Here is a 113,034-nt window from a genome sequence, read left to right on the forward strand (position 1 = left end):
GCGCATCAGCACGGACTCGACGAGCGCGCCGTCGAACAGCTTCCACAGGAACTTGATGGTCTCGCCGCCGTCGGTACGCAGGCGCCGCACCTCGGTGAGCAGCGGGGGCAGCATCGCGGCCACGAGCTCGTCGCGGCCCTCGGCCGGCAGGTCGGTCATGAGCGCCGGGTCGGTCGTGTAGTGGGTGAAGTAGTGGGTGGCGAGCTGCTTCGCGCGGAACACCGGCTGGCCGAGTTCGACGACCTTGGCGGCGCGCTCCTCGGGGGTGAGGTCGGCGAGGTGGGTCGGCGGCTGGGTGCGCCGCGGCGAGGCGAACTGCAGCGCGGGACGGCCGTCGGCCCCCAGCTGCTGGGTCCACCCCTCGGCGCGGGGACGAACCTGCTTGATCTCGCTCACGCCTCGATTGTCGCAGGTGAAGCTCCGAGCGGGCCCATCCATCGGGTGCCCGCGGCGCGCACGCCGAGCGTGAGGGCGCGGATGCCGTAGAAGCCGAGGCAGTACGCGAGCTGGATCGCGAGCACGGCGGCGGACGCGCCTGCGGATGCCGGGGTCTGGGCCGCCCACCACAGCAGCGGTGCGTACACGGCCAGGTTCACCACGCCCGCGAGCGCCAGGTAGCGCCCGTCGGCGGCGCCGATGAGCACCCCGTCGAGCACGAACACGACGGCGGCGAGCGGCATCGTCGCCGCGACGATCCACACGCCGCCGGGGAGCGCGTCGACGACGCCGGCATCCGACGAGAAGACATGGCCGAGCCACGGGGCGCCGACCGCGAGCACCGCGCCGAAGACGACGCCCGTGCCGAGACCCCACGCGAGCAGTCGGCGCACGGTCGCGCGCTCGGCCGCGTGCGAGCCCGCACCGAGGTCGAAACCGACCATCGCCTGCGCGGCGATCGCGAAGGCGTCGAGCGCGAGCGCGAACAGGAACGTGAGCTGGAACAGCACCTGCGTGGAGGCGAGGGTCACCGTGCCGAGGCCGGTCGCGGCGACGGTGGTGGCGACGAGCGCGACGCGCAGGGTCACGGTGCGCAGCAGCATCCATCCGCCGGCGCGTGCGGCGGAGGCGACGCCCGGCAGTCGCGGGGTCACGGATGCGCCCTCACGGCGGGCGTGGCGGGCGGCGATCGCAAGGCAGGCGACCGCCATGCCCCACTGCGCGATGACCGTGCCGACGGCGGATCCGGTGATGCCCCATCCGGCCCCGTAGATGAGGACCGCGTTGAGCGCGGCGTTCGCCCCGAATCCGGCGACCGCGATCACGAGCGGGGTGCGGGTGTCCTGCAGACCGCGGAAGAGGCCGGTCGCGGCCATGAGCACGAGCATGGCCGGGGCTCCGGCGCTCGAGATCGCCAGGTAGTGGGCGGCCAGGTCGGTGACGCCCGCATCCGCCCCGAACGCCGCGGCGAGCGGATGCGCCGCGAACGGTCCGGCGACGGCGAGCCCCGCGCCGAGCAGGAGCGCCAGCCAGATGCCGTCGATCCCGGCGCGGACGGCGCCCCGGCGGTCGCCGACGCCGAGCAGCCGGGCGACGGCGGGGGTGGTCGCATAGGCGAGGAAGACCAGCAGGCCGAGGGCGGTGCCGAGCACCGTGCTCGCGAGCCCGAGCGCCGCGAGCTGGTCGACTCCGAGGTGACCGACGAGGGCGGTGTCGGTGGCGAGGAACAGGGGCTCGGCGACGAGCGCCCCGAGTGCGGGGATCGCGAGCCCGAGGATGCGCCGGTCGACCTGCGTCACCCGGCCACGCTATCCGTGCTCCCGGACACCGTGCGCGACCGCCGGACACCCGCGCGCCGGTGTCCGGGCGGGTATGGACATGTCTACGCGCGAACCCTCGGCGGACGGGCGGCGGGGGCCGCGAGCGTCGCGAGCACGATGAGCACGAAGACGATGATGAGGGCGTTGAGGATGCCGACGTGCTCGCCGACCACGCCGATGAGCGGCGGCCCGACGAGGAAGGCGCAGTAGCCGACCGTCGCCACCGCGGAGACGCGCGCGGCGGCGCGGGCGGGGTCGTCGGCGGCCGCCGACATCGCGACCGGGAAGCCGAGCGAGGCGCCGATCCCCCACAGCACGATGCCCGCGACGGCCACGGGGATCACCGGCACGAAGATGACGAGCGCGAGACCGACCGCGGCCGCACCTCCGGTGATCCACAGCATCCGGACGCGTCCGAAGCGGTCGATGAGCGGACCGCCGGCGATGCGGCCGACCATCATCGAGGCCGTGAACAGGGTGAAGAGCGCGGCGGCCTGCCCGTTCTCGAGACCCCGGTCGTCGACCATGCCGAGGGTGAGCCAGTCGTTGGCCGAGCCCTCGGTGAAGGCCATGCCGAGCGCGATGAGACCGATGGCGAGCGTGCGCGGCTCGAGCCAGATCGCCATCCGGTCGCGGAACGACACGTGCGCGACCTCTTCGCCGGTCTCGGCGTGCGTGGCGACCCGCGGGATCGCCCGCGGCGCGATGACGGCGCCGAGCAGCAGCAGCGCCGCCATGCCGATCGTGTGGGCGGCGATGTCGACGTGGGCGAACACGAGGGCGGTGCCGATCGAGGTGCCGACGACCGTGCCGGCGCTCCAGCTCGCGTGGAACAGCGGCATGATCGTGCGGCCGATCGCCTTCTCGACCGCCGCGCCCTCGACGTTCATGGCGACGTCGCAGATGGCGCTGCCGAATCCGTACACGGCCATGCCGAGCACGACGACGGCGAACGAGCCGAGCACCGAGGTGCCGACGCCGATCACGACGAGGGCGCCCGCGCAGACGACGAGCATGATCGCGATGCTGCGGCGTCCGCCGAGCCACTGGATGACGTGGCTCGCGAGCAGCAGGCCGACGATCGAGCCCACCGAGACGCCGAGGATCAGGTAGCCGACGAACGACGTCGACAGCTCGAGGTGGTCGCGGATGGCGGGGATGCGGATGGCCCAGGTCGCGGCGCCCAGGCCGTTGAGGGCGAACACCGCGAACACGGCGTTGCGCCAGGCGGTGGCGTGGGCGGGGCGGGTGGGCGTCGTCATGGTGCGGTCCGTGGTGCTCGAGCGGGCGGGGCGTGACCCGGCATCCCGGATCGAATCGATTCGATCGAATCGTTTCGAGTAGGCTAGCGCCCGATGTCCGACCCCGCAAACCCCCGTCCGACGCTCGCCGGCGTCGCCGCGCGCGCGGGGGTCTCGGCCTCGACCGCCTCGCTCGTGTTCAGCGGGGCCGGCCCGGTCGCCGAGGCGACCCGGACGCGGGTGCTCGAGGCGGCGGCGGCCCTCGGCTACGCGGGCCCCGACCCCACGGCGCGCTCGCTGCGCCGGGGCCGCACCGGGGTCATCGGGGTGGTCACCGAGGACCGTCTCGGCGACGCCTTCCGCGATCCGATCAACCTCGCCCTGCTGGACGGCCTGGGCGAGGAGCTCGCCGACGAGGGGTTCGGCCTCCTCGTGCTGCCGTGGGCGCCCGACTCGGGGGTCGACCTCTCGGCCGTGCCGATGGATGCGGCGATCCTGCTCGGCTGCTCGGCCGACCTCGCCCACTCCGTCGAGGTGCTGCAGCGGCGGCGCCTCCCGTTGGTCGCGATCGAGGCGCCCCCGCTCGCGGGCGTCGTCGCGATCGACCTGGACAACGCCGACGCGACCCGGCGCGGGGCGGAGCTGCTGCGCGAGCTGGGTCACCGGCGGGTGGCACTCGTCACCCTGCCGCTCGACCTCGGCCGCACCCGGGCGCCGCTGACCCCCGCGCGCGAGCAGGAGGCGACCGCCTTCACGGCGATGGAGCGCATCCGCGGCGCCCGCGCGGTGTTCCCGGATGCCGGGGGCGTCTCGGCGGGCGGGAGCACCGTCGCCGAGGGATACCTCGCCGGGCGCGCGCTGCTGGACGTGCCGCCCGCCGACCGACCGACCGCGATCGTCGCCCAGAGCGACCTGCTCGCCGCGGGCGTCATCCGCGCCGCCGAGGAGCTCGGGATCGCGGTGCCCGCGGAGCTCAGCGTGCTCGGCTTCGACGGCGTGCGGCTCGACGGCATCACCCCGTACGCGCTCACCACCCTCGTGCAGCCCGCGGTCGAGAAGGGCCGCGCGGCCGGCCGGGCGGTCCGGGAGGCGCTCGCCGGTCGCACGCCGGTCCCCGTCTCCTTCGCCTCCGAACTCCGCGCGGGCACCACGGCCGCCCCACCACCGACATTCTGAGTATTCACAAAAGTGTGAAGGTGGAGTAGCGTCGCCGGACGTGACCACCGTGATCGAGGCCCAGGGCCTCCGCAAGCACTTCGGTCGGACCGCCGCACTCGACGGCCTCGACCTCACCGTCTCCGCGGGGGAGGTGCACGGCTTCCTCGGCCCGAACGGCGCCGGCAAGTCCACCACCATCCGCGTGCTCCTCGGGATGCTGCGCGCCGACGCCGGCAGCACGAGCGTGCTCGGGCGCGACCCCTGGCGCGACGCCGTCGCCATCCACCGCGACGTCGCCTACGTGCCGGGCGACGTGACCCTGTGGCCGAACCTCTCGGGCGGCGAGACGATCGACTACCTCACCCGGCTGCGCGGGGGAGCGGATGCCGCCCTCCGGGCCCGCCTCATCGAGGACTTCCAGCTGGACCCGCGCAAGAAGGGCCGCGGATACTCCAAAGGCAACCGGCAGAAGGTCGCGCTGGTCGCCGCCTTCGCGCGACCCGCGGAGCTCTACATCTTCGACGAGCCGACGAGCGGACTCGACCCCGTGATGGAGTCCGTCTTCCGCGCCGAGGTCGAGCGGGTGGTCGCCGACGGCGCCACCGTGCTGCTGTCGAGCCACATCCTGAGCGAGGTCGAGCAGTTGTGCGATCGCGTCACGATCGTGCGCGCGGGGCGCGCGGTCGAGACGGGCACCCTCGACGAGCTGCGCCACCTCACCCGTACGAGCTTCCGGGTGGCGACCGCCGCCGGACTGGCCGAGGTGGCGGCTCTCGCCGGCGTGCACGACGCGCGGGAGGAGGCGGGGCATCTCGTGTTCGACGTCGACGGGGCCGAGCTCGAGACCGTGCTCGCCGCCCTCACCCGCGCGGGCGTGACCGCGCTCACCGCGACGCCGCCGAGCCTCGAGGAGCTGTTCCTGCGGCACTACGGCGACCGCATCGCCGTGACCGACGAGGACGCCGCCTGAGATGCTGCTCGTCCTGCTCCAGCAGATGCGGCGCGACCGCATCATCCTGCCCATCTGGGTCCTCGGCACCGCCGCCCTGTCGGCCGTCACTGTCGCGGCCGCCGCGAACGAGTTCGGCGACGCCACCGGACGCGCCCAGATCCTGGCCGTGGCGCTCGCGACCCCCGCCCTGCTCGCGCTCCGCGGCATCCCGAACGGCGACGAGCTCGGCTCTGCCGTGCACTTCCAGTCGTTCGCCTGGCTCGCGCTGACGCTCGGGCTCATGAACGTCTTCCTCGCGACCCGCCACGGGCGGGCCGACGAGGAGAAGGGCCGCCGGGAGCTCGTGCTCGCCGCGCCGGTCTCGCGGATGACGCCCGCGGTCTCGGCGCTGCTGCTCGCGGTGCTCGCGAACCTCGCCTACGCGGTGCTCGCGGTGCTCGGCTACCAGGCGGGCGGCCTGCCCCTCGAGGGATCGGTGCTGAGCGCCGTGTGCCTCGCCCTCATCGGTCTGGTCTTCTTCGGGGTCGGCTCGCTCGCGGGCGAGCTCGCGGCGACCACCCGCGCCGCGAGCGGCATCGGCGTGGTCGTCGTGCTCGTCGCCTACGCCTTCCGCGCCGCGGGGGATGCGCTCGGCACCCCCGACGTGGCCGCCCTGACACTCGACCCGGCATGGCCGAGCTACCTCACGCCGATCGGCTGGGGCCAGCTCGCCCTGCCGTTCACGGCCGACCGCTGGTGGCCCGTCGCGGTGCTCGCGGCGCTCGCCGCGGTGCTCGTCGCCGTCGCCCTGGTGGTCCACTCGCGGCGCGAGCTCGGCGCGAGCCTGCTGGCCGAGCGATCCGGACGGCCGGCGGCGCCCGCGACGCTGCGCGGCGCGTTCGGCCTCGCCTGGCGGCTGCAGTGGCCGAGCATGCTCGGCTGGACGATCGGCTCGGCCGCCCTGGGGATCGCGCTCGGCTCGCTCGTCACGGCGGTGTCGCAACTCGACTTCTCGGCGAACCCCTCGCTCCAGGCGATCCTGCAGAGCCTCGGCCGCACCGATCAGACCGACGTGGCGAAGGCGCTCATCCCCGCCCTCACGGCCATGGTCGGCTCGCTCGCCGCGGCATCCGGCGTGCAGGCGGTGCTGCGCGCCCGCGAGGAGGAGGTCGCCGGCCGAACGGAGGCGGTGCTCGCCGGCGCGGTCTCGCGGTTCGCGTGGACGGGCGCGTTCCTCGGCGTGGCCGTGCTCACCGTCGCGGTCGTGCTGCTCGCCTCCGGAGCCGCGGCCGCCGCCGGGTTCGCGGTCGCCGGAAACGACGACTTCGTCTGGCTGGCGCTCGGGCAGTGCCTCGTGCAGGCGCCCGCCGCTCTCACCTTCGTGGCGGTCGCCGCGCTCGCGGTCGCCGCCCTGCCGCGCGTCTCGGTCGGGATCGCGTGGGGGCTGTTCGGCGTCGGCGTCGTCATCGGGTACTTCGGCCAGCTCATGGATCTGCCCGACTGGCTGCAGCAGGCGAGCCCCATCACGCAGGTACCCGAGCTGCCGACCGACGACTGGCTGCCGACGTTCGTGCTGGCGGCGATCGTCGTGGTGGCCGCGGTGCTCGCGGCGGCCGCCTTCCGGCGACGGGACCTCAGCACGTGATGCCGCCCGAGGGCTTCGTCGACCGGATGTCGGCGGAGCTCGTGGCGCAGGGCTTCCCCCGCATCCCGGCGCGCGTGCTCATGGCGCTCACCGGCACCCCGGATGCGCGCCTCACCGCGGCGGAGCTGGCCGCCGCGGTCGAGGCGAGCCCGGCGGCGATCTCGGGGGCGGTCAAGTACCTCGAGCTCGTCGGGATGGTGCGGCGGCTCACGGTGCCGGGCACCCGGCGTCACCTCTACGCCCTCAGCGACGACGACCATCCGTGGTACGCCTCCTCACTCACCCGGGCGGGGATCTACGCGGGCATCGTGCGCACGGTGCGGGCGGAGGCCGAGCGGCTGCCCGACGGGGTGGTGCGCAATCGGGTGGACGAGATGGCCGACTTCTTCGCCTACATCGAGCGCCGCATGCCGCTGCTGCTCGACGAGTGGCGGGAGGAGCGGCGCGGTCAGGCGCGCGCGACCAGGCGGTCGAATGCCGCGTCGAGCTCGGAGTCGACCGACTGACGCGCGGGATCGGCGAGGTACCACTCGGCGATCTCGCGTGCCCCCTCCGCGAACGGGGTCGTCGCCACCCATCCGGGCACGAACTGCTTGATGCGGGTGTTGTCGAAGAGCACCGAGTGCGCCTTGTCGCCGACGAGGCCCGGGCCCATCGCGGGCACCTCGCGGGCGATCGCCTCCGAGGCGACGTGCACGATCCGCGGCTCCACCCCCAGCGCGCGGCCGAGCAGGCGGGTGATCTCGTCCCAGGTGAGCGACTCGTCGCCGGTGATGTGCACGGGGCCGCCGAGGGCGTGCGGATTCCCGAACAGGCCCACGAACGCACGCGCGAAGTCGCGCGCGTGGGTGAGCGTCCACCAGCTCGTGCCGTCGCCGTGCACGACCACGGGCTTGCCGTCGAGCATGCGCTGCAGGGTCGTCCAGCCGCCCTCGAGGGGGATGAGGGTGGCGTCGTAGGTGTGCGAGGGCCGCACGATCGTCGCCGGGAAGCCGCGCTCGCGGTAGGCGGCGACGAGAACCTCCTCGCAGGCGATCTTGTCGCGCGAGTACTGCCAGAACGGGTTCGCGAGCGGCGTCGACTCGACGATCGGCAACTGCGCGATCGGTTTCTGGTAGGCCGACGCCGAGGAGATGAAGAGGTACTGGCCCGTGCGTCCGGAGAACAGCTCGACATCCGCGGCGACCTGTTCCGGCACGAACGCCCGGAAGTTGGCCACGACGTCGAACGAGCGCGATCCGACCGCGGAGGCGATGGTCGCCGCGTCGTCCGCGTCGCCGATGATCACCTCGGCCCCCTCCACGGGCGGGCGGGTGCTCGACCGACCGCGGTTCAGCAGGGTCACCTCCCAGCCCCGTTCGACCGCGAGCCGCGACACCGAGGAGCTGATGATCCCGTTGCCGCCGATGATGAGCACCCTCTGCGCTGCCATGCCGCCGAGTCTAGATTCGGCGAACGCAGCCGCGCTGGGCCGGGAGCCACAGGAACTCCTGGCGCCTCCCGGCAATCGCTGCAGCGTTTGTGCTTAGGCTGACAGCCATGACCGACGACGCTCCCGCCGCCCCCGTCTCCGCGAACCCCGGAACCGCATCCGGCATCGCGCTCGACGAGCTCGACGAGACCATCCGCCCGCAGGACGACCTGTTCCGGCACGTGAACGGACGCTGGATCGCGCGCACCGAGATCCCCGCCGATAAGGCGCGCTACGGCTCCTTCTACCTGCTCGCGGAGGCCGCCGAGATCGCGGTGCGGGAGATCATCGTCGAGGCCCAGGCGGCCGACCCGGGCACCGAGGAGCGCAGGATCGGCGACCTCTACGCGAGCTTCATGGACGAGGAGCGCATCGAGGCGCTCGGCTGGGAGCCGATCCGCGCCGAGCTCGCGTCCATCGCGACGATCGGCGACATCCGGGCGTTCCTGTCCGCACTCGGCGCCTTCGAGCGGCAGGGGGTGGGCGGCTTCTTCGCCGCCTTCGTCGACAACGACCCGGGCGACCCGGAGCGCTACCTCGTGTTCCTCGAGCAGGCCGGTCTGGGGCTCCCCGACGAGTCGTACTACCGCGAGGAGCAGTTCTCCGAGATCCGCACCGCCTACCTCGCCTACCTCGAGCGGATGCTGACGCTCGCGGGGCTGGACAAGGCGGCCAAGCGCGCGGCCCGCATCCTCGAGCTCGAGACGGCGATCGCGGCTCAGCACTGGGACAACGTGCGCACCCGCGACAGCCAGGCGACCTACAACCCGATGAGCTGGGCCGAGGCGGCCGCCCTCGGCGCATCCGCACCGCTCGAGGCGTGGCTCGACGGGCTCGACGTCCCCGCCGGGGCCCTCGACACCGTCGTCGTGCGCGAGCCGAGCTTCGTGACCGGCGTGGCGGAGCTGCTCACCGAGGAGCGCCTCGCGTCCTGGCGGGACTGGCTGCGCATCCAGCTCGTGCGCTCGGTCGCCCCGTACCTGCACGCCGAGGTGGTGCGGACGAACTTCGACTTCTACGGCACGACCCTCACGGGGGCGCCCGAGCTGCGGGCCAGGTGGAAGCGCGGCGTCTCGTTCGTCGAGGGCGCGATGGGCGAGGCGGTCGGCAAGGTCTACGTGGAGCGGCACTTCAGCCCCGCCGCCAAGGAGGCCATGGACGAGCTCGTGTCGCACCTGATCGAGGCCTACCGCGCCTCGATCACGACGCTGGAGTGGATGACCGACGAGACCCGTGCCCGCGCGCTCGACAAGCTCGACAAGTTCACGCCGAAGATCGGCTACCCGGTGCGCTGGCGCGACTACTCGGCGCTCGCCGTCGACGCCTCCGACCTCGTCGGCAACGTGCGCGCCACCGCGGCGTTCGAGTTCGCGCGCGAGCTCGGCAAGATCGGCAAGCCGATCGACCGCGACGAGTGGTTCATGACGCCGCAGACCATCAACGCGTACTACAACCCCGGTTTCAACGAGATCGTCTTCCCGGCGGCGATCCTGCAGTACCCGTTCTTCGACGAGGCGCGCGACGCGGCGGCCAACTACGGCGCGATCGGTGCGGTCATCGGCCACGAGATCGGGCACGGCTTCGACGACCAGGGGTCGCGGTTCGACGGCGACGGGCGGCTCACCGACTGGTGGACGGCCGAGGACAGGGCGGCGTTCGAGGAGCGCACCTCGAAGCTCATCGCGCAGTACGACGCGCTCGTGCCGGCGCAGCTCGACGGGGTGCACGTCAACGGCGCGCTCACCATCGGCGAGAACATCGGCGACCTCGGCGGCCTCGGGATCGCGTGGAGGGCGTACCTGCTGTCGCTCGCAGGCGAGGAGCCGCCGGTCGTCGACGGTCTCACGGGAGCCGAGCGCTTCTTCCTCAGCTGGGCGCAGGCCTGGCAGATCAAGGTGCGCGACGAGGAGGCCAAGCGCCTCATCTCGATCGATCCGCATTCTCCGAACGAGTTCCGCTGCAACCAGATCGTCCGTAACCTGGACGTGTTCGCATCGGCCTTCGCTCTCACACCCGCAGACGCGCTCTGGCTCGAACCCGACGACAGGGTCACCATTTGGTAGACGCCCCCGCGCTCCCCGGACGGCGCGCGCGCGTGCAGGAGGCACGTGCGCCGCGTCACCGTGCGGAGCGGGGGGAGCCGAGCTTCGCGGGAGCGTTCCAGGCACTCGGCGAGCTCGCCTACGGCGGAGCCCAGGTCTCGGCGTCGGTCATCGACCTCGACTCCGACGCGCGGGTGCTCTCGATCGACGACCGGATCGTGCTGCCCACCGCGTCCGTCGGCAAGATCCTGCTGCTCATCGAGGTGTCGGCCCGGCTCTCCGCGCAGGCGGCGCCCGAGCTCGAGGTGCTCGACAAGACCTCCCGTGACGCCGTCGGCGACTCCGGGCTGTGGCGTCACCTGCAGGCGCGGTCGCTCCCGCTCGCCGACGTCGCCACCCTCGTGGGGGCGACGAGCGACAACCTCGCCACCAACGTGCTGCTGCGCGAGGTCGGACTCGACGCCGTCCGCGCACGCACCGAGGACCTCGGACTGCTGCGCACCGCGCTGCTCGACCTCGTGCGCGACACCCGCGGACCCGACGACGCCCCGCAGCTGTCGGTCGGGTCGACGTCCGAGCTGGCGTGGCTGTTCGCGGCTCTCGCCCGCGGTCAGGTGGTCGACTCCCTGACCTCGTCGCGCGTGCTGGGCTGGTTGTCGCTCAACACCGATCTGTCGATGGTCGCGAGCGCCTTCGGCGTCGACCCTCTCTCGCACCGCGGCGTCGACCACGGACTGCAGCTCGTGAACAAGACGGGCACGGATGCGGGGGTGCGATCCGAGGTGGGCATCCTGCGGGGGCCCCGCCGCGGGATCTCCTACGCGGTCTCGGTGCAGTTCAGCGACCGCTCGATCGCCTCGCGGCTGCGGGTGCTCGACGCGCTGCGCTCGGTCGGCTTCGACCTCCTCGAGTACGTGCACTGAGTCGCGGCGGGTCGTCCTACCCCCGTTTTCCACAGGGTCGCATCCGCCACTTGCGCCCCCCATCCGGGGGGCCCTATGTTGAGCGTTGCACCGCATCGGTCCGTCCCCCACGGAATCCCACCCGCGCGGTGAATGCTCCACCTGCTGTATCCCGATAACCCCCACATCCCGATCCCACGTCTCGGGTGCATCCCACACCGGCTTGCCCGGAGCACCCTCCTCGTGGGTCCTTGCCCGTGCGCCCGCGCACGGGTCCCCCCTGCAAGGACACCCCACCGTGCTCAAGAAGTCATTGGCGACCTTCGTCGCGCTCCTGCTCGCCCTCGGCCTCTCGCTGGCCGCCTCTCCCGCGTTCGCGTCGCCCGCCGCCTCGGCCGGCGGCGGTGGTGGTGGAGGAGGTGGTGGCTGGTCAGGTGGCGGTGGCGGCGGCGGTGGTGGCGGCGGCTGGACGCCCCCCGCGACCACCACGTACGGCGTCGCCCTCTACGTGTACAAGAAGGTCGACCCGACGAAGCCGGCGTCGTGGGGCAACTCCGGCCCCCAGCGCCTCGTGCTCCAGGACGTCGACAACACGAGCAAAGACGCGAACCCCTGGTTCAGCAGCCTCGACGCAGCGCTGCTGCCGTCGGACGTCTGCGGACCCGGATGGGCCGTCCAGCAGGACAAGGTGTCGTTCACCGGGTCCTTCTCCTTCCCGAGCACGATCACGCCGCCGGTCGACAACATCGGCTGGCCGCCCCTCTACGACGCCAAGCACAGCGAGCTGAGCTCGCTCGTGACCGTGCCGCTGTGCGCCGGGGCGTCTGCCGCGGTCACCATCACCCCCGCGACCTGCTCGGCTCCCGCGAGCATCGCCCTCGGCGCCGTCACCCACGCGAGCTGGGGCGCCCTCTCCCGCTCCGTCGGCCCGGGCGCGTACTCGGTCGTCGCGACGGCCGAGTCGGGCTACCGGTTCGACGACGGCGGAACCACGAAGACGTTCAGCGGCACGCTCGCCGGCAGGCTGTCGGCCGATGACCCGTCCTGCGCTCCGCCTCCCAGCTGCATCCCGAAGTCGGCGGTCAGCTACACCTACGACCCGGCGACCAACAGCGGCGTCATCACCGTCGCCGCCCCGGCCCGCTCGACCGGCGTGCTCTGCTCGCCGTTCTGGGTGACCGCGACGAGCTGGAAGTACCTCGGCACCTCCACCTGGATCCAGAAGCTGGATCAGGTGCAGAAGCTCGGCCAGATCTCGACGCCGGGCACCTACCCCTACTCGGCCCCGGTGACCTGCGGGCAGGGTGACATCTACGCGTCGTTCCACGGCGACGCGGCCACCCTCGACCCCACCCCGTACCTCTACGGCCCCGACAACCCCTTCGACGAGCACTTCCTGCACGAGATGGGATTCAGTGGACCGAAGCCGAGCTACATGACGACCCAGACGGGCTGCAACGAGGTGACGGCCGAGCCGTCGAGCACGCCCCCCACCTGCACGGGCGACGGGCAGTTCACCCTGCCGGCCGTCGAGCACGTGCGGTGGTACCGCGACGGAGCCGAGCTCGCGCCGGGCACCTACCCGGTCGCCGCGGGCGGCACGGCGACGATCACGGCGATCGCCGACGAGTCGTGGGTGCTGCAGGGCGGCACGCAGGACACCAAGACGCACGAATGGTCGCTGCGCTGGGTGCTCGACTTCCCCGCGCCCAGCTGCGCGGCCCCGCGACTCGTGGGCGAGCTCACCGCGCAGTGCGTGAACGACGTGCCGATGCTGCACTACTCGGTCACCCTGCTCGACCCCGACCACCAGTCGACGGGCGACGTGGCCACGCTCAGCCTCTCGGATGGCACGAACACCTACGTGTACGACCCGTCGCTCGGCACCATCCACGATGGTGAGACCCTCACGGGCGACCGACTGTGGCCGGGGGCGTCCGTCGACAGCGGCGGCAGCCCGACCGGATGGCCGGGCTGGGAGTTCGACGGGACCACCTGGGTTCCGACGAGCGGAAACTTCGCCTGGTCCCGGGCATCCGGGCTGACCGCGACGATCTCGGTGAACCCGCAGCTCACCACCACCGTGAGCTACCCGCCGGGTGACCCCGCGTGCGCCCCCGGTCCGCGCGTCGTGACGCCCGACCTCGACTGGAGCGATCTGGTCTGCGACGCGGAGGTCGGGGGGAGCTACAGCCTTCCCCTGATCGACGGCGTGAGCTGGTGGGTCGACGGCGTCGAGACGGCGGCCGACACCTACACGGTCCACGAGCCCGGCACCGTCCACGTCGAGGCGGTCCCCGACCAGGCCGGCGGACCCGTCCGCTTCGCCGACGGGGCGCAGACCGAGTGGGACCTCGTCTTCAGCGCACCCGAGGAGTGCCTGACCCTCGGAGGCTCGACGGTCACCGGCACCTGCGAGGCCGACTCCCCGTGGATCGATTACACCGTCCAGCTGACCGACCCGTACGACCAGACCACGAGCCGTGAGGCGAAGCTGGTCATGGTGTCCGGGCTCGACAGCGTGACGATCGACCTCGGCACCATCCCCGACGACGGCATCCTCACCGGCCGCGTGCTGTGGCCCGGTGCGAGCGTCGACCCCGGCACGGGGGAGGCGAACGGCTGGCCGGGCTGGGAACTCGTCGGCGGTGCGTGGCAGCCCACGACCGGCAACTACGCCTGGACCCGCAGCATCACGGAGGCGACCCTCGAGGTCAACCCGTCGATGGTCGTGGCGTTGAGCTACCCGCCGGCATCGCCGAACTGCCTCACCTCGCCGCCCCCGCCGAACGACCCGCCGACGCTCGGCCTGTTCCCGACCTCCGCGGTGCTCTCGACCCAGTGCACGAGCGACGGGCGCGGCATCCTGACGCTCGGCCAGGTCGACGGGGTGTCGTTCTTCGAGGACGTGAACTACTTCGTGGACGGTGTGCCGGCGACGAGCTCGACGGTCTACCTGAGCGCCGGCACCTACCAGGTGACGGTCACGACGAAGAACGCGAGCGACGGCCTGGACGGTCCGACGGCCTGGCGGGTCGTCGTGACCGGGGGCAACGTGTGCGGTGAGCTCACCACCCTCGCTCTCAGCGGAGTCGACTCCGGCTCGCTGCTCGCGCTGGCCGGGGTGCTGATCGCGGCGGGCGCCGCGGTCGCGATCACCCGCCGGCTCCGCCTCCGCCGACCCGCATGAGGATCCGGGTCCCGTCCGCTGCAGGGGCGGACGGGACCCGGTCACCCGCTCCTCCGGGGTGCGGACGTCGGGGGTTCAGGCGATCGCCGTGCCCTCGTCGTCCGCGTCGGCGGTCGCGTCGAGTTCGATGCCCAGCACCGCCCGCTGGCCGGCGGTGAACTCCTCGAGGCGGCCCTCGGCTGCCAGGGCGCGGGCGCGCTCCGATGGTCCGTGGACGAGCACCCCGGCGAAGTGCCGCAGTGCCGCCTCGACCCGGCCGTCGTCGCCGCGTGCGCGTGCGCGTGCGATCTCGGCCTCGAGGAGGCGGTCGACGTGCGCGCGGAGCGCGACGATCGCCGGAGCGGCGGCGGCGTCCGCGGCGAAGCCCGCGGCCGCATCGCCCACGAGGGCGTGGGCCGGGCCCGACAGCTCCGGAACGGGAGCGTGGAGCGCCAGCAGCTCGAGATCGATCAGCTCGACTCCCGGCAGGAGGCCGACCGCCGCCTCGACGTTGCGGGGGAGCCCCAGGTCGACCACGAGCAGCCGGGCGCCGCTCGGCACGTCGTCCGCCGTCACCGTGTAGCGGTTGGTGCAGGTGATGACGACATCCGCGTCGGCGAGGGCATCGGTCAGGGCGGCCTCGGCACGCACGCCGTACTTCGCCGCGAACATCGCGGCGCGCCCGGTCGCCGAGTACACCCGCAGGTCGCCGGCGCCCCGCGCCCGCAGAGCCGTGATGGTGGTCGCCGCGTAGCGGCCGGTGCCGACGAGCAGCACCCGGACGCGCGACCAGTCGGGCACCCGGGCGGAGGCCAGATCGAGGGCCAGCCGCGCGACACCGCGGTCGGCGCGGCTCTGATCGGCCGCGCCGCGGACGGTCCGCGAGGTGCGGGCCGCCTGCTGGAAGAGGCGGTCGAGCTGACCGCTCACGGTTCCGGCGACGCGGGCGTCCTGGGCGGCGCGCTGCACCTGGCCCGAGATCTCCTCCTCGCCGACCACCATCGACTCGAGGCCCGCGGTCACGGCGAACAGGTGCCGGACGGCGCTCTCGCCGAGGTGGGTGTCGGCGCTCGCGCGCAGCAGTTCGGCGTCCGCGGGGGAGTCCTCCGCGAGTGCGGCGACCACCGCCTCCGCGGCGATCGCGTCGGGCGCGGCGAGCGGGTCGTCGAGATCCAGGTACGCCTCGAAGCGGTTGCACGTCGACAGCACCACGACCCCGCGCACGAATTCGAGGGAGGCGATCCGCGCCGACGCCTCGGCGACCGGGATGCGGGAGATCCGGTCGAGGAGGTCGAACTCGGCGTTGCCGTGGTTCGCCGTCAGGCAGAACAGCACGGGCTCCATCGTACCGACGCGATCCTGTGCCCGCCCCGATGGGAGGATGGAGGGGTGCTCCCCCCGACCCATCCGCTGACCGACGGCCGCACCGCGGCCTCCCCCTTCGTCCGCGCGGTCCGCGGCGAACGGCCCGCCGTGACGCCCGTCTGGTTCATGCGGCAGGCGGGTCGCTCGCTCCCCGAGTACCGCGCCTCCCGCGCCGGCGTCGACATGCTCGACGCGTGCCTCACCCCGGAGCTCGCGGCCGAGATCACCCTGCAACCGATCCGGCGGCACGGGGTCGACGCCGCCATCCTGTTCAGCGACATCGTCGTGCCCGTGCTGCTCGCCGGCGTCGACGTCCGCATCGTGCCCGGCCGCGGACCGGTGCTCGACGCCCCCATCCGCACCGCGTCCGACGTGCTGAAGCTGCGGCCGATCGATCCGGATGCGCTGGCCCCGATCGCCGAGGCGGTGCGGCTGACGGTCGCCGAGCTCGGCAGCACCCCGCTCATCGCATTCGGGGGGGCGCCCTTCACCCTGGCCTCCTACCTCGTCGAGGGGGGACCGTCGAAGGACCAGCTGCGGGCGCGTTCGCTCATGTACGCCGATCCGCATGCATGGGCCGCGTTGCTCAACTGGTGCGCCGACGTCACGGGGGCGTTCCTGCGCACGCAGGTGGAGGCCGGTGCGAGCGCGGCGCAGCTGTTCGACTCGTGGATCGGCTCGCTGTCGCGGCGCGACTACCAGCGCCGGGTGGCACCCCACTCGCGCCGGGCCTTCGACGCCCTGCGCGGGCTCGACGTGCCGAAGCTGCACTTCGGCGTGGGCAGCGGCGAGGTGCTCGACCTGCTGCCGGGTCTCGGCGCCGACGCCGTGGGCATCGACTGGCGTCTTCCGCTCGACGAGGCGAGCGCGCGGCTGGGCGGCGGCGTGCCGCTGCAGGGCAACATCGATCCCGCGCTGCTCTCGGCCCCGTGGTCGGTGCTGCAGGCGCACGTCGAGGACGTGCTCGACCGTGGACTCGCGGCGCCGGCCCACATCGCGAACCTCGGACACGGGGTGCCGCCGGAGACCGATCCCGAGGTGCTGACGCGCATCGTGGAGCTCGTGCATGCGCGACTCTGAGCGCGTCGTCGTGGTCGGCGGCGGGGTCGCGGGGCTCGTCGCCGCGCGGGAGCTCGTGCTCGCCGGCCACCGCGTGCTGCTGCTCGAACGCAGCGCCCGGCTCGGCGGGCAGCTCGCAGCGCATTCCGTGGCGGGAATCGAGTTGGATGCGGGTGCGGAGGCGTACGCGCTCCGCGGCGACGACATCCCGAACCTGCTGCGGCGGTTGCGGCTCGAGGACGACATCGTGCGGCCCGTCGACGCGCCCGCCTGGCTGCAGCGGTCCGACGGCACCGCGGTCGCCCTCCCGGCGACGGCGGTGCTCGGCATCCCGGGTGTGCCGCTCGCCCAGGACGTGATCGACGCGATCGGCTGGCGCGGGGCGATGCGCGCCCAGCTCGACACCCTGCTTCCCGGAACCGTGGGGGCGAAGGCCGAGACGGTCGGAGAGCTCGTGCGCCGCCGGATGGGCCGGGCCGTGCTCGAGGGACTGGTGGCCCCCGTGGTGCGCGGCGTCCACTCGGTCTCGCCCGACGAGCTGCCGGTCGACCGCGCGGCCCCGGGGCTGCGGGAGGACATGCTCGCGCAGGGCGGGCTCGCGATCGCCGTGCGCGCCCGACGGCAGGCGGCCGCTGCGGGATCCCTCGTCGCCTCGCTGCGCGGCGGCATGCACCGGATGGCGACGGCGCTCGCCGCCGACCTCGAGCGGTTCGGGGTCGAGGTGCGCACCGGGGTCGAGGTGACCGGTGCGGATGCGGGCGGGGTCGCGCTCGCGGACGGCGCCCGCATCGACGGCCGGGTGGTGCTGGCGGCGCCGTTGGGTGTCGACGCGCCCCGCACCCGCGTGCGCGTCGTGACGCTCGCGGTCGACGCCCCCGAGCTGGCCGACGCGCCCCGGGGCACGGGCGTGCTGGTCGCCCCCGACGCGCCCGGCGTCACCGCGCGGGCGCTCACCCATCTGACCGCGAAGTGGCGGTGGCTCGCGGAGTCCACCCCGCTCCAGCTGCTGCGGCTGTCGTACGACGGCGAGGTCGACGCGACCCCCGAGCTCGCCCGGCGGGATGCCGAGGTGCTGCTGGGCAGGGCGATCCCGGCACCCGTCGACACCGCGATCGTCGAGTGGGAGCGCCGGGGGCGCCGTTCCGACGCAGAACATGCCATTGACGGAATGCAGCGCGTGGGGGAGGCTGAGTCGGGCACCGGACTGGCCGCGGTCGTCGCCTACGCCCGATCGGTTGCGAGCGCAATCCCCTCGGACGGCGCGCGCGACGCGGGCTAGTCTGGACGCAGCCCCACCAGACCGCGTCGCGGGTCGCGGAGAACGGAGCAGTCCATGAAAGGCAAGATCCTCTTCCTCGCCGGGCTCGGCGTGGGCTACGTGCTGGGAACGCGCGCAGGTCGGGAGCGCTACGAGCAGATCAAGGCGGCCGCCACCAACCTCTGGAACGCGCCGGTCGTGCAGAAGCGCGTCGACGACGTGCAGGAGTTCGTGAAGGACAAGGCGCCCGAGGTCGTCGAGTTCGTCGCGGACGGCGCGAAGAAGGTGGCCGCGCAGGTGTCGGGTCGCAGCACCGCAGCGCCGGCGAAGAAGCCCGCCGCACGATCCACCGCCGCGAAGTCGTCGACCGCGAAGAAGTCGTCGACCGCCACGAAGAAGCCGGCGACCGGATCCGCTTCCTGAGGGGCCAGAGATGACCGACCCCACCGCCGCACCGCCTCCACGCAAGCGGTCGCTCGTCGAGCTGCTCACGAGCCTGCCCGAGCAGGTGCAGGAGCTCGTGCAGCGCGAGATCGAGCTCGTCAAGACCGAGCTCATCGAGAAGCTCAAGGCGCTCGGAGTCGGCGCGGGCCTGCTGCTCGGCGCCGTCGTCACGCTGCTGTTCTTCATCGGCGTGCTGCTGACGCTCGCGATCATCGGCCTCAGCTACGTCATGCCCGACTGGGCCGCGGCGCTCGTCGTCGCGGGTGTGCTGCTGATCATCGCGGTGATCCTCGGCCTCGTCGGCTACCGCATCATGATGCGCGGGATCCCGCCCGTGCCCACCGAGGCCATCGAATCCATCCAGAAGGACGTCCTCGCGATCAAGGGCGAGGGGAGACGAGGAACCGATGAATGACGCCACCGCGCAGGCGAAGGCCGCTGCTCAGACGGCCCGCCGCCAGCTGGGCGACACGCTCGACCAGATCGAGGACAAGTTCAACGTGCCCAAGCGCACGGGCGAGCTGGTCGACAAGGCGAAGACCGCGTACGAGAAGAACCCCGTGCCCTGGATCATCGGGGCGGCGGCCGTCGGCGTCATCGCCGTCGGCCTGGTCGCCTGGGCGATCTTCAGCGACGACTGAATCTCGCTCGATTCGCGGCTCCCGACGGTTGGGGGGAGGATAGGCGGGTGACGTCTGCGACCCCCGTCCCGTCCGACAGCAGCACCGACAACCCGTCCGGCTTCGCCCTGTGGGCGGTGTGGCGTCGCGATCCGGCGACCCGCGGCCCCGTCGACACCGCGGGCCTCGCGGATGCCGTCGCCTCCGTCGAGGCGGCAGGCGTCGTGGTGCGCGGGCTCTACGACGTGTCGGGGCTGCGCGCCGACGCCGACCTGATGGTCTGGCTCACCGGGGACACCGCGGAGGGCCTGCAGGGCGCGCTGCGGACGCTGCGGCGCGTGCCCGCGCTCGCGTCGCTGCTGCCGACCTGGAACGTGCTGGGCGTCCACCGCGAGGCCGAGTTCAGCCGCGCCCACGCGCCGAGCTTCCTGCGGGGCCTTCCCCCGAAGGGCTGGGTCACCGTCTACCCCTTCGTGCGCAGCTACGACTGGTACCTGCTGCCCGAGGAGGAGCGGCGCGCGATGCTCGCCGACCACGGGCGCAAGGGCTCGGAGTACCCGAGCGTGCAGGCCAACACGGTCGCGGCCTTCGCGCTCGGAGACTACGAGTGGATCCTCGCGCTCGAGGCCGACGAGGTGACCGAGCTCGTCGACCTCATGCGGCACCTGCGCAAGACCGAGGCGCGGATGCACATCCGCGAGGAGGTGCCCTTCTTCACGGGCCGCCGGATCACCGTCGACGAGGTCGCGGAGGTGCTGGCATGACGATCACCAACGGCCAGGCGGCCGCGCTCGTGCCCGCCGCCACCCCGGCCGCCGCTGCCGGCCCCGAGCACGTCGAGCAGCCCGTCGCCTACGACGCGATCATCCTCGCGGGGTTCGGGGGCCCCGAGGGGCAGGACGACGTCATCCCGTTCCTGCGCAACGTGACGCGCGGGCGCGGCATCCCGGACGAGCGGCTCGAGGAGGTCGCGCACCACTACCGACACTTCGGCGGGGTGAGCCCGATCAATCAGCAGAACCGGGAGCTGAAGGCGGCCCTCGAGGCCGAACTCGCCGCCCGCGGCATCGAGCTGCCGGTCGTCTGGGGCAACCGCAACTGGTCGCCCTACCTCGCCGAGGCCGTGCGCGAGGCCCACGACCGCGGCTTCCGCACCCTCATCGGGCTCGCCACGAGCGCCTATTCGAGCTTCTCCAGCTGCCGGCAGTACCGCGAGGACTTCGCGCTGGCGCTCGACGAGACGGGCCTCGGCGACGAGCTCCGGATCGACAAGGTGCGCCAGTTCTTCGACCACCCGGGCTTCGTGACCCCGTTCGTGGAGGGCGTGCGCGATGCGCTCGCCGAACTCGTGGAGCGCGGCTTCGCCGACGACGAGATCCGCGTGCTGTTCGCGACCCACTCCATCCCGACCGACGACGCCCTGCGCTCCGGCAACCGGGCCGTCGACTACGGCGCGGGCGGCGCCTACGCCGCACAGCACCTCGCCGTGGGGGAGGTCGTCATGCGCGAGGTCGCCTCGCACGTGGCCTGGGAGCTCGTCTACCAGAGCCGTTCGGGCCCACCGAGCCAGCCCTGGCTCGAACCGGATGTGAACGACGTCATCGCAGGGCTCCCGGAACAGGGCGTGAAGGCCGTCGTCATCGTGCCGCTCGGGTTCGTCTCCGACCACATGGAGGTGCTCTGGGACCTCGACACCGAGGCCACCGAGACCGCCGAGGAGAACGGCATGGTGGCGATCCGCACCCCGACCCCGGGAACGCATCCGGCCTACGTCGCGGGGCTCGTCGACCTGGTGCTCGAGCGGGTGGACGGCACCCCGACGGCCGAGCGCCCCGCGCTCACCGAGCTCGGACCCTGGTACGACGTGTGCCGCCCCGGATGCTGCGAGAACGTGCGCGCCGGGTTCAAGCCCGCGATCGCGGGGATCGCACCATGACGCTGCGCATCGGGACCCGGGGCAGCGCGCTGGCGCTCGCCCAGGCCGGCACGGTCGCCGCGAAGCTCGGCGCCGAACTGGTCGTGATCGAGAGCGAGGGCGACCGTTCGGACGCACCGCTCGCCGATCTCGGCGGGGCGGGCGTGTTCGCGGCCGCGCTGCGCGAGGCGCTCCTCGCGGGCGAGGTCGACGCCGTCGTGCACAGCTACAAGGACCTCCCGACGGCACCGCTGCCCGGGCTCGCGATCGCCGCGGTGCCCAAGCGCGCGGATGCGCGCGACGCGCTGTGCGCATCCGCCGGTCGAGATCTGGACGGCCTGCCCGCGGGCGCTCGTGTCGGCACGGGGTCGCCGCGCCGCCGGGCCCAGCTGCTGCGTCGCCGCCCCGATCTCGAGGTGGTCGACATCCGCGGCAACGTCGACACCCGCCTCGGCCGGCTCGACGCCGCCGACCCGGAGCGCCGTCTCGACGCGGTCGTGCTGGCGGCCGCCGGGCTCGACCGGCTCGGACGCAACGAGGTCGTGACCGAGTGGCTGAGCCTCACCTCCTGGCCGACGGCACCCGCGCAGGGTGCTCTCGCCGTCGAGACGCGCGTGGGCGACGAGCGCTCCGTCTCCAAGCTCGAGCACAGGCCGAGCCGGATGACCGCCGAGGCGGAGCGCGGCGTGCTCGCGCGACTCGAGGCGGGATGCGCGGCGCCGCTGGGCGTCTCGGCGATCTTCGAGGACGGCCTGCTGTTCCTGTCCGCCCGGGTGTACGCGCCCGACGGCTCCGAGCACCTCACGGCCTCGCATGCGCTGTACCCGGAGGATTCGCGCGACCCCGGCGGCGAGCTCGCCGAGCGCGTCGCGGACGAGCTGCTCGCGGCGGGTGCCGCCGACCTCGCACCGCTGGGGGGTGCGCGCCCGTGAGCTCCGACGCCGGCAGGAAGCCGCTCGGCGGCTGGCGCGTCCTCGTGCCGCGGGGCGGCAAATGGGGTGACTCGGTCGCCGCGACCGTGCGCAGCTACGGGGGCATCCCGGTGATCGCGCCGCTCATCAACTTCGCCTCCACCGACGACCCGGCGTCGCTCGCGAACGCCCTGCACGAGCTGCAGGACGGCCAGTTCGCCTGGCTGGTCGTCACGAGCGCGACGACCGTCGACGTGCTGAACGCCCAGCGGGTGAAGGTGCCCGAGACGACGCGCATCGCCGCGGTGGGCGAGACGACCGCCGCCGCGCTGCAGCTGGCCGGCTACCCCGTCGACTTCGTGCCCACCTCCGACAACTCGGCGCGCGGGCTCGTGAAGGAGTGGCCCCGGTCGGGCATCCGCGGCCGGGTGCTCATCCCCCAGTCGGACCTCGCCGAGCCCACCCTCGTCGCCGGGCTGCAGAAGCTCGGCTTCGCCGTCGAGTTCGTCACCGCCTACCGCACGGTGGGGGTTCCCGTCGCGGCCGAGGTCGCGCACGATGTGGCGACCGGGCGGATCTCCGCGATCCTCGTGACGTCCGGATCCGTCGCCCGGCAGGTCGCCGAGCAGCTCGCGCCTCTTCCGGACGACACGGTCGTCGCCTGCATCGGGCCGCGCACCGCGTTCGACACGCGCGCAGCCGGGCTCGCCGTGCACGTCATCGCCGAGGAGCGCAGCGCGGACTCGCTCATCGAGGCCCTCGTCGAATACGCGGAGGCGGGATGAACGGCACCCCCGTCGTGCGGCCGCGACGCCTGCGGCAGAGCCCGGCCTGGCGCCGGCTCGCGCAGGAGACGCGGGTGGCCCCCGCCCAGCTGGTGCTGCCGATGTTCGTGGCCGAGGGCGCGGCCGAGCCGCGGCCGATCGCGTCGATGCCGGGCGTCGTCCAGCACTCGCTCGACTCGTTCCGGGCCGAACTCGACCGCGCCGTTCGAGCCGGGGTCGGCGGGGTCATGCTGTTCGGGGTGCCCGTCGCCAAGGACGCCCAGGGATCCGGTGCGACCGACCCCGACGGCATCCTGAACGTCGCCACCCGTATCGCGGTCGAGGAGGTCGGCGACGCGCTCGTCGTGCAGACCGACCTGTGCCTCGACGAGTTCACCGACCACGGGCACTGCGGGGTGCTCGACGAGCACGGTCGCGTCGACAACGACGCGACGCTCGTGCGCTACCGCGAGATGGCGATCGCGCAGGCGCACGCGGGATCCCAGCTCGTGGGACTGTCGGGCATGATGGACGGCCAGGTCGCGGCGGTGCGCGCCGCGCTCGACGCCGCGGGGGCGACCGAGGTGCCGATCCTCGCCTACGCGGCGAAGTACGCATCCGCCTTCTACGGCCCCTTCCGCGATGCCGTGCAGTCCTCGCTCGTCGGCGACCGGCGCACGTACCAGCTCGACCCGGCGAACCGGCGCGAGGGGGCGCACGAGGTGGCGCTCGACGTGACCGAGGGCGCCGACATCGTCATGGTGAAGCCCGCGATGAGCTACCTCGACGTGCTCGCCGACACCGCGGCCTCGTCGCCGGTGCCGGTCTGGGCGTACCAGGTCTCGGGCGAGTACGCCATGATCGAGGCGGCCGCGCAGAACGGCTGGATCGACCGCGACCGCGCCGTCGACGAGGCGCTGGTGTCGATCGTCCGCGCCGGTGCGGATGCGGTGCTCAGCTACTCCGCGGTCGAGGCCGCCGAACGCTGGGCACGCGGATGAGCGACGCCAACGACGCGGCGTTCGCTCGGGCGCGTGCCGCCCTGCCGGGTGGTGTGAACTCGCCGGTGCGCGCCTACGGCTCGGTCGGCGGGACCCCGCGGTTCCTCGTCTCGGCCCGCGGCCCCTACGTGACCGACGTCGGCGGGCGGGAGTACGTCGACCTCGTCGCCTCCTGGGGTCCGGCGCTCCTCGGCCACGCGCATCCGGAGGTCGTCGCCGCGGTGCAGGCGGCGGCGGCGCACGGTCTCTCGTTCGGCGCCTCCACCCCGGCCGAGACCGAGCTGGCCGAGCTCGTGAGCGCACGCCTCGGCGACGCGAGCGGCATCGAGAAGCTGCGGCTCGTGTCGACCGGCACCGAGGCCACCATGACCGCGATCCGGCTGGCGCGCGGCGCGACCGGGCGCGACCTCGTCGTCAAGTTCGCCGGTCACTACCACGGGCACTCCGACGGCCTGCTCGCCGAGGCCGGCTCGGGCGTGGCGACCCAGGGCCTGCCCGGCTCGGCCGGCGTCCCCGCGCCGATCGCCGCGCAGACCCTCGTGCTCCCCTACAACGACCTCGACGCCGTGCGGGCGGCCTTCGCGGCACATCCCGGTCGCATCGCCGCCGTCATCACCGAGGCGGCGGGGGCGAACGCGGGCGTGCTCGCGCCGGAGCCGGGCTTCAACCGGTCGCTCCGCGAGCTCGCGCGGGCCGAGGGCGCGCTGCTGATCCTCGACGAGGTGCTCACCGGCTTCCGCGTGGGGCCGGCCGGATGGTGGGGCCTCGAGGGCGCGGACGAGGGCTGGGCCCCCGACCTGTTCACCTTCGGCAAGGTCGTCGGAGGCGGGATGCCGCTCGCGGCGCTCGGCGGCTCGGCCGTCCTGATGGACCACCTCGCCCCCCTGGGCCCCGTCTATCAGGCGGGCACCCTGTCCGGGAACCCGCTGGCCGTCGCGGCCGGACTCGCCACCCTGCGCCTCGCGGATGCCGACGCCTACGCGCGGATCGACGCGGCATCCGCGCTCGTCGGGGGGTGGGTGTCCGAGGCGCTCACGGCGGAGGGGGTCGCCCACGTGATCCCGCGCGCCAGCAGCCTGTTCTCGATCGCCTTCCGCGAGGGCGCGGTACGCGAATACGCGGATGCGAAGGCACAGGAGGCGTGGCGCTATCCGCCGTTCTTCCACGCCCTGCTCGACGCCGGGGTCTCGGCTCCGCCGAGCGTCTTCGAGGCCTGGTTCCTGACGGCCGCGCACGACGACGCGGCGCTCGATCGCATCCGCGCCGCGCTGCCGACCGCGGCCCGCGCCGCCGCCGCGGCCACCCCCTGATCCCGAGCGCTACCCGCTCCGGCGACCGCTACCCATAGACGGAGAGCGCTCGCCGATATCGGTAGCGCTCGCGGATGGGTGGCTAGGCGAGCTGCGTCAGCGCCGCACCGAGCAGCACCACGGCGACGAGCGGGGCCGCGCCCTGCACGAGCGCGGCGCGCAGCATCCGATGGTTGGAGCTGATGAGCACGAGGGCGGCGAGCACCATGCTGAGGCAGGCGAACAGCACGAGCACGATGCCGGCGAGCGCGAGCCCCGACCACAGCAGCACGAGACCCGCCGCGACGCCGAGCGCCAGGAACAGGTTGTAGTAGCCCTGGTTGTAGGCCATCGGGCGCAGGGCCTCGGCCTCCTCGGCGCTGCGCACCCCGAAGGTGCGCCGCGTCGACTCGCGCGTCCAGAGCACGCTCTCGAGCACCCAGATGTAGACGTGGATCGCGGCGGCGATCCCGGCGAAGATCGAACCTGCGATGGCGACGACGTCCATGGCCGTCAGTCTGCCACGCGCACCGCGATGCGCCCCCGCGTGTCACCGGCCAGGATGCGGCCGGCGTGGTCGGGCACCTCGTCGAGCGCGATCTCGGTGGTGAGGCTGTCGAGCAGCGCGAGATCGAGGTCGCGGGCGAGACGCGCCCACACGCGGTCGCGGTCGACGAGCGGCGCCTCGACGGAGTTGATGCCGAGCAGCGAGACCCCGCGCAGGATGAACGGCATGACGGTGGTCGGCAGCTCGGGGCTCTCCACGAGGCCGCAGGATGCGACCGCGCCGCCGTAGCGGGCCTGGGCGAGCAGCGTGGCGAGGGTCGTGCCGCCGACCACGTCGACGGCTCCGGCCCAGCGGCTCGCCTGCAACGGCTTGCCGGCCTGCTGCAGCTCGGCCCGGTCGAGCAGCTCGGAGGCGCCGAGCCGCTCGAGGTAGCCGCGATCCCCGGGGTGGCCGGTCGCCGCCACCACCCGGCGCCCGGCTGCGTGCAGCAGCATCACCGCGATGGATCCGACACCGCCGGTCGCCCCGGTGACGGCGACGTCCCCGTCGGGGATGTCGGCGTGCTCGAGCGCCAGCACGGCCTGCGCCGCCGTGAAGCCCGCCGTGCCGATGGCGGCCGCGCGCCGCATGCCGAGGGCGGGCGGCACGCGCACGAGCGAGTCCGAGGGCACGCGGGCGCGCGTGGAGTAACCACCATTGCGGGTTTCGCCGAGGCCGGCGCCCGTCAGCACCACCTCGTCGCCCGCCGACCAGCGCGCGTCGCTCGACGACACGACCGTGCCGACGACGTCGATGCCGGGGATGAGCGGCGAGATGCGGGCGACCCCCCGGTCACCGCGCAGAGCGAGGCCGTCCTTGAAGTTGAGGCTCGAGTACGCCACGTCGAGCAGCACCTCGCCGTCGCCGAGGTCGCTCTCGTCGACCTCCGCGAAGGCGACCGCGACGCCCTCGTCCGACCGGGTCACCTGCAGCGCGCGCACCATGCGTCGAGCCTACGTGGCGAGCTCGATCTCGAGCTTCTGCACCCGGGTGGCCGCGGGTGGGCTCATCAGGATGCCGCAGTGCAGGGCGCCGCGGGGGCCGTGCAGCACCCAGTCGGCGCGAGCCGGGCCGGCGTAGCCGACGGCGCCCAGCTCGTCGACGCCGCCGATCCGGTCGAGCAGGGCGGCGAGTCTCGCGGCGCGGCGGGAGAGGGGGACGTCGAGGTCGACGCAGTCGTCGAGCAGCTCCGCGGCGGGGAGCGAGCCGGAGGCGAGCGCCGCGCGCACGCGCTCGGCCGCGTCGACCGTCTCGGGCCACGGATGGGGTTCGGGGGCGTCGAGCGCCGCCGCGGCCGTCCCGCCCGGGAGCGCGGCGTCGAACGCCGCGTGGACGGGGCGCGTGAGCCCGGTGTAGGTGGCGTTCTCGAAGACGACGGCGCCGATCCCGGATCCCTGCTCCCACTCCATGCGGGTGGTGAAGCCCGGGTAGCCGCCGCTGTGGCCGACGAAACGCCGCCCCGCGCCGTCGGAGCGCACCACCAGCCCGAGTCCGTAGGCGTGCCACGGACCGTCGCCCGACGGGTCGCCCGCGACGGGGGTCTCGGGCCGCCGCATCCGCGCGGCGAGGCGCTCCGGCAGCACCCCGTCGACGTCGATCGCGCCGCTCAGCACCCCGCACCATCGGGCCAGGTCGGTCACCGTGCTGAACAGTCCGCCGATCGGGGAGAACGCGCCCGGGCCGGTGAACGGCAGCGGCTCCCAGCCGTCGGGGCCCGGACGGTACCCGGTGACCGCGTCGCCGACGGCCTCCGTGTAGCCGGTGCCGCGGAGGCCGAGCGGCGCGAGCAGCCGCGTCTCGACGAAGCGCCGGTACGGCATGCCGGCCCGCAGCGCGATGATGCGCCCGACGATCGCGTAGCCGAGGTTCGAGTACTCGTAGCGCCGGCCGGCGGGCCACGCCATCCGCACACCCTCGGACAGCAGCGCGGCGAAGTCGTCGTCGGAGAGCGACTCCTGGCGGTCGCCCCACGGGTCGTCGGTCGGGAACCCCGCCCGCATCGCGAGCGCGTCGCGCACAGTCGGTGCCGACGTGGGCCGGCCGATCATCCGCAGGGGAACGTCGAGCGCCTCGGCGAGGGGCTGCTCGAGGTCGAGCGACCCCTCATCGGCGAGCAGCAGAGCGGATGCGGCGGTGAAGCTCTTCGTGCAGGACGCGATCCGGAACGCGGCGCGCGCGGGCGCCGCCGCCGCCCCGCCCGCTCCGTGCGCCTCGACGAGCGTCCCCCCGTCGAACACGCCCCACGCGTGTCCGGGGGCGGTCGGACCGATCCGGGGCTCCAGCTCGCGCCCGAGCGCCTCGGCCAGCAGGTCGGCGACGTGATGATCCATCGCGGCGTTCAGCCGAACAGGATGGCGGCCTCGTCGTAGCGCGACTGCGGCACGGTCTTCAGGCGGCCGAGCGCGTCCTCGAACGGGACGGTCACGATCTGGGTGCCGCGCAGCGCGACCATCTTGCCCCACTCCTCGGCGAGCACGATGTCGACCACGGCCATGCCGTAGCGGGTGGCGAGCACCCGGTCGTAGGCCGTCGGCGTGCCGCCGCGCTGGATGTGGCCGAGGGTCGTGGCGCGGGTCTCGATGCCGGTGCGGGCCTCGATCTCGGGGGCGAGCATGTCGCCGATGCCGCCGAGCCGCGGGCGTCCGAACGCGTCGAGGCCGCGCTCCGAATGCGCGTCGTCCATGGTGTCGAGCTTGAAGCCCTCGGCGACCACGATGAGGGGCGCGCGACCGCGCGACTGGGCCGAGTCGACCCATCCGCAGATCTCGTCCATGCTCGTCTTGCGCTCCGGGATGAGGATCGCGTGCGCGCCGGAGGCCATGCCCGAGTGCAGGGCGATCCAGCCGACGTGGCGACCCATGACCTCCGCGACCATGCACCGGTTGTGGGAGTCGCCGGTGGTGCGCAGCCGGTCCATCGCCTCGGTGGCGATCTGCACGGCGGTGTCGAAACCGAAGGTGTAGTCGGTGGCCGAGAGATCGTTGTCGACCGTCTTCGGCACGCCGACGATCTGGATGCCCTCGTCGGTGAGGCGCTTCGCGGCGGCCAGCGTGCCCTCGCCGCCGATGGCGACGATCGCGTCGATGCCCGAGTCGGCCATGACCTCCTTGACGCGCGGAACGCCCCCGTACTCGAAGGGGTTGGTGCGGGAGGTGCCGAGGATCGTGCCGCCCTGCTTCGAGATGCCCATCACCTGCGGGCGCCCGAGCGGATGGATGTCGGCGTCGACCAGGCCCTTCCAGCCGTTCCTGATGCCGACGAACTCGATGTCGTCGTGCTGGGTCAGCCCCTTGAGGACCGCGCCGCGGATGACCGCGTTGAGTCCGGGGCAGTCGCCGCCGCTGGTGAGGATTCCGATCTTCACCCGCCCATCATGCCCTGTTTTCGGCGTGCGGCTCTCCCGCCGGCGGCCCCGGACGGTAGAGTTCGCGTGATCGGCGCCCCGATCGCCAACCACCACCATCTCCGAGGAGCGTCATGACCGACCCCATCACCCCTCCGCCCGCCGCGCAGCCCGCACCCGCCGCCGCCCCGGCCACCTACCCGGGCAAGACGCTCGGCATCGTGGGCCTGATCGTCACCTTCTTCGCCGCCATCATCGGCCTCATCCTGAGCGCCGTCGCGCTGTCGCAGTCGAAGAAGGCCGGATTCAAGAACACCCCCGCCAAGGTGGGTCTCATCCTCGGCATCATCTTCTCGGTCGGCTGGATCGTCTTCTGGATCATCTGGGGCGTCGCCTTCGCCGCGATCGTGGCCAACTGCCCCGAGGTCTCGCCCGGACAGTACGTCTGCAGCTGACCAGCCCGAACCCGCACGACCACCACTCAAGGAGCAGCATGTCCAACCTCCAGCAGGCGCCCGCCGGCACCGACTACCCCGGCAAGACCCTCGGCATCGTCGGCCTCGTGCTCGTGTTCTTCACGGGCATCATCGGCCTCATCCTCAGCGCCGTGGCGCTGTCGCAGTCGAAGAACGCCGGGTTCCAGAACACCCCGGCGAAGGTCGGTGTCATCCTCGGCATCGTCTTCCTCGCGCTCGGCATCGTGTTCACGATCATCTACATCGTGATCATCGCCGCCGCGGTCAACAGCGGCTACTGAGCCACGTCCCGAGGGCCCGCACGGTGCGCCGTGCGGGCCTTCGCCGTTCCCGGGCGTCGGTGCCGTCGCGTCGGTGCCGTCGCGTCGGCGCCGCGGGTTAGCCTGAGCCGGATGGAGCCCGTCGAGACCCGCTACGCCCCCGCGCACCGCCTCGCGCTGCGGCACCTCGTCGGCACGCTCGCCCAGGGCGGCACCGATCCGACGATCCGGCGCGACGCCGACGGCTGGTGGCTGACCATGCGCCTCGCCACCGGCACCGCGACGGTGCTGCTGACCGAGGGTGCGGATGGTGTGCGGGCCCGGGCGTGGGGCGACGGCGCCGCGGAGGCCGTCGCGGGCGTCCCGGACCTGCTCGGCCGGCGAGACGACCTCGCGGGCTTCGAACCGGGCCGGCATCCGGTGGTCGCGCGCCTGCATCACGAGACGCCGGGCCTGCGCCTCACCCGCACGGGACGGGTTCTCGCGGCGCTCGTGCCGAGCGTGCTCGGTCAGAAGGTGACCGGCATCGAGGCGAAGGCCGCCTGGCGCATCCTCGTCACCCGGCACGGCGAACCCGCCCCCGGTCCGGCCCCGCTGGGCATGCGCGTCGTGCCGACGGCGGCGGTGTGGCGCCGCATCCCGTCGTGGGAGTGGCATCGCGCGGGGGTCGGCCCGCAGCGGTCGGACACCCTCATGCGCGTGTTCGCGGTGGCCGACGGGCTCGAGCGCGGCGCCGTGCTGTCGTCGACGGAGGCCGGTCGGCGGCTGCGCACCGTGGTCGGCATCGGCCCGTGGACGGTCGCCGAGACGGTGCAGCGCTCCCACGGCGACCCCGACGCGGTGAGCGTGGGCGATCTGCACCTGTGCAAGCGGGTCGGAACCGCTCTCATCGGGCGGCGGGTCGACGACGACGGCATGCTCGAGCTGCTCGAGCCGTGGCGCGGGCACCGGCAGCGCGTCGTGCGCCTCATCGAGGCGGCGGGCATCGGCTACGAGCGGCACGGCCCGCGGCTGGCGATCCCCGAGCACCGCACCCGCTGACCGGGCGGCGGCGTTGTCGGCATCCGACAGCGATCTGGCGCATCCGCTGACGGATCACCTAACGTGCCCGCGTGGGATTCATCCGCCGCCTCTCCCGTCTCGCCTGGCTCTCGACGCGCGCGCCGAAGCTCCCCCCGCTCGACATCTACGACGTCTGCTCCTCGCCGCGGCGCGTGATGCCGGGCGACCTCGACGAGCTGCGCCACATGAACAACGGCGCCTACCTCTCGAATCTCGATCACGCCCGGCAGGAGCTGGTCGTGCGCACGGGCCTCTGGAAGCGGATGCGCGACGCCGGCTTCTATCCGGTGGTCGGCGCGCAGATGATCGCCTACCGCAAGTCGCTGCAGCTCGGCCAGCGGTACGTGATCGAGTCCCGGTTCCTCGGACTCGACGACCGGGCGGCGTACCTGGAGCAGCGCTTCGTGGTCGACGGCGAGATCTACGCGCGCGCCTACGTGCAGGGCCGCTTCGTGTTCGACCGCGGCGGGACCGTGCCGATGGACGTGCTCTCGCAGGTGAGCGGCATGGACCCGGAGACCCACCCCATCCCCGCCTGGCTGCACGACTGGGCCGGCAGGGTGCGCCTGCCCGCGACGCGCGCCGCCGCCCCGTCCGAGTGGGACTGAGGCCTCAGCCGAGAGCGTCCACCGGGCGACGTCAGGGGAGGAAGACGATCCGCTCGTCGCCGCCACGCGAGGCCTCCCACACGCCTGCGACCTCGGCCAGCGGCACGGGACGCGCCCGGATGTCGAAGTCGCCCGCCGAGACGGCTTTCGCGATCGCGGGCAACTCGCGCGCGAAGTCGCGAGCGGGAACCGCGCCGATGCCACTGCCGACCACCTCCAGGCGGGCGGCCCTGAAGGCCGCGGAGGGCAACGGGGCGTCGAGTCCTCCGACGGAGCCGATCTGCACCCAGGTGAGCTGCGCGGCGCGGTCGGCGCGGGCCGAGATCATGGCGCGCATCGCGGCGGCGGTCGCGTCCCCCCAGACGTAGTCGAGCACCACGTCGACGTCGGCCGCGGCGACGCCGAGCTCGTCGAAGGCGCACACCCGGTCCGCCCCGAGAGGGCGGACCGCTGCGAGGCGCTCGGGCGTGCGGCCGACCGCGACCACCTCGCGGGCGCCGAAGCGCTTCGCGACCTGGATCGCCATCCGTCCTGCGTTGCCGGTGGCGCCGAGCACCGCGACGCGCGCCCGCCGCGGAAGGCGGATGCGGCGGCGGAGCGCCACCCACGACGACATGACCGGGTTCATGGCCGCCGCGACCGCGACGGGGTCGACGTTCGCCGGGAGCGGCACGCTGCGGCGTTCCTCGACGACGGTGCGCTCCGCCATCGTGCCGAGTTCGGTGTCGTCGAGGAGGGCGTAGCGCAGGGCCCCGGATGCGTCGCGCACGACCGCGTCGATGCCCGGCACGAGCGGCAGGGTTCCGGTGCTCGAGTAGTGCGAACCGTCGGCCTGCGAGCGTACGCGGGGATGCAGGGCCGCCGCGACGACGTCGACCACAAGCTCTCCCGGTCGCACGACGGCGGGGTCGGGGTGGGGGAGATAGGCGGGCGGTGCACCGAAGGAGGTGACGACGGCGGCATGCACGGGAGACTCCTCATTTAGGTGGTAATCCCCATCAGTTTTAGGTGGTAATCCCATTCATGTCAAGATAGCCGCATGGCAGAGCCGGAAGACGATCTGGTCGACACCCTCGCCCACAGCGCCTTCGTGGTGATTGGCGCTCTCACGCGGATCGCCGCCGAACACGACGTCTCGCTCACCCTCGTGCGCGTGCTCGGCATCCTGCGCGACCATCGGCGACGCATGGCCGAGCTCGCCGACCGCGTCGGCGTCGATCGATCGACCATGTCGGGCCTCGTCGATCGAGCAGCGCAGCGCGGACTGCTCGCGCGACACCCGGATCCGGACGATCGGCGCTCGGTGCGCGTCGACATCACCCCCGCAGGGCGCGAACTCGCGGCGCGCATCTACGCGCAGCTCAGCACCGAACTCGCGCCGCTGCTGGACCGTGTGCCCGAGGCGCGGCGCGCCGGTCTCGCCGCAGAACTCGAGGCACTGCTCGACTAGCGCGCGGCGGCCTCAGCCCTCCAGCACCGCCATCGCGGCGTGATAGCCGCCGAGACCCGAGACGGCGCCGCCGCGGCGCGAACCGGAGCCGCAGAGCAGGATGCGCTCGTGCGCGGTCGCCACGCCCCAGCGCTCGGCGGGGGTCGAGAGGGGCTCGTCGTCCTCCGCCCACGGCCACGACAGCGGGCCGTGGAAGATGTTGCCGCCCGGCATCCGCAGGCTCGCCTCGAGGTCGCGCGTGGTGGCGGTCTCGATGCACGGGCGGCCCTGCGCATCCGTCCACAGCAGCTGCTCGACCGGCTCGTCGAGCACCGAGTCGAGCGAGCGCAGCACCGCCGACTGCAGCTCGGCGCGCGCCGCGTCGGGGTCGCGACCCTCGAGCAGGCGGTCGGGCACCTGCAGCGCGAACACGGTGAGGGTCTGGGCGCCCGCCTCGCGCAGCTCGGGCGCCAGGATGCCGGGGTCGGTGAGCGAGTGGCAGTAGCTCTCGAGCGGGATCGGGTCGGGCACGCTCCCCGCGCTCGCGGCCGCGTGGGCCGCATCGAGCGCGGCGAAGCCCTCGTGCACGTGGAAGGTGCCGGCGAACGCCGCAGCCGGGTCGACCGACGCGTCTCGCAGCAGTGGCAGCCTGCGCAGCAGCAGGTTCACCTTCACCTGCGCGCCCTCCGGCCGCACCGACGTCTCGCCGAGCAGGCGCGCCAGTTCGTGCGGGGCGACCCCGGACAGCACGACGCGGCCGGCGATCCGCCGCTCCTCGTCGCCCGAGCGGTAGACGACCTCGCCGTCGGGGCTCACCGCGGTGACCTCCGCACCGGTGACGAGCTCCGCGCCGGCGGCCCGCGCGGCGCGGGTGAGCGCCCCCGTCACGGCGCCCATGCCGCCCACCGGCACATCCCAGTGCCCGGTGCCGCCGCCGATCACGTGGTACAGGAAGCAGCGGTTCGCGGCGAGGGTCGGGTCGACCGCGGGGGCGAAGGTGCCGATGAGCGCATCCGTCAGCACCACGCCGCGCACCAGGTCGTCGGCGAACCGCCGCTCGACGGTCTGCCCGATCGGCGCCTCGACGAGCTCCGCCCACACCCGCTCGTCGCCGACCGCTCTCCGGGCCTCCGAGCGGGTCAGCAGCGGATCGGTCACGGTCGGCCAGATCCCGGAGGCGAGTCGGGAGGTGTCTGCGCCGAACGCATCCCAGGCGGCCAGATCGGATGCGGCGCCCACCGCCGCGAAGCCCGCCGCGGTGGCCTCCGGATCGCCCGTGTCGACGAGCAGCCCCCGGTCCGTCCCGGGCAGCGGGGTGTACGAGGAGTACCGGCGCCGGGCCAGCTCGAGCTCGAGCCGCAGCTCGCGGCGGATGCGCTCCGGCAGCAGGCTCACGAGGTACGAGTAGCGCGACAGCCGCGCGCCCACCCCGTCGAACACCTCCGCCGAGATCGCGGCCCCGCCGAGGTGCCCCTGCCGCTCCAGCACGGTCACGCTGCGGCCCGCTCCCGCGAGGTAGGCGGCCGCGACGAGCGCGTTGTGGCCCCCGCCGACGATCACCACGTCGCGCATGTCGCTCATGCGCTCACCCTACGGCGCGCACCCCCGCCGCGAGGGCGACGAGCGCCCCACGGGAGTCGACGTCCCAGCGCTCCATGATCGCGGCGACGTGCTTCTCGACGGTCGTGACCGCGATCCCGAGCTCGGCGGCGATCTGCCGGTTGCCGGCGCCGGTCGCCAGCACGGCGAGCACCTCGCGCTGCCGTGCGGTGAGCGGTGCCGGTTCGTCGGCCCGCTCGTCGAGGCTGAGCATCGGCGCCAGTGCCACCGCCACCCCGACGCGCGTCGCCACACCGAACGCCTGCAGCACCCGCGAGGCGTGGATGCGCACGGTGTGCTCCGACAGGAACAACCGGGAGGCGATCGCGGCGTTCGAGCCACCGCTCGCCATCAACATCGCGACCTCGCGTTCGCGCGGCGACAACCCCGCCCATCCGCTCGCGGCCGCAGGCGGCAACCGGCGGCCCACCCGCCGCAGCTCGCGCGCCGCCGACCGGCGCACCGCGAGGTGCCCGCGCACCTGCGAGCTCGACACCAGCGCGGCGAGCTCCCGCGCCGCCACGCCCCGGCGGTCCTGAGCGATCTGCGCGGCCGCCCGCAGGATCTCGGCGGTCGCCGCCTCGATGGCGCGCCCCTCGACCCGCGCATCGCGCAGCGCGCGCTCGGCGGCGGCGAGGGCGGCATCCGCGTCTCCCGCGGCCAGCCGCACCCGGCTCACCGCGCGGTGGTAGCTGGGTGCGGAGACGGGATGCTCGGCGAGGGCCGCCAGCCGCGCCAGCCAGGACTCGGCCGCATCCTGGTCGCCTGCATCGAGCGCGGCGGTCAGCAGGGTCTCGAGGCCGAGGGCGCGGTCGATGATGCGCAGCCGGCTGAGATCGGCGTCGCCCCCGCCGAGCAGCAGCAGACGGGAGGCGCGTTCGGACTCCCCGATGGCGAGCACCCCGTACGCCGCGAGGACGAGCACCCCGCGGGCCAGGGTGTCGCTCGGCGGCATGCGCTCGGCGCGGTCGGCGAGCTCCCGGGTCTCGAGACGGAGGTCGGCGTTGCCGCGCACGAGAGCCGCGCACGCCGAGGCGAACAGCGTCTCGCGTTCGGTGCGGGCCTCGCCGACCGCGAGCCCCACGAACTGCTCGGCGCGGGTGATCTCGCCCTCGAACGCGGCGACCCGCGCCCAGAGCGCCCGCACGAAGGTGAGGAACGGGTGCGGACCGCCCAGCAGCGCGGCGGGCGGGCCGTCGTCGACGTCGAGCAGTCGCGCCGCGACGTCGACGCGTGCGTTCGCGAGGGCGGCCTCGGCGAGCAGCGCGCGCACGACCGGATCGAACCCGGGGCTCAGCGGTGCGGGGTCGGCCAGCGCGGCGTCGATCGGATCGACGCCCGACGGGTCGCGCAGAGCCGGGTCGCGGATGCCGGGAACCCAGACGGCGACCGCGAGGCCGGCGACGGCGCGGGCGAGGGCGCGCGCGTCCGGATCGTCGGCCGCCGCGAGGGCGCGCGCCGCGAGCCGGGCGCATCCGGCGTGGTCGCAGCTCCAGAACAGCCGCAGCGCCTCGAGGCCGAGACAGAACGGATCCGGGTCGTCGCCCAGACCGGCGTCCACGGACACGTCGTCGCCCATCACCTGCCGCAGCACCCGATCCAGGCGCTCCCCGCGCTCCACGCGATCACGCTAACGCCCGACCCCGGGCCGTCGGGGCGCGACGGCGTCGGCTGCGCGTGAATAGGCCGAAACCTCCATGCGTGACCCGCGGCGGCGCCTCTACCGTGAGGCGTCGACCGCCCGAGGAGGAACACCGTGCCCCGAACCCGATTCGCTCTGCGGACCGTTCCGCTCGTCGCGGCCGCACTGCTGGCGCTCGCGCTCGCCGCCTGCACCCCGATGGACTCGGCCGGAGGGGGCGGCGGCGACGCGGGCGTCGGCGACACGAGCTCGGAGGGCACCGACGGCTCGACCGGCGGCGAGCTGATGGTGCTGCCGGGGACCGGCACGTACGCGATCCCCGCCGACATCCCCTACGGCGGCTACCAGCTGCACGGCGAACCCGCCGAGCAGCCCGCGGGCTGCACCTGGGCGATCCTCGACGCCGACGGCGCGGCGAGCTTCGAGGACCAGGGCGCCTACGTCTTCATCACCGACATCCCCGAGGCGGTCACCTTCGAGACGAGCGGCTGCCCCGACTGGGAGCAGTTCGAGTGAGCCGGGGCGAATAGCCCGGTTCCGCAGTACCCGCCGCGTCGACCGATTCCTAGGCTCGTGCCGCGCCACCCGTGCGCCCACCCGAAGGAGTCCCGCGTGCATCCCGTCCGCTCCGGCATCACCCGTGCCGCCCTCGCGACCGCCCTCGCGGTCGTCCTGCTCGCCGCCGCGGCCGCCCCGGCATCCGCCTTCACCTCCGACGGGACGGCGACGCTCGTCGTCGACTCCAGCGACCCCACGGTCGAGACCGCGGCGACCGACATCAGCGGCGAATGCCCGAGCGGCACCGACGCCGTGCTGGTGCAGCTCAGCTGGACGGATGCGGAGGGTGCGCATTCGCTCAACCTCGCGCCCACCCTCGATCCGTCCGACGGCACCTTCGCCGACGGCTACTTCCTGAGCGCGTACACGATCCCGGACGCCTACGGCGTGACGGGCCACTACGCCCTCACCTGCTCCGGAGGCGGAGGCGAGCTCGCCACGGATGCCGTCGACTACACGTTCCCCGACTTCGGGCAGACGCTCTCGACGCCGGCGAGCGTCGATCCGGACACGGCGCTCGTCGTGACCGTGGACTGCGGCGCCACGGCCGCCGACACCCTCTACATCACCCACTACCTGGACGACGCCGAGCTGTCGTCGACCTTCGTGGCGTACACCGGAGCCGGCGACTACCCGCTCGCGACGCCGTCGACCCTCGGCTACTCCGACGGCGACACCGCCGAGGTGCGCGTCGCCTGCGGGGTCAGCACCCCGAGCGTCGCGTACCCGTCGTCGCGGTACGTCGACTACGCGGTGGCCGCAGCCGTCGTGGATCCCCCTGCCGCACCGCCCGCGGCGGCGCCCGCCGCGGAACTCGCCGCCACCGGCTCGGACGAACTGGTCGCGCTCGGAGCGGTCGATCTGGTGCTGCTGCTCGCGGGCGTGGCCGCGATGGCGCTCGGTCGGCGCCGGGTCAGACGGTCAGCCGCGCGCCGTTGACCGCGTCGGCGTCGGCGGCGAGCCACGCCGAGAGACGCTCGGCGAGGACGGCCGCAGGGGTCCCCTCCTCGCCGAGCGAGCCGATCACGAACACCGTCGCCGCGCCGCCGTCGACGGCCAGCCGGTCGCCCAGCTCCGCGACGAGCTCCTCCGCCTCTGCCTTCGCGCGCGCATAGGAGCTCGCCTGCTCGTCGTCGGGGCGCACCGCGGTGGAGCTGACGATCGCGAGCCGCCCCTCGGATGCGGCGAGCGCCGGCTCGAACGCCTCGACGACGTTCGCCAGGGTGTCGACCAGTCGGGGCCGCAGCCACGCGTCGGCCTCGGGGCTGTCCCCCGGCTTCCAGCCGCCCACGAGGTGCAGCACGGCGTCGACCCGACCGAGGTCCGCGGCCAGGGCGCGCACCGCATCCGGGTCGGTGAGGTCGGCGACGCGGCGCTCGTCGGCGTCCACCCCCGACAGGCGACCCGCATCCGTGCCCACGGCGATCACGGTGTCGCCGCGCTCGCCGAGCCGGGCGCACACGGCCCGGCCGGCCGCGCCCGTGGCACCCGTCACGACCACGATCACCCGGTGATGCCCTTCGTCGACTCGATCACGTCGACCATCTTCTTGCCGAGCGCCTCGTAGAACATCGAGAGCGGGAACTCGTCGTCGAGCACGGCGTCGGTGTAGCCCTTCGGGGCGCCCGCGAGCACCTCGTCGGGCAGGCCGCGGGCCCAGGCGGATGCTGGGTTCGGGGCGAGCGTGCCGCGCACGAGCTCGTAGGCGGCCAGCCAGTGCGCCGTCTTGGGGCGGTCGATCGAGCGCCAGTACAGCTCGTCGATCGCGTCCGAGAGGGCGATGACGGCCTGGGGCACCTGGTCCCAGTCGAACGCGAGCTGCGTGTCGGTCCAGTGCAGCACTCCGCGCTGGTGCAGCCAGGCGAACAGCAGCTGCCCGCCGAGGCCGTCGTAGTTGCGCACCCGCGACCCGGTCAGCGGGAAGCGGAAGATGCGGTCGAACAGGATCGCGTGCTGCACGTGCACCGCGCGGTCGCGGGTGCGCTCGTCGGCGCCCTCGTCGGCGGCGAGCGCCACGCACTCCCGGAACGCGGTCAGGTCGCAGCGCAGCTCCTCGAGCGAGTAGAGGAAGAACGGCATGCGCTGCTTGATCATGAACGGGTCGAACGGCAGGTCGCCGCGCATGTGCGAGCGATCGTGGATGAGGTCCCACATCACGAAGACCTCCTCGGCGAGCGACTGCTCGTCGAGCAGCAGGCGCTGGCTCGGCAGCAGCTCGAGCTTCGTGATCTCGGCGGCGGCGTCGACCACCCGGCGGAAGCGGGCGGCCTCGCGGTCCTGGAAGATCGCCCCCCAGGTGAACGGCGGGATCTCGCGCATCGACACGGTCTCGGGGAACAGCACGGCCGAATTGGTGTCGTAGCCGGGCGTGAAGTCGACGAAGCGCAGCGAGACGAACAGCCTGTTCGTGTAGCGCTCCTCGAGCCGCGCGATGAACTCCGGCCAGATCACCTCGACGATGAGCGCCTCGACGTGCCGGTCGGGCGAGCCGTTCTGCGTGTACATCGGGAACACGACCAGGTGGCGCAGCCCGTCGACGCGGTGGTCGGCGGGCGCGAACGCGACGAGCGAGTCGAGGAAGTCGGGCACGCCGAAGCCGGCGGCCTCCCAGCGGGCGAAGTCGCCCGGCAGCGCCGCGAGGTAGGCGGCGTCGTGCGGGAACGCGGGAGCGAGCGCCCGGATGCCGGCGACGATCGCGGCGACGTGGCCGCGCGCCGCATCGTGGTGGGCGTCATCCGGGATCGAGCCGTCCTTCTCCTGCAGCTCGCCGAGGGCGACGGCCGCGGCCTTGAGCTGCAGCCAGGCGGCGCTGCGCTCGGCGGTGGAGGCGTCCTCGACGACCTCCGGTTCTCCGATGATGGACGGGGATGTGGCGATCGTGGTCATGTGCGCCTCCTCTCGCCTTCGAGCCTAGGCAGGATCATTGTGCGGAGGGTTGCCATCGGCGCTCGATCGTTGCGTCGACGCAGGATTCGCGCACGGTATCACCTGCTCCTAGGCTGAGCGCGTGGGTGGGGTGCTGATCGGGTTCGCGATCATCGCCGTCGTCATCCTCACCGGCTACGTCATCGCCCGGTTCGGCGTGATCGGACCGGAAGCGCACCAGGTGCTCAGCCGACTCGCGTTCTTCGTGCTCTCGCCCGCGCTGCTGTTCACGGTGCTCGCGGAGGCCGACCTGCACGCCCTGTTCTCCCGGCAGCTGCCGATCGCGGCGATCGCGGCGGTCGTGCCGATGGCGATCTTCCTCGCCGTGGCGCTCGCGGTGTGGCGCCGGAAGGTGCCCGAGGCGACCATCGGCGCCCTCGCATCCGGGTATCTCAACGCCAACAACATCGGCATCCCGGTGGCGGCGTACGTCGTCGGCGACGCGGCGGCATCCGCGCCCGTCATCCTGCTGCAGCTCATCGTGTTCGCACCCGTCGCGCTGACCGTGCTCGACGTGACGACATCCGGGAAGGCGTCGCTCGGGCGCATCCTCAGCCAGCCGCTGCGGAACCCGCTCATCGTCGGCTCGGTGCTCGGCCTCGTCGTCGCGCTCACCGGCGTCGAGCTGCCTGCGCCGGTGCTCGCGCCGTTCGAGCTGGTCGGGGCGGCCGCGGTGCCGATCATCCTCATCAACTTCGGCATGTCGCTGCACGGGCGCCGTCTGCTCGAGCATCCGGGCTCGCGCCGGGACGTGGTGCTGGCGGTCGTGCTCAAGCTCGTGCTGATGCCGCTCGTCGCCTGGGCGGCGGCGCGCTTCCTGTTCGGGCTCGAGGGTCACGCGCTGTTCGTCGCGGTCGTGCTCGCCGCCCTCCCGACGGCGCAGAACGTGTTCAACTACGCCACCCGCTACCGCCGCGGCGAAACCCTCGCACGGGATGCCGTGCTGCTGTCGACCCTGCTCTCGCTGCCGGTGATCGTGCTGGTGGCGGCGCTGCTGTTCGCCTGATCAGAGGGAGTGGCGGGCCAGCCAGTCGCGCAGGATCGCCGTGAACCGCTCCGGGTGCTCCACGCTCGGCAGGTGCGCCGAGTCGGCGAAGCGCGCCTCCTCGGCCCCCGGGATGCCGGCGAGCAGGATCTCGGCGGCGACCTTCGCATCCGTCACGTCGTGGTCGCCGATCACCACGAGCGTCGGCACCGCGACCTCGCCGAGGTGGTCGATCGCGAGCCGCTCCGGGCGCTGCGCCTCGCCCTGGAAGTCCCAGTGGGCCGCGCCGACGTTGAGCTCGATGGCGCGGGCCAGGAACTCGGGCGCCACCTCGTCGGCGTCGCGCTCGGGGCCGACATCCCACAGCTGCACCTCGATGCGCACGAGCGCGTCGACGTCGCGCGCGCCCTCGGCCTCGTCCATCGCGGCCTCGAGGTCGAGCTCGCTCTGCGTGTACTCGATGCCCTCGTAGCTCTGGCCGCTCGGATTCGATCCGATCGTCACGAGACCCGAGACGCGCTCCGGATGCGCGAGCGTCGCGTCGAGGGCGAACTTCCCCCCGCGCGAGGCGCCCACGAGCACGGCGCGGTCGATCCCCGCGGCGTCGAGCACCGCGATCAGATCGTCGGCCTCGGCGTACGGCGCATCCTCGCCGGGTGACTCGCCGTAGCCGCGGGTGTCGTAGCGCACGACGCGGTGGTCGGCGGCGAGGGCCTCGAACTGCGGATCCCACATGGCCCGCGTCGCGACGCCCGCGTGCACGAACAGGATCGCGGGCGCACCCTCGGGCCCGGCGACGTCGTATCCGAGCGTCGCCCCCGGGACGGTCACGGTGGGGGGCACGCCCCCAGGCTAGGCCGGATGAGCCCCGCGGCCTAGAAGATCATCGGGCGGTCGTCGTCGTCCTCGGCGCCGAGGTCGAGGTCGACCACGACCGGCACGTGGTCGCTCGGGCCGTCGCCCTTGCGCTCCTCGCGGTGGATCGACGCGTCGACCACGCGGTCGGCGAACGGCTGCGATCCGAGGATGAAGTCGATGCGGAGCCCCTCGTTGCGGGGGAAGCGCAGCTGCTTGTAGTCCCAGTAGGTGAAGCCCTCCGGGCGGATCGGGCGCACCACATCCGCGAGTCCCGCCTTCTCGAACGCGCTGAACGCCGTGCGCTCGGGGGGCGAGATGTGGGTCGAGACGCCCGGCACGAAGGTGGGGTCGCCGACGTCGGAGTCGAGCGGGGCGATGTTGAAGTCGCCCATGAGAGCGAGCGGCAGCTCGGGCTCCGCGGCGAGCCAGTCGTGCACGTCGGCCGCGAGCGTGGCCAGCCAGTCGAGCTTGTAGCCGTAGTGCGGGTCGTCGAGCGCGCGGCCGTTCGGCACGTAGAGGCTCCACAGCCGCAGCCCCTCGATCGTCGCGCCGATCGCGCGGGCCTCGATCGGCACATCCGTGCCCTCGTGACCCTTGAGGAAGCCCGGCTGCCCCGGGAACCCGACCGCGACGTCCTCGATCGGATGCCGCGACGCGATCGCGACGCCGTTCCACTGATTGAGGCCGTGCAGCACCACCTCGTAGCCGGCCTCCTCGAAGGCCTCCATCGGGAACTGCTCCGGCTTGCACTTGATCTCCTGGAACGCGACGACGTCGACGTCTTCGCGCACCATCCAGTCGAGCGCGCGCGCGTGGCGACTGCGGATCGAGTTGATGTTCCAGGTCGCGATGCGCATGCAGCAACGCTAGCGGGGACGCCCGATCCCCACCGTGCGCCCTAGGCTGGGGGCCGTGACCGACGCCCGCACCCAGCTCATCGAGTACATCTCGAACGAGGCCGTCTTCCACGGCGACTTCACCCTCACGAGCGGCAAGAAGGCCAGCTACTACATCGACCTGCGCAAGGTCAGCCTCGACCACCGCGTCGCCCCGCTCATCGGACAGGTCATGGTCGACCTGATCGCCCAGGTTCCGGATGTCGACGCCGTCGGCGGGCTCACCATGGGCGCCGACCCGGTGGCGGCGGCCGTGCTGCACCAGGGTGCCGCGCGCGGCCTGACGTACGACGCCTTCGTCGTGCGCAAGGAGCCCAAGGACCACGGTCGCGGTCGGCAGGTCGAGGGCCCGGATGTCGAGGGCAGGCGCGTGATCGTGCTCGAGGACACCTCGACCACCGGCGGCTCGCCGCTCAAGGCGATCGAGGCGCTCGAGAAGGTCGGCGCCGAGATCGCCGCCGTCGCCGTCGTCGTCGACCGGGCCACCGAAGCGCAGGAGCGCATCGAGGCGGCCGGGTACCCGTACCTCGCGGCCATCCGTCTCGCCGACCTCGGGCTCGAGCCGCAGTAACCGCACCCGATGAACGATCGACCCCGCGACGACGACGAGCAGTCCGCGAGCGATTGGCTCGCCGCCCAGTTCGGCAGCGACGACGAGCCGACCACCGTCCCGCCCGCGACGGCACCCCCGCCTCCGCTCGTGAACCCCTTCGGGACCGTGCCCCCGGCGCAGCCGACGGCCCCGCCCGTACCCCCAGTGCAGCCGACCCCGCCGCCCGCCTGGTCGCCCGCGCCTGTCCCCCCGGCGCCGACGGCGCCCCCCGCGTCCCCGCCGACCGCGCCGCCGACCGCGCCGCCTGCTGCGCCGCCTGCTGCGCCGCCGGGTGCGGAGGGCGGCTTCGCCTGGGGTCTGCGGCCCGGCACGGCCGCCCCTGTCGGTCCCCCGACGCCGCCCTCGGTTCCCCCCGCCGCACCCTCGACGCTTCCGCCGGTGGCGCCCCCGCCCGCATCCGCGCCTCCGGTCCCGCCCGCGCTCGTGGAACCTGCGGCACCCGAGCCCGCCGCATGGGCGCCCCCGCCGCTCGTGCCCGGGATCGACGGGGCCGCACCGCCCGCGGCGCCGCCGCCCGCCCCGATGCCCTTCGAGACCGCGCGGCTGCCCGAGGTCGCCCCCGACGCCGGCGACGCCCCGAGCTGGGAGCAGCCGACCCAGCTGATCGACGCCGTGCCGTCCGAGGCTGCGGCCCCGACTCCTCCTCCCGTGTTCCCGGCACCCGCCGCAGCCGACGTGGCGGCGACCGAGCTGCTCGGCGCGTCGGCGATCGCCCAGGATGCGGGCACCACCTCCGCGCTCGAGACCCTCTTCGGCGAGGACCGGTTCCGCGACTACGACGCCGAGCCGGATCCGCGCGGCGCCCCGGCGGCCGTCCCCGTGGAGACCGGCGGCGACCCCGTCGAGCGGGCAGGCGTCAGCCGGGCCCAGAAGGTGCTGCTCGGCGTCGCGGGCGGGCTCGTGGCGCTGCTGGCGCTCGTCGCGCTCTTCCTGCTCGGCACGCGTCTGCCGGCCCTCACCGCGGAGCCGACGCCGACCCCCACCCCGAGCGCCACGCCCACACCGACCCCGACACCGACCGTGCTGCCCGCCGGACCGGTCGCCCCCGGGGTCTGGGCGTGGGACGCGCTGCTCGGGGGCGAGTGCCTCGACCCCTTCGACGACCCGTGGGCGGAGGAGTTCACGGTCGTGGACTGCGCCGCCCCGCATCCGGCGCAGCTCGTCTACCGGGGCACCTTGGCGGCGACCGACGACGATCCGAGCGACGACCCGTTCCCCGGCACCGAGGCGCTGCAGGGGCAGATGTCGCTGCTGTGCACGGCACCCGGCGTGGTCGACCTCGCCGCCGCCGGCCAGTACAGCGACGCGCAGTTCCAGGGCACCTACCCCGCTAACGAGGAGGAGTGGGATGCGGGCGACCGCACCTACTACTGCTTCGTGAGCCGGTCGTCGGGTGAGCCGCTCACCGGCTCCCTCGCGGTGCCGCAGGCGCCCCCCGCCGGGTGAACTACGGCAGCAGCTCGTGCACGCCGTTCAGGATCTCGGAGGGCCGGAACGGGTAGCGCTCGATCTCGGCCTGGTCGCTGATGCCGGTGAGCACCAGCACGGTGTGCAGGCCCGCCTCGATGCCCGCGACGACATCCGTGTCCATGCGGTCGCCGATCATGGCGGTGGTCTCGGAGTGCGCGCTGATCTTGTTCATCGCCGACCGGAACATCATCGGGTTCGGCTTGCCGACCACGTAGGGGTCCTTGCCCGTCGCCTTCGTGATGAGCGCCGCGATCGCGCCCGTCGCGGGGAGCACGCCGTCGGATGAGGGCCCCGTCGCATCCGGGTTCGTCGCGATGAACCGCGCCCCGTCGTTGATGAGGCGGATCGCCTTGGTGATCGCCTCGAAGGAGTAGTTGCGGGTCTCGCCGACGACGACGTAGTCGGGGCGCGTCTCGGTCATCACGAAGCCGGCCTCGTGCAGCGCCGTGGTGAGGCCCGCCTCGCCGATGACGAACGCCGAGCCGCCGGGGATCTGGCTCTTGCAGAACTCGGCCGTCGCGAGCGCCGAGGTCCAGATGCGCTCCTCGGGAACCTCGAGCCCGGACGCGCGCAGCCGGGCGGCGAGGTCGCGTGGCGTGAAGATCGAGTTGTTGGTGAGCACGAGGAACGGGGTGCCCGACTCGACCCACTGGTGGATGAGCTCGGGGGCGCCAGGCAGCGGCTGGTTCTCGTGGACGAGCACGCCGTCCATGTCGGTCAGCCAGCTCTCGATGTGGGGGCGGGCCTCGTGGCGCGTGTTCATGCGCCCAGCGTATCGGCGGCGACCGGGGGCGCGGCGTGGAGGACCCGGGCGTGCGGCAGCCGCGCGCGCATCACCTCGACGGCATCCGGGTTCGCATCGACGAGCAGGAAGCGCCGACCGAGAGCGGAGGCGACGGCGCCGGTGGTGCCGGATCCCGCGAACAGGTCGAGCACAGCGTCGCCCGGGGCGCTCGAGGCCTGGACGATGCGACGCAGCACCCCCTCCGGCTTCTGGGTGGGGTAGCCGGTGCGCTCCGCGCCGTTGGTCGTCACGATCGTGTGCCACCAGACGTCGGTGGGCAGCTTGCCGCGCGCCGCCTTCTCGGGGGTGACGAGCCCGGGCGCCATGTACGGTTCGCGGTCGACGCTCTCGTTGTCGAAGTAGTAGCCGGCGGGATCCTTCACGTAGACGAGGATCGTGTCGTGCTTGGCCGGCCAGCGACGGTTCGACTTGCCGCCGTAGTCGTAGGCCCAGACGATCTCGTTGAGGAAGCAGTCGCGCCCGAACAGCGCATCGAGGGCGACCTTCGCGTAGTGCGCCTCGCGGTAGTCGAGGTGCAGGTAGAGGGTGCCGCGCCGATCCAGCAGTCGCCACGCCTCCGCGAGCCGCGGTTCGAGGAAGGCCCAGTAGTCCTCGAAGCGGTCGTCGTACCCGTAGAGGGTGCGGATGACGGTGCGGTACCGCTCACCGCCGTAGCCCGTGCGGTCGCCTTCGGCGTCGCGGACCGTCTGCACCGCGCGGTGGCGCTGGGCGCGGCCCGTGTTGAACGGGGGGTCGAGGTAGACCAGGCGGAAGCTCTCATCCGGGAGGGCTCGCGCGATCCGGAGGTTGTCGCCGAACAGGACGGTGTCCGGGCTCGTGGCATCCCACGAACCCGGACCCCAGGTGTCGGCGGCGGGCATGGGCCGAGATTAACAGTCCGGACCGCGCCATCCGCTCACGCCGCGACGAGACCCTCCAGCCGCTCGTAGCCCTCGCGCATGCCGGTCTCCATGCCGTGCTCGACGATCGCGTCGCGCACCTCGACGCTCGGGTAGACGGCGTGCCCCCGGATGCGGGTGCGGCCGTCGCCGAGGTCGATGAACTCGGCGGTCTCGATGCTGACCATGTCGGGTGCGCCGAGGAACTCGAAGGTCTGGATGGCGAGCTCGTTCTCGCGGATCGTGTGGAAGGTGCCGCGGAAGCCGAACTCGTTGCCGGAGGGGTCGCGGTGCACGTAGGCCCACGCGCCACCAGAGCGGAAGTCCCACTCCTGCATGTCGGCCTCGTAGCCGTTCGGGCCCATCCACTGCGCCACCAGGGCGGGATCGCGGTGGGCCTCGAACACGGCGGCGACGGGCGCGTCGAACTCGCGCTCGAAGTCGACGAACGGCAGCCCCTCGGGCGCCGTGACCGTCAGTGCGTTGCTCATTGCTTCTTCTCCTCTGTGGCGGCTGCGCCGCCGTCGGTGGATGCGAGGAGGGCGTCGAGGGCACGGAACCGCTGCTCCGCCGCCAGGCGGTAGGTGTCGATCCACGCCGTGAGCCGCTCGAGTCGGGCGGCCTCCAGGTGCACGGGTCGGCGCTGCGCGTCGCGGGTGCGCGACACGAGCCCGGCCTGCTCGAGCACCTGGATGTGCTTCGACACCGCCTGGAGGCTGATGTCGAAGGGCTCCGCGAGCTCGTTGACCGTCGCCGCGCCCCGGCTGAGCCGGGCGACGATCGCCCGTCGCACCGGGTCGCCGAGCGCCAGGAACGCCCGGTTCAGCTGCTCCTCGGTGTCCATCTCGTGATCCACTATTCAACTATATCATTGATCAACCGATCTGTTGAATAAAGATAGACACGTGTTCCGCATCCGTCAACCCGTAGCCTCTGAGCGTGGACGCCGACGAGACGGATCGCGCGCCGGTCGGCGTGGGGCCGTGGCCGGGCGCGTGGCCCGACGACCCGCGCTACGACCCCGAACTGCTGGCGCACGGCGACACCCGCAACGTCGTCGACCGCTACCGCTACTGGCGGCTCGAGGCGATCGTGGCCGACCTCGACGCGCGGCGGCATCCGTTCCACGTCGCGATCGAGAACTGGCAGCACGACCTCAACATCGGCTCGATCGTGCGCACCGCCAACGCCTTCGCGGCCGAGGCCGTGCACATCGTCGGGCACCGGCGCTGGAACCGTCGCGGCGCGATGGTGACCGACCGCTACCAGCACCTCGTGCAGCATCCGACGATCGACGACCTGGTGGCGTGGGCGCGCGAGCGCGGGCTGCCCATCGTGACGGTCGACAACACCCCGGGGGCCGTTCCCGTCGAGTCCTTCGCCATGCCGGAGCGCTGCATCCTGCTGTTCGGCCAGGAGGGCCCCGGCCTCACGGATGCCGCGCTCGCGGCGGCCGACGCCCACGTCGAGATCCGCCAGTTCGGCTCCACCCGTTCGATCAACGCGGCGGCCGCGGCCGCGATCGTCATGCACGAGTGGATCCGCCGCCACGCGCGCCACTGACCCTCGGGCCGCGAGAGTACGCACATCTGCGGGCTCTCGCGTCTGAGAGTACGCAGAAGCGCGTACTCTCGCGGGCTCGGGTTCAGCCGATGAGGCTCGGCTCCAGGTCGCGCAGGGTGCGGAAGTGGGTCATGCGGGTCACGCCGATCGCCGCCACCAGCAGGCCGACGAGCAGCCACGCCCCGAGCACGAGCGCGTCGAGCCCGGCGCGCGCCACGTCGCCGCCGTACATGAACTGCCGGAACGCGTCGACCGCGTAGCCCATCGGCAGCACGTGGTGGAGCGCCGCGAGCGGACCGGGCAGGGTCTGCCAGGGGAACGTGCCGCCCGCCGTCACGAGCTGCAGCACCATCAGCACGAGGCCGAGGAACTGGCCGACCGACCCGAGCCACACGTTGAGGGCCAGGATGATGGCCGCGAAGCACAGCGAGGCGAGCGCCAGGATCCCGAACGCACCCCACGGCTGCGCCACCGTGAAGCCGAGGGCGAGCGTGATGACGCCGAACAGCGCCGCCATCTGCAGCATCCCGAGCACGCCGGGGGTGAGCCAGCCGGCGACCGTGATCTTGATCGGCGAGTGCAGCGCCGTGATCGCGCGGCGCGACACCGGCTTCACGATGAGGAACAGCGCGTACATGCCGATCCACGCGGCGAGCGCCGCGAAGAAGGGCGCGAGTCCCGCGCCGTAGCTGTCGGCCGACGCCACGTTCGAGGTCTCGAGAGCCACCGGGTCGGCGATCACGTCGGCCTGCGCGTCGCGCGTCGCCGCGTCGGCATCCGGGATGTCGGCGAGCCCCTCGGCGAGCCCGTCGCGCAACTCCTGCGCGCCGTCGTCGAGCTGCGCCACGCCGTCGGCGAGTGAGGTCGCACCGGATGCCGCGGACGCCGCCCCGTCCGCCACCTGCCGTGCGCCCTCGGCCAGCTGGTCGATCCGCCCCACCGTCGCCTGCACCTTCGCGTTCGCCGCGTCGGCGGCGCTCGCGACCGGGTCGAGCCGTGCCAGCACCTCGTCGATCCGATCCTGCGACAACCCCTGCGCCGCGAGGGCGTCGGCGATCGCGGCGCGTGCTGCCGGCAGCTGCGCGTCGAGGCGCTGCGCGGCGGCCCCCAGCTGGTCCGCCTGCGCCGCGAGCTGCGCATTGCCGTCGGCCACCTGGGCGGCGCCGTCCGCCAGCTGAGCGGTGCCGGCGGCGAGATCGGACGCGCCCGCCGACGCCGTGGAGGTGCCGGCGGCGAGCTGCGCCGCGCCGTCCGCCGCATCCGCGACCCCCGCCCGGATGTCGGCGATGCCGTCGAGCAGCTGCTGCGCCGCCTCGGCGGTCACCTGCTGCGTGATGCTCACGAGCATCGCCTGGGCGGCCTGCTTGCCGATCGTGGTGGCGAGGTAGCTGTTGGCGTCGTTGGTCGCGAGCTCGATCTGCGCCTGCCGGGGGTCGTCGCCGGAGACCGACAGGAGGGTCTCGGTGAAGTCGGCGGGGATCGTCACCGCGAAGTCGTAGCGCGAGGTCGCGAGTCCGTCTGCGGCGTCCGCCGCCGACACCTCGTGCCAGTCGAAGGTCGCGGAGTCGAGCAGCCCGGCGGCCACGTCGTCGCCCACGACGACGCGCTCGCCGTCCTGTTCGCCGCCGTCGTCGGCGTTCACCAGGGCGACGGGGATGCGGTCGAAGCTGCCGTAGGGATCCTGGTTCGCCCAGAGGTACAGCCCGCCGTAGAGCACCGGCACGATGCAGAGCGCGAGCAGGGCGACGACGGCCATCGGCGTGGCCGTGAGGCGGCGCAGCTCGGCCTGGATCATGGCGCGGATCTTCATTCGGCGCTCCAGGGCTCGAGCGCGGCCATCGCCGGGCGGCCGACGATCGCGAGCACCGCGACGCCGCGCTCGGCGATCGCGGAGAGGTGGGCACGCCAGGAGGCGGGCTCCCCGCCGTGCCGGTCCGGCGCGACGACGACGATGCCGGTGACGCCCGGACGCAGCAGGGCGAGCTCGCTCAGCACGCGCACCCGCGTCGCCGGGGCGAGGTCGGCCATGCGGGTGCTCGCGTCGGCGGCGGCGCCGAGCTCGTCGAGGGTGCGCCGCACGGCGGGTCGCGACGGCCAGCGTCCCGCGAACATGAGCTCCTCCGCCACGACCGCCGCGAGCGCGACCCCGGCCGGCGGCTCGCTCACCGACGGAGCGTCGACCAGGGCGACCTCGCGCCGGATGCGGGCCGTGTCGGCCTCGCCGTCGATGCGCACGGTGCCGCCCGCCGGCCGCATCCGTCCGCTCGCGATCAGTCCGAGCACGGTGGGTCGCTCGGCGGTCTCCGCCTCGGCGAGCACGAGCTCTCCGCTCGAGAACTCGAGGCTCGCCGCGGGGAGTGCGGCGCCCTTGTTCACGCCGCTCAGCTCGACCTTCACGAGTGCAGTTCCGGGGTGGCGTCGATGAGCGCGCGGGCATCGGCCGCGCCGAGCCCGAGCAGCGCGAGCACCGAGAGGGCGACCAGGCGCTCGCCCGTCGGAACGTCGATCCGCGAGCGGGTGGCCTCGTCGAGCACCGACAGCACGGCGCCCTCGACGAGCCGCGCGAGCACGTCGGCGTCGATGTCGTCGCGGATGCGGCCCGTCGCGCGGCCGACGGTCACCGCGTGCCGCACGCGGTCGCGCAGCGGGGTCAGCGCGAAGGCGAGCTCGTGCTGGAAGGGGCCCCGCACCGTGAACTGCGCCATGACCCTCACGGCCTCGACCTCGCGCCAGAGCGTGACGCCGATCAGGGCGAGCAGCGTCGGCGGGTCCGGATGCTCGACGCGCTCGACCGCCTGCAGCACGCGGGCCACACCGCGGGTGAGGAGCGCGTGGATGAGCTCCTCGCGGGTCGCGAAGTGCCCGTAGAGCGCGCGGCGGCTGAGCCCCGCCTCGGTGGCGATCGTGTCGAGGGATGCGTCGGGGTCGCGGTTGAGCACGGCGCCCGCGGCGTCGAGCAGCGCGATGCGGTTCGCCTCGGCGTCGCGTCGGCGGCTGCGGGCGGGCGGGTCCGGGTTCGGGGTCACGTCGCGATGCTACGCCTAAACTGCACACCAGTGTGCACTTTTCACCCACCTCCCAGAGTGCGGCGCCTCGGAAGAGGTCGGGCCGACCCGATAGGCTGGGGTGTAATCCCCCGTCTGACCAAGGGAGAAGAGCTATGCCCGCGATCGTGCTCGTCGGCGCCCAGTGGGGCGATGAAGGCAAGGGCAAGGCGACCGACCTGCTCGGCGACCGCGTCGACTACGTCGTCAAGTTCAACGGCGGCAACAACGCCGGCCACACCGTCGTGATCGGCGACCAGAAGTACGCGCTGCACCTGCTGCCCTCCGGCATCCTCAGCCCCGGCGTCGTACCGGTCATCGCCAACGGCGTCGTCGTCGACATCGAGGTGCTGTTCGACGAGCTCGAGGCGCTGAGCGCCCGCGGCGTCGACGTGTCGCGCCTGCTCATCTCGGCCAACGCGCACGTCATCACCGGCTACCACCGCACCCTCGACCGCGTCACCGAGCGCTTCCTCGGCAAGCGCCAGATCGGCACCACCGGCCGCGGCATCGGTCCGGCGTACGCCGACAAGATCAACCGGGTCGGCATCCGGATGCAGGACCTCTTCGACGAGAACATCCTGCGGCAGAAGGTCGAAGGCGCCCTCGACCAGAAGAACCACCTGCTGCTGAAGGTCTACAACCGTCGCGCCATCTCGGTCGACGAGGTCGTCGACGACCTGCTCGGCTACGTCGAGCGGCTGCGCCCGATGGTCGCCGACACCGGCCTCGTGCTCAACCAGGCGCTCGACGCCGGCCAGACCGTGCTGTTCGAGGGCGGCCAGGCGACCATGCTCGACGTCGACCACGGCACCTACCCCTTCGTCACCAGCTCGAACGCCACGAGCGGCGGCGCGGCCACGGGATCCGGCGTCGCGCCCAACCGCTTCGACCGGGTCATCGCCGTCGTGAAGGCCTACACGACCCGCGTCGGCTCGGGGCCGTTCCCGACGGAGCTCTTCGACGAATCCGGCGAATTCCTGCGGTCCGCCGGCTTCGAGTTCGGCACCACCACGGGGCGCCCCCGCCGCACCGGCTGGTACGACGCCCCCATCGCGCGCTACGCGGCCCGCATCAACGGCGTCACCGACTTCGTGCTCACCAAGCTCGACGTGCTCACCGGCCTCGAGCGCATCCCGGTCTGCGTCGCCTACGACGTCGACGGCACCCGCTTCGACGAGGTGCCGGTGAACCAGTCCGACTTCCACCACGCGACCCCGATCTACGAGGAGCTGCCCGGCTGGTCGGAGGACATCACCGGCGCCCGCAGCTTCACGGACCTCCCCAAGGCCGCGCAGGACTACGTGCTCGCCCTCGAGCAGATGTCCGGATCGCGCATGTCGGCGATCGGCGTCGGCCCCGGCCGCGACGCGATCGTCGTGCGCCACGACCTGCTCTGATCTTGTCTTGCGCCGCGATAATCCGCGGCGCCGGCCGAGAAACGCCACGAGCGCGGTCGCGGCGTTTCTCGAGTGCCGACACAGCCGAGTGCCTGCCTGATCCGCGGCCTGCGCCGGATTCGGGCACGAGCGCGGTCGCGCCCGAATCCGAGTGCGCACACAGTCGCGTGTCGCGATGATCCGCGGCGCCGGCCGAGAAACGCCACGAGCGCGGTCGACCTCGGCAGAAATGCAGGAGATCCTCGTGGTCGGGTCCGGGTCGTCCGGAATCCCCTGCCGCGCCATCCGATTTCTCCTGCATTTCTGGCGGTGACGGGTCCTCGAGGGCGGCTGCGGCACCCTCGAGGCGGGCCGGCATCCCGATCGACCGACCTCAGAAATGCAGGAGATCCGTCGGGTGGAGGCCCGCCGCGTGCCGGCCGACCGGCACCTCGCAGAGGATCTCCTGCATTTCTGGGGGTGGTGGGAGGCGGAAGGGGCGAGGCCGTGGGCGCGAGGCGGGAGGGGTGAGGCGGAGGCCGGGGGCTACCGCTCGGGCACGTGCAGGCGGGCGAGGAAGCGCTCGGTACCGCGTGGGATGCGGCGGGCGTCGAGGCGCGACACCAGCACCATCACGGCCGTCGCGAGCGGCACGGTCCAGGCGGCCGGCTGGTCGATGAGCGCCCCCGCGAGCCCGCCGTCGGGCCCGATCCAGCCGAACAGGATGGCGCTGCCGCACGCCACCGCACCGGTCGCCATCCCCGCGACCGCGCCGCGGGCCGTCAGCCCCCGCCACCAGATGCCGAGCAGCAGGGCGGGGCACAGCGTGGACGCGGTGAACGCGAAGACGAGCCCCACCGATCCGGCGAGCCCCGCCGAGTCCGTGAGCCCCGCGACCACGAGCGGCACCACGACCGACAGCGCCGCGGCGATCCGGAAGCCGCGCACCGATCCGGCGAACAGCTCCTGCGACACGACGCCCGCGAGCGACACGACGAGCCCCGAGGAGGTCGACAGGAACGCCCCGAAGGCGCCCGCGATCACAAGCGCCGTCACCGCCTCCGCCCAGGGCGACGGCAGCACCGCCGAGGGCAGGAGCAGCAGCAGGGCGTCCGGATCGTCGGCCGCGAGCTCGGGCATGAAGAGGCGCCCGAGCATCCCGATCGCGACCGGGAACAGGTAGAAGACGCTCAGCAGGCACAGCACGATGAGCGTCGTTCGACGCGCGGCCGTGCCGTCGGGGTTGGTGTAGAACCGCACGAGCACGTGCGGCAGCCCGAGGGTTCCGAGCAGCAGCGCGAGCAGCAGTGACACCGAGCGGTACACGACGTCGGGGTCGGCGATCGAGAAGGTCGGGAAGGCCCCGGCGATCGCCTCCCCGAGGGCGGGCCGGGTGCCCGGATGCAGCAGCAGCACGAAGACGACCGGCGCCGCGACGGCGGTGAGCTTCAGCCAGTACTGGAACGCCTGCACGAAGGTGATGGACCGCATCCCGCCGGCCGCCACGACCACGCCGACGATCACGGCGACGCCGACCGCGCCCACCCAGCGCGGCAGGCCCGTCGTGATGCCGACGGTGAGCGCCGCGCCCTGCAGCTGCGGCACGATGTACAACCACCCGATGAGGATCACGAGCACCGAGGTCAGCCGCCGCACCGTACGCGACTCGAGGCGCGCCTCGGTGAAGTCCGGCACCGTGTAGGCCCCCGATCGCCGAAGCGGTGCGGCCACGAACAGCAGCAGCATGAGGTAGCCGGCGGTGTAGCCGATCGGGAACCAGAGCGCCCGCTCGCCCTGCAGCAGGATGAGGCCCGCCACCCCGAGCACGCTCGCCGCCGACAGGTACTCGCCGCCGATCGCGGACGCGTTGAGCCAGGGCCGCACGGTGCGGCTGGCGACGTAGAAGTCGCTGGTCGTGCGCGAGACGCGCACCCCGAAGAAGCCGATGAGCACCGTGATGACGGTGACGACCGCGATCGAGGCGTAGCCGAGCGCCGGCGTCATGCGTCGTCCGCGAGCGAGCGGTACCGAGACTCGTTGCGGGCCGAGGTGCGCACGTACAACGCGGCGATCGCGATGAGCACCGGGAAGAGACCGGCGCCCAGCACGATCCACGACACCGGCACCCCGGCGACGGATGCGGCGTCGAGCTCCGGCACGAGCGCGAAGGTGAGCGGAACGGCGATGAGCACCGCGATGAAGGCGACGGCGCAGACGATCGCGAGGCGCAGCTGCGAGCGGATGAGCGAGCGCACGTAGAGCCCGGCGGGGTCGCCGCCGACGGCCCCGCTCGGGGGGCGCGTCCCCGCATCCGGATGCCGTGGAGCCGTCACCCGCACCCGCGGCCGCGGCGGATCCGCGGGGGCGTCGGCGCTCATCCGCGAGCCCGCAGCCGGCGGGCGTCGAGCGCTTCGCGCAGGGCCGGCTGCAGCCGACGCGACACGGGCAGCTCGGCCTGGCCGATCGTGACCGTGGCGTGCCCGGGACCGCCGCGCATCCGGGTGACGTGGTCGAGGTGCACGAGGTAGGAGCGGTGCACCCGGATGAACCCGGCCTCCGCCCACTGCCGCTCGAGATCCGAGAGGGGGATGCGCACAAGGTAGCTCGACTCGTCGGTGTGCAGCCGGGCGTAGTCGCCCTGCGCCTGCACGTAGCGCACGTCGTCGCGGCGGATCATGCGCGTGGTGCCGCCGAGGGTCACGGTGACGAGCTCGGGGCGCGGCACGGGGCCCGTCGCGGGCGCGGTGCGCATGCCGTCGAGCACCCGGTCGAGAGTGCGCGCGAGGCGTTCGAGGCGCACCGGCTTCAGCAGGTAGTCGACGGCCGCGAACTCGAAGGCCTCGAGGGCCTGATCCTCGTCGGCCGTCACGAACACGAGCGCCGGGCGGTGCTCGAAGCGGCCGAGAGCCCGTGCGAGGTCGAACCCCGAGAGCCCCGGCATGTGGATGTCGAGGAACGCGGCGTCGACGGTCTGCTCGGACAGCAGGCGCACCGCCTCGGCACCGGACGCGGCGCGATGCACCGCCGCGACCCGGGGATCCTCGCCGAGCAGGTAGGCGAGCTCGTCGAGGGCGGGCGGCTCGTCGTCGGCGATGAGCACGCTGATCGGGTGGTCGGTCATCCGGCGAGCCGCTCCTCTCCCGCGCGCAGCGGCTGCGACTTCGGTACCCGCATGGTCACGAGCGTGCCCGCGCCCACGTTGGTCTCGACGACGAGGCCGAAGTCCTCGCCGTACACCTGTCGCAGCCGGGTGTCGACGTTGCGCAGGCCCACGTGCTCGCCGCCCGCGCGCCCGGCGAGCACGTCGCGGGCGAGGTCGGGGTCGATGCCCACCCCGTCGTCCTCGACCGTGATCAACGCGCAGGCGCCCGCATCGCTCGCGGTGATCGTGACCCGGCCCCCGCGCTCGGTCGACTCCAGGCCGTGGCGCACGGCGTTCTCGACGAGCGGTTGCACGGAGAGGAACGGGATGACGGTGGCCAGCAGTTCGGGCGCGATCTGCAGGGTCACGTCGAGGCGGTCGCCGAAGCGCGCCCGCTCGAGGCGCAGGTAGCCGTCGACGCTGCGCAGCTCCTCCGCCACGGTCGTGAAGTCGCCGTGCCGCCGGAACGAGTAGCGGGTGAAGTCGGCGAACTCGACGACGAGCTCGCGCGCCTTCGCGGGGTCGGTGTGGATGAACGAGGCGATCGCGGTCAGCGCGTTGTAGATGAAGTGGGGGCTGATCTGCGCGCGCAGCGCCTTCACCTCGGCTTCGGCGAGCGCCGCCCGTGAGGCGTCGAGCTCGGCGAGCTCGAGCTGCGTCGACACCCAGCGCGCGGCCTCGCCGGTGGCCCGCACCAGTCCGGGTCGCGCCGTGCGGGCGAAGGCGACGAGGGTGCCCGCCCGCACCCCGCTGCGCAGGATCGGCGCCGAGACCGCGTCCACCGCATCCCGACCCTGGCCGACGATCGACCGGTGCAGCTGCGGCTTCGGGCCGCTGCGGGTGGCGATGGCCTGCGCGGCGGCGCCGCGGAACGCATCCGGTCCGTCGACCGCGAGTACGCCCTCGACGCCCGCGATGGCGAGTCCCTCGCAGTCGAGCATGGCCCGCAGGTCGCGCGCGGCACGGGTCGTGTCGCCGGCCTCGAGCCCCGCCCGCAGGTGCTCGGCCGCCCGGGTGGCGAGGTGCAGGGTCGTGAACCGTGCGCGCTCGGCCTCGGTTCCGAGTTCGCCCTGGCCGCGGGCGAATCGGCGCGCGACGAGGAACCCCGCCACCGCGAGCAGCGCGACGGCTGCCACGATCGCGAGGCCGCTCATCAGCGACTCGGCCATGTGTGACACCTTAAGCGCTCGCTCATCGTCGGCACAGCGCCGCTCGTCGCACGCTCACCGCCGCCGGGCGACGACGAGCGGTGCGGGGGCGCGCCGTCGGGGGTGAGGTCCCAGAGTGATGCGCAATCACGTCGAGACGGGCGCGCGACGGTGCGTGCCCGGGATGAGGAGAGATGATGGGCGACGAAGCCCCCACCTCGATCGCGGAGCCGGAGGTCGACTTCGTCGGCATCCAGCACTCCGAGCGCTTCCAGAACCTGAAGAAGCGGCATCGATCGTTCGTTTTCCCCGTGCTGACCCTGGCGCTGCTGTGGTACTTCGCGTACGTGCTGCTCGCCGGGTACGCACCCGACTTCATGGCGACGCCCGTCTTCGGCGCCGTCAACGTCGGACTGCTGATCGGACTCGGACAGGTCGCCACGACCTTCATCGTGACGATGGTCTACGTCTGGTACGCCAACAAGAAGCTCGACCCGATCGCGGAGGAGATCCGCGACGACGCGACGAAGGGTGAGGTGCGCTGATGGACACCACGGTCGGCAACCCGATCCTCAACATCGCCATCTTCGGCGGCTTCGTGCTCGTGACGCTCATCATCGTGTTCCGGGCGAGCCGCAACAACAAGACGGCGGCCGACTACTACGCGGCCGGGCGCTCGTTCTCGGGTCCGCAGAACGGCACCGCGATCGCGGGCGACTACCTCTCCGCGGCGTCGTTCCTCGGCATCTGCGGGGCGATCGCGCTCAACGGCTACGACGGGTTCCTCTACTCGATCGGCTTCCTCGTGGCCTGGCTCGTCGCGCTGCTGCTCGTCGCCGAGCTGCTGCGCAACACCGGGCGCTTCACGATGGCCGACGTGCTGTCGTTCCGCCTCAAGCAGCGTCCGGTGCGCATCGCGGCGGCCACCACGACCCTCGTGGTGTGCTTCTTCTACCTGCTCGCCCAGATGTCCGGCGCCGGCGGTCTCGTCTCGCTGCTGCTCGGCATCCCCGACAAGCTCGGCCAGGGCATCGTCATCGCCGTGGTGGGCGCGCTCATGATCATCTACGTGCTCGTGGGCGGTATGAAGGGCACCACCTGGGTGCAGATCGTGAAGGCGTTCCTGCTGATCGTGGGCGCCGGTGTCATGACGATCTGGGTGCTCGCGCTGAACGGCTTCAACCTGTCGACGCTGCTCGAGCACGCCGTGCAGACGGCCGGCACCGCCGACATCCTGGCCCCGGGCAAGAAGTACGGGGTGTCGGATGTGACGCGCCTCGACTTCCTGTCGCTCGGCCTGGCGCTCGTGCTCGGTACGGCGGCCCTGCCGCACGTGCTGATGCGCTTCTACACGGTGCCGACGGCGAAGGAGGCCCGGCGCAGCGTCGTCTGGGCGATCTGGCTCATCGGCATCTTCTACCTGTTCACGCTCGTGCTCGGCTACGGTGCGGCGGCCCTCATCGGGCCGGAGGCGATCGCGGCAGCGCCCGGCGGCGCCAACTCGGCAGCTCCGCTGCTCGCCTTCGCGCTCGGTGGACCGGTGCTGCTGGGGTTGATCTCGGCGATCGCGTTCGCGACGATCCTCGCGGTGGTGGCGGGGCTCACGATCGCGGCCGCGGCCTCCTTCGCGCACGACATCTACGCGAGCGTCTGGAAGAAGGGCAAGGCGGAGCCGGGCTCGGAGGTCAAGGTCGCGCGTCGCACGGTGGTCGTGATCGGTCTCGTGGCGATCGCGGGCGGCATCCTCGCGAACGGTCAGAACGTGGCGTTCCTCGTGGCGCTCGCGTTCGCGGTGGCCGCCGCGGCGAACCTGCCGACGATCGTCTACTCGCTGTTCTGGAAGCGCTTCAACACGCGCGGCGCACTCTGGAGCATGTACACGGGCCTCGTCTCGTCGATCCTGCTCATCGTGTTCTCGCCCGTCGTGTCGGGCGGTCCCACCGCGATGATCCCGGTGGCCGACTTCGACGTCTTCCCGCTGTCGAATCCGGGCATCATCTCGATCCCGCTCGCCTTCCTGGTGGGGTGGATCGCGACGCTCACGCAGCGCACACCGGAGGATCCGGCGAAGCAGTCCGAGATGGAGGTGCGCTCGCTCACCGGCATCGGCGCCGAGGGGGCGACCCAGCACTGAGACCCGGGGCGCGCGTGGTCGTGCCTGACGCGCGCGCCCCGTACGTCGTCCGGGTGGTCGTAGACATGTCTATGGCCACCCGGACTCTGCTGTGCGGGTGTCCATCGGTCGCCGCCGCTGTCCGCCGGCCTCGTACCATGGGGGCGTGACCGCCACCCGTCCCGAGAGACAGCCGCTCGTGGGCCGCTACGTGCGGCTCGACCCGTACTCGGCCGACGACCTGCCCGCGCTGTGGCGGGCGCTCGGTCATCCGGAGGTCTTCGCCGGCGGATACGGCGGCGGCCCCGCAGGACTCCCCGCCGACGAGGCCGCCTACGCCGCCTGGGCGCACCGCTACTTCCCGCACGAGCGCGGCATCACCTTCGTGGTGCGCGTCGCATCGGGACCCCACACCGGCGAGGTCGTCGGCGCGTCGAGCATGGCCGACTTCGACGAGGCCAACGAGACCGCGCACATCGGCTGGACCGCCTACGACCCGCGCGTCTGGGGCACCCAGGTGAACGTGGAGGCGAAGCTGCTCATGCTGGGGCTGCTGTTCGACCACGGCTACGGCCGGGTCAAGCTGCAGGCCGACGCGCTCAACGACCGCTCCCGCGCGGCGATCACGAAGCTCGGGGCGACCTTCGAGGGCGTCAAACGGCGCGATCAGCGCCGGGCCGACGCCTCCTGGCGCGACACCGCGGTGTTCTCGGTGCTCGGCGAGGAGTGGCCCGAGGTGCGGTCGGGGCTCGAGCGCCGCCTCGAGGACTGGGGCGAGCGCCCCGTGCTCTACCGTTCGATGCCGACCGCCTGAGGCGCCGCCTCGTCGTCGCGCCGACGCCCGCCGCCGAGGCTGAGCGTCGCCAGCAGGCCGACCGTCAGGAACCCGGCGGCGGTGAACGCGGATGCGCGGGTCGCCGAGCTGAACGCCTCGCGCGCCGCGTCGCCCGCCTCGGTCGAGCGCTCGTCGAGCGCGGGGATCGCCGAGCCGGCCGAATCGACCACCAGGTCGATCACCTGCTGCCGGGTGCCGCCGGTGAGCTGCTCGGGCAGGGTGTCGTCGAGCTGCGTCGCGAGCGAGCTGAACAGCACGGTGCCGAGGATCGCGATCCCGAGCGCCGAGCCGACCTGGCGCGAGGTGGACTGCGTGCCGGAGGCCTGCCCGCTCTGCGCGACCGGCACATCCGCCAGCACCACGCCGGTGAGCTGCGCCGTCGCGAGGCCCACCCCGAAGCCGTAGATCAGCAGCCCGATCGCCGTCTGCCACCACGGGGTGTCGACGGCGATGACGAGCCCGATCACGACGAGGCCGACGATCTCGGCGAGGATGCCGCCGCGCACCACCCACACGGCCGGCAGCTTGCCCGAGCTCGCCCCCGCGAACCCGGAGGCGATGAACGAGCCGCCGGCGAGGGCGAGCAGCAGCAGCCCGGTCTGCAGCGCGTCGTAGCCGAGCACGTTCTGCAGCCAGAGCGGCAGCGACAGGATGATGCCGAACTCGCCGAGCGAGACGATCATCGCGGCGATGTTGCCGTTGCGGAACGAGCCGATCCGGAACAGCGAGAAGGCGATCATCGTCGAGCGGCCCTGGCGCTGGCGGTGCACGCCCCACGCGATGAAGGCGACGAGGGCGAGGGCGGTCAGCGCGAACACGAACGGGATCGGCGAGACCTCGAGGCTCCAGAAGTCGGGGGCGCCGCGATCGGTCGCCCACCACCCGTAGCTGCGCCCCTCGATGAGCCCGAACACGAGGCTCGTGAACAGCAGCACCGACAGCAGGGCGCCGACGGCGTCGACGCGACGCAGCTCGTCTGCCTTCGATTCGCGCACCACGAGCAGCGCGCCGATCACGATCAGGATGCCGAGCGGCAGGTTGATGCCGAACGCCCACCGCCACGAGAAGTCGGTCGTGAGCCAGCCGCCGAGCAGCGGGCCGACGGCGGCCATGCCGCCGATCGTCGAGCCCCACACCGCGAAGGCGATGCCGCGCTCGCGGCCGACGAAGGTCGCGTTGAGCAGCGAGAGGGTCGCCGGGAGGATCATCGCGCCGCCGAGGCCCTGGATGACGCGCGACGCGATGAGGAACTCGCCGCTCGGGGCGAGCGCGGCCGCGACGCTCGAGAGGGCGAACAGGGCGACGCCGATCAGCAGCATGCGCCTGCGGCCGAAGCGGTCGGCGAGGGTGCCGAAGACGAGCAGCAGGCTCGCGAAGACGAGGGTGTACGACTCCTGCACCCACTGCACCTGGGTGGAGGTGATGTCGAGCTCGTCGACCACCGAGGGGATCGCGACGTTTACGATCGTGGAGTCGACGATGATGAGCGCGACGGCGATCGAGATGACGACGAGACCGAGCCAGCGGCGACGGTCGGGGATCTTCTCCACGGAGGACTCCATTACTAAGCCTGCTGAATAACTACAGGGTACTCCCGGGAGTGCGTATGCGCGACACCGTCGACGACTGGCCGACCGGTCGGCTGCTCGCCGTCGCCGCGCGACTCGTCGAGCAGCGCTGGCGCGAGGCGCTCGAGGAGCGTGGACTCAGCTACGCCGGGCTCATCGTGCTGCACACCCTCGACGCCGGTGGGAGGTCGCTCGGCGTGCTCGCGCGCGCCGCCCACGTCACCGCTCAGACCATGGGGCGCACCGTCGAGCACCTCGAACGCGACGGCTATGTGCGGACGGTCGTCGACGCCGGCGACCGGCGGCGTCGACTCGTCGAGCGCACGGACGCCGGAGCGCGGGTGTTCGCCGAGATGCACGGCCTGGAGGCGCGGATGTTCCCCGAGCTCGAGCAATCGGAGCAGTTGCGCGCGACGCTCCTCGAGATCATCCGCGCGGTCGGCGGCGACCCGCAGCCGCCGGCGGTCACGCCCGATAGTCTCGGGCTATGACCGCCGAGCCGACCGAGGATCCGCGCGCCGAGCTGCTGCGCTACCGGCAGAGCATCGACAACATCGATGCGGCGCTCATCCACCTGCTCGCCGAGCGGTTCAAGGCCACCCAGGCCGTGGGGCGTCTCAAGGCCGCGAGCGGCATGCCCGCCTCCGACCCCGGCCGCGAGCGCGAGCAGATCGCGCGGCTGCGCGCCCTCGCGGAGGAGTCGCACCTCGACCCCGAGTTCGCCGAGAAGTGGTTCACCTTCGTGGTGGCCGAGGTCATCCACCACCACGAGAGCCTCGCGTCGGGCGGCGCGGGGGCGTGACCGCGGCATCCGACTGGGACCCGCGCGCGCTGCCGTCGCTCGCCGGACGCACCGTCGTCGTGACGGGCGGCAACGCGGGCATCGGGTACTTCACATCGGAGCAGCTGGCTGGTGCCGGTGCGCGGGTGGTCATCGCCGGGCGCTCCGCCGAGAAGGCGGAGCTCGCGATGCGCGCGATCCGCGAGCGGGTGCCGGAGGCGCAGCTCGCGCACGTCGCGCTCGACCTGACCTCGCTCGGGTCGGTGCGCGCCGCCGCGGAGGAGCTCGCCGCATTCCGCCCGCTGCATGGGCTCGTCAACAACGCGGGGCGGGTGGTCGCCTCGCGGCGCCGGCTCGAGACCGCAGACGGGTTCGAGCTCACGGTGGGCGGCAACTTCCTCGGGCACTTCGCGCTCACGACCCTGCTGTTCCCCGCGCTCGCCGACGGGGGCCGGGTGGTGGGGCTCGGCTCGGACTCGACCCGGATGGTGCGTCTCGACCCCGAGGATCTGTGGTCCGAGCGCCGCTATCGCCCCTTCCGCGCCTACGGGTTCTCGAAGCACGCCGTGCAGGCCTTCCATCTGGAACTCGCCCGGCGCCTGACCGCGGCGGGCGACTCGCGGATGTCGCTGCTCGCGCATCCGGGATGGGCGACGAACTCGTACGCGTCGAAGCGCCCGGGCATCACCGACCGCGATCCGGTCGGCGGCCGCGTCTTCGAGACGCTCACGGGATGGATCGGCCAGGGCAAGGATCAGGGTGCCTGGCCCGCGGTGCGCGCCGTCGCCGACCCGGATGCCGTGAACGGCATGTACTTCGGCCCCCGTCGCCAGCTCTCCGGCGTGCCCGTGCCGACGTCGCCGGTCGCCTCATCCGCCGACCCCGCGTTCGGCGCCGCCCTGTGGGCCGACGCCGAAGAGAAGACCGGCATCCGCTTCCCGCTCTGACCCCGGACACCCGCGCGTGCCGTTGGACACCGCCCCGCGGGTGTCTGAGGTGGCACAGACATGTCTATGCCGACCTGGACACCGCCGGGCGGGTGTCCGACGGCCGCCGGGGGCGTCCGAGCTCAGGCGAAGCGGGCGCGCAGCGGCTCGCGGAAGGTGGCCGTGAGCTCGTCGACGGATGCCGTGAACGCCCCCTGGACCTCGAGGGTCGGCTCCGAGTCGGTGACGCCGACGCGCAGCACCGGGTAGCCGCGCCCCTCGCAGAGGCGGGTGAACTTGACGTCCTCCTCGCGCGGCACGGCGACCAGCACGCGGCCCGTCGACTCGGAGAACAGCGCCGTCGCCAGGTCGACGCCGTCGCGGGTGAGCAGCTCGTCGAGGAACACCCGGGCGCCGACGCCGAAGCGCAGCACCCCCTCGGCGAGGGCGATCGCGAGACCCCCGTCGGCGAGGTCGTGGGCCGCGTTGAGCAGGCCCTCGTAGGCGGCGGCCGACAGCAGCGAGGCGAGCTCCTTCTCGGCGTCGAGGTCGACGGCAGGCGGGCGGCCCCCGAGGTGCCCGTGCACGACGCCCGCCCAGGCGGAGCCGTCGAGCTCGAGCGCGGTGGTGCCGAGCAGGTAGAGGTTGTCGCCCGCGTCCTGCCAACCCGACGGCACGCGGCGGCCCACGTCGTCGATGGTGCCCATCACGGCCACGACGGGCGTCGGGTGGATCGGCACGTCGCCGGTCTGGTTGTAGAACGACACGTTGCCGCCGGTCACCGGGATGCCGAGCTGCAGGCATCCGTCGGCGAGCCCCTCGACGGCCCGCGAGAACTGCCACATCACCTCGGGGTTCTCCGGCGAGCCGAAGTTGAGGCAGTCGGAGACCGCGACCGGGGTGGCGCCGGTGACGGCGACGTTGCGGTACGCCTCGGCGAGTGCGAGCTGGGCGCCCTGATACGGGTCGAGGTAGCAGTAGCGGCCGTTGGCATCCGTGGCGAGCGCGAAGCCGAGGCCCGAGCCCTCGTCGACGCGCACCATGCCGCCGTCCTCCGGGAAGCTCAGGGCGGTGTTGCCGAGCACGTACTTGTCGTACTGCGAGGTGATCCAGCTCTTGTCGGCCAGGTTCGCCGAGCCGAGCAGGGTGAGGGTCTGCGCCTTCAGCTCGTCACCGGCCGTCGGGCGCGCGAGACCGGATGCCGAGTCGGCGTTCACATGGTCGATCCACGTCGGGTAGGCGACGGGCCGCTCGTACACGGGTCCGTCGACCGCGACCGTGCGCGGGTCGACGTCGACGATCGTCTCGCCCTTCCAGTCGATGACGAGCCGCCCGGTGCCGGTGACCTCGCCGAGCACGCTCGCCTCGACATCCCAGCGGTCGATGACCGCGAGGAACGCCTCGAGCTTCTCCGGCGTCACGACCGCCATCATGCGCTCCTGGCTCTCGGACATGAGGATCTCCTCGGCCGTGAGCGTGGGGTCGCGCAGCAGCACCTCGTCGAGCACGATGTGCATGCCGCCGTCGCCGTTCGAGGCGAGTTCGGAGGTGGCGCACGAGATGCCGGCCGCGCCGAGGTCCTGGATGCCCTCGACGAGCTCGCCGCGGTACAGCTCGAGGCAGCACTCGATGAGCACCTTCTCCATGAACGGGTCGCCCACCTGCACGGCGGGGCGCTTGCGTCCCGAGCCCTCGTCGAACGACTCGGACGCCAGGATGGATGCGCCGCCGATGCCGTCGCCGCCGGTGCGGGCGCCGAACAGCACCACCTTGTTGCCGACGCCGCGGGCGTTGGCGAGGTGCAGATCCTCGTGACGCAGCACGCCGACCGCGAGCGCGTTGACGAGCGGGTTGGCCTGGTAGATCGGGTCGAACCACGTCTCGCCACCGATGTTCGGCAGGCCGAGGCAGTTGCCGTAGAACGAGATGCCCGAGACGACGCCCGGCACGACGCGCGCGGTGTCGGGGTGGTCGAGCGCGCCGAAGCGCAGCGCGTCCATGACGGCCACAGGGCGCGCGCCCATCGAGATGATGTCGCGCACGATGCCGCCGACGCCGGTCGCGGCGCCCTGGAACGGCTCCACGTAGCTCGGGTGGTTGTGGCTCTCGATCTTGAAGGTGACGGCCCAGCCCTCGCCGATGTCGACGACGCCCGCGTTCTCGCCCATGCCCACCATGAGGTTCTTCGTCATCTCGGGGCTGACCTTCTGCCCGAACTGCCGCAGCCACACCTTGGAGCTCTTGTAGGAGCAGTGCTCGCTCCACATCACCGAGTACATGGCGAGCTCGCCGCTCGTGGGGCGGCGGCCGAGGATCTCGCGGATGCGCTGGTACTCGTCGGTCTTGAGGCCGAGGGCGGCGTAGGGCTGCTCGCGCTCGGGTGTGGCGGCGGCGTTCTCGACGGTGTCGACGACGTGCGTCGCGGGGGTGCTCACGGGGGAGTGCTCCTCAGAACGGGGCGAGCGGGAACGCCCCCATCCTACCGGCGGGGTGGCGAGCGGACGGGCGTGTGGGGGAGGCTGGAGCGATGGGAATCCTCGACACCCCGGCCATCGGAACCCACACCTGGCTCGAGTTCGTGCTCGCGGTCGCGATCGTGGCGGTGGTCGCCGTGGCGGCGACCTTCCTGCTCAACTTCGTCGTCGCGGCGGTCGCCCGGCGCCGCGGGTGGGATCTCGCGAAGATCGGACGCATCCTGCGCCCGTTCCTGACGCTGCTGACGATCATCGGGCTCTGGATCGCGATGGTCGTGACGCTGCCGGAGGCCGACTGGCGGGTGCCGCTGACGCACCTCGCGGTGATCCTCGTGATCGCCGTCTCGGCCTGGCTGCTCGCCGGGATCGTGTCGTTCGCGTTCGAGGCCGTGCGGTTGAGGTACCCGATCGACGTCGCCGACAACAGCAAGGCGCGGCGGGTGCGCACGCAGCTCGACATCCTGCACCGGGTGGCGGGCGCCGTGATCATCACGATCGCGATCGGTGCGATCCTGCTGACCTTCCCGGGGGTCTCGGCGCTCGGCGCGAGCGTGCTGGCCTCGGCGGGTGTCGCGGGTGTGGTCGCCGGTCTCGCCGCGCAGACGACGCTGTCGAACGTCTTCGCGGGGGTGCAGCTCGCGTTCTCGGACGCCATCCGCGTCGACGATGTCGTAGTCGTCGAGGACGAGTGGGGCCGCATCGAGGAGATGACGCTCAGCTACGTGGTGGTGCGGATCTGGGACGACCGCCGGCTCGTGCTGCCGTCGACCTACTTCACGACCACGCCGTTCGCCAACTGGACCCGGCACGCGAGCGCCATCACCGGCACCGTCGAGCTCGACGTCGACTGGTCGGTGCCGATCTCCGCGCTGCGGGCCCGCTTCGACGAGGTGCTGTCGGGGCAGAAGCTGTGGGACCGTCGCGCCTCGGGCGTGCAGGTCACGGAGGCGACCGGCGGCATCGTCCGCGTGCGGCTGCTCATGACCGCCGCCGACTCGGGCTCGCTGTGGGACCTGCGCTGCATCATGCGCGAGGCGATGGTCGAGTGGGTGCGGGAGGCCTCGCCGCGGGCCGTTCCGCGCACCCGTGTCGAGATGCTCGAGGAGTGACGCTGGCGGTTTCCCGCGCGTGCGTGACCGTCTCGCCGGTGTCGCGGGCGCGCGTCGACCCGCGACGATGAGCGCATGAGCCTCCACCGCGTCGTCGTGCTGCACGGGTACACCGCGCATCCGGGCAAGCACTGGTTCGGCTGGCTGCGCGACGAGCTCGCCCCGCGGGGTGTCGCGGTCGAGGTGCCCGCCCTGCCCGACACCGACGATCCGCGCGCCGACGCCTGGACGGATGCCGCGGTCGCGGCGATCGGGCGGGTGGACGCCGGCACCGCCGTGGTGGGGCACAGCCTCGGCACGATCACCGCGATCCGGGCCGTGGGGCGTGCGTTCGCGGACCAGCCGGATGCCCGCCTCGGGTCGCTCGCGCTCGTCGCGTCGTTCGTCGACCCGGTGCCGATCTATCCCGAGCTCGACCCGTTCACGGTCGGGCTCCCCGCGCTCGACGCGCTGGCGGCGCGCATCGATCGGCGCCTCGTCGTCCGCTCCGACGACGACCCGGAGGTGCCGATCGCGCTCACGGCACCGGTCGCCGGCGGACTCGACGCCGAGCTCACCGTGGTGCCGGGCGCCGGGCACTTCTGCGAATCCGACGGGGTGACGGCCCTTCCGGTGCTCGCCGACTGGCTCGCGCGGGGGTGAGGCGCCTCAGCCCGCGCGGCGCACGCCGGCGGCGGGCAGGATGATCTCGTCGATGTTCGAGATCAGGAACTCGCGGTCGACCGGCAGCTGCAGCATGAGGGTGCGGTAGGCCACGAGCGAGGGGCCGAGCAGGCACAGCTTCTCGACGTCGACGTCGGCGGGGATCTCGCCGCGCTCGATCGCCCGCTGGAAGAAGACCCGGTTGATGGCGGCACGCGGCTCGATGAGCGCACTGCGGGCGGCATCCGCGAGCTCGGGGTTGTTCGCGAGCATCGAGGCGATGCCGATCATGACGCGCAGTTTGCGCTCGCCGTCTCGGATGCTCGGCGGCTTGATCATGGCGACGAGGTCGCCGCGCAGGCTGCCGGTGTCGGGCAGGGCGGTGAGGTCGACGTCGCGCGACTTCATGCAGGCGACGGCGTCGAGCACGAGCTCGGACTTGGACGCCCAGCGGCGGTAGACGGTGGCTTTGCCGGCCTTCGCGCGCGAGGCGACCATGTCGATCGTCATGCCCTCGTAGCCGCAGTCGACGAGCACGTCGAGTGCGGCGTCGAGGATGTCCTGGTCGCGTCCGGGGTCTCGGCGGCGGCCCAGCTTCGGCTTCTCCTCGACGAGGTCGGCCTGCGTCATCGCCGCCGTCTCCCTTCGTCGATCCGCGGCCAACATTACCAGCGGGTTAACTTCCGGAACCGATGATATCCGAAACTCTCCAGTTTCGTATATGGTGTCCCTCATGCCTGACAACTCCACCCCCCAGAGCGGCCGCCGCCGCTGGATCACCCTCGCGGTGGTCGGCCTCGCCCAGCTCATGGTCGTGCTCGACGCGACCGTCGTGAACATCGCGCTACCGTCGGCGCAGGCCGACCTCGGCTTCTCGAACGGCGACCGCCAGTGGGTCATCACCGCCTACTCGCTCGCCTTCGGCAGCCTGCTGCTGCTCGGCGGCCGCGTCTCCGACCTCATCGGCCGCAAGCGCACCTTCCTGATCGGCCTCGTGGGCTTCGCCCTCGCCTCCGCCCTCGGCGGCGCGGCGGGCTCGTTCGAGCTGCTCGTCGCCGCCCGCGCGCTGCAGGGGGCCTTCGGCGCGCTGCTGGCTCCCACCGCGCTCGCCGTGCTCACCACGACCTTCGTGATCCCGAAGGAGCGGGCCCGCGCGTTCGGCGTCTTCGGGGCGATCGCGGGAGCGGGCGGGGCGGTCGGCCTGCTGCTCGGCGGGTTCCTCACCGAGTCGCTCGACTGGCGCTGGAACCTCTACATCAACGTCGTGATCGCCGTGGTGGCGTTCGCCGGCGCCCTCGTCTTCGTGCCGGCGATCGACCGCAGCGGTCCGCGTCCGAAGCTCGACCTGCCGGGCACGGTGCTCGTCTCCGGCGCCCTCTTCGGGATCGTCTACGGCTTCTCCAACGCCGAGACCGAGGGCTGGGACTCGCCCCTCACCTGGGGTGTGCTCGCGGCTGCGGCGGTGCTGCTGGTCGCCTTCGTGCTCTGGCAGCGCCGGGCGGCGCATCCGCTGCTGCCCCTCTCGATCGTGCTCGACCGCAACCGCGCCGCGGCGTACTCGTCGGTGCTCATCGCGGGCGCCGGGATGTTCGGGATCTTCCTCTTCGTCACCTACTTCATGCAGGTCACGCTGGGGTACTCGCCGATCCAGACGGGTCTCGCGTTCCTCCCGATGATCGGCATGCTCGTGCTGGCGGCGCAGCTGGGCACCAACCTGCTGCTCCCGCGCTTCGGCCCGAAGGTCATGGTGCCCACCGGCATGGCGCTCGGCGTCGTCGGCATGGTGCTGCTGACCGGACTGGATGCCGACAGCAGCTACGCGCCGCACATCCTGGTGCCGCTCATGGTGCTCGGCACCGCGATGGGGACGATCATGCCGGGCTCGATGCAGACCGCGACGCTCGGGGTGGACCGCTCGTTCGCGGGCGTCGCGTCGGCGCTCGTCAACACGAGCCAGCAGGTCGGCGGCTCGATCGGCACGGCGCTGCTCAACACCCTCGCGGCCACCGCGGCGGCCGACTACCTGGCCGCCCACGTGCCCGTCACGCCCGAGATCGCGGCGGATGCGGCGATCCACAGCTACGCGACCGCGTACTGGTGGGGCGCCGGGTTCTTCGCGGTCGGCGCCGTCATGTCCGCCCTCGTGTTCCGCCGCCGCGGGCACGGCCTGTCACTCGGCAACGCCCACCCGCCGGCATCCGAGGACGCCCCGGCGCTGGCGCACTGACCCCACCCGCGAGAGTACGCACATCCGCGTACTCTCGCGGGTGAGAGCCCGCAGATGTGCGTACTCTCACGGAGGGGCGCGGTCAGACGCGGGCGAGCACCGACTCGATCGCCGACTGGAAGAAGCGGAGGCCGTCGACCCCCGAGCGCATCGCGTCCGGGGTGTCGGGGCCGAAGCCCGGCTCGGTCGCGTGCTCGGGGTGCGGCATGAGGCCCACGACGTTGCCGCGCTCGTTCGTGAGCCCGGCGATGTCGCGGAGCGAGCCGTTGGGGTTCACGTCGAGGTAGCGGAAGGCGACGAGCCCCTCGCCCTCGAGACGGTCGAGCGTCTCGTCGGTGGCGATGTAGCCGCCCTCGCCGTTCTTGAGCGGGATGACGATCTCGTCGCCGGCCTCGAACTGCGAGGTCCACGCGGTCGACGCGTTCTCGACGCGCAGGCGCTGGTCGCGGCAGATGAAGTCGCCGTGGTCGTTGCGGATGAGGCCGCCGGGCAGCAGCTGCGACTCGACGAGGATCTGGAAGCCGTTGCAGATGCCGAGCACCGGCATCCCGGCGTTCGCCGCCGAGATCACCTCGGACATGATCGGGGAGTGCGCCGCGATCGCGCCGCAGCGCAGGTAGTCGCCGTAGCTGAAACCGCCGGGGAGCACGATCGCGTCGACGCCCTGCAGCTCGTGGTCGCCGTGCCACAGGGCGACGGCCTCGCCGCCCGCGAGTCGCACGGCGCGCTGCGCGTCGCGGTCGTCGAGCGAGCCGGGGAAGGTGACGACGCCGATCCGGACGGCCATCAGGCGACCTTGACCGCGACGACGTCCTCGATGACCTGGTTCGAGAGGAACTCCTCGGCCAGCCGCTGCGCCTCGGCGAGCACGGCATCCGTGACCTCGCCGTCTACGGTCAGCTCGAAGCGCTTGCCGATGCGCACGGCGCTGAAGGTCGACGAGCCCTGCTTGGCGATGGCACCCGCGGTGGCCTTGCCGGCCGGGTCGAGCAGCTCGGGCTTCGGCATGACCTCGACGACGATGGTGGGCACGGACGACTCCCGGGATTCGAGGGGGCGGGGAACGCCCCTCAGTCTACGGCCAGCACCTCGTCGGCACGGCACGCGGTGCCGCGGATGAGGGCGGCGTTCGCCTCGTCGGGGCCGAGCGCCCAGGCGCGGGCGGCATCCGGGTCCTTGCCGTGCGCGACGTGCCGCGCGATGAGCCGGGCGCGCCGGGTCTCGGGATCGAGGGCGAGGTAGGCGCTCGCGTCGAGCAGCCCGAGCACCCGCTCCCAGCCGTCCTGATCGTGCAGCAGGTAGTTGCCTTCGACGACCACGATGCGGTGCTCCGGACGGATGCGGATCGCGTCCGGCACCGGCTCCTCGACGTCGCGGTCGAAGCCGGGTGCCCGCACCTCGCCGTAGTCGGCGCGCACCCGCTGCAGCACGGCCACGAAGGCGTCGACGTCGAAGGTGTCGGCGGCGCCCATCCGCTCGCGTCGGCCGAGTTCGACGAGGCGCGCCTGCGGCAGGTGGAAGCCGTCCATGGGCAGCACCGCCGCATCCGGGCCGAGCTCGGCGGCCAGGCGAGCCGCGACGGTCGACTTGCCCGCGCCCGGCTCGCCCGCGAGGCCCGCGATCACCCGAGCGCCTGCTGCGGCGCGCGCCCGCAGCTCGTCGGCGAACCCGGCGGCGTTCACGACTCCGCGTGCGAGACGTGCGCGATCTCGGACAGCCCGCGGAACCACGCGTCCTCGACGGTCCAGCGGGCCCAGTCGGCGTAGCCCGACGAGGAGGGGTGGAACAGGTCGCGCGCGAAGAAGCCGGGACCGTAGGGCGGCGGGACCTGCTCGGTGATCATCCAGCGCTCGTCGCGGGCGATCTCTCGCCGGGCGACGCGCTCGAGGTTGCGGGAGTGGCGGTAGAGGGTCGACCGCAGCGGGTCGGGCAGCAGCTCGAAGCGCGCGAAGATCGGCAGGTTCGACATCAGGATGCGCGCCTCGGGCAGCCGGTCGCTCAGCGTCGTCAGCAGCAGCCGCAGGTCGCGGCCGAACGCCCGAGCCGAGCGGGCGTGGATGGCGTCGTTCGCGCCGAGGCTCACGAACACGAGGTCGGCGGGGCGCGCCAGCGCGTCGGTCAGGTGCCGTTCGAGGAACTGCGCCGTGTCGGCGCCGTTCTCGCCGACGGCGCGCCAGATCACGCCGCGACCGGTGCGGGCCTGCAGTTCGCGGGCGAGCGAGCCGGGCAGCGCCTCGTCCTGCGTGGCCGCGCCGGTGCCCGCGGCGGTCGAGTCCCCGATCACCAGCAGCCGCAGCGGATCGGGGCCGGCGAGCTTGCCCTCCCAGGGGAGGGCGGCATCCGGCAGTCGCTCGACGGCCGCCTCGAGCTTCTTCTTCTGGGCCAGGATCCGCGGTCCGTGCAGCACCATGTAGCCGCGGCTCGCGCGCAGCCCCCGGGGGTGGACAGGGTCGTTCACGGTGCGAGTGTAGGTGAGCGCGGCTCGACGTATGCTGTGCCGCGCTCAGCCGCGGCCGGGCGTCGTCACGAGGATGCGGTTCGCCCACGGATCCTCGACCTCGACCGTGCGCCCGTCGTCGCGGGCCTCCACCCCGAAGTGCGCGAGGCGCTCGCCGAGCGCGCCCAGCTCGTCCTCGCTCGGCACCTCGATGTCGACGCGTCCGAGGCCGAGGGTCGGCTGCCGCCGCCCGGCGCCGCGCGAGTTCCACACGTTCATCGCCATGTGGTGGTGGTAGCCGCCGGCCGAGACGAACACCGCCTGGCCGGGGATCGCGATCGTCTCGTCGAAGCCGAGCCGGTCGACGTAGAAGGCGCGGGCGGTCTCGGTGTCGCCCACCGACAGGTGCACGTGGCCGACGCGCGCGTCGCCCGGCAGCGGGCCGGCCAGGCCCTCGTCGGTGAGGTGCTCGGCGAGGAAGCGGTTCGGGTCGAGGTAGATCGTGCCCATCTCGATCGTGCCGTGCACCCAGCTCCATTGCGTGCGGTCGCGGTCCCAGTAGAGCTCGACGCCGTTGCCCTCCGGGTCGTCGAAGTAGAACGCGTTGCTCACGAGATGATCGCTCGATCCGGTGAACGTGCCCGGATGCTTCTGCGCGACGGAGTACACGGCGGCGGCGAGCGCGGCCTGCGAGTCGAACAGGATCGCGGTGTGGAACAGCCCCGCCTCGCGCGGACCGGCGTGCCGCAGCTCGGGGGTGTGCACGAGCACGACGACGGGCCGGGCGGCATCCGCGCGTCCGAGCACCACGCGAGGACCGGATGCGTCGAGCACGTCGAGCCCGACCGCGTCGCGGTAGTAGCGCGTCATGCCGTCGAGGTCGGCGACGTTGAGCGTCACCGCGCCCATGGCGGTGTCGGAGGCGAAGCGCGTGGTGTCGGTCATGACACCCTCAACATACTTGATGCGACAACTATTCCGCAGCACTCGACGCTCCGCGGCCGCGGATGTCCGGTTCCGCGACGCATGCCCCCGCGTGCCGCCTGTCGGCGGCGCGCTCCCGCCAGTCCCGATGCCAGCGTCCCGGAACCGGACATCCGCACCCGCTTCGCTCGGGATGCGCTTTCGCGTCAGCGCGTGAGGCGCTCGATGAGCTCCCGGTAGCGGGCGGCGGTGCGCTCCACGATCTCGGGCGGCAGGGGTGGCGGGGTGCCGGTCTTGTCCCAGTGCGACGCGAGCCAGTCGCGCACGATCTGCTTGTCGAAGCTGTCGAGCCGGTGCTCGCCGCCGGCGGCGTAGAGCTCGGCGTCCCAGTAGCGCGAGGAGTCGGAGGTGAGCACCTCGTCGGCGAGCGTGATCTCGCCGGTCTGGGGGTCGCGTCCGAACTCGAACTTGGTGTCGGCGAGGATCACCCCGCGCGCCTCCGCGATCGCCGAGGCGGAGGCGAACACGGCGAGGCTCAGCGCGCGGATCGCCGTCGCATCCGCTTCGCCCACGAGGTCGACCGTGCGCTCGAAGGTGATGTTCTCGTCGTGCTCGCCCATGGGCGCCTTGTAGGCGGGGGTGTAGATCGGCTCCGGCAGCCGGTCGCCGTTCGCGAGGCCCGCGGGCAGCGGGATGCCGCACACCGACTGCGACTCCTGGTACTCGGCCCACCCCGAGCCCACGAGGTAGCCGCGCACGACCGCCTCGATGGGGAACATGTCGAGCCGCTTCACGAGCATCGCCCGCTCGGCCACGTCGGGCGGCAGCGGAGACGACAGCGCGGCGAGGCCGCCCGCGGTCTGCTCGACCAGGTGGTTCGGCACGTCGAGCTGCCCGAACCACCACAGGCTCAGCGTCGTCAGCAGCGCGCCCTTGCCCGGGATGCCCGGGTCGAGCACGTGGTCGAACGCACTCACCCGGTCGGATGCGACGACGAGCGCGCGGCCGGGCTCCGCATCCGAGAGGTACAGATCACGCACCTTGCCGGAGTACTCGTGTCGCCAGCGCAGCGCCTCGAGCCGGGCGTCGGCGCTCATCGCGCGACCCTCTCCGCGATGTCGTGGCGGTACTGCCCGCCCTCGAGGCGGATGCGGCCGAGCGCCTCGTAGGTGGCCTCGCGTGCGGCGGCGAAACCGTCGCCGCGGCCGACGACGCCGAGCACCCGCCCCCCGGTCGCGATGAACCGACCGTCGGCGAGCGCGGTGCCCGCGTGCAGGATCGTGACGCCCGGCACCTCGGCCGCCTCGGCGAGCCCGGTGATCTCGCGTCCCGTGATCGGGTTCTCGGGGTAGCCCTCGCTCGCGAGCACCACCACGACGGCCGCCTCGTCGGTGAAGGTCGGATACGGCATCCGCCCGAGCGTTCCGGTGGCCGCCGCGAGCAGCAGCTGCGACAGCGGGGTGGCGAGCCGGGGCAGCACCACCTGGGTCTCGGGGTCGCCGAAGCGCGCGTTGAACTCGATCACCCGGATGCCGGCGTCGGTGAGGATGAGGCCGCAGTAGAGCAGGCCGACGAACGGCGTGCCCTCCGCCTCGAGCGCGCGGACGGTGGGCAGGGCGATGGTGTCGAGCACCTCGTCGACGAACGCCGCCTCGGCAACCCAGCGGTCGGCGATCCACGGCAGCGGCGAGTAGGCGCCCATGCCGCCGGTGTTCGGCCCGGCGTCGCCGTCGAAGGCGCGCTTGTAGTCCTGGGCGGGGCTGAGCGGCACGACGTCGTGGCCGTCGGCGAGGAAGAACAGCGACACCTCCTGCCCGTCGAGGAACTCCTCGACGAGCACGGGGCCGTGCTGCAGGTAGTACTCGGCGTGGGCGACCGCGGCGTCGCGATCGTCGGTGACGAGCACGCCCTTGCCGGCTGCGAGACCGTCGGCCTTGACGACGTGCGGGGCGCCGAGCTCGTCGAGCGCCGCCGTGAGCTCGTCGAGCGTCGCGGCGCGCACCGCCCGGCCTGTGGGCACCTGCGCCTGCTCCATGATGCGCTTCGCGAACGCCTTCGACCCCTCGAGCGCGGCCGCCGCCTTTCCGGGACCGAACACCGGAACGCCCTTGGCGCGCAGCGCATCCGCGACGCCCGCGACGAGCGGCGCCTCGGGGCCGATCACGACGAGCTCGATGCCGTAGTCGAGGGCGTACTGGGTGACGACCTTGCCGTTGCTCGGGTCGAGCACGACCGTCTCGACGCGTGCCGCGATGCCCGCGTTGCCGGGGGCCGCCGTGATCTCGTGTGCGGCGTCCTCGGCGAGGAGCGCTTCGACGATGGCGTGCTCGCGGGCACCGGATCCGAGGACGAGGATCTTCACCCGGACAGGCTACCCGCCCGACGGCGCCCCGCCGGGGCCGGTCCGCCATCCGCTTCACGAAACCGCCGGCATCCCGAATCAAGGAGTCGAGCAACCCGAATCAAGGACTCGGTGTGGCGGATGTTGCTGCGGTGCGGGGTGAGGTCGGATTCCGGATGCTGTTCCTTGATTCGGGTTGCCGGGTTCCTTGATTCGGGAGGCCGGTGCGCGCCGCCGCGACCCGCGTCCCGCGGTAGCGTCGAGGCGTGGCGGTGAGGCGGCGGATCGACGCGGATGCGGGGCGCGCCGCCGTGCGCGCCTGGCAGGGCGGAGCAGACGATCGCACCACGGTCGCGACGGCTGTGCGGTACCTGCTCGAGCAGCTCGCGACCGACCACGAGGGCAACTCCGTCGAGGTGCGCGTGCCGCCGTTCGGGGCGACGCAGGCGATCGAGGGCCCCCGCCACACCCGCGGCACACCCCCCAACGTGGTCGAGACGGATGCGCAGACCTGGCTCGGGCTCGCCACCGGGCGGCTCGACTGGGTGACGGCGCTCGCCGACGCGCGCGTCTCCGCATCCGGCACCCGCGCCGACCTCGCCCCGGTGCTGCCCGTCCGCTGGGAGTAGTGCCCGCGTCCGTTCGGCGGGAGCAGCCGCACCATCGGCGGGAGAACCGGATGGCGCGGGCGACACAGCGCGCACGCGGCGGGAGCAACTTCCCCCGCCGTGTGCCCGGTTCTGCGCCCGCGCTCACCTCGCCCGGGCGTGCCCTCAGCCGCGGTGCGCGACAATGGAGGGGTGAGCGAGCCCGAGACCCCCGCCGGCGAGGAGCAGCCGCTGCCGACCGACGTGCAGCAGGTCAGCATCCGCCGTGCCCCCAAGTTCGGCGTCTTCATCGCGCTCGGCGCCGTGCTCGGCGCCCTCGTCACGCTCATCCTCACGAGCCTCTACCCCGCCGACCCGAACATCGGCTTCACGGCGAGCTACGCGTACTTCCTCGTCTACGGCATCCCCGCCGGCGTGGTGCTCGGCGGTCTCGTCGGCCTCGCGTTCGACCGCCGCAGCCGCCGCCGCGCCCGGACGGTCGAGGCACAGCACCAGCGCGTCGACTGAGGTCGGCCGTGCCGTCTCCGCAGTCCCTCGACGAGGGAGACCGTCGGCTACTCGCGGCGTGGGCGGCGGACTGCGCCGAGCGCGTGCTGCCGCTGTTCGAGCGGGAGGCGCCGGACGACGGTCGCCCACGGGATGCGATCGCCCGGACGCGCGCCTACGCCCGGGGTGAACTCACGACGGCCGGCGAGATCCGCCGCCGCTTCGTCGCCGGCAGGGCGGCGGCCGTCGTCGCGTCCGCGCCGGCCGTCGCGTCCGCGCGATCCGCCGCCCACGCTTCCGGCGTCGCCCACATGGGCGCGCACGCGCTGGGCGCCGCCGGATACGCGGTCGCCGCGGTCGCCGCCGATCGACCCGACGCCGTCGCCGCCGAGCTCGACTGGCAGGTGCAGCGCATGTCCCTGGAGGTGCGGGCCGCCCTCCGCCTGCTGCCCGCGCTCGGGTCGGATGCGGCGGGGCCCCTCCAGGCCGGCGGCCTGCTCGCCCGCGGCGCGGTCGGGTCGGCGATCACCGCGATCCAGGCACGTCTCGCCGCCGAGGACTGACCCGTCGGCCGGCTCCTCTCGAGACCGATGGTCGACGAATCCGTCCCGTCCCCCGTTCGAGAGACTGTCGAGGCCCCGCGGGTCACGGTTAGCGTCCAGAGGTGAGCGCCGGAGCAGGAGCAGCCGACGCGGACCCCGTCGCCGCCGCGAGACCCATCCATCTGGAGTGGGTGGTCGACCCCGGCTACGAGCGCCGCCGGGTGCGATGGCGCGTGCGCTACGCCGCGTCCTCGATTCTGGTCGCGCTCCCGATCCGCCTGCTGCTCGCCGTCGTCATCGTCGGCTTCGCGGTTCGGCTGGCGGGCAGCTGGGCGACGCTGGTGCCGTGCTTCCTGGCGGTCGTCCTGCTCTGCGAGCCGTTCGCGGGCCTCCTGACGACGATGGCGCGCGAGCGGAGGGTCAGTCGACTGCGCTACCCGTCCGGCGCCCGTCTCACGGCCAGCTACGACCACAGCCATCTCGTGCTGTGGGGGCCGATGGAGGAGCACCTGCTCCCGTACGCGGCGATCCGACGCATCGTCGAGGTCCGGGGATTCGTCGTCGTCTTCCGACAGCTAGGCATGCCCTTCATCGTCCCCGTCGAGCTCTTCTCGCGACCGGCGCAGAATCTGGTGGCCGGGCGGATCGGTCGGGTGCCCCCGGTGCAGATCCCCGCGACGGAGTTCACCCATCATTTCGTCACCGACTCCCGATACGCGCGGACCACCGTGCGCCGTGCCGTGCTGCGCAACATCGCGCGCCCCGAATGGTGGGTCCCGCAGGCGATCGCCGCGGCGATCGCGTTGGGGATGGTCGTCGGGGGGCTGCCGCTGGTCGGACTCGTCGCCGCGGGCTTCGTCGCGGTCAGGTGCGTGCCCATCATGAACACCCTGGATGCGTGGAGGCCCCTCGTGGGGAGGGAGACGCACGCTCGCTTCGACGAGGACGGATTGGTCTATGCGGAGGGGCTGGAGTCGGGGAAGACCGATTACGCCTTCTTCGACCGGGTGAACGTGCTTCCTGCGCTCGTCGAGCTTCGCGCGGCCGATGACGGCAGCTGGTGGCAGTATCCGCGTGCGGTCTTCCCGTACGGCGCTCTCGAGTACTTCGGTCGCCCCGGACCGACGCCTCTCAGCTGAGCTGGTTCGCCTCGACCCAGTCGAGGTATTCGGGCGTCACCGTGCCGGTGACGTACTCGCCCGTGAAGCAGCTCATCTCGAGGTCGGTGATCGTCGAGCCCTCGAGGATCGCCGACTTCATGTCCTCGACCTCCTGGTAGATGAGGTAGTCGGCGCCGAGGGCGGTCGCGATCTCGGGGATCTTGCGCCCGGATGCGATGAGCTCGCGACGGGTGGGCATGTTGATGCCGTACACGTGCGGATACCGCACCGGCGGCGCCGCCGAGGTGAAGGTCACCGAGTTGGCGCCGGCGATCCGCGCCATGTCGACGATCTCCTTCGAGGTGGTGCCGCGCACGATCGAGTCGTCGACGATGAGCACGTTCTTGCCGCGGAACTCGGAGCTCATCGCGTTGAGCTTCTGCTTGACGCTCTTCGTGCGCTGCTCCTGCCCGGGCATGATGAAGGTGCGACCGACGTAACGGTTCTTGTAGAAGCCCTCGCGGTACTCGATGCCGAGCTTGCGGGCCACCTGCATCGCGGCGGGGCGCGACGAGTCGGGGATCGGCATGACGACGTCGATCGCACCCGACGGGGTGTACTGCGCGATCGTGTCGGCGAGGCGGTCGCCGAGCCGCAGTCGCGCGTCGTACACCGAGATGCCGTTCATGATCGAGTCGGGGCGCGCGAGGTAGACGTACTCGAACGAGCACGGGATGAGGCGCGGATTCTTCGCGCACTGCCGCGCGAACATCTCCCCCGACCGGGTGATGAAGATCGCCTCGCCGGGTGCGACATCCCGCACCACCTCGTAGCCGCCGTGCTCGAGCACGAGAGACTCCGACGCGACGACCCACTCCTCGCCGACCAGCCCCGCGGAGCGCCGGCCCAGGATGAGCGGACGGATGCCGAACGGGTCGCGGAACGCGAGCAGCCCCTGGCCGGCGATGAGCGCGATCGCCGCGTACGAGCCCTCGACGCGTTCGTGCAGCGTCTCGATGGCGTCGAACACCTGGTCGGGGTCGAGGTCGGTGCCGCGGATCTGCGACTGCAGCTCGTTGGCGAGCACGTTCACCAGCAGCTCCGTGTCGGAGTTGGTGTTGAGGTGCCGGCGGTCGGTGTGGAAGAGCTCCTCGGTGAGCTCTCGGGTGTTGGTGAGGTTGCCGTTGTGCACGAGCACGATGCCGTAGGGCGCGTTCACGTAGAACGGCTGCGCCTCCTGCTCCTTCGACGCGTCGCCGCGCGTCGCGTAGCGCACGTGCCCGAGGCCCATGGTGCCGAGGAGGCTGCGCATGTCGCGCGTGCGGTACGCCTCGCGCACCTGCCCCTTGGCCTTGAACATGTGGATGATCGAGCCCTCGGAGGTCGCGATGCCCGTGGAGTCCTGGCCGCGGTGCTGCAGGAGGGACAGGCTGTCGTAGACCTGCTGGTTGACGGGGCTCGATGAGACGATGCCGACGATGCCGCACATGCTGCGGGCTGCTCCTGGGGTTCGTGGGGCGCGCACCGGATGAGTACGCCCCATCCTCCCACACGGATGCCGCATGCCGTCCGGGTGCTCCGCGGGCCCCGCCCGGGCCGGAGTTGCGCGAAAGGGCAAGAGGTATAATATCCTACGCGTAGGTCGGACAAAGGAGTTCCCGGATGGCAGCGGTCGACAAGAACAGCGCAGGAGTCGGCGAGAGGCAGTACCACATCGGCGTCGCGCCGGGTGAGGTGTCGACGGTGGCCCTGCTGCCGGGCGACCCGTTCCGGGTGCCGCTCGTCGCCGAGTTCCTGAGCGAGGTGCAGACCGTCGCCCACCAGCGCGAGCACCTCACCATGACCGGCCTCTACAAGGGCCGGCGCATCACCGCCACCTCGACGGGGATGGGATGCCCGTCCACCGCGATCGCGGTCGAAGAGCTCGTGCGCGTCGGTGTCACCTCGTTCATCCGCGTCGGCTCCTCCGCCGGCCTCCAGGCGGGTGTGCGCCCGGGCGACCTGCTGGTGTCGGAGGGCGCGCTGCGCAACGACGGCACGACCGCCGCCTACGTGCATCCGGGTTTCCCCGCGGTTCCCGACCTCGAGATCACCCGCTCGCTCGCGAGCGTCGCGCAGGAGCTCGTCGACGGCACCGAGACGCGCGTGCACTCGGGCATCAACGCGAGCGACGACGCCTTCTACGCCGAGACGCCGGAGTGGATCGCCGAGCTCAATCGGATCGGCGTGCTCAACGTCGAGATGGAGAGCGCCGCCCTCTACGTGGTCGCGCGCCTGCGCGGCGTGCGCGCCGGCATGATCTGCTCGACCTCGAGCAACCTCTTCGACGGCACGAGCCTCTACGGCGACATCAAGCCCGCCCTCAAGGAGGGGTGGATGCGCAGCATCGAGGCCGCGCTCGAGACCGCGGTGCGCCTGGAGCTCTGACGTGCTCGTCGACCTGCACAGCCATCTCGAGGGTCGGGTGCGCCCCGACACCGCCTCCGAGCTGGCGCGTGCGGCCGGTCTCCCCGATCCTCCCGAGGGGTGGGATGCCGCCCTGCGGCTCGACGGCCCGGGCGACCTCACGGTCTACCTGCAGAAGGTCGCGGCGAGCTATCCGCTCTTCGCGCGTCTCGAGGCGATCGAGCGGATCGCGCGCGAGGCGGTCGAGGACGCGGCGGCCGCAGGCGGTGACTACCTCGAGCTGCGCTTCGGGCCGGCCACCCACGTCGACCGCGACCGCGATGCGCGCGAGGTGGTGCGTGCCGCGGTACGCGGGATGCGCGACGCGAGCCGTTCGACCGGCATGCCGAGCGGCCTCGTGATCGCCGCCCTGCGCCATCACGACGCGGCGACGAACGACGAGATGGCTCGGGTCGCGGCACAGCTCGCGGGCGATGGCGTCGTCGGCTTCGACCTCGCTGGCGACGAGCTGCTCTTCCCCCGCCTCGAGCCGTATCGTTCGAGCTTCGCCATCGCGCGCGCCGCGGGACTCGGGCTCACCTGCCACGCGGCGGAGGCGGCGGGAGCCCGGGCGGCACGGCAGGCGGTCGAGCTGCTGGGCGCCGCCCGCATCGGGCACGGCGCACACATCGTCGACGACCCGGAGGTGCTCACCTGGGCGGCCGACGCCGGGGTGGTCGTCGAGATCTGCCCGACGTCGAACCGGTACACGGGCGCGATCGCCGAGCTCGCGGCGCATCCCGCGCCGCGCTTCCGCGACGCGGGAGTGCGCACCGTGCTCGGCGACGACAACCCGGTGCAGACCGGAGCCGACCTCGCCCACGAGCGCACCGTGCTCGTCGAGGTGCTCGGCTGGACGCCCGATGCGCTCCGCGCCCTCGATCGCACGAGCATCGACGCGGCGTTCCTCTCGGACTCCGAGCGACGCGAACTCCTCGACCGCCTGGCGGCCGAGACCGGATCCCCGTGATCCACCCGGGACGGCCCGGCCGCACCCCGACAACTCAACACCCGACATCCACAGCAACAGCAACGGAGTACCCCATGCAACGACGCACGACACTCACCGGTGCCCTCGCCGCGCTCGCCGTGACGGCTCTCGCCCTCACGGGATGCGGCACCGCTCCCGAGGCCCCCGACGACTCCGCGACGACGACCGACTTCCTGCCCTGCGCGGCATCCGACCTCACCGGCTTCGACGACGGCGACTTCAACGAGCTCAGCTACAACGGCGTCAAGCAGGCGGCCGACGAGCTCGGCGCCGACGTCAAGACCGCCGAGTCCTCGGCCGAAGACCAGTACACGAGCAACGTCGCGAGCCTCGTCGACCTCGACTGCGACCTGATCGTCACCGTCGGCTTCGCGCTCGCGAACGCGACCCGGGACTCGGCACGCGAGAACCCCGACGTCGAGTACGCACTCATCGACAGCACGGTGACCGACGACGACTTCCAGACCATCGAGCTCGACAACGTGAAGCCCGTGCTCTTCGACACCGCTCAGGCGGCCGTGCTCGCCGGGTACCTGGCCGCGGGTGCCACCTCGACCGGCACGGTCGGCACCTACGGCGGCATGCCGTTCCCCTCGGTGACGATCTTCATGGACGGCTTCGCCGACGGCATCGCCTTCTACAACGAGAAGCACGGCACCTCGGTGACCCTCATCGGGTGGGACAAGGCGAGCCAGAACGGCACCTTCGTCGGCTCGTTCGACGACCAGCTCGGCGCGAAGACGATCACCGCCGGCCTCATCGACCAGGGGGCCGACATCATCATGCCGGTGGCCGGCACCCTCTACATGTCGTCGGTGGAGGCCTTCAAGGACCGCGGCGTGGAGGGCGCCATCGTGGGCGTCAACTCCGACGTGTACGACCGCAGCCCCGAGGACGGCGCCTACTTCCTGACCTCGGTGCTGAAGAACCTCACGCTCGCGGCCCACGAGGTCACGATCGCCGCCGCCGACGGCGAGTTCGACAACACCCCGTACGTGGGAACGCTCGAGAACGGCGGGGTGGGCATCGCGCCCACGCACGACTGGGAGGCGAAGCTGCCCGCGTCGCTGCTCGACGAGGTCGCGCAATTGCAGGCCGACATCATCTCCGGCGCGTTCACGGTCGACTCCCCCTCGTCGCCGCGCGTCTGAGATGACGGAGGCCGCCCCGCCCACGTCCTCGGGCAGGGAGGCCGAGGCGGGCGGGCTCCGTGCGGATGCGCGGAGCCTCGCCCGTCTGACCGGCCTCGGATACTTCCCGCTCGCGTTCGTCGGGCGGTTGCCGTTCGCGATGATGATCGTCGGCGTGCTGACGCTCGTCGTCGCCGCCCGCGGCTCCGTCGCGGAGGCGGGGGTCGTCGCCGCGGCGGCGGGCATCGGCACGGCGATCTGCGGACCGCTGTCGGGTGCGCTGGCCGACCGGATCGGCCAGCGACGGGTGATCTGCCTGGGCGGCGCCGCGAGCATCCTCGCCGCCGTCTCCTTGTTGCTGGTCGCGGCATCCGCGCCGCTCGGGGTGGTGGCGCTCGTGGCCGCGGCGCTCGGCGGGACGACTCCGCAGGTCGCGCCGTTCTCGCGCTCGCGGTTGGTGGGCCTGAGCGGGGCGGCGGCGACCGAGGCGCGTCGTGCGCGGTCGCTCTCGCTCGTGATGAGTTACGAGTCCGCCGCAGACGAGGCCTCGTTCGTGCTCGGCCCGGTGCTCGTCGGACTGCTGACGGCGGCCGTGGCACCGTGGGCCCCGCTCGTGCTGTCGATGCTGCTGACGGTGGCGGTCGTGCTGCCGTTCGCACTGCACCCGACGGCCGCATCCGCTGCCGACTCGGCGGATGCCGAGGCGGGCCGCTCCGCTGTGCCGTTCCGGCGATCCTTCCCCGGCGAGGTGCGCGTACTCATCGTGGGGGCGCTGCTGGTCGGCGCGGTGTTCGGCGCCCTGCTCACGGCCGTGACGGCGTTCATGGCCGAGCGCGACCACGCCGACTACGCCGGCGTGGTCTACGGCGCCATGAGCCTCGGGGCGATCGTCATCGCACTCGGCACGGCGCTCATCCCGCGCGGCTTCGATCTGCGCACCCGGTGGCTCGCATTCGGCACCGTCGCGCTCGCCGCCTGCGCGGGGCTGCTGCTCGTGGGAAGCGCGCCCGCGCTCGCAGCGGTGCTCGCCCTGGCGGGGGTCGGTGTGGGCGCCACTCTCGTCGGCATCTTCAGCCTCGGTGCCCTCGCCGCGCCCGCCGGGCGTTCGACGACCGTGCTGACCACCCTGCAGAGCGCCCTGGTCGTCGGCCAGGCGCTCGCGAGCGCGGCCGGTGGGGCGCTCGCGGGGGGCCTCGGCGCCACGGCCGGCTTCGTCCTCGCCGCCGCGCTCGCGGGCGCCGTGCTGGTCGTCGGGGCCGTCGATCGTGCCCTGTACGGACGCCTCAGCGCACGCGCGTGAGGCTCCAGCCGTCCACCACGAGATGGCCGAACGTGGCGGGGATCGCGCACTTGACGACGTAGACCGGTTCGCCGCCCACCGATGCCCACTGGGTCAGCACGAGCAGCGGGTCGCCCGGTTCGATGTCGAGGTGGCGGGCGCGGGTCTGGCCGGCGAGGGTCGCGGCGATCTGGCAGCCGAGCGACTCGAACTCGACCCCGGCGCGGCGCGTGAGGGAGGCCAGCAGCGTCGCGTCGTCGTCCGCTGCGGCGGCGAACTCGCGGGCGAGCGCGGGATCCGCGCGCCGAAGCCCGGCGTCGCCCGGCAGGTACTCCTGCACGAGGGCCACCGGTCGGTCGCCGCTGGCGACGACGCACTCGCGGAACCACATCTCCGAGTCGGGGGCGAGCCCGATGAGGTCGGTCACGAAATCGGTGGCCCCCTGCGAGCTGAGCTCGAGCCGTCGCACCCGGGCGTCGACGCCCTCGTCCGCGAACAGGTGCTCGAGAGGCAGCAGCCCACCCTCCTCCGGCGGCAGGCTGTCGGCGACGAATCGACCGATGCCCCGCCGGGTCACGATGAGACCGTCCTCCTCCAGCAGCATCAGGGCCTCGCGCACGACCGTGCGGCTGACGCCCAGGGCCGTACCGATCTCGGTCTCGCGCGGGAGCAGCGTCCCCGTGCGCAGCACCCCGGCGCGGATGCCACGGGAGATCCGGCTGTAGACGGCCACCCGCAACGGCTGGCCCGGCGACGTGAGCAGCGGCTCGGCGAGATAGGCCTCGGCATCGGCGGTCGACACGTCTCGAGTATAACGTCGGACATCCGGCGGAACCCCGTCGGGCGGGCCCATCGGCCCCGGTACGCTGGGCGGGTGACGAGCGCTCCCCCCGCATCCGATTCCGGCCACGGCGACGCGAGCTACGCGGCCGCCGGCGTCGACACCGCGGCGGGCGATCGCGCGGTCGAGCTCATGAAGGCCTCCGTCGCCCGCACGCACGGGCCCGAGGTGCTGGGCGGGGTGGGCGGCTTCGCGGGGCTGTTCGACGCATCCGCTCTCGTCGGCTACCGCCGCCCGCTGCTCGCGACGAGCACCGACGGCGTCGGCACCAAGATCGCCCTCGCGCTCGCCGTCGACAAGCACGACACGATCGGCCAGGACCTCGTGGCGATGGTGGTCGACGACATCGTCGTGGTGGGCGCCAAGCCCCTCTTCATGACCGACTACATCGCGACCGGCAAGGTGCACCCCGAGCGCATCGCGACCCTCGTCGCGGGCGTGGCGCGCGCCTGCGAGGCCACCGGCACGGCGCTCGTCGGCGGCGAGACCGCCGAGCACCCCGGCCTCATGGCGCCCGACGACTACGACATCGCGGGCGCCGCGGTCGGCGTGGTCGAGGCGGATGCGGTGCTCGGCCCGGAGCGCGTGCAGCACGGCGACGTGGTGGTCGCGATCGCGAGCTCGGGCCTGCACTCGAACGGCTTCTCGCTCGTGCGGCACATCCTCGACCGGCGCGGGCTCGGCTACACCGACCACGCGGACGAGCTCGGCGGCGTGGTCGGCGAGGTGCTGCTCGAGCCCACCCGGCTCTACACCGCGCCCCTGCTGCGGGTGATCGACGAGCTCCCGGGCGCCGTCCACGCCCTCAGCCACGTGACGGGCGGCGGCATCGCGGCGAACCTCGCGCGCGTGCTCCCGAAGGGCGCGTGGGTCGAGCTCGACCGCTCCACCTGGAGCCCCCAGCCGGTGTTCCGCACGCTCGCCGCCTGGGGCGGGCTGAGCCTCGGCGACACGGAGTCCACCTGGAACCTCGGGGTCGGCTTCTTCGCGATCGTCGCCTCGGATGCCGCCAGCTCCGTCACCCGCGCGCTCGAGGCCGCGGGCCTGCCCGCCTGGGTCGCCGGCCGCGTCTCCACCGCATCCCACGACCTCGCCGGGTTCGAGCAGGGTGCGAAGGGCGTCGACGGCGGCGCCGTGAAGCTCGTCGGGGACTACGCTGACTGACGCCGCACCGGGCGGCCGCCCCGAGTGAGGCCGCACCGGGGCCGGACCTGGAGGAACGGATGTCGATCCCGAGCGAGCCCGCGCCAGCGCCCGCGCACTACGCCGACCTCGTCGCGACACTGCCCCGCCTCGACGGCCGCACGGTGGCCGTCACCGGGTGCACGAGCGGCACCGGGCGGGTGCTCGCCCGCACCTGCGGCGAGCTGGGGGCGCGCATCGTCGCCGTGAACCGTCCGTCTGCGCGCGCAGACGCCGCCGCCGAGGATCTCCGGGCGGCGGGCATCGAGGTTGTGTCGGTCGACGGAGACCTCGGCAGCTTCGCGGCGGTCCGCGCGGCCGGCGAGCGCCTCGCCGCCGCCTGCCCGGACGGCCTCGACGTGCTGGCCAACAACGCAGGCGTCATGGCATTGCCGGACGAGGCGACCGTCGACGGGTTCGACGTGCAGATGCAGACCAACCATCTGAGCCACTTCCTGCTGACCTCGCTCGCCTGGCCGCTGCTGCGTGGGGCGGCGGACGCCCGCGGCGAGGCGCGGGTCGTCAACCACACGAGCGGTGCGCGCCGGGGTGCGCCGCTGCAGGCCGCCTACCTGCGGCCCGAGGGCGGGCACCTCGGAGGCGACGACTTCCCGGGCGCGGCCAAGTGGCGGCGCTACCAGCAGTCGAAACTCGCGAACCTGCTGTTCACGTACGCGCTCGAGCAGCGGATGTCGGCGGCCGACGCGGAGCGCGGCATCCGGATCCTGTGCGCCCACCCCGGTCCGACGAACTCCGGGCTGCAGGCCAAGACTGCGGCGGCGGGCGGCACCCGCCTGCTCGACCGGATGATCCTGCGCCGCACCCTGCGCGTCGCGCAGTCCGTCGAGGACGGCACGCTCGGCATCCTGCGGGCGAGCGTCGAGCCGACCGCTCGGAGCGGCGAGTTCTACGGACCCGCCGGCCGCGGTCTCCCCGGCCCTGCGGTGCTGCTGCCGCCCGAGCGCGACCCGGATGCCGAGGCACTGCTGTGGGACGAGAGCCTCGCCGCGACCGGGATCACCGAGTACTTCCCCGGCTGACGACCGGGCCGCTCAGCGCATGCCGCGGCGGCGCCCGAGGTGCGCCGCGAGGGCGAGTCCCCCGAGCAGCAGCAGGAGGACTCCGACGCCGAACGTCGGTGCCGCATCGCTGCCCGTCTGGGGCAGTGCTGCGGTCGCGACGGGGGCGGGGGTGACCTCGACGACCAACTGCGCCGTCGCACCGGTCGAGGTCTGCGTGACGGTGAGGGTGTGCGGGCTCGCGTGCGGGAACGAGACCGAGAACGCGCCGTCGGCGGTCGTGATCACGTCGGAGGCGATGCTCGAGGTGACCGTGTAGTCGGTTGCCGCGAGCGGGGCGGTGGTCCCCGTGTAGTCGGTCGCGGTGACCGTGAAAGTAGCGGTATCGCCCTGGTCCGGGTCGCCGGGGGCGTCGGCCGTGAACTGCACGCTGGGCGTCTGCGCGGCGAGCACGTGCACGGTGAAGTTCATCGAGGCGCCGTTGCCGAGGGCGTCGGTCGCCGTGCAGGTCACGGTGGTGTCGCCGGGGGCGAAAGCGGAGCCGCTCGCCGGTGAGCAACCCTCGGAAGCCACCCCGTGCAGATCGCTCGCGGTCGGCCCGGTCCAGGTGATCGCCGCGGAGGTCTCGCCGGGCGTCAGCTGCCGGGTCAGGTCGTCGACGGTGCCGAGGGTCGGCGGCGTGGTGTCGATCGTGGCGGTCACCGTCGCGGTCGCGATGTTGGCGTCGCCCGCCCAGCTCCCGGTCACCGCGCCCGCGGGCAGGCGGAGGGTCACCGTCCCGTCCTGAGCGACTCCCGTCACTGCGACCCGGTAGAAGTCGACCACGTACTGGGTTCCGTTGCCCGGGCGCAGGTTCCGGATCGCGACCGCGACCGGGTCGAGCCGATCCGTGTAGTCGCTTCCGTAGCCGTCGGCACCGTAGGTTCCACGCCACTCGATGTTCGTCAGCGGGGTGATCGTGGCTCCGGTCGGTCCGGCGGTGCCCCCGAGCTCCAGGTCGGAGACATCGAAGCCCGTCATGGGTTCCAGGAAGTACACGTCGAACACGGGGAGCGTCGTGCGCAGCTCCGGCCCCTGATCGGGGGCGAGGTTCGCATAGGCGGCGATCGGCAGCCCGGCGCAATGCCCGGCGAGCGCGACCTCGCCCTCGTATGCGTCTGCGGGCTGGTCGTCGTCGCGGTAGTAGACGCCTCCGAGGATCGGGTTGAGGGTCGGCGTCGAGGTGTAGGTGCCCAGCACATCCGCCCCGGAGCCGGTGGTGGTGATCTGGTCGACCTCCGCCGTCTTCAGCAGGAGGTTCCCCGCCGCATCGGTGACCTCGGCGTGGATGAGCGTCGTGACGCCCGCGTCGTCGACCGCCGGTCCGACCGTCATGCCGATGGGCGTGGTCAACCTCAGATCGCTGCAGGTCAGCGCGGGCCGGAGAGCGGAGAGGATCCCCGAGTTGAGGCCGCTGCCGTCGCACGCGGTCAAGGTCGCGGCCGCCGTCACGGCACCCAGCACCGCCAGAACCGCGCGGCGCGCGCGCCGATGAGAACCCGCGGCCATCCTGCATCCCCCTCGCGACTGCCGACTCATCAGGCTAGCCCAGAGCTGGGGAGAGAAATGCCCCGCGAACGGGTCACGCTCAGGCGGTCTTGGCGTCGCCTTCGTCGAGCTCGTCGCCGTCGTCGTCACCGTAGGTGTCGGCGTACTCGGGCCACTTGTCGAGGTCCTCTTCGAGGCGGGGGTTGCCGCCGAGTTCGCGCTCGAGCGCGCCGTAGTTGGTGTCCGGGCTGAAGTACTTCAGCTCCCGGGCGACCTTGGTGTGCTTTGCCTTCTGACGGCCGCGCCCCATGCGTGACCCCCTCATTCCAGGATGGCGATGTGACGATAAAAGACTGCCGGGGAGTCTATCACGCAGCGGCGCTCGGACCCTGTCCACCGGCCCGCCGCCGCGGGCGACATCCGGTGCCCCGTCGCGAGCGTCGACGGGTAACCTGGGCCGGGTGACCGAGCGGCCGACCGACACCTCCGTGGTGATCATCGGCGCGGGTCAGGCGGGGCTCTCGGTGGCCTACTACCTGCGCAAGCTCGGTCTCGACCCGGGCAACGACATGGTGCTGCTCGACCGCGGTCCGACGCCCGGCGGTGCGTGGCAGTTCCGGTGGGAGGCGCTGCGCCTCGGGTCGACGCACCGCGTCAACGACCTGCCCGGCATGGACGAGCTGGGGCTCAGCTTCGAGAACGCCGATCGCACCCTGCCGGCGCGCGAGGTCATCTCCGACTACTACCGACGCTACGAGCGGCACTTCGACCTCAAGGTGGTGCGCCCCGCCGACGTCACGCGCGTCAGGGCCACCTTCGACGGGTTCGAGGTCACCTTCGACGACGACTACGGCGATCAGACCTTCTCGACCCAGGTGGTCGTCAACGCCACCGGCACGTGGGGGGCGCCCTTCGTGCCCTGGTATCCGGGCATGAACGACTTCCGGGGGCGGCAGCTGCACACGGTCGACTACACGGACGCCGAGAGCCTGCGCGGCCTCGACGTCGTGGTGGTCGGCGGCGGCACGAGCGCGATCGGGTTCCTCATGGAGCTCGAGGGGATCGCCGCGAGCCTCAGCTGGGTCACCCGGCGCCCGGTCGAGTTCCTCGAGGAGCAGGAGCTCAACCTCGAGGGCGGCACCCGCGCGGTGACGCTGCAGGATGCGGCCGCCCGCGAGGGCAGGGCCCTTCCCTCGATCGTGTCGACGACGGGGGTGCCGCGTACCCGCCGCATCCAGTCGGCCATCGACCGCGGCCTGCTCACCCCGCGCGGGATGTTCGAGCGCATCGAGCCGGACGGGGTGCGCTGGGCCGACGGCACCTTCCAGCATGCCGACGTGATCATCTGGGCCACCGGCTTCCGGCCCGAGCTGCGCCACCTCGCCCCGCTCAAGCTGCGCGAGCAGGCCGGCGGCGTGACGGTGGCCGGCGGTGCCGCCTACCGCAACGCGAACGTGTTCTTCGCGGGGTACGGGCCGACCGCATCCACGATCGGCGCCAACCGCGCGGGGCGCACGATCGCCCGCCAGGTCGTCGCCGCCCTCAGCTCCCTCGGCTACTGACCGCGCTCAGCGGCGACGGACGGCGGGTGCCTTCGGCGCGCGCACCGGCGGACGGATGGGCTCGCCGCGGCGGTCCTGGCCGGGCAGCGGCCGCGAGCGTCGGCCGTAGATGAGGTCCGAGGAGTCGAGCAGCCACGGCACGAGCGCCACCACCACGCCGTGCACGAGCAGAAGCTTGTGGCGGATGCGGCGGGCCTTGTGGTTGTGCAGGAAGTTCTCCCACCAGTGCCCCACGATGTACTCCGGCAGGTACACGGTCACGACCTCGGCGCCGTGCTCCTCGCGGTGCTTCTTGATGTACTTGATGAGCGGCATCGAGATGTCGCGGTACGGCGAGGCGATGATGTTGAGCGGCACCTTGATGTTGTGCTCGGCCCACTGCCGCTCGAGCTTCTCGCTCGCTCCGTCGTCGATGGACGCGTGCACGGCCTCGATCGACTCGTGGCGGGCGGCGATCGCGTAGTCGAGGGCCTTCAGAACGGGCTTCGAGAGGCGTCCCACGAGCACCACCGCGTGGTCGCCCGTCGAGCCGAAGACGGTGGTGGCGTCGGGCTCGATCTCGCGGTCGACGTCGCGGTAGTAGCGGTTCACGCCGATCATCAGCATGATCAGCACGAGCATCACGACGAACACGATCCAGGCGCCGTGGGTGAACTTCGTGATGGTCACGATGATCAGCACCGATCCGGTCATGAGCGCGCCGAGCGAGTTGATCAGGAGGCTGCGCACGAGCGGGCCGCGCGGCTCGACGTTCTCGCGGATGAGCCGGATCCAGTGGCGGATCATGCCGCTCTGCCCGAGCGTGAACGAGATGAACACGCCGATGATGTAGAGCTGGATGAGCGCGGTCACGTTGGCCTGTGCGCCGATCAGCAGCACGATCGCCACGGCGGACAGGGCCAGCACGCCGTTCGAGTAGATGAGCCGGTCGCCGCGGGTCGCGAGCGCCTTGGGGGCGTAGCCGTCCTGCGCGAGAACCGAGCCGAGCAGCGGGAAGCCGTTGAACGCGGTGTTCGCCGCGAGCAGCAGCACCGCGGCCGTGGCGGCCTGGATGATGAAGAACGGGATCGAGTTGTTGCCGAAGGTGGCGGCGGCGATCTGCGCGATGAGCGAGCGCTGCGGCTGCGTGGCGCAGTCGGTGAAGCCGACCAGGTCGCACGCCGTCTCGGCGTAGTGCACGCCCGAGATGAGCGCGACGATCGTGAGCCCCGAGAACAGGATGATGGCGATCGAGCCCATCGCCACGAGGGTCTTCTGGGCGTTCTGGATCTTCGGCCGGCGGAACGCCTGCACGCCGTTCGAGATCGCCTCGACGCCCGTGAGGGCGGCGCATCCGCTCGCGAAGGAGCGCAGGATCAGCAGGATGAACGCGGCCTGCGTGAGCTGCTCCCCCTGCACGGTCCACGAGGCGCTCTCCGCAGTCGGGGCGTCGCCGAGCGCGGTGCGGATGAGGGCGACCACGAGCATGAAGCCGATCGACCCGATGAACAGGTAGGTCGGGATCGCGAACGCCTTCGAGGCCTCGCGCACGCCGCGCAGGTTGATCGCCGCGAGCAGCACGACGAAGCCGACGGCGATCTCGACGCGCCAGGGGTTGAGCCCCGGGAGGGCCGAGATGATGTTGTCGACACCGGATGCGACCGACACCGCGACGGTGAGGATGTAGTCCACGAGCAGGGCCGCCGCGACCACGACGCCGGCCTTCTCGCCGAGGTTCTTCGACGCGACCTCGTAGTCGCCTCCGCCCGACGGATACGCCTTGATGAGCTGGCGGTACGAGAGCACCACCACCACGAGCAGCAGCACCACGGCGGCCGCCACCCACGGCGCGAAGCTCAGGAACGCCAGCCCGCCGAGCAGCAGGATCATGAGCAGCTCCTGCGGCGCATACGCCACCGACGAGAGCGGATCGCTCGCGAAGATGGGCAGGGCGAGATGCTTCGGGAGGAGCTGTCCTTCGAGCTTCTCGGTCGGGAGAGGGTCGCCGATGATCCAGTTCTTCGCGGATCGCGGCGCCTCGTCCGAGGAGGTCTCGGCCTCGTCAGTCACGGCGGGAAAGCATACGCCGTATGGGTTGCGCCGCAACCCGCCCCGCTCGGGCTCCTAGGATCGTGCGGTGACGAGTGAGCGACGCAGGCGGCGATGGCCGTGGATCCTCGGCGCCGCGGTGCTCGTCGTCGCGATCCCCGTCGGCGTTCTCGGCGTCCCCGTGCTGCTGCATCGGGACGGCGGATCGGCCAACCAGCAGGAGTCGACGCAGCGGTGGCCGACGACGGTGACCGCGTCGGGTGACGACGGGCGCAGCCGCGAGCTGTCGGTGCTCGCCGCGGATGGCGGCGCCGTCGACACCTCCGCGCTCGCGGCGGGCGACCGCATCGTGGTGAGCGGCAGCGGATACGACGCCGGCCAGGGGATCTACGTCGCGATCTGCGTCATCCCCGACGATCCGACGACGAAGCCCGGGCCGTGCCTCGGCGGCGTGCCCGAGCAGGAGGCGACGGCGGCCTCCGAGGGCGAGATCCAGTGGGCGCCGAGCAACTGGATCAACGACGACTGGGCGTGGAAGCTGTTCGGCGCGCGCGCCTACGACGACGTCGCGACAGGCACCTTCACCGCCTACCTCGAGGTCGTCGACCCGATCGGCGAGAACTACGACTGCACGAGCGAGCGGTGCGCGATCTACACGCGCGACGACCACACGGCGCTCGGCGACCGGGTGCAGGATCTCTTCATCCCGGTCGGGTTCGCCGCCTAGCGCCGGAGCGCCCCGGTCACCTCGCGCAGCACCTCGTCGAGGCGGGTGATCAGCAGGTCGACCGCGTCGAGGGCGAGCGTGCCGTTCGCGGCCTGACTGCGCAGCTCCGAGCGCAGCTCGGCTCGGAAGGTGGCGAGCGCGGCGTCCGCCTCCTGCAGGCGCGCGCGCGCCGCCGTCCGGGTCTCCGCGTCGGCGGACGAGGCCGGGGCGGAGTCGTGATCGACCCGCACCCCCGACGGGTGTGGCGCCGTGCGCGCCTCGCGTGCGGCGGCGGCGAGGTCGGCCCGGAGGCTGCGCATCGCGTCGTCGACCGAGCTGCGCACCTCGTCGGCCAGTCGCCGCACCGAGTCCGTGAGGTCGGTCTCGATGGCGTCGAGCTCGTCTCCGCGCGCGGCGAGCTCGGCGCGCCCGGCGTCCGTGATCGCGTACACCGTGCGACGTCCGTCGGACTCCTTGGTGACGAGCCCCTCCTCCTGCAGCTTCGCGAGCCGCGGGTAGATGGTTCCGGCGCTCGGCACGTAGGTGCCGCCGAAGCGGTCGCCGAGCGCCTGGATGAGCTCGTAGCCGTGCTGCGGCTGCTCGGCGAGCAGGCTCAGCAGGTAGAGGCGCAGGTGGCCGTGGGCGAAGACGGGCGGCGTCATGCGCGCACCGTGTGCAGGATGCTGACGTCGCCGCCGACCGTGTTGACCCGCACATCCGTCCACTTGCCGTCGAGGTCGCCGTGGCGGGCCGTGTACCTGCCCTTGGTGATGGTGATGCTCTGGGCGTCGAAGTGCAGCTTGCCGCCGACGGTCTGCACCGTGTAGCTCGCGGGCGTCTCGGGGGCGAAGCGCGCCGTGACGCCGCCGGAGACGGTGTTGACCGAGACCTTGTCGGGGATGCCGGTCGCGTCGAGCATGACCTCGCTCGAGACCCCGTCGACCTCGAACTTGGCGACGGCGCCGGAGGCGATGACGTCGCCCGAGACGGTGTTCACGCCGACCGGACCGGTGTGGTCGCGGATGGTGACCTCGCCGCTCACGGAGTTGGCGGTGAGCCTGCCGGTGAGTCCGTCGGCGACCAGGTCGCCCGAGACGGTGTTGAGCTGCACGTCGGCCTCGATGCCCGCGACGAGCGCCTCGGCCGACACGACCCCGAGGGTGACCGCGACCTGGCGCGGCACGAGCACGCTCACCTCGGCGCGGATCCTCGAGCCGAAGTTCTTGAACGCCTCGATCCAGTTGTCCCAGCGCAGCTGCGGGTGGTCGATCTCGAGGCGGTCACCGTCGACCTTCACGAGCAGGTCGCGCCCGTCGACGCTGTGCACCTCGACGCGGATGCCCGGCTCGTCGTGCCCGACGATGTCGATGTGCCCGCCGACGAGGCCCACCTTGAGCCGGTGGATGTTCTCGAGGTCGATCACCTTGGGGCCGTCGATCAGCCACTTCTCCTGAGCCATCTCGGCTCCCTCCTTCGCTCTGCCGCTCCCAGACTCGCGATATATCGCGTCTGTCGAGACACACGATATATCGCGTTTCGCCGCCGCGCAACTCCCTCTCGTCCCTTCAGAAATGCAGGAGATCCTCCGCGGCCGGTCCGGCATCCGCGGGGTCCGCCTCCGCATCCGGATGGATCTCCTGCATTTCTGCGGTGAGGGGTCGGCGCGTCGGGGGTTGCGGTTGACGCAGCGTCAACGTCTACCGTCGGATGCGACACCACAGCAGAGAGGAGCGGACGCATGGAACGCAGCATCCAGGAGGTCGCGCGCCTCACCGGGGTGACCAGCCGCACCCTGCGGCACTACGACGACGTCGGCCTCGTGCGGCCGAGCGGCGTCGGTGCGGGCGGCATCCGCATCTACGACGCCGCGGCGCTCGTGCGGCTGCAGCGCGTGCTGCTGCTGCGCGAGCTCGGGCTCGGCCTGCCCGCGATCGCCGAGGTGCTCGACGGGCAGACCGACGACGTGCACGCGCTGCTCGCCCATCGCGAGTGGCTGCGGCAGGAACAGCAGCGGCTCGAGCGGCAGATCGCCAGCGTCGAGTCGACCATCGACGCACTTGAGGGAGGTGAGGAACCGATGGCAGAGCACATGTTCGACGGCTTCGACCACACGCAGTACAAGGACGAGGTCGTGGAGCGCTGGGGTGCGGATGCGTACGCGAGGTCGGACGCGTGGTGGCGCGGCAAGACCGACGCCGAGCGCGCCGAATGGAAGCGGCGCCTGAGCGAGCTGCAGTCCGACTGGGTCGCGGCAGCGGCATCCGGCGTCGCCCCCGACTCGGAGGCGGCGCAGGAGCTGGCCCGACGCCACGTGGAGTGGCTCGCGTCGATCCCGGGCACGCCCGGGGCGGTGAGGGGCTACGTCACGGGCCTCGGCGAGATGTACGTCGCCGACCCGCGCTTCGCCGCGAACTACGGCGGCGTCGAGGGCGCGGGCTTCGTGCGTGACGCGCTGGCCGTGTACGCCGAGGCGCACCTGTAGACGCGACGACGCCCCCGGATGCCTGTTCTCATCCGGGGGCGTCGTGCGTCTTATGGCAGCAGCGTCGAGTCGACGGGGAGCTGCGCGTAGCCGTCGTTGCCGATGGCGACGACGGTCGCGACGGCGCCCCAGACGGCGAGCGCTCCGAGGGCGAGAAGGAGGACCATCATGCGATCACCTCCCCTCCGGATGTCGGGTCGGCCACGGGACGCCGCGCGGGCGCCTCGGGCACACGGAAGAAGGGGATGGTCAGTCCGACCATCGGGCCGATGAGCAGCGCGAAGGCGAGCGTGCCGATGCCGACCTGACCGCCGAGCAGCCAGCCGACCACGAGAACGGTCACCTCGATGCCGGTGCGCACGATCCAGATCTTCCAGCCGAAGCGTGCGTGGATGCCGGTCATGAGGCCGTCCCGCGGGCCGGGGCCGAGCCGCGCGCCCACATAGAGCCCGGTGGCGACGGCCAGCAGGGCGAGGCCGGCGGCGAACAGCAGCCCCTGCATCCACCACTCGTGCTGCTGCGGGATGAACGCGAGGCCCACATCCGCGGCGGGGCCGATGAGCAGGATGTTGAGCACCGTGCCGATGCCGGGCTTCTGCCGGATGGGGATCCACAGCAGCAGCACGATCGCGCCGACCGCGATCACCACGATGCCGAACGAGATGCCGGTCTGCGCCACGATGCCCTGGGTCAGCACGTCCCACGGACCCACGCCGATCCCGGCGCGCACCATCATGGCGATGGCGATGCCGTAGAGGAACAGGCCGACGAGCAGTTGCGCGATGCGTCGGGTCCAGAGCAGGGGCGGGGTCACGGTGAACAGTCCACCTCAGAATTGGCCCTTGATCAAGAGTCCAATCCGGGTACACTGGCCGCATGAACTCGCTGTCCGCGCGCGCATTGGCATTGCTCATGGTCGATTGGCGCGGGTCCAATGGGCCCGCGTACCTCGCATTGGCCGACCGCGTCCGCCTGCTCGTGCTCGACGGCCGCATTCCGCTTGGCACGCGCCTGCCCGCCGAGCGCGAGCTCGCCGCCCAGTTGGAGCTCAGCCGCACCACCGTCTCGGCCGCCTACGCCGACCTCCGCGACAGCGGCTACCTCGAGAGCGTGCGGGGCTCCGGCAGCACCGCCCGCCTGCCGCACGAGGGCGGTGTCGACCTCGACCTGTTCGGCGACGCGCCCCTCGACTTCTCGAAGGCGTCGCTTCCGGCGCTGCCGTCCGTGGCGCAGGCCGCGCAGGCGGCCGTCGACCGTCTGCCGAGCTTCCTCTCCGACAGCGGCTTCGACCCGTTCGGCCTGCTCGTGCTGCGGCGCGCGATCGCCGACCGCTACAGCGAGCGCGGTCTGCCGACCGATCCGGAGCAGATCATGATCACGGTCGGCGCCCAGTCGGCCATCCACCTGCTCGCCCGCACCCTGCTCGCCCGGGGCGACCGTGCGATCGTCGAGTCCCCCGGCTACCCGCACGCCTTCGACGCGCTGAAGGCGGCAGGCGCCCGACTCGTGCCGGTCGCCGTGACGACCGACGAGGGGTGGGATGTGTCGGGCCTCGAGCAGGCGTTCCAGCGCACGAGCCCGACGGTCGCCTACCTCATGCCCGAGTTCCAGAACCCGACCGGCCGCACCATGGACGAGACGACGCGCGCGCGGGTGCTCGAGCTCGCGCAGCGCGAGGGCACGACGCTCATCGTCGACGAGACGATGACGGGCCTCGGCCTCGACGGGCAGGCCCGTACGGCGCCGTTCCCGGTGGCGCGGAACGTGGTGATCATCGGATCGGTCGGCAAGTCGATCTGGGGCGGCCTGCGCATCGGGTGGGTGCGCGCCGAGCGCGAGCTCATCCAGCGGATGGCACGGGCGCGATTCGCGAGCGACCTCGGCACCCCGATCCTCGACCAGCTCGTCGTCGCCGAGCTCGTGCCCGACTACGAGCAGATCCTGGCCGGCCGTCGCGCCTACCTGCGGCAGGGCCGCGACCATCTGGCGAAGCGCATCCGGCAGCAGCTCCCGGGTTGGCGGATGCCGCACGTCGAGGGCGGCATCGTCGCCTGGGTGAACATCGGCGCCCCCCTCAGCTCGCAGCTCGCCCTGCAGGCCCGCAACGAGGGGCTGGTGATCGGCGCCGGCCCCCGGTTCGGGCTCGACGGCGTCTTCGAGCGCTTCCTGCGCATCCCGTTCGGGATGCCCGCCGATCAGCTCGACCGCGGCGTCGACGCGCTCGCGGCCGCCTGGCACGCGGTCACCCGCAGCGGCGTTCGCCTCGACGACACCGACCTCGCCCACGTCGTCTGAGCGCGCGGCCCTCTGCCACGAGCGCTACCGGAATCGCCGACCGCTACCCGTAGATCGGTAGCGCTCGCCGAAACGGGTAGCGCTCGCGGAGCCGGCACGTTCATCCCGCGGGAGTACGCGGCGCCGGCGGAACCGCTGCGATACTGAATCGAGTGCACGGCGCCGTGCGCAGCCTCCGCCGCGCATGCGGCATCCACAGCACCCTCGGGGGATCCGTGTCTCTGCTCTCGGTATTCAGTCTGCGCAACCGCGCGCTCATCGCACTGCTCACGATCGTGGTCGCCCTGTTCGGGGGCTACGCGCTCACGGCGCTCAAGCTGGAGCTGTTCCCCTCCCTCACGCTCCCGAACGTCACGATCGTCACGACCTACCCCGGCGCGAGCCCCGAGGTCGTCGAGAACGACGTGTCGACGCCGATCGAGACCGCCATCCAGGGGGTCGAGGGGCTCGACTCGACCTCGGCCACCAGCTCCGCGGGCATCTCGACGGTGCAGGCGAGCTTCTCCTACGGCACCGACCTGACCCGCGCCGAGCAGAAGGTGGAGCTCGCGGTCGGACGCATCCAGTCGCAGCTGCCGTCGGGCGTCGACCCCCAGGTGGTCACCTTCTCGATCGGCGACTTCCCGGTGGTGCAGATCGCCGTCACGAGCGACCTCGACTCGGCCGACCTCGCGGCCCGCCTCGACACCCTCACGGTTCCGGCCATCGAGCAGCTCGACGGCGTGAGCGCCGCCACCGTCTACGGCGCCACCGGCCAGCGCATCACCATCACCCCGGATGCCGCATCCCTCGCCGCCGACGGACTCACCACCCAGGCGATCCGCGACGCCCTGAGGGCGAACGGCATCCTGATCGCCGCCGGCACGGTCGACGAGGGCGACAAGACCCTCACCGTGCAGGCGGGCGTCAAGATCGACTCGACCGACACGCTCGCGAGCCTGCCGCTGCTCGGCGGCGCGGCACCTGCGACCATCGGCGACGTCGCCGAGGTGCAGATCGTCGACAACCCCATCACCGGCATCTCGCGCGTCAATGGCGAGCCGTCGCTGACGATCGCGATCACCAAGACCCCGTCGGGCAACACCGTCGACGTCTCGCGCGAGGTGAACGAGCAGCTCGACGACCTCGCCGCGCAGCTCGGGGGCGACACGACGTTCACGATCGTCTTCGACCAGGCGCCGTTCATCGAGCGCTCCATCGAGTCGCTCGCGACCGAGGGTCTGCTCGGCCTCGGCTTCGCCGTGATCGTGATCTTCGTCTTCCTGCTCTCGGTGCGCTCCACCCTGGTCGCCGCGATCTCGATCCCGATCTCGGTGCTCATCACCTTCCTGTCGATGTTCGCCGTCGGCTACACCCTCAACGTGCTCACCCTCGGCGCCCTCACGATCGCCATCGGCCGCGTCGTCGACGACTCGATCGTCGTCATCGAGAACATCAAGAGACACCTGGGTCTCGGCGAGGAGAAGAAGGACGCGATCCTGAAGGGCGTGAAGGAGGTCGCGGTGGCGATCACCGCGTCGACCGTCACCACGGTCGCCGTGTTCCTGCCCATCGCGCTCGTCGGCGACATCACCGGGGAGCTGTTCCGGCCGTTCGCGCTGACCGTCACGATCGCGCTCGCCGCCTCGCTCTTCGTCGCCCTCACGATCGTGCCGGTGCTCGCCTACTGGTTCCTGAAGGCCAAGCCGCACCACGCCCACGACGCGACGGAGGCCGACACCGAGCACCCCGTCGACGAGCTCGAGCACCCCTCGGCGCTGCAGAAGGGCTACCTGCCGGTCATCCGCTGGACGGTCAAGCGCCCCGCCCTCACGATCCTGGCCGCGGCCCTCGTGCTGGTCGGCACCCTTGCGCTCGTGCCGTTCGTGCCCACCAACTTCGTCGGCAACTCCGGGCAGAACACCCTCTCCGTCACCCAGACGATGCCGGCCGGCACGAGCCTCGACGCCAAGGACACCGCCGCGAAGCAGCTCGAGTCGGCCCTCGAGGGCGTCGACGGCATCGACACCGTGCAGGTCTCCGTCGGCTCGAGCGGCGGCACGAGCTCGGCGCTCGCCGCGCTGTTCGGCGGCGGCGGCTCCACCACCTTCTCCATCACGACCGACGACTCGGCCGACCAGGACGCCATCCGCTCCGACGTGCAGGACGTCATCGATGGCCTCGACCCGGATGAGGTGGGCGAGGTCTCCGTCTCGTCCGGCTCCGGCGGCGGCGGCTTCTCGAACGACATCGCGATCGAGATCACCGCGCCCGACGCCGACACCCTGCAGCAGGCGAGCGACCAGGTGCTCGCGGCCATGGAGGACCTCGACGTGACCCAGCAGGCCGAGTCGAACCTCTCCGCCACTCAGCCCTACATCGCCATCGAGGTCGACCGTGAGAAGGCGGCGGCCGCCGGACTCACCGAGGTCGCCGTCGGCGGCATCGTCGCCGAGGCGATGCTGCCCGCGTCGATCGGCTCCGTCGTGATCGACGGCGACACGCTCTCCGTCTACATCGACAACCCGGCCGCGCCGACCACGGTCGACGAGCTGAAGGACTTCGTGATCCCGACCCTCGCCGGGCCGCAGCCGCTCAGCGCGCTCGCCACCGTCGAGGAGGTCGACGGACCTGCGTCGATCACCACCCAGCGCGGCGTGCGCACCGCGACGGTGTCGATCACGCCCGACACCGCCGACATCGGCACGGCATCCGCGACCGTCACGGCCGAGCTCGCCGCTCTCGACCTGCCCGACGGCGTCACCGCCACCGTGGGCGGCGTCACCGCCGACCAGCAGGACGCCTTCAGCCAGCTCGGCCTCGCCCTGCTCGCGGCGATCCTCATCGTCTACACGGTGATGGTCGCGACGTTCCGCAGCCTCCGCCAGCCGCTGCTGCTGCTCGTGTCGGTGCCGTTCGCGGCGACCGGCGCCATCCTGCTGCAGCTCGCCTCCGGCATCCCGCTCGGCGTCGCGTCCATCATCGGCCTGCTCATGCTCATCGGCATCGTCGTCACCAACGCGATCGTGCTCGTCGACCTCGTCAACCAGTACCGGGATCGTGGCATGGGCGTGGTGGACGCGGTCGTGCACGGCGCCTCGCGTCGTCTGCGGCCCATCCTCATGACGGCGCTCGCGACGATCTTCGCGCTCATCCCGATGGCGGTCGGCCTCACCGGCCACAGCGGCTTCATCTCGCAGCCTCTCGCGATCGTGGTGATCGGCGGGCTCATCTCGTCGACCGTGCTGACGCTCGTGGTGCTCCCCTCCCTCTACACGCTCGTCGAGGGGGCGAAGGGGCGTCGAGAGGCCCGCCGCGCCGCCAAGGCCGCTGCGTAGCACTCGACGCTTCGCGGTGGCGCGGGGTCGCTTTCGGGCCGCATGCCCTCGCGCGCCTGAACGGCGCGCTCCCGCCCGGCCCGGTGCCAGCGTCCCGAAAGCGACCCCGCACCCCCGCTTCGCTCGGGTCCGAACTCAGGTGGTCGAGGAGCGCCGTGCGTAGCGCGACGCGTCTCGAGACCAGCGTCCACTACGGGGCGGCGTCCGCGGGGGGTTCGTCGGTGGCGGGGGCGACCGGCAGCTCCGTCGGGGCGAGGGTGCGCGCGTAGAAGTCGAGGATGCGCTGCTTGAGCCCGTCGTCGATCATCGCGATCGAGTGCAGGCGGCCCTCGACCGTGACGAAGGTGGTGTCGACGCCCGCGTCGCGCAGGGCGCGCACGAAGATCCGCGCCTGCTCGAGCGGGATCATCTCGTCGGTCGAGTGCGCCACGAAGAACGGCGGATCGGTCTCGTCGACCCAGGTGTCGGCGGATGCGGCGGACGCGGCCGGGCAGTCGTCCGCGGTGACGCAGCCGAGGTAGGCGAGCTGCACGGGCACGAAGTCGTCGGTCACGGCGACACCGGTCAGGTCGATCGGCCCCGAGAGCTCGACGACCGCCGCCACGCGCGCACCCTCGTCGAGCGCACCGGTGCCGCGGGTACCGAGCAGCGACACCAGGTTCGCGCCGGCCGACCCCCCGAACGCGCCGATGCGGTCCGGGTCGATCCCGAAACGGGCGACCTGCTCGGGTTCGCGGAGCCACTCGACGGCTGCGCTCACGTCGTCGATCGCGGCCGGGTAGGGGTTCGCCGGGGCGAGCCGGTAGTTCACCGCGAAGGTGGGGTATCCCGATCGCGCGAGCCACTGGCAGACCGCGCGCCACGCGATGTCGTTCTTCGAGCCGCGCGCCCAGCTCCCGCCGTGCACCACGACGATCGCCGCCCGGGCCGGATCGGTGAGCGCGTCGAAGTCGAGCGGGCTGCAGGCGTCGAGCAGCAGGGGCTGGCCGTCGACCGCGCCGTACTCGATGTCGACGGTCGTCGGGATCTCGGGGTCGGTCGCGAGGTTCGGATTGCTCGACACGACGACCCCCTCGACCTCGGTGGTGGCCTCGTCGCCGGTGGGGGCGCATCCGGCGAGCAGCACCACGGCGCCGAGCAGCGCGGCCCCGAGGGCGGCACGTGTCGGGTTCGCGGCGCGCATGATCGCACTACGGTAACCCCGATGATTCTCGGCGGATGCACGGGGTTCTTCCGCTAAGCTCGGGAAGTCGGCTCTCGACCAACCGCGGCATCGTCCGCGTCGTATGCACTGTGTATGTCGAGCGGGCCGGATCGCCAGCGCATCCGCTGGTGAGGAATTCCACGAGGAAAACGGCCCCGGTCGACGTCTGTCCGGGTTCTCGCCACGAGCGTGCGGCTCCGTCCGCATCCGTTCGCGGCGCACACTCATGAGCACCGGAGAGACACCCATGTCCTATGACAAGCGCGCCCCGCAGGGCGGCAAGAAGAACACCACCAAGAAGGTCGGCGGCCCCACCGCCAAGCACCGCGGCTACAAGCCCGAGGCGGACTCCGCCCGCGGCGGCAAGAAGCCGCGCTGGTCGAGCGAGCAGCGCGTGGCCAACGGCCTCGGCGCCGAGCGTCCCCGCGGCCAGCGTCCCGAGCGCGCCGAAGACGGGCGCCCCAACTGGGAGCCCCGCGGCAAGGACGCACGCAACACCGTCGAGCGCGCCCCCGCCGCCCGCAAGCGCGACACCGGCTACGGACGCGACCGCGACGACCGCGGATACGGCGACCGCCCCCGCAGCGACCGCGCCGGCGACCGACCGCACCGCCTGGCCGGCGACCGTCCGCAGCGCCACAGCTACGGCGACGACCGCCCGCGCCGCGACGACCGCGCACGCGACGACCGCCCGGCGCGCAGCTACGACGAGCGTCCGCGTCGTGAGTACGGCGACCGCCCGGCCCGCGACGAGCGTCCCGCGCGCAGCTACGACGACCGTCCGCGTCGCGACTACGGCGACCGCCCGCAGCGCAGCTTCGACGACCGCCGCCCCTCGCGCGACGACCGTCCGCGCTACGACAACGACCGTCCGCGTCGCGAGTACGGCGACCGTCCGCGCCGCGACTACGACGAGCGCCCCCGCCGCGACTACGGCGACCGCGCACCCCGGGCCGAGCAGCACGCCCCGCGCCCGATGGTCGAGGACGTGGTGCTCGAGCGCCTCGAGGCGCAGGCCACGCTGGCCTCGGATGTCGAGGGCATGACCTTCGGCGACCTCGGTCTCGGACAGAACATCGTGCGCGAGCTCGCCGAGCTCGGCGCCACGAGCCCGTTCGCCATCCAGGCCGCCACCATCCCCGACGTGCTGTCGGGCGGCGACGTGCTCGGCCGTGGTCGCACCGGCTCGGGCAAGACCATCGCCTTCGGGGCGCCGCTCGTCGAGCGTCTGCTGCGCATGCAGGCGGGCGACAACAAGCGCCGCGAGTTCGGACGCGCCCCGCGCGCCCTCATCCTCGCGCCGACCCGCGAGCTCGCGCTGCAGATCGACCGCACCGTGCAGCCGATCGCCCGCAGCGTCGGCCTCTTCACCACGCAGATCTACGGCGGCGTGCCCTACGCCCGTCAGCTCGGCGCCCTCGAGCGCGGCGTCGACATCGTCATCGGCACCCCGGGCCGCATCCAGGACCTCTCGGCCTCCGGACGCCTCGACCTGTCGAACGTCGTGATCACCGTCCTCGACGAGGCCGACCACATGTGCGAGCTCGGCTTCGCCGAGCCGGTCACCGAGATCCTCGACCGCACCGCCGAGGGCGGGCAGCGCCTGCTGTTCTCCGCCACCCTCGACAAGGGCGTGGCCGACATCGTCGACCGCTACCTCAAGGACCCGGCCGTGCACGAGGTCGCCGGTGAGGACCAGGCGAGCTCCACGATCGAGCACCGCGTGCTGCTGCTCGACCAGCGCGACAAGCAGGAGGTGCTCATCGAGCTCGCCTCCGGCCCCGGCAAGAAGCTCGTGTTCGCCCGCACCCGCGCGTTCGCGGAGCAGCTCGCCGACCTGCTCGACGACGCCGGCATCCGCGCCGAGTCGATCCACGGCGACCTGACCCAGTCGCGCCGTCAGCGCGCGCTCGAGAAGTTCGCGAACGGTCGCGTGCAGGCGCTCGTGGCGACGGATGTGGCGGCGCGCGGCATCCACGTCGACGACGTGTCGCTCGTGATCCAGGCGGACGCCCCCGACGAGTACAAGGCGTACCTGCACCGCGCGGGCCGCACCGGCCGCGCCGGCAAGGAGGGCACCGTCGTGACCCTCGTGCCGCGCAACCGCCGCCGCCGCACCGAGGAGCTGCTGCAGCGCGCCGACATCGTGGCGGAGTGGACGCCGGTCGTCCCCGGCGACGAGATCATCCGCGAGCTCGCCGACCGGTAGGTCAGCGCGGGCAACCCGCTGGTCGAGTAGCCGCGCAGCGGCGTATCGAGACCCCCGGCACGTGTGCAGACACCTGCCGGGGGTCTTCTCGACTCCAGCTCCAGCGCGCACATGAGCGGCGCATGAACTGTGCGTGACGCGGATGCGCGGGGTCTTGCGGGATCGGTCGCGTTCGGGCGAAGGTGGGAGGTGGCCCCCAAAGGGGGGACAACCCGACCAACGCAGTCCACCCCGAACAACGGAGCACCGCGCGTCATGACAACTCCAGAACCCCTCACCTCGCCGCGCCCGACCGCGCGCCGCCGCCTCGCCGCCGTCGCGACCACGGCCGTCGCCGCACTCGGTCTGGCCTCGCTGAGCGCGACCCCCGCGCTCGCGGCCGACATCACCCACACGATCGCCGAGGTGCAGGGCACCGGGGCGACGACGCCGCTCAGCGGTCAGACCGTCACCGTCGAGGGCGTCGTGACGGGCTACTACGACGCGGCATCCGGATACCGCGGCCTCTATCTGCAGAGCGCCGGCTCCGGGGGCGGCACCGATGCCACCCCGGGTGCATCCGACGGCATCTTCGTCTACTTCAACCAGCTGAACCCCGCGGTCGCGGTCGGCGACCTCGTGAAGGTCACCGGCACCGCGGGCGAGTACAGCGGCCAGACCCAGCTCACCGCGACCTCGGCATCCGCCTACGAGCTCGTCGAGGCCGGTGCGGGCCTGCCCGACCCGACCGCGCTCCCCGACACCCTCGTCGGGGGCGACCGCGAGCAGTACGAGGGCATGCTGGTGCAGCCCACCGGCGACTACCGCCTGGCGTCGAGCCACGAGCTCTACAACTTCGGCTCGCTCTGGCTCTCGGCCGGCGGCGAGCTCGTCAAGTCGACCGAGACCACGGATGCCGGCCCCGCCGCCGATGCGATCGCCGCGGCGAATCTCGCCCGCCGGCTGATCGTCGACGACGGCTACAGCATCCGCGTCGACAACAGCACGCACCCCGGCGACCAGCCGTACTTCACGACCGGCACCGTCGTGCGCAACGGCGACCGCTTCGTGCCGCCGGCGAAGACCATGATCCTCGGCTACGGCTTCGACAACTGGCGCCTGCAGCCCCAGCTGCCGCTGAACGACGCGAGCCCGGCCGAGTACAAGCCGAGCTTCGAGACCCTCAACCCGCGTCCTGCGACGGCCCCCGAGGTCGGCGGCGACGTGCAGTTCGGCAGCTTCAACGTCTACAACTACTTCACGACCTTCGGCGGGCAGGCGCGCGGCGCCGCGAACGCCGAGCAGTTCGCGAAGCAGAAGGCGAAGGTGGTCGCGGCCATCAACGGTCTCGGCGCGGATGTCGTCGCGCTCGAGGAGATCGAGAACTCGGCCGTGCTCGGCGAGGCGGCCGATGAGGCGCTCGGCGACCTCGTCGCGGGTCTCAACGACGCGGCCGGTGCCGGCACGTGGGACTACATCCCCACCCCGGATGCCGTGAACGCGGCAGGCAACGACGTGATCACCACGGCGATCATCTTCAAGCCGTCGGTCGTGACGCCGGTCGGCGACAGCTTCGCCGACGCGGATGCGGTGTGGGACATCGCCCGCAAGCCGATCGCGCAGACCTTCGACATCGGCGACGGGCGTCTCGTCACGGTCGTGGCGAACCACCTGAAGTCGAAGAGCCCGCCGTCGGGCGGCGGCACCGAGCCGGCCGACGGCCAGGGCTTCTTCAACGCGGAGCGCGTCGCGCAGGCCGAGCGGCTGGCCGACTTCGTCGACGGCATCGCCGCCGACCCCGCGAAGAGCTCCGACGTCATCCTGCTCGGCGACTTCAACGCCTACGGCCAGGAGGATCCGGCGCAGGCGCTCACCGCCGCCGGCTTCACCGACCTCGTGCCGACCAAGGCGCCCGGCCAGTACACCTACACCTTCAACGGCGAGCTCGGCTCGCTCGACCACGCCTTCGTGACCGGCTCGCTCGCGTCCTCGGTCACGGGGGTCGGCGTCTGGGGCATCAACTCGGCGGAGTGGAGCGACCGCGGCTACGCCTACGGCGCGACCGACGGCACGAGCCCCTACCGCTCGAGCGACCACGACCCCGTGCTCGTGGGCGTGAGCATCGCGAAGCCCCCGGTCACGATCGACCTGCTGAGCATCAACGACTTCCACGGTCGCCTCGAGGCCAGCTCCACCACGGCGGGCGCCGCGGTGCTGGGCGGTATGGTGCGCTCCTACGAGGCCCAGAACCCCAACACGCTGTTCGTGGGCGCAGGCGACCTCATCGGGGCGTCCACCTTCACCTCGTTCATCCAGCAGGACGAGCCGACGATCGACGCGCTCAACGAGATCGGGCTCGACGCGAGCTCGTTCGGCAACCACGAGTTCGACAAGGGACGCGCGGATGTCGACGACCGGGTGCTCGAGCACGCCGACTGGCCCTACCTCGCCGCGAACCTCTACGACCGGTCGACGGGTGAGCCCGCCTACCAGGAGTACGAGCTGCGCGAGTTCGACGGGGTGACGATCGGCTTCATCGGCGCCGTCACCGAGGATCTGCCCGAGCTCGTGAGCCCGGACGGCATCGCGAGCCTCGAGGTGAAGCAGGTGGTGCCCGAGGTGAACCGCGTGGCGGAGCAGCTCTCCGACGGCGACGCCTCCAACGGCGAGGCCGACATCCTGGTGCTGCTCGTGCACGAGGGCGCCGCGACGACCGACATCTCGAGCGCGACCGACGACTCCAACTTCGGCCGCATCGTGAACGGGGTCGACCCCGACGTCGACATGATCATCTCGGGTCACACGCACCTCGCGTACGACTTCGACGTGCCGATCCCGGGCACCGACCGCACCCGGCCGGTGATCTCCTCGGGCCAGTACGGGGCCATGTACGGCCACTCGACGATCGTCTACGACCCGGCGACCGACGCCCTGTCGATCGACACCGAGAACCTCAACCTCATCGGTGCGTTCGCGCCCGACCCCGCGGTCGCCCAGATCGTGGCGGATGCGGTGGCGGTCTCGTCGGAGCTCGGTGCGGTGTCGCTCGGCTCGATCACCGAGGACATCCGGCGCGCCGTGCAGTCGAACGGGTCCGAGAACCGCGGAGGCGAGTCGACGCTCGGCAACCTCATCGCGGACGCGCAGCTCGCAGCGACGCAGGACCTGTCGACCGAGGTGGCGATCATGAACCCGGGCGGCATCCGCGCCGACCTGGTCTACGCCGGCACCGGCGCGAACGATCCGGACGGCAACGTCACGTACGCGGAGGCGGCGCTCATCCAACCGTTCGCCAACACGCTCGTGACGCTCGACCTGACGGGCGCCCAGCTGAAGACGGTGCTCGAGCAGCAGTGGCAGCCGGCGGGTGCGGCGCGTCCGTACCTCAAGCTGGGCCTCTCGCAGGGGCTCGAGTACGTCTACGACCCGAGCGCGCCGACGGGCTCGCACATCACGGCGATCACGCTGAACGGCGAGCCGGTCACCGACGACGAGGTGATCAAGGTGGTGACGAACTCGTTCCTCGCGGCGGGTGGCGACAACTTCGGCGGTCTCACCGCGGGGGCGAACAAGTCCGACTCCGGGCGCATCGACCTCGACGCCTTCGTCGACTACATCGGCGACCACTCGCCGGTGGCGCCCGACACCGCGCAGCGTGCGGTCGGGGCGACGCTGTCGGCCCCGGCCGACGGCACCGCCTACCAGGGAGGCGAGCAGGTGACGGCCCAGCTGTCGTCGCTCCTGTTCAGCAACGCCGGGGCCACCTCGGGCGACGCGACGATCAGCCTGGGCGACCAGGTGCTCGGCAGCGGCGCGATCGCGTTCCAGATCGTCGACACCACCGACGAGCAGGGCACGGCGACCGTCGTGTTCACGATCCCCGACGGCGTGGAGGGTGCGCAGACGCTCACCATCTCCGGCCCGGGGGGGACCGCGGTGGAGCTGCCGATCGAGGTCGCCGCGGGTGCGCCCGCCGAGCCCATCGGGACCCGCACGAGCGGTTCGGCTCCGCTGCTGGTCTGGGGCGGCACGGTCGACTACAAGGTGACGGTGCGCACCGACGACGGCTCGCCCGCCGTGGGCACGCTGATCATCCGCGACGGCACCAAGACGGTCGCGACGGTCGAGCTGACCGAGGCCGACGCCGGAAAGGTCACGGTGCACCTCGGCAAGCTGAAGCGCGGTCTGCACCTGCTGACGGCCCAGTTCAGCGGTGACGGATTCGAACCGTCGCTCGCCTGGCCGTCGCTCGTGATCGTCATCTGACGGAAGCGGCCCGCGGACTCCATCCCACTGGTGTCCGCGGGCCGACTGCGCGGCCGTGCGCCGCGTGGGGTTCTGGGGTCTACATAAAGGTGCGGGGGTCGCCGCCCCCCGACGGCGATCCCCCGCTCCGGATTTCCCCCCAGATATCCGGTTACCTTGTCAGAAAAGGTAACGATTCAGTAAGCCTCGCGCGACGACCCCGAAGGGGGGGCACTCGTGCGGGGGTAGACCCTGCAGAGGACGGCACCCCGCGCACCGTCCACCTCCCCCGGCGGCGGGCCGGTCGGCGTCCGATCCTCCGGGTACGGTGGGCGCATGCCCTCCGCTCCCGACGTGCTGCATCGCGTCTTCGGCTACGCCGAGTTCCGGGGCGAGCAGGCGGCCATCATCGACCGCGTGGTGGGCGGCGGCGACGCCGTCGTGCTCATGCCCACGGGCGGCGGCAAGTCGTTGTGCTACCAGATCCCGGCCCTCGTGCGCGCCGGCACCGGGGTCGTCATCTCGCCGCTCATCGCGCTCATGCAAGACCAGGTCGACGCGCTCGAGGCGCTCGGCGTGCGGGCGGCGTTCCTCAACTCCACGCAGGATCCGGATGCGCGCCGCCTCGTCGAGCAGCAGCTGCTGGCCGGCGAACTCGACCTGCTCTACCTCGCGCCCGAGCGCCTCAAGCTCGAGAGCTCGCTCGGCCTGCTCGACCGCGCCGAGCTCTCGCTGTTCGCGATCGACGAGGCGCACTGCGTCTCGCAGTGGGGTCACGACTTCCGCCCCGACTACCTGGGCCTCTCGGTGCTGCACGAGCGGTGGCCGTCGGTGCCGCGCATCGCGCTCACCGCCACGGCGACCGAGGCCACGCGCCGCGAGATCGTCGAACGGCTCGACCTGCGCGCAGCCGGGCAGTTCGTCTCCAGCTTCGATCGCCCCAACATCCAGTACCGCATCGAGCCCAAGAACCAGCCGCTCGCCCAGCTGCTGCAGCTCATCCGCACCGAGCATCCGGGCGACGCGGGCATCGTCTACTGCCTCTCGCGCGCCTCGGTCGAGAAGACGGCCGAGGCGCTCGTCGCCGAGGGCATCCCGGCGTTGCCGTACCACGCGGGACTCGACGCCTCGGTGCGCGCCCGCAACCAGGCGCGGTTCCTGCGTGAAGAGGGGATCGTCATGGTCGCGACGATCGCCTTCGGCATGGGAATCGACAAGCCCGACGTGCGCTTCGTGGCGCACCTCGACCTGCCGAAGTCGGTCGAGGGCTACTACCAGGAGACGGGGCGCGCGGGCCGAGACGGCCTGCCGTCGACCGCGTGGCTGGCCTACGGCCTGCAGGACGTCGTGCAGCAGCGCCGCATGATCCAGGAGTCCGAGGGCGATGCCGCGTTCAAGCGCCGCGCATCCCAGCACCTCGACGCGATGCTCGCGCTCTGCGAGACGGTCGAGTGCCGACGCGTGCAGCTGCTGAACTACTTCGGCCAGAGCTCCGAACCCTGCGGCAACTGCGACACCTGTCTCGCCCCGCCGGAGGCGTGGGATGGCACGGTCCCCGCCCAGAAGCTGCTGTCGACGATCGTGCGGTTGCAGCGCGAGCGCAATCAGCGCTTCGGCGCCGGCCACCTGATCGACATCCTGCTCGGCCGCGACACCGAGCGGGTGCGCCAGCAGCGGCACGACGAGCTGCGCACCTACGGCATCGGCGGCGAGCTCAGCGAGCAGGAGTGGCGCGGCGTGGTGCGTCAACTGCTCGCCCAGGGGCTGCTCGCGGTCAACACCGACGGCTACGGAACGCTCGTGATCACCGAGGCGTCCGGTGGCGTGCTCGACGGCTCACGGCCGGTCAAGCTGCGGCGCGAGCCCGAGCGCGCGGTGAAGAAGGCCAAGCGCAGCGCGGGAGCCGAGCTGCCCGAGGCGGCGCAGCCGCTGTTCGAGCGGCTCCGCGCCTGGAGGGCGGACGTCGCCCGCGCGCAGGGCGTGCCCGCCTACATCGTGTTCGGCGACGCGACGCTGCGCGGCATCGCCGTCACCGAGCCGACGACCCTCGCCCAGCTCGGCGAGGTGTCGGGTGTCGGTGAGAAGAAGCTCGAGGCCTACGGCGAGGCTGTGCTGGCGCTGGTCGCGGGTGAGAACCCGACGGTGTCGGCCACCGCGGCGGATGCCGCATCCGTCCGCGAGCAGCCCACCACCCGCACGGCGACGGTGGTCGACGACGACCTCCCGCCGCTCACCGACGACGACGCGCCGCCGCTCGACTTCTGAGGCCGGGCGCCGCGTCTGCTCTGCAGTGCACCTCAGATGCGGAGCGCCCAGCCCTCTCAATGGGCGGGGAAGCAGGCATGCGGCGGGAGCAACTACTCCCGCCGCATGCGCGCTCTGCCGCCCGGGCATGCATCTGTTCCCGCCGAGGGTGCCAGTTGCTCCCGCCGAACGCCGCCGTGAAGGCGGAAGGGGCTAGACGGTGGGCGGTGCTTCGGTCGCGGGCTTGGCGTTCGGGGTGCGCTTGGGCGCCGGCTTCGTCGGCTCAGCGCCAGCCAGAGCCGCGCCCGCGGCACCGCCGAGCAGCGCCGAGAGGTCGAGCCCGGTCAGGTTCTTGACGACGGCCGGGATCTCGGAGGCGACATCGGTCACGGTCTTGGTGACCGCCGACGCCCCCTCGGTCGAGATGACGGTGAGGTTGCCGATCGAGGCGAGCGGCTCGGCGACGGCACGGGTGATCTCGGGCAGGCGGCCGATGATCTCCTGGGCGAGGGCGGCCTCCCCGTACTTCTTGAGCGCCTCGGCCTTGGCGTCGATCGCCTGGGCCTCGGCGAGACCCTCGGCGGCGACCGCCGCGGCGCGCGCCTCACCCTCGGCCTTGATACCGGCGGCGAGGGCGACCTGCTTGTCGCGCTCGGCGACACCCGCGAGGCGCACCGCCTCGGCCGCAGCCTCGGCGTCCTGCACGGCGGCGACCTTGTTCGCCTCGGCGATCTTGGTGCGCTTGAACGCGTCGGCCTCGGTCGCCGCGTTGGCGGCGTCGCGATCGGCGTTCGCCGCCTGCACCGTCGCGTAGGCCTCGGCCTCGGCGGGCTTGCGCACCGTGATGTCGAGGCGCTCCTGCTCCACCCGCGCCTGCTCGGCGAGCGCCTGGCGCTGCTCGGCGGCGACGATGCGGTCCTGCTCCGCGGTCGCGAGCTGGCCGGCGGCGTTGGCCTCGGCGTTCGCGCGGTCGGTCTCGGCCTTGATGGCCGCCTGCTTGAGGCTCAGCGCCTTCTGGCGCTCGGCGATCTGCTCGGCGGCCTCGATGCGGGCGAACTCGGCCGCACGCTGGGTCTCGGCCTCCTTGACCTCGGCGTTCTGGCGCGCGAGGGCCGCCTCGGCGCGACCCAGGTCGGCCAGGTAGCTCGTGCCGGGCGTCGAGATGTCGGAGATGTTGAGCAGGTCGACCTGCAGTCCCTGCTCGGCGAGGTCGGCCTTGGTGGCCTCGACCACGGCCTCCGACAGGGCGTTGCGGTTGGAGATGATCTCCTGGATCGGCATGTTGCCGATGATCGAGCGCAGCGACCCCTCGAGCGACTGCTGGATGATCTGGGTGAGCGAGTTCTGCTGCGAGAGGAAGCGCTGGGCGGCCCGGCGCACGCCCTCGGCGGTGCCCGACACCTTGAAGTTCACCGACGCCTGGATGGCGAGCTTGATGAAGTTCTTGTCGACGCCCTCGACCGCGATCCCGATCTGGCGCTGCTCGAGCGACACGAGGAAGCCCTGCTGCAGGATCGGCCAGATGAAGACGCGGCCGCCGATCACGACCCGCTGACCCGCATCCGGCTCGGCGACCTTGCCGCCGGCTCCCCGACCGACGACCACCATGGCGGAGTTCGGCGGCACGCGCTTGATGCGTCCGGCGATGAAGCCGAAGATCGCGAGCGCCACGACGACGAGCGCGATCACGGCGAACACGGTCGCGTTCTCGGAGATGAAGTCCACAGAGGTGCCTTTCTGGTGGTGGTCCGCGGTGCGGGTCAGTCGGTGGCGGCGTCGACGGCCGGGTCGGCGAGGGGCACGGCGCGTTCGACGCGCACCCGCGCTCCCTGCAGCTCGATCACGTGGATCCGGGTGTCGCGGGGGATCGGCTCGTCGGCGAACGCCAGCCGGGTCTCGATCTCGTTCGGGCCGTCGAGGCTCACCTCGCCCGACGTCGTGGTGATGTTCGACCGGCTGACGCCGTACAGACCCACCGGCGAGCTCGGCGCGCCGTCCTCGCTGCGCTTGAGGGCCCGGATGAGCAGCTGCACCGCGACGAAGGCGACGATCGCGATGACCGTCGCGATGAGATACGCGGCCCACGCGGGCATGCCGTTCGCGACGGCGATCACGCCCGAGGCGCCGAAGATGACCAGCGCGCTTCCGATCGCCGTGCCCGAGAGCGCACCGTCGAGGAAGTCCAGGATGTCGTCGAACAGCAGCGACACGAGCAGCAGCACGAGACCCACGCCGCCGACGATGAGGAACGGGAGCATGCCCCGAGTCTAGGGTGAGCGGTCCTCGTGCATGCCACGGTCGCGCCGCCCGCGCAAGGGCGTGGGACGGACGCGCGACCGGCGCTAGCGTCGTAGCATGACCTTCGACGAGGGCTCCGACATCAGCCGCGGCCGCGTGAGCCGCCGTGCCAAGGGCGGCATCGCGATCGGCGGCGGGGCGGGGCTGGTGGGCCTGATCGTCGTGCTGGTGACCGTCTTCTCGGGCGTCGACCTCACGGGGCTCGTGGGCGGCGCCGGGGGCGGCGGGGAGGACACGGCCGTCTCCTGCGACTCGGGCGAGCAGGCCAACGAATCAGTCGACTGCCGCATGCAGGGCGCCTACGCCTCGCTCGACACCTACTGGTCCGGGCGGGTCGACGGCTACACCTCTCCCGCCGACTTCATCCTGTTCACCGACCAGGTGGGCACCGGATGCGGCTCCGCGACGAGCGCGGTCGGCCCGTTCTACTGCCCGCCCGACCAGACCATCTACCTCGACACCGCGTTCTTCGACGAGCTGTCGTCGCGCTTCGGAGGCAGCAGCGGCTCGCTCGCGCAGCTGTACGTCGTCGGCCACGAGTGGGGTCACCACATCCAGAACCTGATCGGGCAGATGGACGGTCTCGACACCTCCCGGACCGGCCCCGACTCGGACGGGGTGCGGCTCGAGCTGCAGGCCGACTGCTTCGCGGGGGCGTGGCTCGGGGCCGCCGAGACCACGACCGACGAGAACGGCGTGCCGTATCTCGAGCCCATCACCGACGCGGAGTGGGCCGACGCCCTCAGCGCGGCGAACGCGATCGGCG

105 protein-coding genes and 1 pseudogene (1 of these 106 only partly in view) are annotated in these 113,034 nt (G+C 72.4%); 58 read left to right on the top strand and 48 right to left on the bottom strand.

What is annotated here, in order from left to right; translation table 11 throughout:
* From NUH29_RS02170 to NUH29_RS02180, 3 genes and pseudogenes are all read right to left on the bottom strand, one after another.
* Positions 1–396, bottom strand: a pseudogene (locus NUH29_RS02170) (23S rRNA (adenine(2503)-C(2))-methyltransferase RlmN); the annotation flags it as partial.
* The gene (locus NUH29_RS02175; protein WP_258797269.1) at positions 393–1,736 is read right to left on the bottom strand and encodes an MATE family efflux transporter; all 1,344 of its coding nucleotides are present in this window, start codon (positions 1,734–1,736) and stop codon (positions 393–395) included. The pseudogene NUH29_RS02170 and the gene NUH29_RS02175, both read right to left, overlap by 4 nt.
* An 83-nt stretch (positions 1,737–1,819) precedes the next feature.
* A complete protein-coding gene (locus NUH29_RS02180) occupies positions 1,820–3,019 on the bottom strand; it encodes an MFS transporter (RefSeq protein ID WP_258797270.1) in 1,200 nt (399 codons plus the stop codon).
* A gap of 93 nt (positions 3,020–3,112) precedes the next feature.
* Here NUH29_RS02180 and NUH29_RS02185 point away from each other — a divergent pair, with 93 nt between their 5' ends.
* From NUH29_RS02185 to NUH29_RS02200, 4 genes are read left to right on the top strand one after another with little or no spacing between them, the layout of a single operon-like run.
* The gene (locus NUH29_RS02185) at positions 3,113–4,174 is read left to right on the top strand and encodes a LacI family DNA-binding transcriptional regulator (protein WP_258797271.1); all 1,062 of its coding nucleotides are present in this window, start codon (positions 3,113–3,115) and stop codon (positions 4,172–4,174) included.
* A gap of 40 nt (positions 4,175–4,214) precedes the next feature.
* Complete coding sequence (locus tag NUH29_RS02190) at positions 4,215–5,126, top strand: ABC transporter ATP-binding protein (protein ID WP_258797272.1); 912 nt, start codon at positions 4,215–4,217, stop codon at positions 5,124–5,126.
* 1 nt (position 5,127) lies between these two features.
* Entirely contained in the window at positions 5,128–6,732 is a 1,605-nt protein-coding gene (locus tag NUH29_RS02195) for an ABC transporter permease (protein ID WP_258797274.1), read from the top strand.
* Positions 6,732–7,238, top strand: coding sequence for a MarR family transcriptional regulator (locus NUH29_RS02200; RefSeq protein WP_373317434.1), 507 nt, complete (start codon positions 6,732–6,734; stop codon positions 7,236–7,238). The genes NUH29_RS02195 and NUH29_RS02200 overlap by 1 nt, the downstream gene beginning before the upstream one ends.
* Here NUH29_RS02200 and NUH29_RS02205 read toward each other — a convergent pair.
* Positions 7,181–8,164: an SDR family oxidoreductase gene (locus NUH29_RS02205; RefSeq protein ID WP_258797277.1), complete on the bottom strand. Its 984-nt coding sequence runs from the start codon at positions 8,162–8,164 to the stop codon at positions 7,181–7,183. The genes NUH29_RS02200 and NUH29_RS02205 overlap by 58 nt on opposite strands.
* A gap of 107 nt (positions 8,165–8,271) precedes the next feature.
* On the opposite strand from NUH29_RS02205, the gene NUH29_RS02210 reads away from it, so the two are divergent.
* The 3 genes from NUH29_RS02210 to NUH29_RS02220 all read left to right on the top strand — a co-directional run bounded on the left by NUH29_RS02210 (position 8,272) and on the right by NUH29_RS02220 (position 14,337).
* Entirely contained in the window at positions 8,272–10,266 is a 1,995-nt protein-coding gene (locus NUH29_RS02210; RefSeq protein WP_258797279.1) for a M13 family metallopeptidase, read from the top strand.
* Positions 10,260–11,168, top strand: coding sequence for a serine hydrolase (locus tag NUH29_RS02215; RefSeq protein ID WP_258797280.1), 909 nt, complete (start codon positions 10,260–10,262; stop codon positions 11,166–11,168). Before NUH29_RS02210 ends, NUH29_RS02215 begins: the two co-directional genes overlap by 7 nt.
* A 277-nt stretch (positions 11,169–11,445) precedes the next feature.
* Positions 11,446–14,337: a hypothetical protein gene (locus tag NUH29_RS02220; RefSeq protein ID WP_258797281.1), complete on the top strand. Its 2,892-nt coding sequence runs from the start codon at positions 11,446–11,448 to the stop codon at positions 14,335–14,337.
* A gap of 75 nt (positions 14,338–14,412) precedes the next feature.
* Here NUH29_RS02220 and NUH29_RS02225 read toward each other — a convergent pair whose 3' ends face one another.
* Positions 14,413–15,660 carry a glutamyl-tRNA reductase gene (locus tag NUH29_RS02225; protein WP_258797282.1) on the bottom strand — a complete coding sequence of 416 codons (1,248 nt, stop codon included), beginning with the start codon at positions 15,658–15,660 and terminating at the stop codon, positions 14,413–14,415.
* A gap of 45 nt (positions 15,661–15,705) precedes the next feature.
* Between NUH29_RS02225 and hemE the strand changes: the two genes are divergently transcribed.
* The 11 genes from hemE to NUH29_RS02280 are packed head-to-tail and all read left to right on the top strand — an operon-like array spanning position 15,706 to position 24,963.
* Positions 15,706–16,761, top strand: a complete 1,056-nt coding sequence (gene hemE / locus NUH29_RS02230; RefSeq protein WP_258797283.1) for a uroporphyrinogen decarboxylase — start codon at positions 15,706–15,708, stop codon at positions 16,759–16,761.
* Positions 16,748–18,019, top strand: coding sequence for a protoporphyrinogen/coproporphyrinogen oxidase (locus tag NUH29_RS02235; protein WP_258797284.1), 1,272 nt, complete (start codon positions 16,748–16,750; stop codon positions 18,017–18,019). Before hemE ends, NUH29_RS02235 begins: the two co-directional genes overlap by 14 nt.
* A 54-nt stretch (positions 18,020–18,073) precedes the next feature.
* Positions 18,074–18,421, top strand: a complete 348-nt coding sequence (locus tag NUH29_RS02240; RefSeq protein ID WP_258797285.1) for a YtxH domain-containing protein — start codon at positions 18,074–18,076, stop codon at positions 18,419–18,421.
* A gap of 10 nt (positions 18,422–18,431) precedes the next feature.
* Positions 18,432–18,857, top strand: coding sequence for a phage holin family protein (locus NUH29_RS02245; protein ID WP_258797286.1), 426 nt, complete (start codon positions 18,432–18,434; stop codon positions 18,855–18,857).
* Entirely contained in the window at positions 18,850–19,083 is a 234-nt protein-coding gene (locus NUH29_RS02250; protein ID WP_258797287.1) for a DUF3618 domain-containing protein, read from the top strand. The genes NUH29_RS02245 and NUH29_RS02250 overlap by 8 nt, the downstream gene beginning before the upstream one ends.
* Positions 19,084–19,130: 47 nt before the next feature.
* Positions 19,131–19,826: a hydrogen peroxide-dependent heme synthase gene (hemQ, locus tag NUH29_RS02255; protein WP_258797288.1), complete on the top strand. Its 696-nt coding sequence runs from the start codon at positions 19,131–19,133 to the stop codon at positions 19,824–19,826.
* A complete protein-coding gene (locus NUH29_RS02260; protein WP_258797289.1) occupies positions 19,823–20,998 on the top strand; it encodes a ferrochelatase in 1,176 nt (391 codons plus the stop codon). The genes hemQ and NUH29_RS02260 overlap by 4 nt, the downstream gene beginning before the upstream one ends.
* Positions 20,995–21,909: a hydroxymethylbilane synthase gene (gene hemC, locus NUH29_RS02265; RefSeq protein WP_258797290.1), complete on the top strand. Its 915-nt coding sequence runs from the start codon at positions 20,995–20,997 to the stop codon at positions 21,907–21,909. Before NUH29_RS02260 ends, hemC begins: the two co-directional genes overlap by 4 nt.
* A complete protein-coding gene (locus NUH29_RS02270) occupies positions 21,906–22,673 on the top strand; it encodes a uroporphyrinogen-III synthase (RefSeq protein ID WP_258797291.1) in 768 nt (255 codons plus the stop codon). Before hemC ends, NUH29_RS02270 begins: the two co-directional genes overlap by 4 nt.
* Positions 22,670–23,653, top strand: coding sequence for a porphobilinogen synthase (gene hemB, locus NUH29_RS02275; protein ID WP_258797292.1), 984 nt, complete (start codon positions 22,670–22,672; stop codon positions 23,651–23,653). Before NUH29_RS02270 ends, hemB begins: the two co-directional genes overlap by 4 nt.
* The gene (locus tag NUH29_RS02280) at positions 23,650–24,963 is read left to right on the top strand and encodes a glutamate-1-semialdehyde 2,1-aminomutase (protein ID WP_258797294.1); all 1,314 of its coding nucleotides are present in this window, start codon (positions 23,650–23,652) and stop codon (positions 24,961–24,963) included. The genes hemB and NUH29_RS02280 overlap by 4 nt, the downstream gene beginning before the upstream one ends.
* An 82-nt stretch (positions 24,964–25,045) precedes the next feature.
* Here the strand turns inward: NUH29_RS02280 and NUH29_RS02285 are convergent, their stop codons facing one another.
* From NUH29_RS02285 to NUH29_RS02300, 4 genes are read right to left on the bottom strand one after another with little or no spacing between them, the layout of a single operon-like run.
* A complete protein-coding gene (locus tag NUH29_RS02285) occupies positions 25,046–25,450 on the bottom strand; it encodes a DUF1304 domain-containing protein (RefSeq protein WP_258797295.1) in 405 nt (134 codons plus the stop codon).
* A gap of 5 nt (positions 25,451–25,455) precedes the next feature.
* Entirely contained in the window at positions 25,456–26,433 is a 978-nt protein-coding gene (locus NUH29_RS02290; RefSeq protein WP_258797296.1) for an MDR family oxidoreductase, read from the bottom strand.
* Between the two features lie 9 nt (positions 26,434–26,442).
* Positions 26,443–27,819, bottom strand: a complete 1,377-nt coding sequence (locus NUH29_RS02295) for a serine hydrolase domain-containing protein (RefSeq protein ID WP_258797297.1) — start codon at positions 27,817–27,819, stop codon at positions 26,443–26,445.
* An 8-nt stretch (positions 27,820–27,827) separates the two neighbouring features.
* A complete protein-coding gene (locus NUH29_RS02300; RefSeq protein WP_258797298.1) occupies positions 27,828–28,853 on the bottom strand; it encodes a 6-phosphofructokinase in 1,026 nt (341 codons plus the stop codon).
* Between the two features lie 113 nt (positions 28,854–28,966).
* Here NUH29_RS02300 and NUH29_RS02305 point away from each other — a divergent pair, with 113 nt between their 5' ends.
* The 4 genes from NUH29_RS02305 (at position 28,967) to NUH29_RS02320 (ending at position 31,238) form a co-directional block, all read left to right on the top strand.
* Positions 28,967–29,287, top strand: a complete 321-nt coding sequence (locus NUH29_RS02305) for a DUF4190 domain-containing protein (RefSeq protein WP_258797299.1) — start codon at positions 28,967–28,969, stop codon at positions 29,285–29,287.
* A gap of 38 nt (positions 29,288–29,325) precedes the next feature.
* Positions 29,326–29,589: a DUF4190 domain-containing protein gene (locus tag NUH29_RS02310; protein WP_258797300.1), complete on the top strand. Its 264-nt coding sequence runs from the start codon at positions 29,326–29,328 to the stop codon at positions 29,587–29,589.
* A 111-nt stretch (positions 29,590–29,700) separates the two neighbouring features.
* Positions 29,701–30,609: a DNA-3-methyladenine glycosylase family protein gene (locus NUH29_RS02315; protein WP_258797301.1), complete on the top strand. Its 909-nt coding sequence runs from the start codon at positions 29,701–29,703 to the stop codon at positions 30,607–30,609.
* 71 nt (positions 30,610–30,680) lie between these two features.
* A complete protein-coding gene (locus NUH29_RS02320; RefSeq protein ID WP_258797302.1) occupies positions 30,681–31,238 on the top strand; it encodes an acyl-CoA thioesterase in 558 nt (185 codons plus the stop codon).
* 31 nt (positions 31,239–31,269) lie between these two features.
* On the opposite strand, the gene NUH29_RS02325 is transcribed toward NUH29_RS02320, so the two are convergent.
* Positions 31,270–32,205 carry a quinone oxidoreductase family protein gene (locus NUH29_RS02325; RefSeq protein WP_258797303.1) on the bottom strand — a complete coding sequence of 312 codons (936 nt, stop codon included), beginning with the start codon at positions 32,203–32,205 and terminating at the stop codon, positions 31,270–31,272.
* 72 nt (positions 32,206–32,277) lie between these two features.
* On the opposite strand from NUH29_RS02325, the gene NUH29_RS02330 reads away from it, so the two are divergent.
* Positions 32,278–32,688, top strand: a complete 411-nt coding sequence (locus NUH29_RS02330) for a MarR family winged helix-turn-helix transcriptional regulator (protein WP_258797304.1) — start codon at positions 32,278–32,280, stop codon at positions 32,686–32,688.
* A gap of 12 nt (positions 32,689–32,700) precedes the next feature.
* Here the strand turns inward: NUH29_RS02330 and NUH29_RS02335 are convergent, their stop codons facing one another.
* Positions 32,701–34,248, bottom strand: coding sequence for a phytoene desaturase family protein (locus tag NUH29_RS02335; protein WP_258797305.1), 1,548 nt, complete (start codon positions 34,246–34,248; stop codon positions 32,701–32,703).
* A gap of 4 nt (positions 34,249–34,252) precedes the next feature.
* Positions 34,253–35,887 carry a LuxR C-terminal-related transcriptional regulator gene (locus NUH29_RS02340; protein ID WP_258797306.1) on the bottom strand — a complete coding sequence of 545 codons (1,635 nt, stop codon included), beginning with the start codon at positions 35,885–35,887 and terminating at the stop codon, positions 34,253–34,255.
* A 135-nt stretch (positions 35,888–36,022) separates the two neighbouring features.
* Here NUH29_RS02340 and NUH29_RS02345 point away from each other — a divergent pair, with 135 nt between their 5' ends.
* Together NUH29_RS02345 and NUH29_RS02350 are read left to right on the top strand one after the other, a co-directional pair.
* Entirely contained in the window at positions 36,023–36,424 is a 402-nt protein-coding gene (locus tag NUH29_RS02345) for an Rv1352/Rv1906c domain-containing protein (RefSeq protein WP_258797307.1), read from the top strand.
* 96 nt (positions 36,425–36,520) lie between these two features.
* On the top strand, positions 36,521–37,405 hold the full coding sequence (locus NUH29_RS02350; protein ID WP_258797308.1) for a hypothetical protein: 885 nt from the start codon (positions 36,521–36,523) through the stop codon (positions 37,403–37,405).
* On the opposite strand, the gene NUH29_RS02355 is transcribed toward NUH29_RS02350, so the two are convergent.
* Both NUH29_RS02355 and NUH29_RS02360 read right to left on the bottom strand, forming a co-directional pair.
* Positions 37,380–37,973, bottom strand: coding sequence for an NAD-dependent epimerase/dehydratase family protein (locus tag NUH29_RS02355; protein ID WP_258797309.1), 594 nt, complete (start codon positions 37,971–37,973; stop codon positions 37,380–37,382). The genes NUH29_RS02350 and NUH29_RS02355 overlap by 26 nt on opposite strands.
* The gene (locus tag NUH29_RS02360) at positions 37,970–39,352 is read right to left on the bottom strand and encodes a DUF6421 family protein (protein ID WP_258797310.1); all 1,383 of its coding nucleotides are present in this window, start codon (positions 39,350–39,352) and stop codon (positions 37,970–37,972) included. The genes NUH29_RS02355 and NUH29_RS02360 overlap by 4 nt, the downstream gene beginning before the upstream one ends.
* A 121-nt stretch (positions 39,353–39,473) precedes the next feature.
* On the opposite strand from NUH29_RS02360, the gene NUH29_RS02365 reads away from it, so the two are divergent.
* On the top strand, positions 39,474–40,397 hold the full coding sequence (locus NUH29_RS02365) for an AEC family transporter (RefSeq protein WP_258797311.1): 924 nt from the start codon (positions 39,474–39,476) through the stop codon (positions 40,395–40,397).
* On the opposite strand, the gene NUH29_RS02370 is transcribed toward NUH29_RS02365, so the two are convergent.
* Both NUH29_RS02370 and NUH29_RS02375 read right to left on the bottom strand, forming a co-directional pair.
* Positions 40,398–41,219: an alpha/beta fold hydrolase gene (locus NUH29_RS02370; RefSeq protein ID WP_258797312.1), complete on the bottom strand. Its 822-nt coding sequence runs from the start codon at positions 41,217–41,219 to the stop codon at positions 40,398–40,400.
* A 32-nt stretch (positions 41,220–41,251) separates the two neighbouring features.
* Positions 41,252–42,091, bottom strand: coding sequence for an exodeoxyribonuclease III (locus NUH29_RS02375; RefSeq protein WP_258797313.1), 840 nt, complete (start codon positions 42,089–42,091; stop codon positions 41,252–41,254).
* 55 nt (positions 42,092–42,146) lie between these two features.
* Here NUH29_RS02375 and pyrE point away from each other — a divergent pair, with 55 nt between their 5' ends.
* Both pyrE and NUH29_RS02385 read left to right on the top strand, forming a co-directional pair.
* Complete coding sequence (gene pyrE / locus NUH29_RS02380; protein ID WP_258797314.1) at positions 42,147–42,701, top strand: orotate phosphoribosyltransferase; 555 nt, start codon at positions 42,147–42,149, stop codon at positions 42,699–42,701.
* A gap of 9 nt (positions 42,702–42,710) precedes the next feature.
* Positions 42,711–44,189 carry a septum formation family protein gene (locus NUH29_RS02385; RefSeq protein WP_258797315.1) on the top strand — a complete coding sequence of 493 codons (1,479 nt, stop codon included), beginning with the start codon at positions 42,711–42,713 and terminating at the stop codon, positions 44,187–44,189.
* A gap of 1 nt (position 44,190) precedes the next feature.
* Here NUH29_RS02385 and NUH29_RS02390 read toward each other — a convergent pair whose 3' ends face one another.
* Genes NUH29_RS02390 through NUH29_RS02405 form a run of 4 tightly spaced genes read right to left on the bottom strand, consistent with a single transcriptional unit; the run spans position 44,191 to position 46,740 of the window.
* Positions 44,191–44,976 carry an HAD-IIA family hydrolase gene (locus NUH29_RS02390; RefSeq protein ID WP_258797317.1) on the bottom strand — a complete coding sequence of 262 codons (786 nt, stop codon included), beginning with the start codon at positions 44,974–44,976 and terminating at the stop codon, positions 44,191–44,193.
* The gene (locus NUH29_RS02395; RefSeq protein WP_258797318.1) at positions 44,973–45,878 is read right to left on the bottom strand and encodes a DNA-methyltransferase; all 906 of its coding nucleotides are present in this window, start codon (positions 45,876–45,878) and stop codon (positions 44,973–44,975) included. Before NUH29_RS02395 ends, NUH29_RS02390 begins: the two co-directional genes overlap by 4 nt.
* A gap of 35 nt (positions 45,879–45,913) precedes the next feature.
* Complete coding sequence (locus NUH29_RS02400; RefSeq protein ID WP_258797319.1) at positions 45,914–46,387, bottom strand: SRPBCC family protein; 474 nt, start codon at positions 46,385–46,387, stop codon at positions 45,914–45,916.
* Positions 46,384–46,740: an ArsR/SmtB family transcription factor gene (locus NUH29_RS02405; RefSeq protein WP_258797874.1), complete on the bottom strand. Its 357-nt coding sequence runs from the start codon at positions 46,738–46,740 to the stop codon at positions 46,384–46,386. Before NUH29_RS02405 ends, NUH29_RS02400 begins: the two co-directional genes overlap by 4 nt.
* Before the next feature lie 95 nt (positions 46,741–46,835).
* Between NUH29_RS02405 and NUH29_RS02410 the strand changes: the two genes are divergently transcribed.
* Complete coding sequence (locus tag NUH29_RS02410) at positions 46,836–47,459, top strand: TrmH family RNA methyltransferase (RefSeq protein WP_258797320.1); 624 nt, start codon at positions 46,836–46,838, stop codon at positions 47,457–47,459.
* 82 nt (positions 47,460–47,541) lie between these two features.
* Here the strand turns inward: NUH29_RS02410 and NUH29_RS02415 are convergent, their stop codons facing one another.
* Genes NUH29_RS02415 through NUH29_RS02425 form a run of 3 tightly spaced genes read right to left on the bottom strand, consistent with a single transcriptional unit; the run spans position 47,542 to position 50,485 of the window.
* Complete coding sequence (locus NUH29_RS02415) at positions 47,542–49,269, bottom strand: YhgE/Pip family protein (RefSeq protein WP_258797321.1); 1,728 nt, start codon at positions 49,267–49,269, stop codon at positions 47,542–47,544.
* Positions 49,266–49,856, bottom strand: coding sequence for a hypothetical protein (locus tag NUH29_RS02420; protein WP_258797322.1), 591 nt, complete (start codon positions 49,854–49,856; stop codon positions 49,266–49,268). Before NUH29_RS02420 ends, NUH29_RS02415 begins: the two co-directional genes overlap by 4 nt.
* A complete protein-coding gene (locus NUH29_RS02425; protein ID WP_258797324.1) occupies positions 49,853–50,485 on the bottom strand; it encodes a TetR family transcriptional regulator in 633 nt (210 codons plus the stop codon). Before NUH29_RS02425 ends, NUH29_RS02420 begins: the two co-directional genes overlap by 4 nt.
* A gap of 134 nt (positions 50,486–50,619) precedes the next feature.
* Between NUH29_RS02425 and NUH29_RS02430 the strand changes: the two genes are divergently transcribed.
* Positions 50,620–51,903, top strand: a complete 1,284-nt coding sequence (locus NUH29_RS02430) for an adenylosuccinate synthase (protein WP_258797326.1) — start codon at positions 50,620–50,622, stop codon at positions 51,901–51,903.
* A gap of 525 nt (positions 51,904–52,428) precedes the next feature.
* Here NUH29_RS02430 and NUH29_RS02435 read toward each other — a convergent pair.
* From NUH29_RS02435 to NUH29_RS02450, 4 genes are read right to left on the bottom strand one after another with little or no spacing between them, the layout of a single operon-like run.
* Positions 52,429–53,886, bottom strand: a complete 1,458-nt coding sequence (locus NUH29_RS02435) for a sodium/solute symporter (protein WP_258797327.1) — start codon at positions 53,884–53,886, stop codon at positions 52,429–52,431.
* On the bottom strand, positions 53,883–54,260 hold the full coding sequence (locus tag NUH29_RS02440) for a DUF485 domain-containing protein (protein ID WP_258797328.1): 378 nt from the start codon (positions 54,258–54,260) through the stop codon (positions 53,883–53,885). The genes NUH29_RS02435 and NUH29_RS02440 overlap by 4 nt, the downstream gene beginning before the upstream one ends.
* The gene (locus NUH29_RS02445) at positions 54,257–55,003 is read right to left on the bottom strand and encodes a LytR/AlgR family response regulator transcription factor (protein ID WP_258797329.1); all 747 of its coding nucleotides are present in this window, start codon (positions 55,001–55,003) and stop codon (positions 54,257–54,259) included. The genes NUH29_RS02440 and NUH29_RS02445 overlap by 4 nt, the downstream gene beginning before the upstream one ends.
* Complete coding sequence (locus tag NUH29_RS02450; RefSeq protein WP_258797330.1) at positions 55,000–56,193, bottom strand: sensor histidine kinase; 1,194 nt, start codon at positions 56,191–56,193, stop codon at positions 55,000–55,002. Before NUH29_RS02450 ends, NUH29_RS02445 begins: the two co-directional genes overlap by 4 nt.
* Positions 56,194–56,369: 176 nt before the next feature.
* On the opposite strand from NUH29_RS02450, the gene NUH29_RS02455 reads away from it, so the two are divergent.
* The 3 genes from NUH29_RS02455 (at position 56,370) to NUH29_RS02465 (ending at position 59,099) form a co-directional block, all read left to right on the top strand.
* Positions 56,370–56,717, top strand: a complete 348-nt coding sequence (locus NUH29_RS02455) for a DUF485 domain-containing protein (RefSeq protein ID WP_258797332.1) — start codon at positions 56,370–56,372, stop codon at positions 56,715–56,717.
* The gene (locus tag NUH29_RS02460) at positions 56,717–58,306 is read left to right on the top strand and encodes a monocarboxylic acid transporter (RefSeq protein WP_258797333.1); all 1,590 of its coding nucleotides are present in this window, start codon (positions 56,717–56,719) and stop codon (positions 58,304–58,306) included. The genes NUH29_RS02455 and NUH29_RS02460 overlap by 1 nt, the downstream gene beginning before the upstream one ends.
* Positions 58,307–58,451: 145 nt before the next feature.
* Positions 58,452–59,099, top strand: coding sequence for a GNAT family N-acetyltransferase (locus NUH29_RS02465; protein ID WP_258797335.1), 648 nt, complete (start codon positions 58,452–58,454; stop codon positions 59,097–59,099).
* On the opposite strand, the gene NUH29_RS02470 is transcribed toward NUH29_RS02465, so the two are convergent.
* On the bottom strand, positions 59,075–60,682 hold the full coding sequence (locus NUH29_RS02470) for a DHA2 family efflux MFS transporter permease subunit (protein ID WP_258797336.1): 1,608 nt from the start codon (positions 60,680–60,682) through the stop codon (positions 59,075–59,077). The two genes, NUH29_RS02465 and NUH29_RS02470, sit on opposite strands and share 25 nt — an antisense overlap.
* Positions 60,683–60,726: 44 nt before the next feature.
* On the opposite strand from NUH29_RS02470, the gene NUH29_RS02475 reads away from it, so the two are divergent.
* Genes NUH29_RS02475 through NUH29_RS02485 form a run of 3 tightly spaced genes read left to right on the top strand, consistent with a single transcriptional unit; the run spans position 60,727 to position 62,416 of the window.
* Positions 60,727–61,179 (top strand): MarR family winged helix-turn-helix transcriptional regulator, encoded by a 453-nt coding sequence (locus NUH29_RS02475; protein ID WP_258797337.1) that lies wholly within the window; start codon positions 60,727–60,729, stop codon positions 61,177–61,179.
* Positions 61,176–61,490, top strand: coding sequence for a chorismate mutase (locus NUH29_RS02480; RefSeq protein ID WP_258797338.1), 315 nt, complete (start codon positions 61,176–61,178; stop codon positions 61,488–61,490). The genes NUH29_RS02475 and NUH29_RS02480 overlap by 4 nt, the downstream gene beginning before the upstream one ends.
* The gene (locus tag NUH29_RS02485; RefSeq protein WP_258797340.1) at positions 61,487–62,416 is read left to right on the top strand and encodes an SDR family NAD(P)-dependent oxidoreductase; all 930 of its coding nucleotides are present in this window, start codon (positions 61,487–61,489) and stop codon (positions 62,414–62,416) included. Before NUH29_RS02480 ends, NUH29_RS02485 begins: the two co-directional genes overlap by 4 nt.
* 122 nt (positions 62,417–62,538) lie before the next feature.
* On the opposite strand, the gene purL is transcribed toward NUH29_RS02485, so the two are convergent.
* A complete protein-coding gene (gene purL, locus NUH29_RS02490) occupies positions 62,539–64,830 on the bottom strand; it encodes a phosphoribosylformylglycinamidine synthase subunit PurL (protein ID WP_258797341.1) in 2,292 nt (763 codons plus the stop codon).
* 92 nt (positions 64,831–64,922) lie between these two features.
* Here purL and NUH29_RS02495 point away from each other — a divergent pair, with 92 nt between their 5' ends.
* Complete coding sequence (locus NUH29_RS02495) at positions 64,923–65,978, top strand: mechanosensitive ion channel family protein (RefSeq protein ID WP_258797342.1); 1,056 nt, start codon at positions 64,923–64,925, stop codon at positions 65,976–65,978.
* A gap of 75 nt (positions 65,979–66,053) precedes the next feature.
* Positions 66,054–66,620: an RBBP9/YdeN family alpha/beta hydrolase gene (locus NUH29_RS02500; RefSeq protein ID WP_258797344.1), complete on the top strand. Its 567-nt coding sequence runs from the start codon at positions 66,054–66,056 to the stop codon at positions 66,618–66,620.
* Positions 66,621–66,626: 6 nt separating this feature from the next.
* Here the strand turns inward: NUH29_RS02500 and NUH29_RS02505 are convergent, their stop codons facing one another.
* Complete coding sequence (locus tag NUH29_RS02505; protein ID WP_258797346.1) at positions 66,627–67,250, bottom strand: TetR/AcrR family transcriptional regulator; 624 nt, start codon at positions 67,248–67,250, stop codon at positions 66,627–66,629.
* A 103-nt stretch (positions 67,251–67,353) separates the two neighbouring features.
* Between NUH29_RS02505 and NUH29_RS02510 the strand changes: the two genes are divergently transcribed.
* Complete coding sequence (locus NUH29_RS02510; RefSeq protein ID WP_258797347.1) at positions 67,354–68,847, top strand: MFS transporter; 1,494 nt, start codon at positions 67,354–67,356, stop codon at positions 68,845–68,847.
* A gap of 82 nt (positions 68,848–68,929) precedes the next feature.
* Here NUH29_RS02510 and purQ read toward each other — a convergent pair whose 3' ends face one another.
* The 7 genes from purQ to purD all read right to left on the bottom strand — a co-directional run bounded on the left by purQ (position 68,930) and on the right by purD (position 74,570).
* The gene (gene purQ / locus NUH29_RS02515) at positions 68,930–69,634 is read right to left on the bottom strand and encodes a phosphoribosylformylglycinamidine synthase subunit PurQ (RefSeq protein WP_258797349.1); all 705 of its coding nucleotides are present in this window, start codon (positions 69,632–69,634) and stop codon (positions 68,930–68,932) included.
* Positions 69,634–69,879: a phosphoribosylformylglycinamidine synthase subunit PurS gene (locus NUH29_RS02520; RefSeq protein WP_258797351.1), complete on the bottom strand. Its 246-nt coding sequence runs from the start codon at positions 69,877–69,879 to the stop codon at positions 69,634–69,636. The genes purQ and NUH29_RS02520 overlap by 1 nt, the downstream gene beginning before the upstream one ends.
* Positions 69,880–69,917: 38 nt before the next feature.
* Positions 69,918–70,529 carry a nucleoside/nucleotide kinase family protein gene (locus NUH29_RS02525; protein ID WP_258797352.1) on the bottom strand — a complete coding sequence of 204 codons (612 nt, stop codon included), beginning with the start codon at positions 70,527–70,529 and terminating at the stop codon, positions 69,918–69,920.
* Positions 70,526–71,305 carry an SGNH/GDSL hydrolase family protein gene (locus tag NUH29_RS02530; RefSeq protein WP_258797354.1) on the bottom strand — a complete coding sequence of 260 codons (780 nt, stop codon included), beginning with the start codon at positions 71,303–71,305 and terminating at the stop codon, positions 70,526–70,528. Before NUH29_RS02530 ends, NUH29_RS02525 begins: the two co-directional genes overlap by 4 nt.
* Before the next feature lie 45 nt (positions 71,306–71,350).
* Positions 71,351–72,229, bottom strand: a complete 879-nt coding sequence (locus tag NUH29_RS02535; protein ID WP_258797355.1) for a VOC family protein — start codon at positions 72,227–72,229, stop codon at positions 71,351–71,353.
* A 185-nt stretch (positions 72,230–72,414) separates the two neighbouring features.
* Positions 72,415–73,305 (bottom strand): phosphoribosylaminoimidazolesuccinocarboxamide synthase, encoded by an 891-nt coding sequence (locus NUH29_RS02540; RefSeq protein ID WP_258797356.1) that lies wholly within the window; start codon positions 73,303–73,305, stop codon positions 72,415–72,417.
* Positions 73,302–74,570 carry a phosphoribosylamine--glycine ligase gene (gene purD / locus NUH29_RS02545; RefSeq protein ID WP_258797357.1) on the bottom strand — a complete coding sequence of 423 codons (1,269 nt, stop codon included), beginning with the start codon at positions 74,568–74,570 and terminating at the stop codon, positions 73,302–73,304. The genes NUH29_RS02540 and purD overlap by 4 nt, the downstream gene beginning before the upstream one ends.
* Positions 74,571–74,815: 245 nt before the next feature.
* On the opposite strand from purD, the gene NUH29_RS02550 reads away from it, so the two are divergent.
* The 4 genes from NUH29_RS02550 to NUH29_RS02565 all read left to right on the top strand — a co-directional run bounded on the left by NUH29_RS02550 (position 74,816) and on the right by NUH29_RS02565 (position 77,324).
* Complete coding sequence (locus tag NUH29_RS02550) at positions 74,816–75,178, top strand: sterol carrier family protein (RefSeq protein WP_258797358.1); 363 nt, start codon at positions 74,816–74,818, stop codon at positions 75,176–75,178.
* A 171-nt stretch (positions 75,179–75,349) separates the two neighbouring features.
* Positions 75,350–75,664 carry a potassium transporter Trk gene (locus tag NUH29_RS02555; protein WP_258797359.1) on the top strand — a complete coding sequence of 105 codons (315 nt, stop codon included), beginning with the start codon at positions 75,350–75,352 and terminating at the stop codon, positions 75,662–75,664.
* Between the two features lie 8 nt (positions 75,665–75,672).
* The gene (locus NUH29_RS02560; protein ID WP_258797361.1) at positions 75,673–76,206 is read left to right on the top strand and encodes a putative immunity protein; all 534 of its coding nucleotides are present in this window, start codon (positions 75,673–75,675) and stop codon (positions 76,204–76,206) included.
* A gap of 101 nt (positions 76,207–76,307) precedes the next feature.
* Positions 76,308–77,324: a hypothetical protein gene (locus tag NUH29_RS02565; RefSeq protein WP_258797362.1), complete on the top strand. Its 1,017-nt coding sequence runs from the start codon at positions 76,308–76,310 to the stop codon at positions 77,322–77,324.
* Here the strand turns inward: NUH29_RS02565 and purF are convergent.
* A complete protein-coding gene (purF, locus tag NUH29_RS02570) occupies positions 77,317–78,774 on the bottom strand; it encodes an amidophosphoribosyltransferase (RefSeq protein ID WP_258797364.1) in 1,458 nt (485 codons plus the stop codon). The genes NUH29_RS02565 and purF overlap by 8 nt on opposite strands.
* A gap of 173 nt (positions 78,775–78,947) precedes the next feature.
* Here purF and NUH29_RS02575 point away from each other — a divergent pair, with 173 nt between their 5' ends.
* The 4 genes from NUH29_RS02575 (at position 78,948) to NUH29_RS02590 (ending at position 83,151) form a co-directional block, all read left to right on the top strand.
* On the top strand, positions 78,948–79,712 hold the full coding sequence (locus NUH29_RS02575) for a nucleoside phosphorylase (protein ID WP_258797365.1): 765 nt from the start codon (positions 78,948–78,950) through the stop codon (positions 79,710–79,712).
* A 1-nt stretch (position 79,713) separates the two neighbouring features.
* Entirely contained in the window at positions 79,714–80,700 is a 987-nt protein-coding gene (gene add / locus NUH29_RS02580; protein WP_258797366.1) for an adenosine deaminase, read from the top strand.
* A gap of 74 nt (positions 80,701–80,774) precedes the next feature.
* Positions 80,775–81,872 (top strand): BMP family lipoprotein, encoded by a 1,098-nt coding sequence (locus tag NUH29_RS02585; protein WP_258797367.1) that lies wholly within the window; start codon positions 80,775–80,777, stop codon positions 81,870–81,872.
* 1 nt (position 81,873) lies between these two features.
* Complete coding sequence (locus NUH29_RS02590; protein WP_258797368.1) at positions 81,874–83,151, top strand: MFS transporter; 1,278 nt, start codon at positions 81,874–81,876, stop codon at positions 83,149–83,151.
* Here NUH29_RS02590 and NUH29_RS02595 read toward each other — a convergent pair.
* Entirely contained in the window at positions 83,135–83,932 is a 798-nt protein-coding gene (locus tag NUH29_RS02595) for a GntR family transcriptional regulator (protein WP_258797369.1), read from the bottom strand. The two genes, NUH29_RS02590 and NUH29_RS02595, sit on opposite strands and share 17 nt — an antisense overlap.
* A gap of 72 nt (positions 83,933–84,004) precedes the next feature.
* On the opposite strand from NUH29_RS02595, the gene purM reads away from it, so the two are divergent.
* Positions 84,005–85,135 carry a phosphoribosylformylglycinamidine cyclo-ligase gene (gene purM, locus NUH29_RS02600; RefSeq protein WP_258797370.1) on the top strand — a complete coding sequence of 377 codons (1,131 nt, stop codon included), beginning with the start codon at positions 84,005–84,007 and terminating at the stop codon, positions 85,133–85,135.
* A gap of 59 nt (positions 85,136–85,194) precedes the next feature.
* Positions 85,195–86,193 carry an SDR family NAD(P)-dependent oxidoreductase gene (locus NUH29_RS02605; RefSeq protein ID WP_258797371.1) on the top strand — a complete coding sequence of 333 codons (999 nt, stop codon included), beginning with the start codon at positions 85,195–85,197 and terminating at the stop codon, positions 86,191–86,193.
* 12 nt (positions 86,194–86,205) lie between these two features.
* On the opposite strand, the gene NUH29_RS02610 is transcribed toward NUH29_RS02605, so the two are convergent.
* Both NUH29_RS02610 and NUH29_RS02615 read right to left on the bottom strand, forming a co-directional pair.
* Positions 86,206–87,564 carry an HYR domain-containing protein gene (locus NUH29_RS02610; protein ID WP_258797372.1) on the bottom strand — a complete coding sequence of 453 codons (1,359 nt, stop codon included), beginning with the start codon at positions 87,562–87,564 and terminating at the stop codon, positions 86,206–86,208.
* 235 nt (positions 87,565–87,799) lie between these two features.
* The gene (locus NUH29_RS02615; RefSeq protein ID WP_258797373.1) at positions 87,800–88,009 is read right to left on the bottom strand and encodes a DUF3073 domain-containing protein; all 210 of its coding nucleotides are present in this window, start codon (positions 88,007–88,009) and stop codon (positions 87,800–87,802) included.
* Between the two features lie 151 nt (positions 88,010–88,160).
* Between NUH29_RS02615 and NUH29_RS02620 the strand changes: the two genes are divergently transcribed.
* The gene (locus NUH29_RS02620) at positions 88,161–89,261 is read left to right on the top strand and encodes an FAD-dependent oxidoreductase (protein WP_258797374.1); all 1,101 of its coding nucleotides are present in this window, start codon (positions 88,161–88,163) and stop codon (positions 89,259–89,261) included.
* 6 nt (positions 89,262–89,267) lie between these two features.
* Here NUH29_RS02620 and NUH29_RS02625 read toward each other — a convergent pair whose 3' ends face one another.
* The gene (locus tag NUH29_RS02625; protein ID WP_258797375.1) at positions 89,268–91,310 is read right to left on the bottom strand and encodes an APC family permease; all 2,043 of its coding nucleotides are present in this window, start codon (positions 91,308–91,310) and stop codon (positions 89,268–89,270) included.
* A 67-nt stretch (positions 91,311–91,377) separates the two neighbouring features.
* Here NUH29_RS02625 and NUH29_RS02630 point away from each other — a divergent pair, with 67 nt between their 5' ends.
* Entirely contained in the window at positions 91,378–92,016 is a 639-nt protein-coding gene (locus NUH29_RS02630) for a hypothetical protein (protein WP_258797376.1), read from the top strand.
* Here the strand turns inward: NUH29_RS02630 and NUH29_RS02635 are convergent.
* Together NUH29_RS02635 and NUH29_RS02640 are read right to left on the bottom strand one after the other, a co-directional pair.
* Positions 92,013–92,657: a PadR family transcriptional regulator gene (locus NUH29_RS02635; protein WP_258797377.1), complete on the bottom strand. Its 645-nt coding sequence runs from the start codon at positions 92,655–92,657 to the stop codon at positions 92,013–92,015. The two genes, NUH29_RS02630 and NUH29_RS02635, sit on opposite strands and share 4 nt — an antisense overlap.
* Positions 92,654–93,454, bottom strand: coding sequence for a DUF4097 family beta strand repeat-containing protein (locus NUH29_RS02640; RefSeq protein WP_258797378.1), 801 nt, complete (start codon positions 93,452–93,454; stop codon positions 92,654–92,656). Before NUH29_RS02640 ends, NUH29_RS02635 begins: the two co-directional genes overlap by 4 nt.
* Before the next feature lie 279 nt (positions 93,455–93,733).
* Here NUH29_RS02640 and NUH29_RS02645 point away from each other — a divergent pair, with 279 nt between their 5' ends.
* Entirely contained in the window at positions 93,734–94,477 is a 744-nt protein-coding gene (locus NUH29_RS02645) for a MerR family transcriptional regulator (protein WP_258797379.1), read from the top strand.
* Positions 94,478–94,643: 166 nt separating this feature from the next.
* Here NUH29_RS02645 and yczE read toward each other — a convergent pair whose 3' ends face one another.
* Complete coding sequence (gene yczE, locus NUH29_RS02650) at positions 94,644–95,291, bottom strand: membrane protein YczE (protein WP_258797380.1); 648 nt, start codon at positions 95,289–95,291, stop codon at positions 94,644–94,646.
* 62 nt (positions 95,292–95,353) lie between these two features.
* Between yczE and yczR the strand changes: the two genes are divergently transcribed.
* Both yczR and NUH29_RS02660 read left to right on the top strand, forming a co-directional pair.
* Positions 95,354–96,772, top strand: coding sequence for a MocR-like transcription factor YczR (gene yczR, locus NUH29_RS02655; RefSeq protein WP_258797381.1), 1,419 nt, complete (start codon positions 95,354–95,356; stop codon positions 96,770–96,772).
* 215 nt (positions 96,773–96,987) lie between these two features.
* Positions 96,988–100,089: an efflux RND transporter permease subunit gene (locus tag NUH29_RS02660; RefSeq protein ID WP_258797382.1), complete on the top strand. Its 3,102-nt coding sequence runs from the start codon at positions 96,988–96,990 to the stop codon at positions 100,087–100,089.
* Positions 100,090–100,279: 190 nt separating this feature from the next.
* Here NUH29_RS02660 and NUH29_RS02665 read toward each other — a convergent pair whose 3' ends face one another.
* Complete coding sequence (locus NUH29_RS02665) at positions 100,280–101,272, bottom strand: alpha/beta hydrolase (protein WP_258797383.1); 993 nt, start codon at positions 101,270–101,272, stop codon at positions 100,280–100,282.
* Between the two features lie 268 nt (positions 101,273–101,540).
* Here NUH29_RS02665 and NUH29_RS02670 point away from each other — a divergent pair, with 268 nt between their 5' ends.
* The 3 genes from NUH29_RS02670 to recQ all read left to right on the top strand — a co-directional run bounded on the left by NUH29_RS02670 (position 101,541) and on the right by recQ (position 109,991).
* Positions 101,541–103,502, top strand: a complete 1,962-nt coding sequence (locus NUH29_RS02670; RefSeq protein WP_258797384.1) for a DEAD/DEAH box helicase — start codon at positions 101,541–101,543, stop codon at positions 103,500–103,502.
* A gap of 255 nt (positions 103,503–103,757) precedes the next feature.
* Positions 103,758–107,747, top strand: a complete 3,990-nt coding sequence (locus NUH29_RS02675) for an ExeM/NucH family extracellular endonuclease (RefSeq protein WP_258797386.1) — start codon at positions 103,758–103,760, stop codon at positions 107,745–107,747.
* A gap of 315 nt (positions 107,748–108,062) precedes the next feature.
* On the top strand, positions 108,063–109,991 hold the full coding sequence (gene recQ, locus NUH29_RS02680) for a DNA helicase RecQ (protein WP_258797388.1): 1,929 nt from the start codon (positions 108,063–108,065) through the stop codon (positions 109,989–109,991).
* 192 nt (positions 109,992–110,183) lie between these two features.
* On the opposite strand, the gene NUH29_RS02685 is transcribed toward recQ, so the two are convergent.
* Both NUH29_RS02685 and NUH29_RS02690 read right to left on the bottom strand, forming a co-directional pair.
* Positions 110,184–111,695 (bottom strand): SPFH domain-containing protein, encoded by a 1,512-nt coding sequence (locus NUH29_RS02685; protein ID WP_258797389.1) that lies wholly within the window; start codon positions 111,693–111,695, stop codon positions 110,184–110,186.
* A 35-nt stretch (positions 111,696–111,730) separates the two neighbouring features.
* On the bottom strand, positions 111,731–112,228 hold the full coding sequence (locus NUH29_RS02690; protein WP_258797391.1) for an NfeD family membrane protein: 498 nt from the start codon (positions 112,226–112,228) through the stop codon (positions 111,731–111,733).
* A gap of 97 nt (positions 112,229–112,325) precedes the next feature.
* Here NUH29_RS02690 and ypfJ point away from each other — a divergent pair, with 97 nt between their 5' ends.
* Positions 112,326–113,034, top strand: the 5' portion of a protein-coding gene (gene ypfJ / locus NUH29_RS02695) for a KPN_02809 family neutral zinc metallopeptidase (protein WP_258797392.1). Its footprint extends 152 nt past the window's final position; the window shows 709 of its 861 coding nt (coding positions 1–709); the start codon lies at positions 112,326–112,328; its stop codon lies beyond the right edge, outside the window.

The sequence above is a fragment of the Protaetiibacter mangrovi genome, assembly GCF_024752305.1.
In the GTDB taxonomy this organism is placed as follows: Bacteria; Actinomycetota; Actinomycetes; order Actinomycetales; family Microbacteriaceae; genus Homoserinibacter; species Homoserinibacter mangrovi.

Bases quoted from the DNA above. Each gene is read 5' to 3' on its own strand.
- NUH29_RS02180 (WP_258797270.1), bottom strand. From the start codon at position 3,019: ATGACGACGCCCACCCGCCCCGCCCACGCCACCGCCTGGCGCAACGCC.
- NUH29_RS02185 (WP_258797271.1), top strand. From the start codon at position 3,113: ATGTCCGACCCCGCAAACCCCCGTCCGACGCTCGCCGGCGTCGCCGCG.
- NUH29_RS02195 (WP_258797274.1), top strand. From the start codon at position 5,128: ATGCTGCTCGTCCTGCTCCAGCAGATGCGGCGCGACCGCATCATCCTG.
- NUH29_RS02200 (WP_373317434.1), top strand. From the start codon at position 6,732: ATGCCGCCCGAGGGCTTCGTCGACCGGATGTCGGCGGAGCTCGTGGCG.
- NUH29_RS02205 (WP_258797277.1), bottom strand. From the start codon at position 8,164: ATGGCAGCGCAGAGGGTGCTCATCATCGGCGGCAACGGGATCATCAGC.
- NUH29_RS02210 (WP_258797279.1), top strand. From the start codon at position 8,272: ATGACCGACGACGCTCCCGCCGCCCCCGTCTCCGCGAACCCCGGAACC.
- NUH29_RS02225 (WP_258797282.1), bottom strand. From the start codon at position 15,660: ATGGAGCCCGTGCTGTTCTGCCTGACGGCGAACCACGGCAACGCCGAG.
- NUH29_RS02235 (WP_258797284.1), top strand. From the start codon at position 16,748: ATGCGCGACTCTGAGCGCGTCGTCGTGGTCGGCGGCGGGGTCGCGGGG.
- NUH29_RS02240 (WP_258797285.1), top strand. From the start codon at position 18,074: ATGAAAGGCAAGATCCTCTTCCTCGCCGGGCTCGGCGTGGGCTACGTG.
- NUH29_RS02245 (WP_258797286.1), top strand. From the start codon at position 18,432: ATGACCGACCCCACCGCCGCACCGCCTCCACGCAAGCGGTCGCTCGTC.
- NUH29_RS02250 (WP_258797287.1), top strand. From the start codon at position 18,850: ATGAATGACGCCACCGCGCAGGCGAAGGCCGCTGCTCAGACGGCCCGC.
- NUH29_RS02260 (WP_258797289.1), top strand. From the start codon at position 19,823: ATGACGATCACCAACGGCCAGGCGGCCGCGCTCGTGCCCGCCGCCACC.
- hemC (WP_258797290.1), top strand. From the start codon at position 20,995: ATGACGCTGCGCATCGGGACCCGGGGCAGCGCGCTGGCGCTCGCCCAG.
- hemB (WP_258797292.1), top strand. From the start codon at position 22,670: ATGAACGGCACCCCCGTCGTGCGGCCGCGACGCCTGCGGCAGAGCCCG.
- NUH29_RS02280 (WP_258797294.1), top strand. From the start codon at position 23,650: ATGAGCGACGCCAACGACGCGGCGTTCGCTCGGGCGCGTGCCGCCCTG.
- NUH29_RS02285 (WP_258797295.1), bottom strand. From the start codon at position 25,450: ATGGACGTCGTCGCCATCGCAGGTTCGATCTTCGCCGGGATCGCCGCC.
- NUH29_RS02290 (WP_258797296.1), bottom strand. From the start codon at position 26,433: ATGGTGCGCGCGCTGCAGGTGACCCGGTCGGACGAGGGCGTCGCGGTC.
- NUH29_RS02295 (WP_258797297.1), bottom strand. From the start codon at position 27,819: ATGGATCATCACGTCGCCGACCTGCTGGCCGAGGCGCTCGGGCGCGAG.
- NUH29_RS02305 (WP_258797299.1), top strand. From the start codon at position 28,967: ATGACCGACCCCATCACCCCTCCGCCCGCCGCGCAGCCCGCACCCGCC.
- NUH29_RS02310 (WP_258797300.1), top strand. From the start codon at position 29,326: ATGTCCAACCTCCAGCAGGCGCCCGCCGGCACCGACTACCCCGGCAAG.
- NUH29_RS02315 (WP_258797301.1), top strand. From the start codon at position 29,701: ATGGAGCCCGTCGAGACCCGCTACGCCCCCGCGCACCGCCTCGCGCTG.
- NUH29_RS02330 (WP_258797304.1), top strand. From the start codon at position 32,278: ATGGCAGAGCCGGAAGACGATCTGGTCGACACCCTCGCCCACAGCGCC.
- NUH29_RS02335 (WP_258797305.1), bottom strand. From the start codon at position 34,248: ATGAGCGACATGCGCGACGTGGTGATCGTCGGCGGGGGCCACAACGCG.
- NUH29_RS02360 (WP_258797310.1), bottom strand. From the start codon at position 39,352: ATGACCACGATCGCCACATCCCCGTCCATCATCGGAGAACCGGAGGTC.
- NUH29_RS02375 (WP_258797313.1), bottom strand. From the start codon at position 42,091: ATGCGCATCGCGACCTGGAACATCAACTCGATCCGCAGTCGCCACGCG.
- NUH29_RS02385 (WP_258797315.1), top strand. From the start codon at position 42,711: ATGAACGATCGACCCCGCGACGACGACGAGCAGTCCGCGAGCGATTGG.
- NUH29_RS02390 (WP_258797317.1), bottom strand. From the start codon at position 44,976: ATGAACACGCGCCACGAGGCCCGCCCCCACATCGAGAGCTGGCTGACC.
- NUH29_RS02395 (WP_258797318.1), bottom strand. From the start codon at position 45,878: ATGCCCGCCGCCGACACCTGGGGTCCGGGTTCGTGGGATGCCACGAGC.
- NUH29_RS02400 (WP_258797319.1), bottom strand. From the start codon at position 46,387: ATGAGCAACGCACTGACGGTCACGGCGCCCGAGGGGCTGCCGTTCGTC.
- NUH29_RS02405 (WP_258797874.1), bottom strand. From the start codon at position 46,740: ATGGACACCGAGGAGCAGCTGAACCGGGCGTTCCTGGCGCTCGGCGAC.
- NUH29_RS02415 (WP_258797321.1), bottom strand. From the start codon at position 49,269: ATGAAGATCCGCGCCATGATCCAGGCCGAGCTGCGCCGCCTCACGGCC.
- NUH29_RS02430 (WP_258797326.1), top strand. From the start codon at position 50,620: ATGCCCGCGATCGTGCTCGTCGGCGCCCAGTGGGGCGATGAAGGCAAG.
- NUH29_RS02435 (WP_258797327.1), bottom strand. From the start codon at position 53,886: ATGACGCCGGCGCTCGGCTACGCCTCGATCGCGGTCGTCACCGTCATC.
- NUH29_RS02440 (WP_258797328.1), bottom strand. From the start codon at position 54,260: ATGAGCGCCGACGCCCCCGCGGATCCGCCGCGGCCGCGGGTGCGGGTG.
- NUH29_RS02445 (WP_258797329.1), bottom strand. From the start codon at position 55,003: ATGACCGACCACCCGATCAGCGTGCTCATCGCCGACGACGAGCCGCCC.
- NUH29_RS02450 (WP_258797330.1), bottom strand. From the start codon at position 56,193: ATGGCCGAGTCGCTGATGAGCGGCCTCGCGATCGTGGCAGCCGTCGCG.
- NUH29_RS02455 (WP_258797332.1), top strand. From the start codon at position 56,370: ATGGGCGACGAAGCCCCCACCTCGATCGCGGAGCCGGAGGTCGACTTC.
- NUH29_RS02460 (WP_258797333.1), top strand. From the start codon at position 56,717: ATGGACACCACGGTCGGCAACCCGATCCTCAACATCGCCATCTTCGGC.
- NUH29_RS02470 (WP_258797336.1), bottom strand. From the start codon at position 60,682: ATGGAGTCCTCCGTGGAGAAGATCCCCGACCGTCGCCGCTGGCTCGGT.
- NUH29_RS02475 (WP_258797337.1), top strand. From the start codon at position 60,727: ATGCGCGACACCGTCGACGACTGGCCGACCGGTCGGCTGCTCGCCGTC.
- NUH29_RS02480 (WP_258797338.1), top strand. From the start codon at position 61,176: ATGACCGCCGAGCCGACCGAGGATCCGCGCGCCGAGCTGCTGCGCTAC.
- NUH29_RS02495 (WP_258797342.1), top strand. From the start codon at position 64,923: ATGGGAATCCTCGACACCCCGGCCATCGGAACCCACACCTGGCTCGAG.
- NUH29_RS02500 (WP_258797344.1), top strand. From the start codon at position 66,054: ATGAGCCTCCACCGCGTCGTCGTGCTGCACGGGTACACCGCGCATCCG.
- NUH29_RS02505 (WP_258797346.1), bottom strand. From the start codon at position 67,250: ATGACGCAGGCCGACCTCGTCGAGGAGAAGCCGAAGCTGGGCCGCCGC.
- NUH29_RS02510 (WP_258797347.1), top strand. From the start codon at position 67,354: ATGCCTGACAACTCCACCCCCCAGAGCGGCCGCCGCCGCTGGATCACC.
- purQ (WP_258797349.1), bottom strand. From the start codon at position 69,634: ATGGCCGTCCGGATCGGCGTCGTCACCTTCCCCGGCTCGCTCGACGAC.
- NUH29_RS02535 (WP_258797355.1), bottom strand. From the start codon at position 72,229: ATGACCGACACCACGCGCTTCGCCTCCGACACCGCCATGGGCGCGGTG.
- NUH29_RS02540 (WP_258797356.1), bottom strand. From the start codon at position 73,305: ATGAGCGCCGACGCCCGGCTCGAGGCGCTGCGCTGGCGACACGAGTAC.
- purF (WP_258797364.1), bottom strand. From the start codon at position 78,774: ATGTGCGGCATCGTCGGCATCGTCTCATCGAGCCCCGTCAACCAGCAG.
- NUH29_RS02575 (WP_258797365.1), top strand. From the start codon at position 78,948: ATGGCAGCGGTCGACAAGAACAGCGCAGGAGTCGGCGAGAGGCAGTAC.
- NUH29_RS02585 (WP_258797367.1), top strand. From the start codon at position 80,775: ATGCAACGACGCACGACACTCACCGGTGCCCTCGCCGCGCTCGCCGTG.
- NUH29_RS02590 (WP_258797368.1), top strand. From the start codon at position 81,874: ATGACGGAGGCCGCCCCGCCCACGTCCTCGGGCAGGGAGGCCGAGGCG.
- NUH29_RS02605 (WP_258797371.1), top strand. From the start codon at position 85,195: ATGTCGATCCCGAGCGAGCCCGCGCCAGCGCCCGCGCACTACGCCGAC.
- NUH29_RS02615 (WP_258797373.1), bottom strand. From the start codon at position 88,009: ATGGGGCGCGGCCGTCAGAAGGCAAAGCACACCAAGGTCGCCCGGGAG.
- NUH29_RS02635 (WP_258797377.1), bottom strand. From the start codon at position 92,657: ATGACGCCGCCCGTCTTCGCCCACGGCCACCTGCGCCTCTACCTGCTG.
- NUH29_RS02640 (WP_258797378.1), bottom strand. From the start codon at position 93,454: ATGGCTCAGGAGAAGTGGCTGATCGACGGCCCCAAGGTGATCGACCTC.
- NUH29_RS02645 (WP_258797379.1), top strand. From the start codon at position 93,734: ATGGAACGCAGCATCCAGGAGGTCGCGCGCCTCACCGGGGTGACCAGC.
- yczR (WP_258797381.1), top strand. From the start codon at position 95,354: ATGAACTCGCTGTCCGCGCGCGCATTGGCATTGCTCATGGTCGATTGG.
- NUH29_RS02665 (WP_258797383.1), bottom strand. From the start codon at position 101,272: ATGCGCGCCGCGAACCCGACACGTGCCGCCCTCGGGGCCGCGCTGCTC.
- NUH29_RS02670 (WP_258797384.1), top strand. From the start codon at position 101,541: ATGTCCTATGACAAGCGCGCCCCGCAGGGCGGCAAGAAGAACACCACC.
- NUH29_RS02675 (WP_258797386.1), top strand. From the start codon at position 103,758: ATGACAACTCCAGAACCCCTCACCTCGCCGCGCCCGACCGCGCGCCGC.
- recQ (WP_258797388.1), top strand. From the start codon at position 108,063: ATGCCCTCCGCTCCCGACGTGCTGCATCGCGTCTTCGGCTACGCCGAG.
- NUH29_RS02690 (WP_258797391.1), bottom strand. From the start codon at position 112,228: ATGCTCCCGTTCCTCATCGTCGGCGGCGTGGGTCTCGTGCTGCTGCTC.